This is a genomic window from Spiribacter roseus, from assembly GCF_002813635.1.
In the GTDB taxonomy this organism is placed as follows: domain Bacteria; phylum Pseudomonadota; class Gammaproteobacteria; order Nitrococcales; family Nitrococcaceae; genus Spiribacter; species Spiribacter roseus.
In genome coordinates this window covers 1,409,988-1,519,646 of record NZ_CP016382.1, presented here as the reverse complement: position 1 = coordinate 1,519,646, position 109,659 = coordinate 1,409,988, and the positions used below count along the sequence as shown (strand labels likewise).

The 109,659-nt window shown below is 66.9% G+C and carries 125 protein-coding genes, 2 tRNA genes and 1 other RNA gene (2 of these 128 running past the window's edge); 88 read left to right on the top strand and 40 right to left on the bottom strand.

Going from position 1 to position 109,659, the window contains the following annotated elements:
* From rplB to BBH56_RS07390, 25 genes are all read left to right on the top strand, one after another.
* A protein-coding gene (gene rplB, locus BBH56_RS07510; protein WP_069134043.1) for a 50S ribosomal protein L2 crosses the window boundary here: on the top strand, positions 1-344 show its 3' portion. Its footprint begins 481 nt before the window's first position; 344 of the gene's 825 nt are visible here — the last part of the coding sequence; its start codon lies off the left edge, out of view; the stop codon is at positions 342-344.
* Positions 345-364: 20 nt separating this feature from the next.
* Complete coding sequence (gene rpsS, locus BBH56_RS07505) at positions 365-640, top strand: 30S ribosomal protein S19 (RefSeq protein WP_023367930.1); 276 nt, start codon at positions 365-367, stop codon at positions 638-640.
* 2 nt (positions 641-642) lie between these two features.
* Positions 643-975 (top strand): 50S ribosomal protein L22, encoded by a 333-nt coding sequence (gene rplV / locus BBH56_RS07500; RefSeq protein ID WP_144347962.1) that lies wholly within the window; start codon positions 643-645, stop codon positions 973-975.
* Positions 976-985: 10 nt separating this feature from the next.
* Positions 986-1,648 carry a 30S ribosomal protein S3 gene (gene rpsC / locus BBH56_RS07495; protein ID WP_069134045.1) on the top strand — a complete coding sequence of 221 codons (663 nt, stop codon included), beginning with the start codon at positions 986-988 and terminating at the stop codon, positions 1,646-1,648.
* Between the two features lie 21 nt (positions 1,649-1,669).
* A complete protein-coding gene (gene rplP / locus BBH56_RS07490; protein ID WP_023367924.1) occupies positions 1,670-2,083 on the top strand; it encodes a 50S ribosomal protein L16 in 414 nt (137 codons plus the stop codon).
* On the top strand, positions 2,083-2,286 hold the full coding sequence (gene rpmC / locus BBH56_RS07485; protein ID WP_069134046.1) for a 50S ribosomal protein L29: 204 nt from the start codon (positions 2,083-2,085) through the stop codon (positions 2,284-2,286). The genes rplP and rpmC overlap by 1 nt, the downstream gene beginning before the upstream one ends.
* On the top strand, positions 2,283-2,546 hold the full coding sequence (rpsQ, locus tag BBH56_RS07480) for a 30S ribosomal protein S17 (RefSeq protein WP_069134047.1): 264 nt from the start codon (positions 2,283-2,285) through the stop codon (positions 2,544-2,546). The genes rpmC and rpsQ overlap by 4 nt, the downstream gene beginning before the upstream one ends.
* Before the next feature lie 30 nt (positions 2,547-2,576).
* The gene (gene rplN / locus BBH56_RS07475; protein ID WP_069134048.1) at positions 2,577-2,945 is read left to right on the top strand and encodes a 50S ribosomal protein L14; all 369 of its coding nucleotides are present in this window, start codon (positions 2,577-2,579) and stop codon (positions 2,943-2,945) included.
* A gap of 2 nt (positions 2,946-2,947) precedes the next feature.
* A complete protein-coding gene (rplX, locus tag BBH56_RS07470) occupies positions 2,948-3,265 on the top strand; it encodes a 50S ribosomal protein L24 (protein WP_069134049.1) in 318 nt (105 codons plus the stop codon).
* Between the two features lie 9 nt (positions 3,266-3,274).
* Positions 3,275-3,814, top strand: coding sequence for a 50S ribosomal protein L5 (gene rplE, locus BBH56_RS07465; protein WP_069134050.1), 540 nt, complete (start codon positions 3,275-3,277; stop codon positions 3,812-3,814).
* Between the two features lie 12 nt (positions 3,815-3,826).
* A complete protein-coding gene (gene rpsN, locus BBH56_RS07460) occupies positions 3,827-4,132 on the top strand; it encodes a 30S ribosomal protein S14 (protein WP_069134051.1) in 306 nt (101 codons plus the stop codon).
* A 46-nt stretch (positions 4,133-4,178) separates the two neighbouring features.
* Positions 4,179-4,574 carry a 30S ribosomal protein S8 gene (rpsH, locus tag BBH56_RS07455; protein WP_069134052.1) on the top strand — a complete coding sequence of 132 codons (396 nt, stop codon included), beginning with the start codon at positions 4,179-4,181 and terminating at the stop codon, positions 4,572-4,574.
* A gap of 17 nt (positions 4,575-4,591) precedes the next feature.
* Positions 4,592-5,128: a 50S ribosomal protein L6 gene (rplF, locus tag BBH56_RS07450; RefSeq protein ID WP_069134053.1), complete on the top strand. Its 537-nt coding sequence runs from the start codon at positions 4,592-4,594 to the stop codon at positions 5,126-5,128.
* Between the two features lie 5 nt (positions 5,129-5,133).
* Positions 5,134-5,487, top strand: a complete 354-nt coding sequence (gene rplR, locus BBH56_RS07445) for a 50S ribosomal protein L18 (RefSeq protein WP_069134111.1) — start codon at positions 5,134-5,136, stop codon at positions 5,485-5,487.
* Positions 5,488-5,504: 17 nt separating this feature from the next.
* Positions 5,505-6,005: a 30S ribosomal protein S5 gene (rpsE, locus tag BBH56_RS07440; protein ID WP_069134054.1), complete on the top strand. Its 501-nt coding sequence runs from the start codon at positions 5,505-5,507 to the stop codon at positions 6,003-6,005.
* A gap of 2 nt (positions 6,006-6,007) precedes the next feature.
* Positions 6,008-6,196 carry a 50S ribosomal protein L30 gene (gene rpmD / locus BBH56_RS07435; RefSeq protein ID WP_069134055.1) on the top strand — a complete coding sequence of 63 codons (189 nt, stop codon included), beginning with the start codon at positions 6,008-6,010 and terminating at the stop codon, positions 6,194-6,196.
* 3 nt (positions 6,197-6,199) lie between these two features.
* The gene (gene rplO, locus BBH56_RS07430; protein WP_069134056.1) at positions 6,200-6,634 is read left to right on the top strand and encodes a 50S ribosomal protein L15; all 435 of its coding nucleotides are present in this window, start codon (positions 6,200-6,202) and stop codon (positions 6,632-6,634) included.
* Between the two features lie 39 nt (positions 6,635-6,673).
* Positions 6,674-7,981: a preprotein translocase subunit SecY gene (gene secY, locus BBH56_RS07425; RefSeq protein WP_148122430.1), complete on the top strand. Its 1,308-nt coding sequence runs from the start codon at positions 6,674-6,676 to the stop codon at positions 7,979-7,981.
* A 23-nt stretch (positions 7,982-8,004) separates the two neighbouring features.
* Positions 8,005-8,121, top strand: a complete 117-nt coding sequence (gene rpmJ / locus BBH56_RS07420) for a 50S ribosomal protein L36 (RefSeq protein WP_069134058.1) — start codon at positions 8,005-8,007, stop codon at positions 8,119-8,121.
* An 87-nt stretch (positions 8,122-8,208) separates the two neighbouring features.
* The gene (gene rpsM / locus BBH56_RS07415) at positions 8,209-8,565 is read left to right on the top strand and encodes a 30S ribosomal protein S13 (protein ID WP_069134059.1); all 357 of its coding nucleotides are present in this window, start codon (positions 8,209-8,211) and stop codon (positions 8,563-8,565) included.
* 23 nt (positions 8,566-8,588) lie between these two features.
* Complete coding sequence (gene rpsK / locus BBH56_RS07410; protein WP_069134060.1) at positions 8,589-8,978, top strand: 30S ribosomal protein S11; 390 nt, start codon at positions 8,589-8,591, stop codon at positions 8,976-8,978.
* 16 nt (positions 8,979-8,994) lie between these two features.
* Positions 8,995-9,615, top strand: a complete 621-nt coding sequence (gene rpsD / locus BBH56_RS07405) for a 30S ribosomal protein S4 (protein ID WP_069134061.1) — start codon at positions 8,995-8,997, stop codon at positions 9,613-9,615.
* Between the two features lie 39 nt (positions 9,616-9,654).
* A complete protein-coding gene (locus tag BBH56_RS07400) occupies positions 9,655-10,653 on the top strand; it encodes a DNA-directed RNA polymerase subunit alpha (protein WP_069134062.1) in 999 nt (332 codons plus the stop codon).
* Between the two features lie 12 nt (positions 10,654-10,665).
* Positions 10,666-11,061, top strand: a complete 396-nt coding sequence (rplQ, locus tag BBH56_RS07395) for a 50S ribosomal protein L17 (protein WP_069134063.1) — start codon at positions 10,666-10,668, stop codon at positions 11,059-11,061.
* A gap of 148 nt (positions 11,062-11,209) precedes the next feature.
* Positions 11,210-12,190 carry a malate dehydrogenase gene (locus tag BBH56_RS07390; RefSeq protein ID WP_069134064.1) on the top strand — a complete coding sequence of 327 codons (981 nt, stop codon included), beginning with the start codon at positions 11,210-11,212 and terminating at the stop codon, positions 12,188-12,190.
* On the opposite strand, the gene uvrA is transcribed toward BBH56_RS07390, so the two are convergent.
* Positions 12,171-15,020, bottom strand: a complete 2,850-nt coding sequence (uvrA, locus tag BBH56_RS07385; protein WP_148122429.1) for an excinuclease ABC subunit UvrA — start codon at positions 15,018-15,020, stop codon at positions 12,171-12,173. The two genes, BBH56_RS07390 and uvrA, sit on opposite strands and share 20 nt — an antisense overlap.
* A gap of 67 nt (positions 15,021-15,087) precedes the next feature.
* On the opposite strand from uvrA, the gene BBH56_RS07380 reads away from it, so the two are divergent.
* From BBH56_RS07380 to BBH56_RS07360, 5 genes are all read left to right on the top strand, one after another.
* Positions 15,088-16,326, top strand: coding sequence for an MFS transporter (locus BBH56_RS07380; RefSeq protein WP_318262524.1), 1,239 nt, complete (start codon positions 15,088-15,090; stop codon positions 16,324-16,326).
* Positions 16,323-18,047: a bifunctional sulfate adenylyltransferase/adenylylsulfate kinase gene (locus BBH56_RS07375; RefSeq protein ID WP_148122427.1), complete on the top strand. Its 1,725-nt coding sequence runs from the start codon at positions 16,323-16,325 to the stop codon at positions 18,045-18,047. Before BBH56_RS07380 ends, BBH56_RS07375 begins: the two co-directional genes overlap by 4 nt.
* Before the next feature lie 102 nt (positions 18,048-18,149).
* Positions 18,150-18,608, top strand: a complete 459-nt coding sequence (gene ssb, locus BBH56_RS07370) for a single-stranded DNA-binding protein (protein ID WP_144347969.1) — start codon at positions 18,150-18,152, stop codon at positions 18,606-18,608.
* Positions 18,609-18,760: 152 nt separating this feature from the next.
* The gene (locus BBH56_RS07365) at positions 18,761-19,051 is read left to right on the top strand and encodes a type II toxin-antitoxin system RelE/ParE family toxin (RefSeq protein WP_148122426.1); all 291 of its coding nucleotides are present in this window, start codon (positions 18,761-18,763) and stop codon (positions 19,049-19,051) included.
* Between the two features lie 3 nt (positions 19,052-19,054).
* On the top strand, positions 19,055-19,399 hold the full coding sequence (locus tag BBH56_RS07360; protein WP_148122425.1) for an addiction module antidote protein: 345 nt from the start codon (positions 19,055-19,057) through the stop codon (positions 19,397-19,399).
* 16 nt (positions 19,400-19,415) lie between these two features.
* Here the strand turns inward: BBH56_RS07360 and BBH56_RS07355 are convergent, their stop codons facing one another.
* Positions 19,416-22,049, bottom strand: coding sequence for an AMP-binding protein (locus BBH56_RS07355; RefSeq protein ID WP_148122424.1), 2,634 nt, complete (start codon positions 22,047-22,049; stop codon positions 19,416-19,418).
* 1 nt (position 22,050) lies between these two features.
* The gene (locus tag BBH56_RS07350; RefSeq protein WP_148122423.1) at positions 22,051-22,650 is read right to left on the bottom strand and encodes an HAD family hydrolase; all 600 of its coding nucleotides are present in this window, start codon (positions 22,648-22,650) and stop codon (positions 22,051-22,053) included.
* 146 nt (positions 22,651-22,796) lie between these two features.
* Between BBH56_RS07350 and deoD the strand changes: the two genes are divergently transcribed.
* The 20 genes from deoD to BBH56_RS07250 all read left to right on the top strand — a co-directional run bounded on the left by deoD (position 22,797) and on the right by BBH56_RS07250 (position 45,740).
* Positions 22,797-23,510, top strand: a complete 714-nt coding sequence (gene deoD, locus BBH56_RS07345; protein ID WP_069134072.1) for a purine-nucleoside phosphorylase — start codon at positions 22,797-22,799, stop codon at positions 23,508-23,510.
* 18 nt (positions 23,511-23,528) lie between these two features.
* Positions 23,529-24,884, top strand: a complete 1,356-nt coding sequence (locus tag BBH56_RS07340) for a UDP-glucose dehydrogenase family protein (RefSeq protein WP_148122422.1) — start codon at positions 23,529-23,531, stop codon at positions 24,882-24,884.
* Entirely contained in the window at positions 24,881-26,317 is a 1,437-nt protein-coding gene (locus BBH56_RS07335; protein ID WP_318262522.1) for a mannose-1-phosphate guanylyltransferase/mannose-6-phosphate isomerase, read from the top strand. Before BBH56_RS07340 ends, BBH56_RS07335 begins: the two co-directional genes overlap by 4 nt.
* A 12-nt stretch (positions 26,318-26,329) precedes the next feature.
* Positions 26,330-27,700: a tRNA (N6-isopentenyl adenosine(37)-C2)-methylthiotransferase MiaB gene (gene miaB, locus BBH56_RS07330; RefSeq protein WP_144347973.1), complete on the top strand. Its 1,371-nt coding sequence runs from the start codon at positions 26,330-26,332 to the stop codon at positions 27,698-27,700.
* Complete coding sequence (locus BBH56_RS07325; protein ID WP_235011849.1) at positions 27,697-28,713, top strand: PhoH family protein; 1,017 nt, start codon at positions 27,697-27,699, stop codon at positions 28,711-28,713. The genes miaB and BBH56_RS07325 overlap by 4 nt, the downstream gene beginning before the upstream one ends.
* A gap of 6 nt (positions 28,714-28,719) precedes the next feature.
* A complete protein-coding gene (ybeY, locus tag BBH56_RS07320) occupies positions 28,720-29,181 on the top strand; it encodes an rRNA maturation RNase YbeY (RefSeq protein WP_148122421.1) in 462 nt (153 codons plus the stop codon).
* Positions 29,178-30,035 (top strand): HlyC/CorC family transporter, encoded by an 858-nt coding sequence (locus BBH56_RS07315; protein ID WP_069134076.1) that lies wholly within the window; start codon positions 29,178-29,180, stop codon positions 30,033-30,035. Before ybeY ends, BBH56_RS07315 begins: the two co-directional genes overlap by 4 nt.
* Positions 30,023-31,492, top strand: a complete 1,470-nt coding sequence (gene lnt, locus BBH56_RS07310; protein WP_148122420.1) for an apolipoprotein N-acyltransferase — start codon at positions 30,023-30,025, stop codon at positions 31,490-31,492. Before BBH56_RS07315 ends, lnt begins: the two co-directional genes overlap by 13 nt.
* A 66-nt stretch (positions 31,493-31,558) precedes the next feature.
* The gene (locus BBH56_RS07305; protein ID WP_069134077.1) at positions 31,559-32,086 is read left to right on the top strand and encodes a zinc ribbon-containing protein; all 528 of its coding nucleotides are present in this window, start codon (positions 31,559-31,561) and stop codon (positions 32,084-32,086) included.
* Between the two features lie 44 nt (positions 32,087-32,130).
* Positions 32,131-34,725 (top strand): leucine--tRNA ligase, encoded by a 2,595-nt coding sequence (gene leuS / locus BBH56_RS07300; RefSeq protein WP_148122419.1) that lies wholly within the window; start codon positions 32,131-32,133, stop codon positions 34,723-34,725.
* Positions 34,725-35,225 (top strand): LPS-assembly lipoprotein LptE, encoded by a 501-nt coding sequence (locus BBH56_RS07295; RefSeq protein WP_148122418.1) that lies wholly within the window; start codon positions 34,725-34,727, stop codon positions 35,223-35,225. Before leuS ends, BBH56_RS07295 begins: the two co-directional genes overlap by 1 nt.
* A gap of 11 nt (positions 35,226-35,236) precedes the next feature.
* Positions 35,237-36,277 carry a DNA polymerase III subunit delta gene (holA, locus tag BBH56_RS07290; protein ID WP_069134080.1) on the top strand — a complete coding sequence of 347 codons (1,041 nt, stop codon included), beginning with the start codon at positions 35,237-35,239 and terminating at the stop codon, positions 36,275-36,277.
* Complete coding sequence (locus BBH56_RS07285) at positions 36,274-37,533, top strand: glutamate-5-semialdehyde dehydrogenase (protein ID WP_148122417.1); 1,260 nt, start codon at positions 36,274-36,276, stop codon at positions 37,531-37,533. Before holA ends, BBH56_RS07285 begins: the two co-directional genes overlap by 4 nt.
* Positions 37,530-38,234 carry a nicotinate-nucleotide adenylyltransferase gene (gene nadD / locus BBH56_RS07280; protein ID WP_144347979.1) on the top strand — a complete coding sequence of 235 codons (705 nt, stop codon included), beginning with the start codon at positions 37,530-37,532 and terminating at the stop codon, positions 38,232-38,234. The genes BBH56_RS07285 and nadD overlap by 4 nt, the downstream gene beginning before the upstream one ends.
* Positions 38,227-38,580 carry a ribosome silencing factor gene (gene rsfS / locus BBH56_RS07275; RefSeq protein ID WP_148122416.1) on the top strand — a complete coding sequence of 118 codons (354 nt, stop codon included), beginning with the start codon at positions 38,227-38,229 and terminating at the stop codon, positions 38,578-38,580. The genes nadD and rsfS overlap by 8 nt, the downstream gene beginning before the upstream one ends.
* A 5-nt stretch (positions 38,581-38,585) precedes the next feature.
* Positions 38,586-39,053 carry a 23S rRNA (pseudouridine(1915)-N(3))-methyltransferase RlmH gene (gene rlmH, locus BBH56_RS07270; protein ID WP_148122415.1) on the top strand — a complete coding sequence of 156 codons (468 nt, stop codon included), beginning with the start codon at positions 38,586-38,588 and terminating at the stop codon, positions 39,051-39,053.
* A gap of 25 nt (positions 39,054-39,078) precedes the next feature.
* Positions 39,079-39,705, top strand: coding sequence for a Maf family protein (locus BBH56_RS07265; RefSeq protein WP_148122414.1), 627 nt, complete (start codon positions 39,079-39,081; stop codon positions 39,703-39,705).
* Positions 39,702-41,168, top strand: a complete 1,467-nt coding sequence (gene rng / locus BBH56_RS07260) for a ribonuclease G (protein WP_148122413.1) — start codon at positions 39,702-39,704, stop codon at positions 41,166-41,168. Before BBH56_RS07265 ends, rng begins: the two co-directional genes overlap by 4 nt.
* A gap of 2 nt (positions 41,169-41,170) precedes the next feature.
* Positions 41,171-44,911 carry a YhdP family protein gene (locus tag BBH56_RS07255; protein ID WP_148122412.1) on the top strand — a complete coding sequence of 1,247 codons (3,741 nt, stop codon included), beginning with the start codon at positions 41,171-41,173 and terminating at the stop codon, positions 44,909-44,911.
* Positions 44,904-45,740 (top strand): carbon-nitrogen hydrolase family protein, encoded by an 837-nt coding sequence (locus BBH56_RS07250; protein ID WP_148122411.1) that lies wholly within the window; start codon positions 44,904-44,906, stop codon positions 45,738-45,740. The genes BBH56_RS07255 and BBH56_RS07250 overlap by 8 nt, the downstream gene beginning before the upstream one ends.
* A gap of 19 nt (positions 45,741-45,759) precedes the next feature.
* Here BBH56_RS07250 and BBH56_RS07245 read toward each other — a convergent pair whose 3' ends face one another.
* Genes BBH56_RS07245 through BBH56_RS07225 form a run of 5 tightly spaced genes read right to left on the bottom strand, consistent with a single transcriptional unit; the run spans position 45,760 to position 51,846 of the window.
* Positions 45,760-46,596, bottom strand: coding sequence for a symmetrical bis(5'-nucleosyl)-tetraphosphatase (locus BBH56_RS07245; RefSeq protein ID WP_148122410.1), 837 nt, complete (start codon positions 46,594-46,596; stop codon positions 45,760-45,762).
* 8 nt (positions 46,597-46,604) lie between these two features.
* Positions 46,605-47,402: a 16S rRNA (adenine(1518)-N(6)/adenine(1519)-N(6))-dimethyltransferase RsmA gene (gene rsmA / locus BBH56_RS07240; protein ID WP_148122409.1), complete on the bottom strand. Its 798-nt coding sequence runs from the start codon at positions 47,400-47,402 to the stop codon at positions 46,605-46,607.
* A gap of 3 nt (positions 47,403-47,405) precedes the next feature.
* Entirely contained in the window at positions 47,406-48,323 is a 918-nt protein-coding gene (gene pdxA / locus BBH56_RS07235) for a 4-hydroxythreonine-4-phosphate dehydrogenase PdxA (protein WP_148122408.1), read from the bottom strand.
* Complete coding sequence (locus tag BBH56_RS07230; RefSeq protein WP_148122407.1) at positions 48,323-49,597, bottom strand: peptidylprolyl isomerase; 1,275 nt, start codon at positions 49,595-49,597, stop codon at positions 48,323-48,325. Before BBH56_RS07230 ends, pdxA begins: the two co-directional genes overlap by 1 nt.
* 5 nt (positions 49,598-49,602) lie before the next feature.
* Positions 49,603-51,846: an LPS-assembly protein LptD gene (locus tag BBH56_RS07225; protein WP_148122406.1), complete on the bottom strand. Its 2,244-nt coding sequence runs from the start codon at positions 51,844-51,846 to the stop codon at positions 49,603-49,605.
* Between the two features lie 95 nt (positions 51,847-51,941).
* On the opposite strand from BBH56_RS07225, the gene BBH56_RS07220 reads away from it, so the two are divergent.
* Positions 51,942-52,934: an aminoglycoside phosphotransferase family protein gene (locus BBH56_RS07220; protein ID WP_148122405.1), complete on the top strand. Its 993-nt coding sequence runs from the start codon at positions 51,942-51,944 to the stop codon at positions 52,932-52,934.
* A complete protein-coding gene (gene murU, locus BBH56_RS07215) occupies positions 52,931-53,599 on the top strand; it encodes an N-acetylmuramate alpha-1-phosphate uridylyltransferase MurU (RefSeq protein ID WP_198515203.1) in 669 nt (222 codons plus the stop codon). The genes BBH56_RS07220 and murU overlap by 4 nt, the downstream gene beginning before the upstream one ends.
* Here murU and lipB read toward each other — a convergent pair.
* Genes lipB through BBH56_RS07165 form a run of 10 tightly spaced genes read right to left on the bottom strand, consistent with a single transcriptional unit; the run spans position 53,586 to position 62,760 of the window.
* Positions 53,586-54,203, bottom strand: coding sequence for a lipoyl(octanoyl) transferase LipB (gene lipB / locus BBH56_RS07210; protein WP_148122404.1), 618 nt, complete (start codon positions 54,201-54,203; stop codon positions 53,586-53,588). The two genes, murU and lipB, sit on opposite strands and share 14 nt — an antisense overlap.
* Positions 54,203-54,478 carry a YbeD family protein gene (locus tag BBH56_RS07205; protein ID WP_144347992.1) on the bottom strand — a complete coding sequence of 92 codons (276 nt, stop codon included), beginning with the start codon at positions 54,476-54,478 and terminating at the stop codon, positions 54,203-54,205. Before BBH56_RS07205 ends, lipB begins: the two co-directional genes overlap by 1 nt.
* Positions 54,466-55,611: a D-alanyl-D-alanine carboxypeptidase family protein gene (locus BBH56_RS07200; RefSeq protein ID WP_148122403.1), complete on the bottom strand. Its 1,146-nt coding sequence runs from the start codon at positions 55,609-55,611 to the stop codon at positions 54,466-54,468. The genes BBH56_RS07205 and BBH56_RS07200 overlap by 13 nt, the downstream gene beginning before the upstream one ends.
* A gap of 18 nt (positions 55,612-55,629) precedes the next feature.
* Positions 55,630-56,391: a septal ring lytic transglycosylase RlpA family protein gene (locus BBH56_RS07195; RefSeq protein ID WP_148122402.1), complete on the bottom strand. Its 762-nt coding sequence runs from the start codon at positions 56,389-56,391 to the stop codon at positions 55,630-55,632.
* Positions 56,388-57,383 carry a lytic murein transglycosylase B gene (mltB, locus tag BBH56_RS07190; RefSeq protein ID WP_148122401.1) on the bottom strand — a complete coding sequence of 332 codons (996 nt, stop codon included), beginning with the start codon at positions 57,381-57,383 and terminating at the stop codon, positions 56,388-56,390. The genes BBH56_RS07195 and mltB overlap by 4 nt, the downstream gene beginning before the upstream one ends.
* Positions 57,380-58,516, bottom strand: a complete 1,137-nt coding sequence (rodA, locus tag BBH56_RS07185) for a rod shape-determining protein RodA (RefSeq protein ID WP_186295107.1) — start codon at positions 58,514-58,516, stop codon at positions 57,380-57,382. Before rodA ends, mltB begins: the two co-directional genes overlap by 4 nt.
* Positions 58,491-60,347, bottom strand: coding sequence for a penicillin-binding protein 2 (mrdA, locus tag BBH56_RS07180; RefSeq protein ID WP_148122400.1), 1,857 nt, complete (start codon positions 60,345-60,347; stop codon positions 58,491-58,493). The genes rodA and mrdA overlap by 26 nt, the downstream gene beginning before the upstream one ends.
* A gap of 1 nt (position 60,348) precedes the next feature.
* On the bottom strand, positions 60,349-60,837 hold the full coding sequence (gene mreD / locus BBH56_RS07175) for a rod shape-determining protein MreD (RefSeq protein WP_069134101.1): 489 nt from the start codon (positions 60,835-60,837) through the stop codon (positions 60,349-60,351).
* Complete coding sequence (mreC, locus tag BBH56_RS07170; RefSeq protein ID WP_148122399.1) at positions 60,830-61,663, bottom strand: rod shape-determining protein MreC; 834 nt, start codon at positions 61,661-61,663, stop codon at positions 60,830-60,832. The genes mreD and mreC overlap by 8 nt, the downstream gene beginning before the upstream one ends.
* 53 nt (positions 61,664-61,716) lie before the next feature.
* Positions 61,717-62,760 (bottom strand): rod shape-determining protein, encoded by a 1,044-nt coding sequence (locus BBH56_RS07165; protein ID WP_069134103.1) that lies wholly within the window; start codon positions 62,758-62,760, stop codon positions 61,717-61,719.
* Between the two features lie 117 nt (positions 62,761-62,877).
* Here BBH56_RS07165 and gatC point away from each other — a divergent pair, with 117 nt between their 5' ends.
* The 4 genes from gatC to hslO are packed head-to-tail and all read left to right on the top strand — an operon-like array spanning position 62,878 to position 66,955.
* Positions 62,878-63,165, top strand: a complete 288-nt coding sequence (gene gatC, locus BBH56_RS07160; RefSeq protein WP_069134104.1) for an Asp-tRNA(Asn)/Glu-tRNA(Gln) amidotransferase subunit GatC — start codon at positions 62,878-62,880, stop codon at positions 63,163-63,165.
* 5 nt (positions 63,166-63,170) lie between these two features.
* Positions 63,171-64,628: an Asp-tRNA(Asn)/Glu-tRNA(Gln) amidotransferase subunit GatA gene (gene gatA, locus BBH56_RS07155; protein ID WP_148122398.1), complete on the top strand. Its 1,458-nt coding sequence runs from the start codon at positions 63,171-63,173 to the stop codon at positions 64,626-64,628.
* Positions 64,629-64,633: 5 nt separating this feature from the next.
* The gene (gatB, locus tag BBH56_RS07150; RefSeq protein WP_148122397.1) at positions 64,634-66,067 is read left to right on the top strand and encodes an Asp-tRNA(Asn)/Glu-tRNA(Gln) amidotransferase subunit GatB; all 1,434 of its coding nucleotides are present in this window, start codon (positions 64,634-64,636) and stop codon (positions 66,065-66,067) included.
* Positions 66,068-66,073: 6 nt separating this feature from the next.
* Positions 66,074-66,955, top strand: a complete 882-nt coding sequence (gene hslO / locus BBH56_RS07145; RefSeq protein ID WP_148122396.1) for an Hsp33 family molecular chaperone HslO — start codon at positions 66,074-66,076, stop codon at positions 66,953-66,955.
* Here hslO and BBH56_RS07140 read toward each other — a convergent pair.
* The 3 genes from BBH56_RS07140 to BBH56_RS07130 are packed head-to-tail and all read right to left on the bottom strand — an operon-like array spanning position 66,943 to position 68,808.
* On the bottom strand, positions 66,943-67,701 hold the full coding sequence (locus BBH56_RS07140; RefSeq protein WP_148122772.1) for a HesA/MoeB/ThiF family protein: 759 nt from the start codon (positions 67,699-67,701) through the stop codon (positions 66,943-66,945). The genes hslO and BBH56_RS07140 overlap by 13 nt on opposite strands.
* Complete coding sequence (gene prmC, locus BBH56_RS07135; protein WP_318262521.1) at positions 67,694-68,545, bottom strand: peptide chain release factor N(5)-glutamine methyltransferase; 852 nt, start codon at positions 68,543-68,545, stop codon at positions 67,694-67,696. Before prmC ends, BBH56_RS07140 begins: the two co-directional genes overlap by 8 nt.
* On the bottom strand, positions 68,542-68,808 hold the full coding sequence (locus tag BBH56_RS07130; RefSeq protein WP_186295108.1) for a Trm112 family protein: 267 nt from the start codon (positions 68,806-68,808) through the stop codon (positions 68,542-68,544). The genes prmC and BBH56_RS07130 overlap by 4 nt, the downstream gene beginning before the upstream one ends.
* A gap of 136 nt (positions 68,809-68,944) precedes the next feature.
* Here BBH56_RS07130 and BBH56_RS07125 point away from each other — a divergent pair, with 136 nt between their 5' ends.
* On the top strand, positions 68,945-70,018 hold the full coding sequence (locus BBH56_RS07125) for a 3-deoxy-7-phosphoheptulonate synthase (protein WP_069134108.1): 1,074 nt from the start codon (positions 68,945-68,947) through the stop codon (positions 70,016-70,018).
* A gap of 77 nt (positions 70,019-70,095) precedes the next feature.
* The gene (gene dksA / locus BBH56_RS07120; protein WP_069134121.1) at positions 70,096-70,527 is read left to right on the top strand and encodes an RNA polymerase-binding protein DksA; all 432 of its coding nucleotides are present in this window, start codon (positions 70,096-70,098) and stop codon (positions 70,525-70,527) included.
* 15 nt (positions 70,528-70,542) lie between these two features.
* On the opposite strand, the gene prfA is transcribed toward dksA, so the two are convergent.
* A complete protein-coding gene (gene prfA / locus BBH56_RS07115; RefSeq protein ID WP_148122395.1) occupies positions 70,543-71,631 on the bottom strand; it encodes a peptide chain release factor 1 in 1,089 nt (362 codons plus the stop codon).
* Positions 71,628-72,902, bottom strand: a complete 1,275-nt coding sequence (gene hemA, locus BBH56_RS07110; RefSeq protein ID WP_148122394.1) for a glutamyl-tRNA reductase — start codon at positions 72,900-72,902, stop codon at positions 71,628-71,630. Before hemA ends, prfA begins: the two co-directional genes overlap by 4 nt.
* 72 nt (positions 72,903-72,974) lie before the next feature.
* Here hemA and BBH56_RS07105 point away from each other — a divergent pair, with 72 nt between their 5' ends.
* From BBH56_RS07105 to BBH56_RS07065, 9 genes are all read left to right on the top strand, one after another.
* Positions 72,975-74,483 (top strand): tetratricopeptide repeat protein, encoded by a 1,509-nt coding sequence (locus BBH56_RS07105; RefSeq protein ID WP_148122393.1) that lies wholly within the window; start codon positions 72,975-72,977, stop codon positions 74,481-74,483.
* Positions 74,480-75,094: a lipoprotein insertase outer membrane protein LolB gene (gene lolB / locus BBH56_RS07100; protein WP_148122392.1), complete on the top strand. Its 615-nt coding sequence runs from the start codon at positions 74,480-74,482 to the stop codon at positions 75,092-75,094. The genes BBH56_RS07105 and lolB overlap by 4 nt, the downstream gene beginning before the upstream one ends.
* Positions 75,091-75,960 carry a 4-(cytidine 5'-diphospho)-2-C-methyl-D-erythritol kinase gene (gene ispE, locus BBH56_RS07095; RefSeq protein WP_148122391.1) on the top strand — a complete coding sequence of 290 codons (870 nt, stop codon included), beginning with the start codon at positions 75,091-75,093 and terminating at the stop codon, positions 75,958-75,960. Before lolB ends, ispE begins: the two co-directional genes overlap by 4 nt.
* A tRNA-Gln gene (locus tag BBH56_RS07090) sits at positions 75,951-76,025 on the top strand. Before ispE ends, BBH56_RS07090 begins: the two co-directional genes overlap by 10 nt.
* 26 nt (positions 76,026-76,051) lie before the next feature.
* Complete coding sequence (locus BBH56_RS07085; protein WP_110882909.1) at positions 76,052-77,005, top strand: ribose-phosphate diphosphokinase; 954 nt, start codon at positions 76,052-76,054, stop codon at positions 77,003-77,005.
* A 48-nt stretch (positions 77,006-77,053) separates the two neighbouring features.
* On the top strand, positions 77,054-77,725 hold the full coding sequence (locus BBH56_RS07080) for a 50S ribosomal protein L25/general stress protein Ctc (protein WP_148122390.1): 672 nt from the start codon (positions 77,054-77,056) through the stop codon (positions 77,723-77,725).
* Between the two features lie 3 nt (positions 77,726-77,728).
* On the top strand, positions 77,729-78,304 hold the full coding sequence (gene pth / locus BBH56_RS07075; protein ID WP_148122389.1) for an aminoacyl-tRNA hydrolase: 576 nt from the start codon (positions 77,729-77,731) through the stop codon (positions 78,302-78,304).
* Positions 78,305-78,312: 8 nt separating this feature from the next.
* Positions 78,313-79,404: a redox-regulated ATPase YchF gene (gene ychF / locus BBH56_RS07070; protein WP_148122388.1), complete on the top strand. Its 1,092-nt coding sequence runs from the start codon at positions 78,313-78,315 to the stop codon at positions 79,402-79,404.
* Positions 79,405-79,465: 61 nt separating this feature from the next.
* A tRNA-Met gene (locus BBH56_RS07065) sits at positions 79,466-79,542 on the top strand.
* Between the two features lie 6 nt (positions 79,543-79,548).
* On the opposite strand, the gene mgtE is transcribed toward BBH56_RS07065, so the two are convergent.
* The 13 genes from mgtE to BBH56_RS07000 all read right to left on the bottom strand — a co-directional run bounded on the left by mgtE (position 79,549) and on the right by BBH56_RS07000 (position 89,043).
* Positions 79,549-80,904 (bottom strand): magnesium transporter, encoded by a 1,356-nt coding sequence (gene mgtE, locus BBH56_RS07060; RefSeq protein ID WP_144348010.1) that lies wholly within the window; start codon positions 80,902-80,904, stop codon positions 79,549-79,551.
* Positions 80,905-80,923: 19 nt separating this feature from the next.
* A complete protein-coding gene (locus tag BBH56_RS07055) occupies positions 80,924-81,211 on the bottom strand; it encodes an HPr family phosphocarrier protein (protein WP_148122387.1) in 288 nt (95 codons plus the stop codon).
* Positions 81,198-81,626: a PTS sugar transporter subunit IIA gene (locus tag BBH56_RS07050; protein ID WP_110882915.1), complete on the bottom strand. Its 429-nt coding sequence runs from the start codon at positions 81,624-81,626 to the stop codon at positions 81,198-81,200. The genes BBH56_RS07055 and BBH56_RS07050 overlap by 14 nt, the downstream gene beginning before the upstream one ends.
* Positions 81,623-82,471 carry an RNase adapter RapZ gene (gene rapZ, locus BBH56_RS07045; RefSeq protein ID WP_144348013.1) on the bottom strand — a complete coding sequence of 283 codons (849 nt, stop codon included), beginning with the start codon at positions 82,469-82,471 and terminating at the stop codon, positions 81,623-81,625. The genes BBH56_RS07050 and rapZ overlap by 4 nt, the downstream gene beginning before the upstream one ends.
* The gene (locus BBH56_RS07040) at positions 82,462-82,932 is read right to left on the bottom strand and encodes an HPr kinase/phosphorylase (RefSeq protein ID WP_148122386.1); all 471 of its coding nucleotides are present in this window, start codon (positions 82,930-82,932) and stop codon (positions 82,462-82,464) included. Before BBH56_RS07040 ends, rapZ begins: the two co-directional genes overlap by 10 nt.
* Positions 82,929-83,405 carry a PTS sugar transporter subunit IIA gene (locus BBH56_RS07035; protein ID WP_148122385.1) on the bottom strand — a complete coding sequence of 159 codons (477 nt, stop codon included), beginning with the start codon at positions 83,403-83,405 and terminating at the stop codon, positions 82,929-82,931. Before BBH56_RS07035 ends, BBH56_RS07040 begins: the two co-directional genes overlap by 4 nt.
* Positions 83,406-83,410: 5 nt before the next feature.
* The gene (hpf, locus tag BBH56_RS07030) at positions 83,411-83,737 is read right to left on the bottom strand and encodes a ribosome hibernation-promoting factor, HPF/YfiA family (protein ID WP_148122384.1); all 327 of its coding nucleotides are present in this window, start codon (positions 83,735-83,737) and stop codon (positions 83,411-83,413) included.
* Between the two features lie 23 nt (positions 83,738-83,760).
* The gene (locus BBH56_RS07025) at positions 83,761-85,230 is read right to left on the bottom strand and encodes an RNA polymerase factor sigma-54 (protein WP_110882918.1); all 1,470 of its coding nucleotides are present in this window, start codon (positions 85,228-85,230) and stop codon (positions 83,761-83,763) included.
* Between the two features lie 61 nt (positions 85,231-85,291).
* Complete coding sequence (gene lptB, locus BBH56_RS07020; RefSeq protein ID WP_148122383.1) at positions 85,292-86,023, bottom strand: LPS export ABC transporter ATP-binding protein; 732 nt, start codon at positions 86,021-86,023, stop codon at positions 85,292-85,294.
* Between the two features lie 5 nt (positions 86,024-86,028).
* Entirely contained in the window at positions 86,029-86,547 is a 519-nt protein-coding gene (gene lptA, locus BBH56_RS07015; RefSeq protein ID WP_148122382.1) for a lipopolysaccharide transport periplasmic protein LptA, read from the bottom strand.
* Positions 86,531-87,088, bottom strand: a complete 558-nt coding sequence (lptC, locus tag BBH56_RS07010; protein WP_148122381.1) for an LPS export ABC transporter periplasmic protein LptC — start codon at positions 87,086-87,088, stop codon at positions 86,531-86,533. The genes lptA and lptC overlap by 17 nt, the downstream gene beginning before the upstream one ends.
* Positions 87,089-88,063, bottom strand: a complete 975-nt coding sequence (locus tag BBH56_RS07005; protein ID WP_148122380.1) for a KpsF/GutQ family sugar-phosphate isomerase — start codon at positions 88,061-88,063, stop codon at positions 87,089-87,091.
* A gap of 11 nt (positions 88,064-88,074) precedes the next feature.
* Positions 88,075-89,043, bottom strand: a complete 969-nt coding sequence (locus BBH56_RS07000; RefSeq protein ID WP_370456331.1) for a calcium/sodium antiporter — start codon at positions 89,041-89,043, stop codon at positions 88,075-88,077.
* A gap of 120 nt (positions 89,044-89,163) precedes the next feature.
* Here BBH56_RS07000 and BBH56_RS06995 point away from each other — a divergent pair, with 120 nt between their 5' ends.
* Genes BBH56_RS06995 through hisD form a run of 8 tightly spaced genes read left to right on the top strand, consistent with a single transcriptional unit; the run spans position 89,164 to position 95,022 of the window.
* Positions 89,164-89,979 (top strand): ABC transporter ATP-binding protein, encoded by an 816-nt coding sequence (locus BBH56_RS06995; RefSeq protein WP_148122770.1) that lies wholly within the window; start codon positions 89,164-89,166, stop codon positions 89,977-89,979.
* Positions 89,976-90,752, top strand: coding sequence for a lipid asymmetry maintenance ABC transporter permease subunit MlaE (gene mlaE / locus BBH56_RS06990; protein WP_110882925.1), 777 nt, complete (start codon positions 89,976-89,978; stop codon positions 90,750-90,752). The genes BBH56_RS06995 and mlaE overlap by 4 nt, the downstream gene beginning before the upstream one ends.
* Positions 90,753-90,784: 32 nt before the next feature.
* Positions 90,785-91,237: an outer membrane lipid asymmetry maintenance protein MlaD gene (gene mlaD / locus BBH56_RS06985; RefSeq protein WP_235011841.1), complete on the top strand. Its 453-nt coding sequence runs from the start codon at positions 90,785-90,787 to the stop codon at positions 91,235-91,237.
* Positions 91,234-91,551 carry an STAS domain-containing protein gene (locus BBH56_RS06980; RefSeq protein ID WP_110882927.1) on the top strand — a complete coding sequence of 106 codons (318 nt, stop codon included), beginning with the start codon at positions 91,234-91,236 and terminating at the stop codon, positions 91,549-91,551. The genes mlaD and BBH56_RS06980 overlap by 4 nt, the downstream gene beginning before the upstream one ends.
* Entirely contained in the window at positions 91,548-91,793 is a 246-nt protein-coding gene (locus tag BBH56_RS06975) for a BolA family protein (RefSeq protein ID WP_235011840.1), read from the top strand. The genes BBH56_RS06980 and BBH56_RS06975 overlap by 4 nt, the downstream gene beginning before the upstream one ends.
* Positions 91,794-91,797: 4 nt before the next feature.
* On the top strand, positions 91,798-93,078 hold the full coding sequence (gene murA / locus BBH56_RS06970) for a UDP-N-acetylglucosamine 1-carboxyvinyltransferase (RefSeq protein WP_148122378.1): 1,281 nt from the start codon (positions 91,798-91,800) through the stop codon (positions 93,076-93,078).
* Complete coding sequence (gene hisG, locus BBH56_RS06965) at positions 93,071-93,715, top strand: ATP phosphoribosyltransferase (protein ID WP_110882930.1); 645 nt, start codon at positions 93,071-93,073, stop codon at positions 93,713-93,715. Before murA ends, hisG begins: the two co-directional genes overlap by 8 nt.
* 5 nt (positions 93,716-93,720) lie before the next feature.
* A complete protein-coding gene (hisD, locus tag BBH56_RS06960) occupies positions 93,721-95,022 on the top strand; it encodes a histidinol dehydrogenase (RefSeq protein WP_148122769.1) in 1,302 nt (433 codons plus the stop codon).
* Here hisD and BBH56_RS06955 read toward each other — a convergent pair.
* Entirely contained in the window at positions 95,010-96,194 is a 1,185-nt protein-coding gene (locus tag BBH56_RS06955) for a S1C family serine protease (RefSeq protein ID WP_148122377.1), read from the bottom strand. The two genes, hisD and BBH56_RS06955, sit on opposite strands and share 13 nt — an antisense overlap.
* A 245-nt stretch (positions 96,195-96,439) precedes the next feature.
* Between BBH56_RS06955 and petA the strand changes: the two genes are divergently transcribed.
* From petA to BBH56_RS06930, 5 genes are read left to right on the top strand one after another with little or no spacing between them, the layout of a single operon-like run.
* Positions 96,440-97,030: a ubiquinol-cytochrome c reductase iron-sulfur subunit gene (gene petA, locus BBH56_RS06950; RefSeq protein WP_144348025.1), complete on the top strand. Its 591-nt coding sequence runs from the start codon at positions 96,440-96,442 to the stop codon at positions 97,028-97,030.
* Positions 97,030-98,283 (top strand): cytochrome b, encoded by a 1,254-nt coding sequence (locus BBH56_RS06945; RefSeq protein ID WP_110882934.1) that lies wholly within the window; start codon positions 97,030-97,032, stop codon positions 98,281-98,283. The genes petA and BBH56_RS06945 overlap by 1 nt, the downstream gene beginning before the upstream one ends.
* A complete protein-coding gene (locus BBH56_RS06940) occupies positions 98,283-99,014 on the top strand; it encodes a cytochrome c1 (RefSeq protein WP_110882935.1) in 732 nt (243 codons plus the stop codon). The genes BBH56_RS06945 and BBH56_RS06940 overlap by 1 nt, the downstream gene beginning before the upstream one ends.
* Before the next feature lie 29 nt (positions 99,015-99,043).
* A complete protein-coding gene (locus BBH56_RS06935; protein ID WP_370456332.1) occupies positions 99,044-99,670 on the top strand; it encodes a glutathione S-transferase N-terminal domain-containing protein in 627 nt (208 codons plus the stop codon).
* On the top strand, positions 99,667-100,074 hold the full coding sequence (locus BBH56_RS06930) for a ClpXP protease specificity-enhancing factor (protein WP_144348028.1): 408 nt from the start codon (positions 99,667-99,669) through the stop codon (positions 100,072-100,074). Before BBH56_RS06935 ends, BBH56_RS06930 begins: the two co-directional genes overlap by 4 nt.
* 26 nt (positions 100,075-100,100) lie before the next feature.
* On the opposite strand, the gene BBH56_RS06925 is transcribed toward BBH56_RS06930, so the two are convergent.
* From BBH56_RS06925 to BBH56_RS06915, 3 genes are read right to left on the bottom strand one after another with little or no spacing between them, the layout of a single operon-like run.
* Complete coding sequence (locus BBH56_RS06925) at positions 100,101-100,688, bottom strand: phosphoheptose isomerase (RefSeq protein WP_144348029.1); 588 nt, start codon at positions 100,686-100,688, stop codon at positions 100,101-100,103.
* 27 nt (positions 100,689-100,715) lie between these two features.
* Positions 100,716-101,075, bottom strand: a complete 360-nt coding sequence (locus BBH56_RS06920; protein WP_148122376.1) for a YraN family protein — start codon at positions 101,073-101,075, stop codon at positions 100,716-100,718.
* Positions 101,072-102,961: a penicillin-binding protein activator gene (locus BBH56_RS06915; RefSeq protein WP_157809121.1), complete on the bottom strand. Its 1,890-nt coding sequence runs from the start codon at positions 102,959-102,961 to the stop codon at positions 101,072-101,074. The genes BBH56_RS06920 and BBH56_RS06915 overlap by 4 nt, the downstream gene beginning before the upstream one ends.
* 103 nt (positions 102,962-103,064) lie before the next feature.
* Here BBH56_RS06915 and rsmI point away from each other — a divergent pair, with 103 nt between their 5' ends.
* The 8 genes from rsmI to BBH56_RS06875 all read left to right on the top strand — a co-directional run.
* Positions 103,065-103,904: a 16S rRNA (cytidine(1402)-2'-O)-methyltransferase gene (gene rsmI, locus BBH56_RS06910; RefSeq protein WP_235013317.1), complete on the top strand. Its 840-nt coding sequence runs from the start codon at positions 103,065-103,067 to the stop codon at positions 103,902-103,904.
* A 27-nt stretch (positions 103,905-103,931) separates the two neighbouring features.
* Positions 103,932-104,286: RNase P RNA component class A (gene rnpB / locus BBH56_RS06905), an RNA gene on the top strand.
* A gap of 208 nt (positions 104,287-104,494) precedes the next feature.
* Positions 104,495-104,947, top strand: a complete 453-nt coding sequence (mraZ, locus tag BBH56_RS06900) for a division/cell wall cluster transcriptional repressor MraZ (RefSeq protein ID WP_148122373.1) — start codon at positions 104,495-104,497, stop codon at positions 104,945-104,947.
* A gap of 12 nt (positions 104,948-104,959) precedes the next feature.
* Complete coding sequence (rsmH, locus tag BBH56_RS06895; protein ID WP_318262519.1) at positions 104,960-105,898, top strand: 16S rRNA (cytosine(1402)-N(4))-methyltransferase RsmH; 939 nt, start codon at positions 104,960-104,962, stop codon at positions 105,896-105,898.
* Entirely contained in the window at positions 105,895-106,185 is a 291-nt protein-coding gene (gene ftsL, locus BBH56_RS06890; protein WP_110882942.1) for a cell division protein FtsL, read from the top strand. The genes rsmH and ftsL overlap by 4 nt, the downstream gene beginning before the upstream one ends.
* Positions 106,182-107,906: a peptidoglycan D,D-transpeptidase FtsI family protein gene (locus BBH56_RS06885; protein ID WP_148122372.1), complete on the top strand. Its 1,725-nt coding sequence runs from the start codon at positions 106,182-106,184 to the stop codon at positions 107,904-107,906. Before ftsL ends, BBH56_RS06885 begins: the two co-directional genes overlap by 4 nt.
* Positions 107,903-109,396 carry a UDP-N-acetylmuramoyl-L-alanyl-D-glutamate--2,6-diaminopimelate ligase gene (locus BBH56_RS06880; protein ID WP_148122371.1) on the top strand — a complete coding sequence of 498 codons (1,494 nt, stop codon included), beginning with the start codon at positions 107,903-107,905 and terminating at the stop codon, positions 109,394-109,396. Before BBH56_RS06885 ends, BBH56_RS06880 begins: the two co-directional genes overlap by 4 nt.
* A protein-coding gene (locus tag BBH56_RS06875) for a UDP-N-acetylmuramoyl-tripeptide--D-alanyl-D-alanine ligase (RefSeq protein WP_148122370.1) crosses the window boundary here: on the top strand, positions 109,396-109,659 show its beginning. Its footprint extends 1,098 nt past the window's final position; the window shows 264 of its 1,362 coding nt (coding positions 1-264); it begins with the start codon at positions 109,396-109,398; the stop codon falls past the right edge of the window. The genes BBH56_RS06880 and BBH56_RS06875 overlap by 1 nt, the downstream gene beginning before the upstream one ends.

Genomic DNA, 109,659 nt, shown 5'->3' with positions numbered 1-109,659 from the left:
GTGTCCAGCTGGTAGCCCGTGAGGGCGCGTATGCCACGCTGCGCCTGCGCTCCGGTGAGATGCGCAAGGTGCTCAGCGAGTGCCGGGCGACCATCGGTGAGGTCAGTAACGGCGAACACTCGCTGCGCTCCATGGGCAAGGCCGGGGCGACGCGGATCGCCGGGCGGCGCCCGACAGTGCGCGGCGTGGTGATGAACCCGGTGGACCATCCCCACGGTGGTGGTGAGGGTCGGACGTCGGGTGGGCGCCATCCGGTAACCCCCTGGGGTATTCCGACGAAGGGTCACAAGACCCGCAGCAACAAGCGCACCGATAAGCTTATCGTGCGCCGTCGCAAACGCTAACGGAAAGGGGTGGATCAGAAGTGCCACGCTCGATTCGAAAAGGCCCGTTCATTGATACGCACCTCCTGAAGAAAGTTCAGGTGGCGGCGGAGGCCAACAGTAAGCGTCCGATCAAGACCTGGTCGCGGCGATCGATGGTAGTGCCGGAGATGGTCGGTCTGACCATTGCGGTGCATAACGGCCGTCAGCATGTGCCGGTGCTCGTCAACGAGAACATGGTCGGTCACAAGCTCGGTGAATTCGCGTCCACTCGGACGTTCAAGGGTCACCAGGCCGACAAGAAGGCGAAGAGGTAAGCATGGAAACGGCGGCCAGGCTTCGATACGCGATCATTTCGCCGCAGAAAGTGCGGCTCCTTGCTGACCAGATCCGTGGCCTTCCAGTGTCACGGGCGCTGGAAGTGCTCGAGTTCAGCCCCCGCAAGGCGTCGGGCATTGTGCGAAAGGTCGTTGATTCCGCGATTGCCAACGCGGAGCACAACAGTGGGGCCGACATCGACGAGCTGCGCATCGCGCGCATCCAGGTCGATGAGGGCCCGATGTACAAGCGGATTCAGCCTCGGGCCAAGGGCTCGGCGAATCGTATCCTGAAGCGCACGAGCCACATTACCGTGGCCGTCGCTGAGGACTAGGGGTTTAGGAATGGGACACAAGGTTCATCCAACGGGATTCCGGCTGGGCATTACCGAAGACTGGCGGTCGATGTGGTTCGCCAACAGCAACCGCTACGGTGATCAGCTGTACACGGACTACAAGATCCGTGAGTTCATCCGCGAGCGGCTGTCGCATGCGTCGATCAGCAAGATCCGCATCGAGCGGCCCGCCAAGAACGCATTGATCACGATCCACACGGCGCGGCCCGGCATCGTCATCGGCAAGAAGGGCGAAGACATCGACCGCCTCCGGCGCCAGCTGACGCAGCGCATGGGGATCCCGGTGCATGTGAACATCGAAGAGATCCGCAAGCCGGAGCTCGATGCGCAGCTCGTGGCCGACAATGTCGCCCAGCAGCTGGAGCGGCGCATCATGTTCCGTCGGGCCATGAAGCGCGCCGTCGGCAACGCCATGCGGCTCGGCGCCAAGGGCATCAAGGTCCAGGTCGGCGGCCGGCTGAACGGCTCCGAAATCGCGCGTAGCGAGTACTACCGCGAGGGCAGTGTCCCGCTGCATACGCTCCGGGCGGACATCGACTACGGCTTTGCCGAGGCGAAGACCACCTACGGCGTCATCGGCGTGAAGGTCTGGGTGTTCAAGGGCGAGATCCTTGATACCGACACCGTTCCCAGCCAGCGGGCCGCGGGCTAACGCCGCTACAAGGAGTCAGTCATGCTTCAGCCAAAGCGCACAAAATTCAGGAAACAGCAGAAAGGCCGTAACAACGGTCTGGCAACCCGCGGCGACAAGGTGAACTTCGGCGAATTCGGCCTGAAGTCCACCACGCGCGGGCCGGTGACGGCGCGTCAGATCGAGGCCGGCCGGCGGGCCATCAACCGGCATGTCCGGCGGGGTGGCAAGATCTGGATCCGCATCTTTCCGGATGCGCCGATCACGTCCAAGCCCCTCGAGGTTCGCCAGGGCAAGGGCAAGGGTAATGTCGACCACTGGGCCGCCAAGGTGCAGCCGGGTCGTGTGATTTACGAAATCGAGGGCGTGTCGGAAGAAGTGGCGCGCGAGGCATTCCGCCGCGCGGCGGCCAAGCTGCCCGTGCACACCCGGTTCGTCGAACGGACGGTGATGTGATGAAGGCCAGAGAATTGCGGGACAAGTCCGTCGAGAGCCTTGAGAGCGAGCTTCTCGAGCGGCGCAAGGAGCAGTTCAACCTGCGTATGCAGCAGGCCACGGGCCAGCTGGCGCGGCCCGACCAGATGACGCGGGTCCGGCGTGATATCGCGCGGATCAAGACCGTGCTCAACGAGAAGACCGGGAGTGGTGAGCAGTCATGAGTAACAAGGAAAGCGTCAAGCGCACGGTCAATGGCCGCGTCGTCAGCACGGCGATGGACAAGACCATCACCGTGGTCGTCGAGCGCCTCGTGCCGCATCCGCTCTACGGCAAGTACATCCGTCGCACGACGAAGGTTCACGCGCACGACGAGGACAACGTCTGCCAGAAGGGGGATTGGGTGTCGGTCGTCGAATGCCGTCCGGTTTCCAAGCAAAAGACCTGGCGGCTTGTGGACGTGCTCGAGCGGGCCGTTCAGTAAGCAACGATCAATCATAGAGAGTCAATCGCCATGATTCAGATGCAGACGCTGCTAGGCGCGGCGGACAACAGCGGGGCCCGGGAGGTGCAGTGCGTCAAAGTACTGGGCGGCTCCAAGCGCCGTTACGCCGGCATCGGCGACATCATCAAAGTGAGTGTCAAGGACGCCATCCCGCGGGGCCGGGTCAAGAAGGGCGAGGTGTATAACGCGGTCGTCGTACGGACCAAGCGCGGCGTGCGCCGGCAGGACGGGTCGCTGATCCGCTTCGACGGCAATGCGGCCGTGCTGCTCAACGCCAACCTGCAGCCAGTCGGCACCCGTGTATTCGGTCCGGTGACGCGCGAGCTCCGCAACGAGCGTTTCATGCGCATCATCTCTCTGGCGCCGGAGGTGCTGTAACGATGCAGAAGATTAAAGCCGGTGACGAAGTCATGGTCATTGCGGGCAAGGACAAGGGGCGGCGCGGCCGCGTCATCCGGGTCCTGCCCGAGCGTGACGGCATCGTTGTCGAGAACGCGAACAAGGTGAAAAAGCATAAGCGTGCCAATCCCCAGGCGAATGATTCCGGCGGAATCATCGAGCAGGAAAAGCCGCTGCACCGCTCCAATGTGGCGATCTACAACCCGAACACCGGGCGGCCTGATCGGGTCGGGATCCGCGATGGCGAAGCCGGGCGTCGGGTGCGCTTTTTCAAGTCCGACAACACGCTGATTGATTAGGGTATCGAGATGGCCAGATTGCGTGAGCAATACACAAACGAAATCATCGGCACGCTGTCGCAGCGATTCGAATATGCCAATCCGATGCAGGTCCCGCGGCTCGACAAGATCGCGGTGAACATCGGCGTCGGCGAGGCGATCCGCGACAAGAAGGTCGTGGACAACGCCGCGGGCGATCTGGCGGCCATTACCGGGCAGAAGCCGGTGGTGACCTACACGCGCAAAGCCGTTGCCGGGTTCAAGATCCGCGAGGGCTGGCCCATCGGCGTCAAGGTGACCCTGCGTCGCGAGCGGATGTACGAGTTCCTCGACCGGCTGATCAATATCGCCGGGCCGCGGATCCGCGATTTCCGCGGCTTTTCGCCGCGCTCGTTCGATGGACGGGGCAACTACAATCTGGGAATCGGCGAGCAGCTGGTGTTCCCGGAGCTCGAATTCGACAAGATCGACGCTGTCCGCGGTATGGACATTGCGATCGGCACTACCGCAGTCAAGGACGAGGAAGCCAAGGCCCTTCTGGAGGGCTTTGGATTCCCCTTCCGCAAGTAAAGAGGGCAGGAAATGGCCAAGGTTTCCATGGTCCAGCGTGAGCTCAAGCGCGAGCGGCTTCGCAACAAGCATGCGGCGAAGCGGGCGGAGCTCAAGGAGATTATCCGCAGCCCTGCCTCCTCCGAGGAGGAGCGGGTGGCAGCCCAGGAGCAGCTGCAGAATCTGCCCCGCAATGCCAGCCCGGTGCGGGGCCGCAATCGGTGCAACGTTTCCGGACGGCCGCGCGGCTACTACCGCAAATTCGGCCTGTCCCGGAATATGCTCCGCCAGGCCGCTATGCGCGGTGAGATCCCCGGCCTGAAGCTGTCCAGCTGGTAAGCGGCATGGGCAACAGTAACCAGGCAAGGAACCAGGTGACGCGAACATGAGCATGACCGATCCCATCGCGGATATGCTGACCCGCATTCGTAACGGGCAGACCGCTGAGAAGACGGAGGTCTCGATGCCCTCCTCGAAGTTGAAGCTGGCCATCGTCCGGGTCCTGAAGGACGAGGGCTATGTCCACGACTATCGGGTCGAAGGCACCGAGAAAAAGCCCACGCTGGCGGTGACGCTGAAGTACTACGAGGGCCGGCCGGTCATCGAGGAAATCCAGCGCGTGAGTCGGCCCGGACTGCGGCGCTTTGAAGGCCGGGGAACGCTGCCCCGGGTGCGCGGTGGTCTGGGAACAGCCATCATTTCCACCTCGCAGGGTGTGATGACCGACCGGGCGGCGCGCGACGCCGGCCACGGTGGTGAAGTCCTCTGCGTGGTTTTCTAGAGACGGGATAAACGGTCATGTCGAGAGTAGCGAACAGTCCGGTCGCGATCCCGAGTGGCGTCGAAGTCAACCTTGGCGACGACCGCAAGGTCAGCGTCAAGGGGGCCAAAGGCGAACTCCACCATACGATCCACGAGTGGGTCGATGTCGCGCAGGACGAGCAGGTGCTGACCTTCGTGCCCAACCGCAAACGCCAGGAGGCGGTTGCGCTGGCGGGTACCACGCGGGCACTCATCAACAACATGGTGCGCGGGGTGCACGAGGGGTTCGAGCGGCGTCTCAAGCTGGTGGGCGTCGGATACCGCGCCCAGGCCAAGGGCGACACGGTCAACCTGACCCTCGGTTTCTCGCATCCGGTGGAGCACCCGGTGCCGAAGGGCATCACGGTCGAGACACCCTCCAACACCGAAATCGTGGTCCGCGGTGTGGATAAGCAGCAGGTCGGACAGGTCGCTGCTGATATCCGCGCGTACCGTCCGCCGGAGCCCTACAAGGGCAAGGGCGTTCGCTACGCCGACGAGCGGGTCATCATGAAAGAAGCCAAGAAGAAGTAATGGCGATGCAAAAGAAGGCAGCAAGAGAGCGTCGCGCCCGCAAGGGTCGCGCCAAGATGCGGGAGCTCGGAGCCGCGCGGTTGACGGTGCATCGCACCCCGCGCCACACCTATGCTCAGGTGATCTCCGCCGACGCGTCGCGGACCCTGGCGTCGGCGTCGACGCTCGAGAAAGACATGCGCGGATCGCTCGCCAACGGTGGCAATGTCGCGGCAGCGAAGGCCATCGGTCAGGCAATCGCCGAGCGCGCCACCGCTGCGGGTGTCACCGAGGTGGCGTTCGATCGCTCGGGCTTCAATTATCACGGCCGGGTGCGGGCGATCGCCGATGCGGCCCGTGAAGCCGGACTCAAATTCTGAATAGGGGCACGTAGGCGATGGCGACAAATGATGTCAATGGTGAGGGCCTCCGCGAGAAGCTCATTACCATCAACCGCGTGGCGAAGGTTGTTAAGGGCGGCCGCCAGTTTGGTTTCACCGCACTGACGGTGGTCGGTGACGGCGACGGCTCGGTCGGCTTTGGTTACGGCAAGGCGCGCGAGGTGCCGCTGGCCATCCAGAAGGCGATGGAGCGGGCGCGCTTCAACATGCGCAAGGTCAACCTCAACGGCCCGACGCTGCAGTACTCCATGAACGGCTATCACGGCTCGAGCAAGGTTTACATGCAGCCGGCCTCATCGGGTACCGGGATCATCGCCGGTGGGCCGATGCGAGCGGTCTTTGAGGTCGTGGGCGTCAACGACGTGCTGGCGAAGTCGCTCGGGTCACGGAATCCGATCAACGTCGTGCAGGCCACCATCAACGCCCTGACCGAGTATGACTCGCCGGACTACGTCGCGGCGAAGCGCGGTAAGACGGTAGAAGAGGTGCAGGGCTGATCATGGCAAAGAGTAAGCAGCTTCGTGTCACGGTGGTCCGCAGCTTCGCGAACCGTGTGGCCAGCCATAAGGCATGCATCGCCGGGCTCGGCCTGCGGCGGATGCACCATAGCGTGCTGGTCGCGAATACGCCGGAGAATCGCGGGATGATCAATAAAGTCTCCTACATGCTCTCCGTCGAGGAGGTCTAGACGATGCGATTGAATACACTCCGCCCAGCGCCGGGCTCACGGCCCGACGCCGAGCGCGTTGGCCGGGGCGCAGGCTCCGGCATGGGCAAGACCGCGCGCCGTGGTCATAAAGGCCAGAAGTCCCGCAGTGGCGGCTTCCACAAGGTCGGGTTCGAGGGCGGCCAGATGCCGCTGCAGCGGCGGGTGCCGAAGGTCGGCTTCAACTCGCGGAAGGGGCAGTACGTCGCCGAGGTCCGGCTCCATGAGATCGGCCAGGTCGACGGCGACGAGGTCAGCCTCGACACCCTGCAGGCGGCGGGTGTCGTCCCGCGCAATGCCCGGGCGGCCAAGGTGGTCCTGTCCGGCGAGGTGCATCGGGCGCTGACGCTGCGCGGAGTCCGCGCCACCGCCGGCGCCAGGGCGGCCATCGAGAAAGCCGGCGGCAAGGTCGAGGTATAAGTGGCTGGCCCCTCCGCCAACGCGGGTGCCCTTGGAGGCATGGGCCGTCTGACGGAAGTCCGTCAGCGGCTGACCTTCGTGGTGATCGCCCTGGTGATCTATCGCCTCGGGGCGCACATCACGATACCCGGTATCGATCAGGGCGCACTGGCGGACATGTTCGAGCAGCAGTCGGGGACCATCCTCGACATGTTCAACATGTTCTCCGGCGGCGCGCTGGGACGGCTGTCGATTTTTGCTCTGGGGGTCATGCCCTATATCTCGGCATCGATCATCATGCAGCTGATGTCGGCGGTGGTGCCGTCACTCAAGCAGCTGCGCAGCGAAGGCGAGCAGGGTCGGCGCGTCATCACCAAGTACACGCGCTATGGAACGCTGGGGCTTGCCCTGTTCCAGGGGATCGGCATCACCGTCGCCCTGCAGAACCAGGGCGTGGTGCTCAGCCCGGGGCCGATGTTCGTGTTTGTGGGCACGACGACGCTGGTCACCGGCACGATGTTCCTGATGTGGCTGGGTGAGCAGATCACCGAACGCGGCATCGGCAATGGCATCTCGCTGATCATCTTTGCCGGCATCGTGGCCGGGCTGCCGTCGGCGCTGGGGGGTACGCTGGAGCTGACGCGCACCGGCGAGCTGGGCATACCCACAGTGCTGGTGCTCCTGCTGCTGGCGGTGGCGGTGATCTGGTTCATCGTGTTCATGGAACGCGGCCAGCGGCGGATCACCATCAACTACGCGCGGCGCCAGCAGGGTCGTAAGATGTACGCGGGGCAGACCAGTCATCTGCCGCTCAAGATCAACATGGCGGGTGTGATTCCGGCGATCTTCGCCTCCAGCATCATCCTGTTCCCGGCCACCATCGGTCAGTGGTTCGGGGAGATGGAGGGGCTGTCCTGGATGCAGCGGCTGGGTCAGACACTGAGCCCCGGGCAGCCCCTGTACATCGCCTTCTACGCCGCGGCGATCATCTTTTTCTGCTTTTTCTATACCGCGCTGGTGTTCAACGCCCGGGATACATCCGACAACCTGAAACGCTCCGGCGCTTTCATTCCCGGTGTGCGACCCGGTGAGCAGACTTCGCGGTATATCGACAAGGTGATGACGCGTCTGACATTGGTCGGCGCCGGGTACATTACAGCGGTGTGTCTGCTGCCCGAGTTCCTGATCCTCTACCTCAACGTGCCCTTCTATTTCGGGGGGACTTCGTTGCTGATCATCGTGGTGGTGGTGATGGACTTCATGTCGCAGCTGCAGGCCCATCTGGTATCGCATCAGTACGAACCACTGATGAAAAAAGCTAATCTGCAGGCGCATGGCCGTGGTGGCGGCAGCGGCCTGGCACGCTGAACAGGAAATTTGGAGACGGGACGATGAAAGTACGTGCCTCGGTTAAAAAGATCTGCCGCAACTGCAAGGTCATCAAGCGGGGCGGCACCGTGCGGGTGATCTGCACCTCCGATGCCCGCCACAAGCAGCGTCAGGGCTGATGGCGGCGCATATCTTGAATGCAAATGGGTGATCTGGTTATACTGCCGGGTTTCCGAGTGAAAAGAATAATCCTGGAGTAACGGCTCATGGCCCGTATTGCTGGCGTCAACATTCCCGCCAACAAACACGCAGTAATTGCGCTGACCTCGATCTACGGCATCGGCCGGACGCGGGCAGCGGACATCTGCAAGGCAGCGGATATCGCACCTGACCGCAAGGTTCGGGAGCTCACCGACGATGAGCTCGAGCGCGTGCGCGCTGTCGTCAATGAATATCCTGTCGAGGGCGATCTGCGTCGGCAGGTGGCCATGGACATCAAGCGACTGATGGACATGGGCTGCTACCGCGGCATCCGCCATCGGCGTGGCATGACAGTCCGCGGTCAGAGTACCCAGACGAACGCCCGGACCCGCAAGGGACCGCGTCGCGCCGTCACCCGTTAACGCAATAGCAGGACAGGTTTTAAATGGCCAAGCCAACCACCCGCACCCGTAAGCGCGTCAAGCGCACGGTTGTCGATGGCATCGCGCACGTCAACGCGAGCTTTAATAACACAGTGATCACGATCACCGACCGCCAAGGCAATGCACTGGCCTGGGCGAGCGCCGGCGGCAGTGGTTTCCGCGGGTCCCGCAAGAGCACACCGTTCGCGGCGCAGGTCGCCTCCGAGCGTGCCGGCGAGTCCGCCAAGGACTTCGGGCTCAAGAACCTCGAGGTGCGGGTCAAGGGGCCGGGCCCCGGTCGCGAGTCAGCCGTGCGCGCGCTGAACAACGTCGGCTACCGCATCACCAACATCGAAGACGTGACGCCCATTCCACACAACGGATGCCGTCCGCCCAAGAAGCGCCGCGTCTGACCAGGGGATTCTGAACATGGCACGTTACATTGGACCGACCTGCAAACTCGCCCGCCGCGAGGGGACAGATCTATACCTCAAGAGCGGGGTCCGCCCGCTCGACAGCAAGTGCAAGCTCGACACACCGCCGGGCCAGCACGGCCAGCGTCGCGGACGACTGTCGGACTATGGGCTGCAGCTGCGGGAAAAGCAGAAGGTTCGCCGTATGTATGGCGTGCTCGAAAAGCAGTTCCGCAAGTACTACAAGGAAGCCGACCGGCGTAAGGGCAACACCGGCGAGAATCTGCTGCAGCTGCTCGAGACGCGTCTCGACAACGTGGTCTACCGGCTCGGTTTTGCGGCCACGCGCGCCGAGGCGCGTCAGCTGGTGGCGCACCGGGCGGTTCTCCACAACGGGCGGACCACCAACGTGGCGTCGGCCGAGGTCAAGCCGGGAGACGAGATCGCGATCCGCGATCGGGCGCAGAAGCAGCTGCGTGTCCAGGCGGCCCTCGAGATGGCCCAGCAGAATGGCGTGCCGGAATGGCTCGAGGGCGACGCCAAGAATTTCAAGGGAACGCTGAAGCAGCGGCCGGAGCGTGCCGAGCTCGCCGCCGAGATCAACGAGTCCCTCATCGTCGAGCTTTATTCCAAGTAGTGACGCGGTCAGCGTCACTACCGATCAGGAGTGGTATTCATGCAGGGTCAGTTTAAGGACTTCCTTAAACCCCGGGTGGTTGAGGTGGATGCGGTCAGCGACAAGCGTGCCCGCATCATCCTTGAGCCGCTTGAGCGCGGTTTCGGACACACGCTGGGGAATGCGCTACGCCGGGTTCTTCTTTCTTCCATGCCGGGCTATGCGGTCACCGAGGTCGAGATCGACGGGGTGCTGCACGAGTACATGGCCGTGGATGGAGTGCAGGAAGATGTCGTCGACATCCTGCTCAACCTGAAAGGACTGGCGGTGCGGCTCTCCGGGCGTGAGCAGGCAACGCTTCGGCTCAGCAAGAAGGGGCCTGGGACGGTAACCGCCGCCGACATCGCCGAGGAGTCCAACGTCGAGGTCAAGAATCCCGAGCTGGTGATCTGCAATCTCACCAAGGCCGGTGAGATCAATATGTCGATCACGGTGGCCAGCGGTCGGGGCTACGAGCCCGCCACGGCACGTGATCCCGAGGAAGAGCGCACCATCGGCCGGCTGGCCGTGGACGCGACCTACAGCCCGGTCCGGCGTGTGGCCTACAACGTCGAGAGCGCACGTGTCGAACAGCGGACGGACCTGGATAAACTGGTCATGGACGTCGAGACCAGTGGCGTGATCGAACCCGAGGAAGCAGTGCGCCTCGCGGCGGGCGTCCTGCGCGACCAGATGTCGGTGTTCGTCGACCTCGAGGGCGGCGAAGGCGCGGATCAGCCGCGACGTAAGGAGCCGGAGGTTGATCCGGTCCTGCTGCGGCCGATTGACGATCTCGAGCTGACGGTGCGGTCCGCCAACTGCCTGAAGGCAGAGGACATCCACTACGTCGGTGATCTGGTTCAGCGCACCGAGGTGGAATTGCTCAAGACGCCGAATCTGGGCAAGAAATCACTCAACGAAATCAAGGAAGTCCTTGCACAGAACGGGCTTCAACTCGGTATGCGTCTTGAGGGCTGGCCGCCGGCGAGCCTCGAGAACGGCAACCGGGCCATGGGTTAAGGGGATAGACAGATGCGTCATCGCAAAGCCGGACGAAAACTGAATCGGAACAGTTCCCACCGTCAGGCCATGTTTCGCAACATGTCGGCGTCGCTGTTCGAGCATGAGGCCATCCGCACCACGCTGCCGAAGGCCAAGGAACTGCGTCGCATCGCCGAGCCGCTTATCACGCTGGCGGGCAATGACACCACCGCCAACCGGCGTCTGGCGTTTTCGCGGCTGCGTAACAAGGCCATCGTCAGCAAGCTGTTTGACGAGCTGGGCCCGCGGTATCGTGAGCGCCCCGGGGGTTACCTGCGGATCCTGAAGGCCGGGTACCGGGCCGGTGACAACGCGCCCATGGCATTCGTCGAGCTGGTGGACCGGCCGGTGGTCGAGGCCGAGGAAGAGCGCGAGGACGTCGCCTGACGCGGGCGCCCGCCTGATCGAAGGCCATTGGGCCGTCGTTGCAGAAAAGCCGCCAGCAGGCGGCTTTTTTGTGGGCATCCGTCCTGTGCGTAGGGTGCGCGATGCAGTTCTGCTAGACTGCCGCGTTAAATGCTGATGGAGGAGTCCCATGAAGACACCTGTACGTGTAGCGGTCACCGGCGCCGCCGGCCAGATCGGTTATAGCCTTCTGTTTCGCATCGCCTCGGGCGACATGCTGGGGCCGGATCAGCCGGTGATCCTGCAGCTGCTCGAGGTTCCACCCGCGATGGACGCGGTGCAGGGCGTCATCATGGAACTCGATGACTGCGCATTCCCGCTTGTGGCTGGGCTCCAGGCCAGCGATAAGCCAGAGGAGGCGTTTAAGGACGCCGACTACATCATGCTGGTGGGCGCCAAGCCCCGCGGCCCGGGCATGGAGCGCAAGGACCTGCTCGAGGCCAATGCGGCGATCTTCTCGACCCAGGGCCAGGCAATGAATGCCGTGGCGAGTCGTAACGTCCGTGTTCTGGCGGTGGGCAATCCGGCCAACACCAATGCCCTGATCGCCCGGCATAACGCCCCGGATCTGGATCCGCGCTGCTTCACGGCGATGACCCGGCTGGACCACAACCGCGCCCTGGCGCAGCTCGCCAACCGGACTGGCCGCCATGTCACCGACATTGAACGGCTCACGGTCTGGGGCAATCACTCGGCCACTCAATACCCCGATGTCAGCCATGCGCGGGTGGACGGCAAACCCGCCATGGAGTGGGTGGACCAGGGCTGGCTCGAGGAAAGCTTCATCCCGACCGTGCAGCAGCGCGGCGCCGCCATCATCAAGGCGCGCGGACAGTCGAGTGCGGCCTCGGCGGCCAGCGCCGCCATCGATCACATGCGTGACTGGACGCTGGGCACCTCAGGCGACGACTGGGTGAGCATGGCCATTCCCTCCGACGGCAGCTACGGCATCGCCGAGGGGCTGATCTACTCGTTTCCGGTGCGCTGCGTCGAAGGCCGGTACGAGATCGTCCAGGGTCTGCTGATTGATGAGTTCTCGCAGGCGCGCATGAATGCCACGGAGCAGGAACTGATCGAAGAGCGGGACGCGGTCAAGCACCTGCTTCCGTGATGCCGTTGGCGAGCATCGCCGCCAGGTAGCGGCCGGTATGGGATGCCGGCTCGGCGGCGACCGCCTCCGGCGTCCCGGTCGCGACAATACGACCGCCACCGCTTCCGCCCTCGGGCCCCAGATCCAGCAGCCAGTCGCAGGTCTTGATGACGTCGAGATTGTGCTCGATGACCACCAGGGTGTTGCCCTCGTCGCGCAGCCGATGCAGGACCTCGAGCAACTGCGCGATGTCGTGAAAGTGCAGGCCCGTGGTGGGCTCGTCGAGGATATAGAGCGTCTGCCCGGTGCTCTGCCGGGCAAGTTCACGGGCCAGTTTGATGCGCTGGGCCTCGCCGCCCGATAGCGTGACCGCGTTCTGCCCGAGCTTGACGTAACCCAGCCCAACCTCCTCGAGGGTGCGCAGCTTGCGCGCGAGGGCCGGAATGTTGGCGAACAGTTCCAGCGCCTCACTGACGCTCATTTCCAGCACATCGGCGATGGTATGGCCGCGATAGCGTATCTCCAGGGTCTCGCGGTTATAGCGGGCCCCCCGGCAGGTATCGCAGGGCACATAGACATCCGGCAGGAAGTGCATCGCGACGCGGATCACGCCATCCCCCTGGCAGGCCTCGCAGCGCCCGCCGCGGACATTGAAGCTGAATCGGCCCGGACCGTAGCCGCGGGAGCGGGCCTCGGAAGTGGCGGCGAACAGCTCGCGCATGGGCGTGAAAAGCCCGGTATAGGTGGCGGGATTGGAGCGCGGTGTCCGGCCGATCGGGCTCTGATCGATCTCCACGACCTTGTCGAAATGCTCCAGCCCGTCGATGGCCTCGCAGGGTGCCGGTGTGGCGTCGGCCCGATTGAGTGCGGCGGCCGCGGCCGGGTAGAGGGTGCTGTTGACCAGTGTCGATTTGCCCGAGCCCGAAACGCCGGTGACCCCGACCATCAGCCCCGCGGGGAAATCCGCGTCCACCGCCTGCAGGTTATGGCCGCGGGCGCCGCGGATGCGGATCATGCGTGCTGGGTCGGGCACCGTCCGTTGCGTCGGTACGGCGATGTGCCGGCGCCCGGCCAGATAGTCGCCGGTGAGCGAGCCGTCGGAGGCCATCAGTGCCGTGGCCGTGCCGGCGGCGACGACCGCGCCGCCCTCGTGGCCGGCACCCGGGCCCATATCGATGATGTGGTCCGCGGCACGAATGGCGTCCTCATCGTGCTCGACCACGATCACGGTATTGTCGAGATCACGCAGATGGCGGAGTGTCTCGAGCAGGCGATGGTTGTCGCGCTGGTGCAGCCCGATGGACGGTTCATCGAGCACATACATCACCCCCACCAGGCCGGCGCCGATCTGACTGGCCAGGCGGATCCGCTGGGCTTCACCGCCGGACAGGGTGTCAGCGCTTCGCTCAAGGCTCAGGTAGTCGAGGCCGACGTTGATCAGAAACCGCAGCCGCTGGCCGATCTCGCGCAGAATGCTCTCGGCGATGGTAGCGCGCGCGCCGGTCAGATCCAGGGCCGCCATTGCCTCGGCGGCGCCGGCGATGGACAGGGCATTGATCCCGGCCAGGTCCCGACCGCCCACGGTGACGTGGCGGGCGGCGGCGTTAAGGCGGCTGCCCCCGCAGTCGGGGCAGGTGCGGCGGGTGAGGAACCGGGCCAGTTCATCGCGCACGGCGGTGGATTCGGTTTCGCGATAACGCCGCGCCATGTTGTGAATGATGCCCTCGAAGGGGTGCTCGCTGACCTGAGCGTTGCCGCGCCGTGCGCCGGCATAGTGGAAGCGGATCGGCGTATCGCCACTGCCGTACAGGAGAATGTCGTGGAGGTCGGCGGGCAGGGCCTGCCAGGGCGTGTCGATGTCAAAGCCGTAGTGTGCGGCCAGATCATTGAGGATCTGGGCATAGTAGGCATTACGTCGGTCCCAGCCACGAATGGCCCCGCCGGCCAGCGACAGTTCGGGGTGGGCGACCACCCGGGCCGGATCGATGAACTGCTCCACCCCCAGACCGTCACAGCTCGGGCAGGCCCCCTGGGGGTTGTTGAACGAAAAAAGCCGGGGTTCGAGCTCAGCAATGGCATAACCACACTCGGGACAGGCATAGCGGGCCGAAAACACGATCGACGGCGCCTCGGGATCGTCCATATCGGCGAGTTCGGCCACGTCCTCTCCCAGCGCCAGACAGGTCTCGAGGGAATCCGCCAGTCGCACCGCCAGATCCGGGCGGATCCGGAACCGGTCCACCACCACATCGATGCGATGGGGCGCCTGAGGATCAAGCGCGGGCACCTCATCCAGGTCCACCACCTGACCATCCACCCGGGCGCGCACAAAGCCCTGGTTGCGAAGGTCGGCGAACACCTCGCGATGCTCGCCGCGGCGTCCCCGGATGCGGGGTGCGAGCAGCATATAGCGGCGGTCGTCGGGCTGGGCGAGGATCTGGTCGACCATCTCGCTGACCGTCTGGGCCTGCAGGGCATGCCCATGGGTGGGGCAGTGCGGTGTCCCGGCGCGGGCAAACAGCAGACGCAGGTAGTCGTGGATCTCGGTGGCGGTCCCCACCGTCGAGCGCGGATTATGCGAGGTTGATTTCTGCTCGATGGCGATCGCCGGCGACAGGCCCTCGATGTGATCAACGTCGGGCTTGTCCATCATCGAGAGAAACTGCCGGGCATAGGCCGACAGCGATTCGACATAGCGGCGTTGGCCCTCGGCGTAGAGGGTGTCAAACGCCAGCGATGACTTGCCCGATCCGGACAGACCGGTGATGACGATCAGCTGGCCGCGCGGGAGCTTGAGGTGAAGGTCACGCAGGTTGTGCGTGCGGGCCCCCTCAATGACGATCGAATCCATGGGCTTCCTGTATCAGACAATTTGATAGTATAGCGCGCCAGTACTTACCTGACCGACAGGGGAAAGCGTGCACCGCACAAAGCCATCCAGCGCCGGGGCGATGAACGGCGCGGAACGCCGGGCGACCGCCGGGCTGGCCACCATCTTCGGCCTGCGAATGCTGGGATTGTTCCTGATCCTGCCGGTGTTCGCGCTCTACGGCTCGCAGCTTGACGGCGCGACGCCGGCGTTGATCGGCCTCGCCATTGGTGCCTACGGCCTCACCCAGGCCATCCTCCAGATCCCCTTTGGCATGCTGTCGGACCGGATCGGACGGCGTCCGGTCATCGTGTTCGGGTTGCTGATCTTCGCCGTCGGCAGCGGGGTGGCGGCCGAGGCCGAGACCATTCACGGGGTCATCCTGGGCCGCGCGCTGCAGGGTTGTGGGGCGATTGCCGCGGCGGTGATGGCACTGGCCGCCGATCTGACCCGCGACCGTCAGCGCACCAAGGCCATGGCACTGATCGGTATCAGCGTGGGCGCGGCCTTCATGATTGCCCTGGTGGCGGGACCGGCGATTGCCGGTCAGGCGGGGCTTGGCGGGGTGTTCTGGGCTACCGCCGGGTTTGCGCTGCTGGCAGTGGCGCTGCTCTACGGACTGGTCCCCGCCGGCGGTGAGGCCACGTTCCGGCCCGAGGTCAATGCCCGCGCCGGCGGTCTGCCCGTGGTGTTGCGCAACCCTGACCTGCTGCGGCTCGACCTGGGTGTGCTGGTGCTGCATCTGATTCTTACCGCCAGTTTCGTGGTGCTGCCCGTGGTGCTCGAGTCACGCCTCGGTATCGCCGGTGATGACCACTGGATGGTGTATATCCCGGTGCTGTTGCTCTCGGTGCTGGGCATGGGCGCGATGATCAGTATCGGTGAGCGGCGCCGCATTCTGCATCGGCTGCTGGCGGTGGTCGCCGTGATCGTGATCGTCGCCGACCTGGTGCTGGCCGGTTTCAGTCATTCCCTGCCGGCGTTTCTGCTGGGGTTGTGGCTGTTCTTTGTGGGCTTCAACACCCTCGAGGCCAGCCTGCCCTCGCTGCTGACCCGGTTCGCCCCCGAGGGGCTGCGGGGCACAGCGCTGGGGGTGTACTCCACGGCCCAGTTCATGGGGGCCTTTCTTGGCGGTGTGCTCGGCGGCGCGATCCAGGGCGCCTATGGCACTGCCGCGGTATTCATTTTCTGCGCACTGGCGGCCGGGGTCTGGCTGATGGCCGCCATTGGCCTGAGCGCACCGGCGTCGTATCGCGAGGCCGCAACCACTGAAACGGAGACGACATGACGGACCTGATCCCGCCCTACGGCGGCACACTCAAGGACTTGAGACTGGATGACACCACCGCGCAGGCCCGCCGGGCCGCTGCCGCGGATTATCCCAGCTGGGATCTCACCGATCGCCAGCTGTGTGACCTTGAGCTCCTGGCCAATGGCGGGTTCTCACCGCTTGAGGGCTTCATGGGGCAGGCGGACTATGAGGGCGTGGTCAATGACATGCGCCTGGCCGATGGCACCCTCTGGCCCATGCCAGTCACGCTGGATGTCAGCGAGGCATTCGCCGAAACCCTCGGCGCCGGTGCGCGCGTCGCCCTGCGCGACCCCGAGGGGGTCATTCTGGCGATCCTGACCGTCGACGACATCTGGCGCCCCGATCGCGAGCATGAGGCCGAGCAGGTGTTCGGGAGCCGCGATGCGGCCCACCCGGCCGTGTACTGGCTGCGCGAGCACAGTCACCCGGTGTATGTCGGTGGCCGCGTGGAGGCGCTGGACCTGCCGGGGCACTACGATTTCACGCATCTGCGCCTGACCCCCGCCGAACTGCGCGAGCGCTTCCGGCGCGATGGCTGGCGCCGCGTCGTCGCCTTTCAGACCCGCAACCCGATGCACCGGGCCCATGTCGAACTGACCTTCCTCGCCGCCCGCCAGGCCGAGGCCAATCTGCTGATCCACCCGGTGGTGGGCATGACCAAGCCCGGTGATGTCGATCACTACTCGCGGGTGCGCTGCTATGAGCATGTGCTGCACAAATATCCCGAGCAGACCACCGCGCTGTCGCTGCTGCCGCTCGCGATGCGCATGGGCGGCCCCCGCGAGGCGGTCTGGCACGCGATCATCCGCCGCAACTACGGCTGCACCCACCTGATCGTCGGCCGCGATCATGCCGGCCCCGGCAAGGACAGCAACGGCGAGGAACTCTACGGCCCCTACGACGCCCAGGATATGGTGACCCGCCACGCCGACGAGCTGGGTATCCAGATGGTGCCTTTCCGGATGATGGTCTATGTGCAGGAGCGTGCCGGCTACGCCCCCATCGACGAGGTCGACGAGGCGACGGAAACGGTGATGAACATCTCCGGGACCGAGTTCCGTCGGCGCATGCGCGAGGGCCTGGAGATCCCGGACTGGTTCGGCTATCCCGAGGTGGTCGAGGAGCTGCGCAAGACCTATCCGCCCCGGGCCCGCCAGGGCTTTACGCTGTTCTTCACCGGGTTGTCGGGGTCGGGTAAGTCGACCATCGCCAATGCCGTCATGGTCAAGCTCATGGAGCGTGGGGGACGGCCGGTGACGCTGCTCGACGGCGACCGGGTGCGCAAGCATCTGTCCAGCGAACTGGGGTTCTCGAAGGCGCACCGCGACCTGAACATCCGCCGGATCGGGTTTGTCGCCAGCGAGATCACCCGCAATGGCGGTGCCGCCATCTGCGCCCCCATCGCGCCCTATGCGGCCACCCGCGATGCTGTACGGGAAATGGTGGAGTCGGCCAATGGCGGGTTCCTTGAAATCCACGTCGCCACGCCCCTCGAGGAGTGTGAGCGCCGCGATCGCAAGGGGCTCTATGCCCAGGCCCGGGCAGGCCGGATCACCGGCTTTACCGGCATTGACGATCCCTACGAAGCGCCCGAGACGCCGGAGCTGCGGATCGACACCACCGACTGCAGTGTCGAGGAGGCCGCCCAGCAGGTCCTGCTCAAGATCGAGGCGATGGGTTTCATCGATCTGGAGTGACCGGTTGTCGGTCGCCATTTGGTTGGCCGTCATGAACGGGTAGAGTGGAGACACATGGCGGGCGTCCAACCGGGCCCGCTTCATCAGTCAACGGAGGCAGTCATGGCGCGTGGAGTCAACAAAGTCATTCTCATCGGTAATCTCGGCGCCGATCCCGAGGTCCGCTACTCAGCTGCCGGCAGCGCCATCACCAATGTACGGCTGGCGACCACCGATCAGTGGAAGGATCGCCAGACCGGCGAGCAGCAGGAAAAAACCGAGTGGCATCGCATCGTGTTCTTCGGACGCCTGGCCGAGATCGCGGGTGAGTACCTGAAAAAGGGCTCGAAGATCTTCATCGAGGGCCGCCTGCAGACCCGCAAATGGCAGGGCCAGGACGGTCAGGACAAGTACACGACGGAAATCGTGGCCAACGACATGCAGATGCTCGATGGCGCCGGCGGTGGCGGCATGGGCGGTGGTGCCGGCGGCGGCATGAAGCAGTCCGCGCCCGCAGCAAGCCAGGAGCCGGCCCCACAGACCGCTCCGGTGGATGATTTCGACGACGACATCCCGTTTTGAGTCTTCCGCACGTGGCAGTCGACAACGCGAAACTCGGTTCCCGACTCAATCTGAAACAGACTTCTGATTTGCGCTCAAATTCGCTCGCATGGGTGAAGGATGGGTGTGTCCTATTGCTCGTGTAGCCGTATCCTTTTGGATACTGTCAGTTTATGATCGAGGTGAGGACAACGGAAGTCTTCGCCGACTGGCTCAAGCGCCTTCGAGATCCGCAGGGGAAAGCCGCCGTGTTGCGCCGGGTCGAGCGGATCGGGCAAGGCAATCCGGGTGATACAAAGCCAGTCGGTGGTGGTGTTAGGGAGATGCGGATTCCGACGGGGCCCGGCTATCGAGTCTATTATGTATTGCGCGGTGCAACGGTCTTTGTCTTGCTGTGCGCCGGCGACAAGTCCAGCCAGTCACGCGATATCGAACAAGCGCAGGCACTGGCTAGAGAGGTCTGAGCCATGACCACTACACGGCTGTTCGATCCTGCGGAGTTCCTCGATGACGAGACAGTGATCGCGCATTATCTGTCTCAGACGTTGGCTGAGGGCGACACCGACGAGGTGCTTGAGGCGATCAATCACGTCGCGCGGGCGCGCGGCATGAGCGAGATCGCTGAGCAGAGTGGCCTCGGCCGCGAGAGTCTGTACAAGGCGCTGCGTCCTGGCGCCCAGCCGCGCTTCGACACGATTGCGCGTGTGCTTTGGGCGCTCGGTGTGCGTCTGGAGACGCGGCCCGTGCATGAGCAGCCCTTGGCCCTCGACGAGGCAGAAGCGCCCACTGGTGCGCGTTCCGGAGACGCGTGATCAGTCTCGCGGATCGCTATTGCGATTGCTCACCGAGCGCCGTCAGCGCTTCGCTGACCGACGCGACGATCGCCCGGCTGTCGCTGCCATACTGCTCAGGATGGAGCGGCTCGCCGATCCGGATCCGAATCACCCCGTGACTCGGGATCAGCTGGCCGACGGGTAGCACTGTCTCCGTCCCCTCAATCCACACGGGCACGACGGGGACGGGATGCGCGGCCAAGAGCAGGCCGATGCCCGGCCGCAGGGGCTGCAGGGCTTCGTCCGTCCCGCGTTGCCCTTCCGGGAACCACACCAGGGAGTGACCGCGTTGCAGTGCCGCCGCCGCCAGGGCCAGGCTGCGCTGTGGTGCCGCACCGGGGTCGATCGGCAGAATCCGGGCGACATGGCTAAAAGTGCGGCGCAGGGCCGATGAGAACAGCAGCCCGGTCCACCCCGCCCAGAACAACGGCTCCATCTGCCGGCGGGTCAGGTTCTCGGTGAGGGCGATGGGGTCATAGGCGCTGACATGCCGCGGGGTGATCAGGAATGGGCCGTCCTGCGGCCATTCCCCTTCCACCTCGATCCGGGCGAAGCGTCGATTGAGCTGCCGGCAGGCGCCCAGGGCCAGCCGGGCCGTGGCGTAGCGTAGTGGACCGCGGGGTGTGAGCAGGCGGGTTGATGATTCATCGAGCAGCGCCTCGGGGTCGGCCAGCTGCTTGGTCAGGGTTGCCGGTGCCTGTCCCTCGGCGGCGAGTGCCGCTGGATCGGCGTGGATCACTTCCTGGAGGAGGTCGCGAACGGTTTCCACCCGGCCAATCGCGGCATCATCGAGTTCGATACCGACCTGATCACGCAGCGCCAGTCCCAGGTCCATCCATCCCAGCGAGTCGAGTCCCAGATCCTGATGGAGTCGGCTGTCCGGGGTCAGGCGCCGGTTCGCGAAGCGGCCGGCCAGGTATCGCCAGGTTGCCAGCGCGGCTTCATCGGCGAGCAGCGCCTGGTCTTCGGGTGCCATGGCCTCAGTGTCGATGGGCGTCTGGCGTATCTCTGGCTGATCGCCACCGAGACGCTCGAAAAGGCGCGCCAGGTGGGGACGGCGCAGCTTGCCGAGGCGGGTCCGGGGCAGGGGATCGGCACTCAGGCGGACCTCGCCGATCGCATGATGGGCGGGCAGATCAGTGCGGGCCGCCCGCAGCGCCGCATCGATCCGTGCCTGCCGTGTCTCCTCGCGATCATCCGTGTCGGCGGCAACGATCACCGCGGCGAGCCGGCCGTCGTGTGTCAGCACACCCGCCTCGCGGATGGCTGGTTGTGCGTTCAATACCCGCTCGATGCGCTCGGGGTCGATGTTCTCGCCGCCCGTCAGCACCAGGGTGGACGACAGTCGCCCGCTGAGGTGCAGGTAGCCATCGCTGTCAATCCGGCCGCCATCCCCGGTGCGGAACCAGCCCTCGGCGTCAAAGCTCTCGGCATTGCTCACGGCGCCATGCCAGTAACCGGCGAAGACGTTGGGGCCACGGGCGCGTACCTCGCCGTCGACAATGCGCAGTGACACGCCGGGCAGGGGCCGACCGGCGGTCTCGAGGCGCGCCTCTCCCGGGGCGTTGAGGGTCAGGATCGGCGCTGTTTCGGTCAGCCCATAGCCGCTCGCCAGGGTCCAGCCCAGCCCCTGCAGGCGTCGGGCGATGACCGGATCGAGGGCCGCACCGCCATTCACGGCCAGGCGTAATGCTGGCGCCAGACGCTTCATCACCGGTCGGAACAGCCAGCGCCCCAACGGCCAGCCAAGCCGTGACTGGAGCCGCTCGCTCAACCCGACGGCGGCATGAAAGAGCCGCTGCCGCCAGGGCCGCCGACCGCCGAGGCGTTCCTCGAGTCGACTCCACAGCGCTTCGTAGAGCCGCGGCACACCCAGCAGGATGGTCGCCCGGCCCGCCCGCAGCGCCTCGGCAATACGCGGGCCCACCAGGGATCGTGGCAGGATCAGCGTCGCGCCAACGCCGAGCACCGTCAGCAGCCCCACGCTGAACGGATAGACATGGTGCAGGGGCAGGGGCAGCAGCACCCGATCGGCCGACCCGGCGATACGGGCCTCAAGCAGGGCACGGACATTACTGACCAGGTTGGCGTGGGTGAGCGGCACCCCCTTCGGCGGCCCGGTGGTGCCCGAGGTGTAGAACAGCGTGGCGGTATCCCCGGCGGCGGGCTCGTCCCGCGGCGCCGGCGCCGTCGGGGCATCATCGGGCACCGTCAGGTCCAGCGAATCGAGCTCGATGATGGGCGCGGCGGTGGGGGAATCCGGCAGCGCGGGGCGTAGGGCCCGGGTGATGTAGATCCGCGCGGGATCGGCGTCGGTGATCACATGGGCCAGGTCATCGTGGCTCATCTGGGCATCCACCGGCACCAGTACCGCACCGTGGATCAGCGTGGCGAGGGCGATGACGATCCACTCGATGCTGTTGGGGGCCTGGATCAGAACCCGGTCGCCGCGGCCCAGTCCGGCGTCCCCCAGGCTCCGCGCATGGGCCTCAGCCATGGCCAGAAGGCGATCGTAGTCAACGGATACCGGCCCGGTGGCGGTGTAGGCGATTACCGCGGGCTGTTGTGCCGTCCCCGGTGTCGCCCGGATGAGGGCGGGGATCGTCAGGCCTTCGGCGTTGCCGTCCATCTCAGCGCAGTCCCCGGTAAACGGCATGATCGGCGAGGGCCAGCATCTCGGTGTCGCCATCGGTATCGCCATAGGCATGGATGGGATGGTAATCGGCCGGGTCGAGCAGTGACTGCAGGCGCACGACTTTCTCGGCCCCGCGGCAGTTGGGACCGTCCAGTTCGCCGGTGAGGCGGCCGTTGCGGCGCTCGAGCTCGGTGGCGAGCAGTTCGATGCCCAGCGAATCCGTCCACGGCTGGATCCACTCGCGGACCGACGCCGAGATGACGATGACGCGATGCCCGGCCTGGCGATGCCAGTTCAGCCGCTGCCGGGCCTGGGGCCGGAGCAGGCGGTCCAGATGGTTGAGCGCATAATCCCGGCCCAGCGCCTGGAACGCCTCGTCGGTCATTCCCGCAAAAAAGTGCCGCAGCAGGTCGACCTTGGCCCGGTCGCGATGCACCACGCCCAGCGGCACGCCAAGCAGTGGCGGGGCCAGGCTGATGCCGGCGCGCAGGCAGCGACCCAGGCCGAACTGGTGATAGAGCAGATCACTCAGCGTATCGCGTCGGGTCAGTGTGCCATCCAGGTCGAACAGCGCCAGCGGGCGGGGTTGGGTCATGACGGTTTCCCTGCGAATGGAACGGGCATTCTGCCGGCACTCTGGTGCGAATGTACATTCGCCATGGCCACGGCTGGTCAGCGCGGCGCCGGGTGGGTAAAGTCTGGAGGCTTTCAGATCGACGCCGAGCCAAAGGAGCACATGCCATGGCAACCCCGCACATCAGTGCCGAACCGGGCGACTTTGCCGAAACCGTCCTCATGCCGGGCGACCCCCTGCGGGCAAAAGTGATTGCCGACCATTACCTCGAAGACGTGAAGACGGTGACCGACACCCGCAATATGCTCGGGTTCACCGGCCGCTATGGCGACACGCCGGTGTCGGTCATGGGCTCGGGCATGGGGATCCCCTCGATGTCGATCTACGCCTTCGAGCTCTACACCCAGTACAACGTCGAGAAGATCATCCGTGTGGGGACCTGCGGCGGGATCAGCCCGACGGTCAAGGTGCGCGACATCATCGTGGCGATGGGCGCGTCCACCGACTCGAGCGTCAACCGCACCCGGCTCGCCGGCGACGACTTCGCCGCCATCGCCGATTACGGCCTGCTCGAGGCCACCGTCAACGCGGCCCGCAAGGCGGGCATTGCCCCGCAGGTGGGCAATGTCTTTTCTTCGGAGCTTTTCTACAATCCGCGCGCCAATTTCTTCGACACGCTGAAGGCCCACGGCATTCTGGCCGTGGAGATGGAAGCGGCCGGGCTCTACGGCGTGGCCGCCGAGACCGGCAAACGGGCGGTCAGCGTGCTCACGGTCAGCGATCATGTCGTGAGCGGCACATCGACCAGCGCCGATGAGCGCCAGAACAGTTTTCACGAAATGATGCAGGTGGCGCTGGAAGCCGCCGCCAACGCGCACTGACGCCAGCGGAGGGCAGGGATGCGAGTCAGTATTTTCGGGACCGGCTATGTGGGGCTTGTGACCGGCGCCTGCTTTGCCGAGGTGGGCAATGATGTCATCTGCGTGGACGTCAATGCCGATAAGATCGAGCAGCTCAACCGCGGTGAAATGCCCATCTACGAGCCGGGGCTTGAGTCGATGGTGGCGCGCAACCGCGCCGAGGGACGGCTGCAGTTCACCACCGACGCCCAGGCGGCGGTGCAGCACGGTGAGTTCCAGTTCATTGCGGTGGGGACGCCGCCGGATGAGGATGGCTCGGCCGATCTGCGGCATGTGCTGTCCGTGGCCGACACCATCGCGACGTGGATGGATGACGAGCGGGTGATTGTCGATAAGTCGACGGTCCCGGTGGGCACGGCGGATCGGGTCCGCGAGGCGGTGGACCGTCGCCTGCGCGAGCGCGGCGCCCGGGTGCCGTACGCGGTGGTCTCGAACCCCGAGTTCCTGAAGGAAGGCGCGGCCATCGACGACTTCATGAAGCCCGAGCGGGTCATCGTCGGCTGCGATGATGCGGTGGCGCGGGAGAAGCTGCACAGCCTCTACGCGCCGTTCAACCGCAACCACGACCGCCTGATCAGCATGGATGTGCGCTCCGCCGAGCTGACCAAGTACGCCGCCAACGCGATGCTCGCCACCAAGATCAGCTTCATGAACGAGCTCGCCAACATCGCCGACCGGGTCGGGGCGGATATCGAGCGCGTGCGGATCGGTATCGGCGCCGATCCCCGGATCGGCTATCACTTCATCTACCCCGGCGCCGGATACGGTGGATCGTGCTTTCCCAAGGATGTGCAGGCGCTGGCCCGGACGGCCCATGACGTCGATTATGTCCCGCAGTTGCTGCAGGCGGTGGAAGAGGTCAATGATCGTCAGAAGCACTACCTGTTCAATCGCCTGCGCGAGCATTTCGGTGGCGATCTGGCCGGGCGCCGCTTCGCGCTCTGGGGGCTTGCCTTCAAGCCCAACACCGATGACATGCGCGAGGCCGCCAGCCGTCGCCTGATGGAGTCCTTGTGGGAGGCCGGCGCCGCGGTGCAGGCCTTCGACCCCAAGGCCATGGACGAGGCGCGGCGGCTGTACGGCGACCGCCCGGGTTTCACGCTCTGCGACAGCCCCGAAGCGGTGCTGGAGGGCTGCGACGCATTGGTCATCCTGACCGAGTGGAATCAGTTCCGGAGCCCGGATTTTGATCTCATCCGCGCCCGCCTGAACGAGCCGGTGATCGTCGACGGCCGGAATCTCTACGATCCGGCGGTGCTGGCGGGGCTCGGATTTCATTACTACGCCATCGGGCGTCCGCCGGTGGTCCCCGGAAACGCAGGAGAATTGGCGTGAGTGATCGGACAACCCCACTGCCGGTCCATCCGGTCATCCTGTCGGGCGGCGTCGGTTCGCGGCTCTGGCCGCTGTCGCGCGAGGCCTATCCCAAGCAGTTCCTGGATGTCGCCGCCGGTGGTCGGACACTGGTCCAGCAGACCCTGGAGCGGCTGGTCGATCTGCCGGGGCTGGCCGCGCCCATGGTGGTCTGCAACCAGGCGCATCGCTTTCTCGTGGCCGAGCAGCTGCGTGACAGCCCGCTGGGCACCGCCCGTATCCTGCTCGAGCCGGTGGGCCGCAATACCGCGCCCGCGGTGGCCGTGGCCGCGCTGCAGGCCCTGCAGGCCAGTGACGATGCCATTCTCGCGGTGTTTCCGGCGGACCACCTGGTGGCGCAGCCGGCCCACCTGCGTGAGGCGGTGACCCAGGCCATCGAGGCCGCCCATGCCGGCGGGCTGGTGACCTTTGGCGTGGTCCCCCACCGACCTGAGACGGGCTATGGCTACATCGAGGCCGGCGAGACCGTGGGGGGCGGCCCGGCCCGCGCCGTGCGCCAATTCGTCGAAAAGCCCGATGCCGAGACCGCGCGGGCCTACCTCGACAGCGGACGGTTCTACTGGAACTCGGGCATGTTCGTCATGCGCGCGTCGGCCTATCTGCAGGCCCTCCGGACCCACGCCCCGGCCATTCTCGAGGCCTGCGAGGCGGCGGTGGCCGGGGCCGAGCAGGACATGGATTTTGTCCGCCTGGACGCGGCCGCCTTCGAGCGCTGTCCGGCCGAGTCCATCGACTATGCGGTCATGGAGCCCACTGACGCGGCCGTCACGCTGGCGCTGGATGCCGGCTGGAGTGATCTGGGCTCGTGGGCGACGCTGATGGAGGCCGCCGAGCGGGATGCGGCCGGTAACGCCCTGATGGGGGATGTCCTGGCCCGTGACAGCCACAACAATTACGTGCGGGCCGAAAGCCGGCTGGTCGCCACCGTCGGACTCGAGGACCATGTGGTGGTCGAGACCGCCGACTCAGTGCTGGTGGCGCCGCGCGGCCAGGTGCATGCGGTCAAGGGCATTGTCGAGCAGCTGCGGGCGGATGGTCGGTCCGAGGCGCTCGAACATCGTGAGGTCCACCGTCCCTGGGGCAGCTACGAGGGGTTGGTGCGGGCGGCGCGCTTTCAGGTCAAGCGCATCATCGTCCATCCCGGCTCGCGGCTGTCGCTGCAGATGCATCACCACCGCGCCGAGCACTGGGTGGTCGTTCAGGGCACAGCCCGTGTGACCCGCGGTGATGAGGAGTTCCTGCTGGGCGAGGATCAGTCCACTTACATCCCGCTGGGGACCGTCCACCGGTTGGAGAACCCCGGCATGATCCCGCTCGAGCTGGTGGAAGTGCAGTCCGGCAGCTATCTGGGCGAGGACGACATCGTGCGCATTGAGGATCGGTATGGGCGCTAGTATTCTGCCCCCATGACACAACGAGTATACGTGCGGACTCACGGCTGCCAGATGAACGAGTACGATTCCATCAAGATGGTGGATGTGCTGGCGGCCGAAGGCGATTATGAGCGGGTCAGGACGCCGGAAGAGGCGGATGTGATCCTGCTGAATACCTGTTCGATCCGCGAGAAGGCCCAGGAGAAGGTGTTCTCCGAGCTTGGGCGCTGGCGGGCACTGAAAGACGACCACCCGGATCTGCTGATCGGCGTGGGCGGATGTGTCGCCAGTCAGGAGGGGGCCGCCATCGTCGAGCGTGCGCCCTACGTCGACATGGTGTTCGGTCCGCAGACCCTTCATCGCCTGCCGGACATGGTCACTCGGGCCCGCGAGAGTCGACGGGCGGTGGTGGATGTCAGCTTCCCCGAAATCGAGAAGTTCGACCGGCTGCCCGAGGCCCGGGCGGAGGGTCCCACGGCCTTTGTCTCGATCATGGAGGGCTGCAGCAAGTACTGCAGTTTCTGCGTGGTGCCCTACACCCGCGGCGAGGAGATCAGCCGCCCGTTCGACGACGTGCTCGCGGAATGCGCCGAGCTGGCCGAGCAGGGGGTGCGCGAGGTCACTCTGCTGGGGCAGAACGTCAATGGCTATGCGGCCGAGGGTCCCATGGGCGAGGCCGCGGACCTGGCGCTGCTGATCCATTACATCGCCGCCATCGACGGCATCGATCGCATCCGTTTCACCACCTCGCATCCGCTCGACTTCAACCAGGCGCTGGTGGATGCCTATGCCGAGGTCCCGGAGCTGGTCAATCATCTGCATCTGCCGGTCCAGAGCGGCTCCGATAATGTCCTGGCGCTGATGAAGCGCAATCACGGCCGTGATCACTTCCTCGATCTGGTGACGCGGCTGCGGGCCGCGCGCCCCGACATCACCCTGTCGTCGGATTTCATCATCGGCTTCCCCGGCGAGATGGATCGCGATTTTGAAGACACCATGGATCTGGTCGAGCAGGTCGGGTTCGACCAGTCGTTCAGTTTCATTTTCTCGCGGCGCCCGGGAACACCCGCCGCGCAATTGCCCGATGCCACCCCGCCGGAAGCCAAGAAGGCACGGCTCAAGCGCCTGCAGGCACGCCTTGACGAGAATGCCCGGGCGATCAGCGAAGCCATGGTCGGGCGGGTCGAGTCGGTGCTGGTGGATGGTCTTTCGCGCAAGGATTCCAACGAGATCAAGGGCCGCACGCAGAACAACCGGGTGGTCAACTTCCCGGGCAATCCGCGGCTGATCGGCCGCTTCGTCCAGGTGCGCATCACCGAGGCACTGGCCCATTCGCTGCGCGGCGAGCTGGTGGATATCGACACGCAGCTTGAACCGGATCTGGCCGCGGTGGAGTCAGCTTGATCGGGCGAGGCACGGCCGAGGCAGTGGACTTTACCCTGACACCGGCGGACAACGACCGGTTGGCCAATCTCTGCGGGCAGTTCGATGAAAATCTGCGTCAGCTCGAACGCCGTCTGGGTGTGGAGATCGAGAACCGCGGCCATCGCTTTCGCATCATCGGCGACGAGGCGGCCACTGATGTGGCCCGGGATGTGGTGCGGGCGCTCTATCGTCAGACACCCCGTGAGTCCATTGGCGCCGAGCATGTGCACCTGCAGCTGCGCAGCGCCGAGGCGGAGGCCGAAGACACCCCGCCGGCGGCAGCCGGTGATCAGCCGACCCCTGATGGGCCCGTGGATGACGATGTCTCCATCCCCACCCGCAAGGGGCTGATCCGGGGGCGCGGCCCCAATCAGCGCGGCTATCTGGCCGCCATTCAGCGCTGCGATCTGACCTTTGGGATCGGACCGGCGGGCACCGGCAAGACCTATCTGGCCGTGGCCTGCGCGGTGGAAGCGCTGCAGCAGGACCGGGTCGAGCGGCTGGTGCTGGTCCGCCCGGCGGTCGAGGCGGGCGAGCGACTGGGGTTCCTGCCCGGCGATCTGGCGCAGAAGGTGGATCCCTATCTGCGGCCGCTGTATGACGCGCTGTTCGAAATGCTCGGCTTTGAGCGGGTCAATAAGCTGATCGAGCGCAACGTCATCGAGGTCGCGCCGCTGGCCTATATGCGCGGGCGGACGCTGAACGGCGCGTTCATCATCCTCGACGAGGCGCAGAACACCACGGTCGAGCAGATGAAGATGTTCCTCACGCGCCTCGGCTTTGGCTCCACCGCCGTGGTCACCGGCGATGTCACCCAGATCGACCTGCCCGCCGGCAAGACCTCGGGGCTGCGGGATGCCGTGGACGTGCTCCATGAGGTCGAGGGGGTCAGTTTCACCTTCTTCAACGCCCGCGATGTCGTCCGCCACGATCTGGTGCAGCGCATCGTGCGCGCCTACGATCGCCATACCGACGATTCAAGCAACGACTGACCCGTCATGCGCCATCTTGATCTGCAGTGTGTCACCGACGAATCGGTGCCCGGGACCGGTGACTTCGAGCGTTGGATAGCCGCGGTGCTGGCCGGCCGCCGCGAGGACTGGGAAATGGCGGTCCGGCTGGTGGACGAGCCCGAGAGCCAGGCCCTCAACCGGGATTACCGCGGCCACGACCGGCCCACCAACGTCCTGTCGTTTCCCGCCGACCTGCCCGAGGGCGTCGAGCTACCCCTGCTGGGGGATCTGGTGATCTGCGCGCCGGTCGTCCGGCGCGAGGCCGACGCCCAGGGCAAGACGGCATCGGCACACTGGGCGCATCTCACCGTCCACGGCGTGCTTCACTTGCTAGGCTTCGATCACATGGATAGCGTAGAGGCGGATACCATGGAGGCGGAAGAGCGCGGCATCATGGCGCAGCTGGGTTACGACGACCCCTATCAATCAGAGCTGACCCCGGCATGAGCGACGGATCGTCCGCGCCGGTCGGACAGAAAACCTGGCTCATGCGCATCGGCAGGGCCCTGGGCGGTCAGGACCCCCAGAGCCGCGACGACGTGGTCGAAACGCTCCGCGCCGCCCACCAGCATGGCATCCTCGACGCCGATGCGCTGTCGATGTGCGAAGGCGTGCTGCATGTCGCCGAGCTGCAGGTGCGCGATGTGATGATCCCGCGCTCCAAGGTCTCGTTGCTGCGCCGCTCGGAATCGGTCTGGGACCTGCTGCCGGCGATCATCGAGAGTGGCCACTCGCGCTTTCCGGTCACCGGCGATAACCGCGATGACGTCATCGGCATCCTCATCGCCAAGGATCTGCTGCCCTATCTCGATCCCCAGCATCAGCGCGAGTTCCAGCTCCGCGAACTGCTGCGCCCGGCGCTGTTCGTGCCCGAGAGCAAACGCCTTGACGCCCTGCTCAAGCTCTTTCAGGAAAGCCGCAATCACCTGGCGATCGTGGTCGATGAATACGGCGGTCTGGCCGGGATCGTGACCATCGAGGATGTCATCGAACAGATCGTCGGCGAGATCGATGACGAGCACGACCTGGATGACGACGCCTGGATTCTCAACCGCACCGACGATGGCCAGACCGTGGTCAAGGCGCTGACGCCCATTGAGACCTTCAATGATCATTTCGGCACGGCATTCAGCGATGAGGAGTTCGACACCATTGGTGGGGTCGTGGCCAACGGCTTCGGCCGCGTTCCGCGACGTGGCGAGCACCTGGTCCTCGAAGATCTGCGCTTTGATGTGGTGCGGGCCGACAGTCGTCGACTGCACCTGCTGATGGTGACCCCGCAGCCGGCATGTCGCGACTGATCCGTCTGCCGCTGGCGCTGGCGGCGGGCGGCCTTCTGTCGCTGGGCTTCGCACCGTTCGACTGGATCTGGACCCCGTTCGTCACGCTGGCCGCGATCTTCGCCGCCGTCTCGGTGCTGTCCTCGCTGCGGGCCGTGCTCGCCACCGCCTACGCCTTCGGCCTCGGCTATGCCGGCAGCGGTGTGTACTGGATCTATCACAGCATCGCCGACTACGGGGGTGGGCCGCTGGCGGGCGGCGTGGCCACGGGGGTTCTGGTGGCGCTGTTCGCGCTCATCCCCACGCTGGCGCTGGCCGGCGGCTGGTGGCTGGGCGCGGGCGATCGCCGCCGCACCCGGCTGCTGGCGCTTCCCCTGGTGTGGGTGGCGATCGAGTGGGTGCGCAGTTGGCTGGCCACCGGCGCCACCTGGCTGAGCGTGGGTTACACCCAGATCGACACCCCCCTGGCGGCGCTGGCCCCGGTGGCAGGGGTTTATGGGGTGAGTCTGGCGGTCGTGCTCATCGCCGGCGTGCTGGCTGATGCCATTGTCTCGCCGCGACCTCAGCGGGCCGGTCTGGCCCTGGGGGCGGTCGCGCTGATCGCGGCGGCCGCCTGGGCGCTGGATGATGAGTGGACGCGGCCCGTCGACGCCCCCCTCAGCGTGTCGATCCTGCAGGGCAACATCGATCAGGCCCGTAAATGGGATCCGGATGAGCGCGGGGCGATTCTGCGCGAGTATCTGCAGATGAGCCGCGCCCGGCTGGGTGATGACCTGATCATCTGGCCCGAAACCGCCCTGCCGGTGTTCTATCGTCAGGCACGGCAGTGGCTCGATCCACTGGCCCGGGAGGCGCGGGCGGCCGGCAGCGAGCTGGTTCTGGGCGCACCGGTGGCCCGGGGCGACCGACGTTACAACGCCGTCGTGGTGGCCGGCGAGCCCCCGCGTTACTACTTCAAGCGCCATCTGGTGCCATTCGGTGAATATGTGCCGTTTCGCGATATCGCGGGCGGCATTCTGGATTTTGTCGGCACGCCGCTGGGCGATTTCACTGCCGGGCGCTCGGCGGCGCCGCTGACCGCCGCCGGCCACGAGCTGGGCGTGAGCATCTGCTATGAGGTCACCTTCGGGGCCGAGGTGGCCGCGGCCCTGCCTGCCGCCGATCTGTTGCTCAACGTCAGCAACGATGCCTGGTTCGGCCACTCGAGCGCTCCCTGGCAGCACCTGCAGATGGCGCGGATGCGCGCCCTTGAGACCGGGCGTGAAATGATCCGCGCCACCAACACCGGGGTGTCCGCGATCATCGGTGCGGATGGCGGGCTGCGCCGGATGGGGCCGCTGTTCGAGGCGGCGGTCCTGACGGCCACGGTTCAGCCCTATCAGGGCACCACACCCTATGGGCGCGCCGGCGACTGGCCGCTGGTGGGGCTGGTTCTCGCCGGCATGGGCGGGCTGCTGCTGCGCCGGCGCCGGCGATAGGTGATTCGCCGTTACCCCGGCGAAGCCGTTAGACTGCACGCAGAACGCCACCGAGGAGTGAGGGCAATGACTGACAACGAGCAACCGCGGGATCACGAAGTCCACGGTTATGAGCGCATGCTTGAGCGTGTTCGCGAGCGCCTGGAGAGCACCGGCGACGCCGTGGAAAAAGGCTTTCACGAGGCGCTGGACGCCGCCCGCGAGCGCAGTGTGGCCCTGGGCGAACTGACCCGGGAGGAGGCCGACCGCGTGGCCGAGTGGCTGCAGCGCGACCTTGAGGACGCCGCCGAGTACGTCGGCAGGGCCCGGGGCACCTACGCCGACTGGCTGCATATGGACCTGCAGCTGGTGGAGAACTGGATCTGGGATCGCTTTTCGTCGGTGGCCGATCAGACCCGGCTGCAGTGGCAGGCCCTGAATCGGCAGCTTCAGGCGGCGGCCCGCTATCACACCGGCGAGGTCACCGGTCCGGGCACCCTGGTCTGCCGTGACTGTGGCGAGGTCCTGCACTTCAAGCGCACTGGTCATATCCCGCCGTGTCCCAAGTGCCACGGCAGCCGTTTCGAGCGGGCCGCGCGCCAGACGACGGGCTGACGGCAGGTGCAATCACGCCCGGCGCCGGGGTATCCTCTCGCCCCATGGAAAAGCAATACGACCCCGCCCGTTTAGAGACTGACGCGCAGGCCTACTGGGACGACCAGGGCTGCTTTCGGGTCACCGAAGACCCCGAGCGCGAATCCTTTTATTGCCTGTCGATGCTGCCGTACCCGAGTGGACGGCTGCACATGGGCCATGTCCGCAATTACACCATCGGCGATGTCATCAGTCGCTATCAGCGCATGCAGGGCCGCAATGTCCTGCAGCCGATGGGTTGGGATGCCTTCGGCCTGCCGGCGGAGAACGCCGCCATCAAGCGCGGCGTGCCGCCGGCGGAGTGGACGTATCAGAACATTGACCACATGCGCCGCCAGTTGCAGCGCATGGGCTATGGCTACGACTGGAGCCGCGAGGTCACCACCTGTTCGCCGTCGTATTACCGCTGGGAGCAGCAGATGTTCACCCGTCTGCTCGAGCGGGGCCTGGTGTATCGGGCGAGCGCGGTGGTCAACTGGGATCCGGTGGATCAGACCGTCCTCGCCAACGAGCAGGTGGTCGAGGGACGCGGCTGGCGCTCGGGCGCGAAGGTCGAGCGCCGTGAGATCCCGCAGTGGTTTCTGCGCATCACCGACTATGCCGATGAGTTGCTGGACGGGCTGGATGCCCTGCCGGGCTGGCCGGATGCGGTCAAGACCATGCAGCGCAACTGGATCGGCCGCTCACAGGGCATCGAGCTCGACTTTGCCCTGGCCCGCGGTGGCGAGCCCCTGCGGGTCTATACGACCCGGCCGGACACGCTCTATGCCGCCACCTACATGGCCGTGGCGGCTGACCACCCGCTGGCCGTCGAGGCCGGCCGGCAGGATGCCACGGTGGCGGCATTCCTCGACGAGATCCGTCAGGGCGCGGTCACCGAGGAGGCCATGGAAAAGCTCGAGAAAAAGGGCATGCCCCTGGGTGTCGAGGCGATCAATCCGCTTTCCGGTGAACGCATTCCGGTATGGGTCGCCAATTTTGTGCTCATGGGATACGGCACCGGCGCGATCATGGCGGTGCCGGGGCACGATGCCCGCGACCACGAGTTTGCGACCCGCTTCGGTCTGCCCATCCGTCAGGCGGTGGGCCCGGCGGATGGCACGGCCGTCGATGTCGAGGCTGAGCCGTGGACCGCGAAGGAGCACCTGGTCACGGTCAACGCCGGCCCGTTCACGGGGATGGACTTCGCAACGGCGTTCGATGCGATTGCCCGCCATCTCGAGGCGGAAGGCATCGGCCGGCGCACCACCAATTACCGGCTGCGCGACTGGGGCGTCTCGCGGCAGCGTTACTGGGGCTGCCCGATCCCGGTGATCCATTGCCCGGACTGCGGCGCGGTGCCGGTCCCCGATGAGGATCTGCCGGTGACGCTGCCCGAGAATGTCACCTTCAGCGGCGTGCAGTCACCGCTGCGCACGGACGAGGCCTGGCGCCGGGTGGCCTGCCCGCGCTGTGGCGGCGGGGCTGAGCGCGAGACCGACACCTTCGATACCTTCGTCGAGTCCTCCTGGTATTACGCCCGCTACTGCAGCCCCGACGCCGATGCCATGCTCGACGAGCGCGCCGACCACTGGCTGCCGGTGGATCAGTACATCGGCGGCATCGAGCATGCCGTGATGCATCTGCTGTACTTCCGCTTCTGGCACAAGCTCATGCGCGATCTGGGCTATATCAGCAGCGATGAGCCCGCCACGAACCTGCTCTGTCAGGGCATGGTGCTGGCTGAAGCCTTCTATCACGACAGCGACGCCGGCGGCCGCGAGTGGGTGGCGCCGGCCGATGTCGAGACCGAGCGTGACGGCAAGGGCCGCATCGTGCGTGCCACGCGTCGCAGTGACGGCGCCGAGCTGGTGGCCACGGGCTGGACCACCATGTCCAAGTCAAAGAATAACGGCGAGGACCCGGAAACCCTCGTGACGCGGTTCGGGGCCGATACCCTGCGGCTTTTCACGATGTTTGCCGCGCCGCCGGATCAGGCGCTGGAATGGCAGGACAGCGGGGTCGAGGGGGCATCGCGGTTCCTGCGCCGCCTCTATGGGCTGGTGCATGACCATGTCAGCGCCGGGCCGTGTCCCGCCGACCGGGTGACCGAGGGGCTGGATGACGAGGCCGTGGCATTGCGGCGTAAGCTGCATGAGACCATCGCCAAGGTGGGCGACGACATCGGCCGTCGTTACACCTTCAATACCGCCATCGCGGCGATCATGGAGCTGTGCAATGCCCTGGGTCGCTATGCCGGCACCGGGCCGGTGGCCCGCGGCGTGCGTCAGGAGGCCCTCGAGGCGGTGGTTCTCATGCTCCAGCCCATCACCCCGCACCTCAGCCATGGCCTGTGGACGGCGCTTGGCCGGGCGGGGGCGGCGGTGGATCAGCCCTGGCCCGCCGTCGATGAGGCGGCCCTGCGCCGCGATGAGGTCGAGCTGGTGGTACAGGTCAACGGCAAGCTGCGCAGCCGGATTGCGGTGGCGGCGGACGCGGCCGAGGCGACCATCCGCGAGCAGGCCCTGGCCGACGAGCATGTCCGGCGATTCATCGACGACCGCACCGTGCGCAAGGTGGTTGTCGTGCCCGGTCGTCTGGTCAACGTGGTCGCGCCCTGATGGCGGTCGGACGGCTCGCTCTGGCCGTGGCGCTGGCGCTGGTGGTGGGTGCCTGCGGCTGGCAGCTGCGCGGCGCGGGTGGGGGCGGTTTCGAGGGCGTGCCCGTGGCGATCGGCGGATCCATCGACAATCGCTTCAGCAACCGGCTTGCCGAGCGCCTGCGCGGCCTTGACGCCACGGTGGTGGAGCAGGCCGCCGATGCCCGGGTGGTCATTGAAATCCTCGAGGCCTCGAGCCGGCGACGCACGGTGGCAACCGATGCGGACGGCTTCGCCAGTGAGTACGAGCTGCGCTATCAAATCCGCTTCAGTCTCAGGGCCGGCGGCAGGGCCGGGCCCGATCAGGCAACCTTCTCAAGCCAGACCGTGCGCACCTCGGCCAGTTACCCGGCAGACCCGGGCAATCTGCAGGGGCGCGATGCCGAGGAGGAGGATCTGCGCCGCGACCTGCGCGACGACGCCCTCCAGCTGCTGCTCTCGCGGGTGGGTCGGCGGCTCTAGGCCGGGCGGTCATGCCGGAGATCCGCTTCGACGAGTTGCCCCAGCGCATCGACCGCGGGCTGGCGCCGGTCTATCTGATCGCCGGCGAAGAGCCGCTACTGATCGAAGAGGCCCTGGATCGGCTGCGCCAGCGGGCCCGTGGCGAGGGTTACGACGAGCGCGAGGTTCTGCACGTCGACGCCGGATTTGACTGGAACCGCCTGGCCACCGCCGCCGATAATCTCTCGCTGTTCACCGAACGTCGGCTCATCGAACTGCGACTGCCCGGCGGCAAGCCGGGTCGTGATGGCAGTGCCGTGCTCAAGGCTCGAGCCGCCGCGCCCGACCCCGGGCATATCCTGATCGTGATCGCCGGTCGTCTCGAAACCGCGCAGCGTCAGTCGGCATGGGCCAAGGCCATCGCCAGCGCCGGTGTCATGAGCTACGCCTGGCCGCTGCGCCGCCACGAGCTCACCGGCTGGGCCCGACGCCGGGCGCGCGAGCGGGACCTGGATCTGGATACCGCCACGGCCGGTCTGATTGCCGAGCGCAATGAGGGCAATCTGCTGGCGCTGGCGCAGGAGATCGACAAACTGGCGCTGCTGGCGGACGGGCGTGCAGTGGATGCCGAATGGGCGAGTGAGGCCATCAGTGACAGTGCCCGGTTTGCCGTCTTTGACCTGCCCGAGGCCATGCTGGCCGGCGATCCGGCGCGTACGCTGCGCATCCTCGCACGGCTGCGCGGCGAGGGTGAGGAGCCGGTGCTGGTGCTTTGGGGGGTCGCCCGGGACATCCGTGTGCTCGCCGATCTGCAGGCCTCAATGGCCGCGGGCGAGCGGGCGGCCGCGGTGATGGCCCGCCACCGGGTCTGGAAGAACCGCCAGCCCCGGCTGCAGACCATCGCCCGCGGGACGCCGCGTGGCGTCTGGGAGCGCTTGCTGAGCCGGGCGGCCCGGGTGGATCGTGTCATAAAGGGGGCCGAGTCAGGCCGGCCCTGGGATGAATTACTGGAACTCTCGAGTGTTGTGGCGCGGGGCGTCGCAACCGCCGATCGCAGGGAGAAAAACGGATGAGTGAAATCAACGCCACCATGCGCGGGATCGGGCAGACCGCCCGCGCCGCGAGCCGTCGTCTGGCCGCCAGTGAGGCCGGCGCGCGCAATGCCGCGCTCCGGGCCATCGCCGAGCGGTTGCGGGATGACCGCGCGGCCCTCGAGACCGCCAATGAAAAGGACCTGGCCGCCGGGCGCGGGAACGGCCTGGATGCCGCGCTGCTCGATCGGTTGACACTGACCGACGCCCGCATCGATGCGATGGCCGACGGCCTCGAGCAGATCGCCGCACTGCCGGATCCGGTGGGCGCGGTCAGCCACCTCGATCCCATGCCAAGCGGTATCCGCGTGGGCCGGATGCGCGTGCCGCTGGGTGTGGTCGGCATCATCTACGAGTCGCGGCCCAACGTGACCGCTGACGCCGCGGCGCTCTGCCTCAAGTCGGGCAACGCCTGTGTGCTTCGGGGCGGCTCCGAAGCGCTGCACTCCAACCAGGCCATTGCGGCCTGCATTGCCGCCGGGCTGGCCGATGCGGGGCTGCCCGAGACCGCGGTCCAGGTGGTCCGCACCACTGACCGGGCGGCCGTCGGAGCGATGATCAACCTCGATGAATACATTGACGTGCTGGTGCCCCGCGGCGGCAAGGGGCTGATCGAGCGCATCATGCGCGAGGCGACAGTGCCCATGATCAAGCACCTGGACGGGGTCTGCCACTGCTACGTCGATGCGGAGGCCGATCCGGCCATGGCCGAGCGCGTCGTGGTCAACGCCAAGACCCAGCGCTACGGGACCTGCAACACCCTCGAGACGCTGCTGGTGGATACGTCGGTGGCGGCTTCGCTGCTGCCACGCTTCAAGGCCGCCTTTGATGCCCATGGGGTCGAGCTGCGCGGCTGCGAGCGGAGTCGGGCGCTGGTTGATGGCCTGACCGCCGCCGAGCCGGCCGACTGGGATGCCGAGTATCTGGCGCCGATTCTGGCGGTGGCCGTGGTGGATGGCCTTGATGCGGCCATCGAGCACATCGACCAGCACGGCTCGGGGCATACCGACGCCATCGTCACCCGGGATCATGCCCGCGCCCAGCGCTTTCTCCGCGAAGTGGATTCGAGCTCGGTCATGGTCAACGCCTCGACGCGGTTCGCGGACGGCTTCGAATACGGGCTTGGCGCTGAGATCGGCATCAGCACGGACAAGCTCCACGCCCGGGGGCCGGTCGGCCTGGAGGGCCTGACCACACAGAAGTACATCGTCCTGGGCGAGGGACACGTGCGCGAATGAGTGACCCGCAGGCGGCGCCGGTGGCGGTGCTGGGCGGCACCTTCGATCCGGTCCACTATGGCCATCTGCGTCCGGCCATCGAGCTGCTCGAGGCCCTGGGGCTGTCACAGATCCGGCTGGTGCCCGGTCATGTCCCGCCGCATCGCCCCCAGCCGCGGCTGGGGGCTCAGGCCCGGGCGCGGCTGTTGGAGACCGCCGTCGCCGGTATCCCGGGTCTGGCGGTGGATCGCTGCGAGCTGGATCGCTCAGGCCCGTCCTATACCGTCGACACGCTGGCCGGTCTGCGCCGCCGGCTCGGCGGGCACCGGCCGCTGTGCTTTATCATGGGGCGCGATGCGTTTCGTGGGCTCATGCAATGGCATCAGTGGGAGGCGTTGACCCGCCAGGCCCATCTCGTGGTCATGACCCGCGGCGGCGATGCCGAAGCGCTGCCGCCGGCGCTTGTCGAGTGGATGCGGCCGCGGCGGATGCATGATCCGGCGGCGCTGCGACGCTCGCCGTCCGGCGGCGTGCTGTTTCAGGCGGTATCCCGGCTCGAGATCTCCGCCACCGGCATCCGCCGGTGCCTGGCGCTGGGTCGCTCGGCGCAGGGGCTGATGCCTGATGTCGTCTGGCACGAACTGGCTTCCAGTGGATGCTATGGTTATCCGCAAGTATCAAGGGCGTCGTCGCCCGGGAGGTTGAACCCCCATCATGTCTGAACCCGCTGTCCAGGCCCAGTCGCTGTGTGATCGGGTGGTGACCGCACTCGATGACCTCAAGGCGGTGGATCCGCGTGTCATCGACGTCTGTGGACGCACCCCGATCACCGATTTCATGGCCTTTGCCACCGGCAATTCGCGTCGCCATGTCCGCTCCATCGCCGAGGCGGTGGTCGATGCCGCCCGCGAGCAGGGGCAACGGCCCGCCGGTATTGAAGGCCTCGACGACAGCGAGTGGGTGCTGGTGGATCTCGGTGACGTGGTGGTCCACGTCATGCTTGAGGATGTCCGCGACTTCTATCGCCTCGAGCGCATCTGGACGGTGGGCGACGGGCAGGAGGCCTGAGGGCGATGCGCCTGAACATGGTCGCCGTGGGGCGGCGTCCGCCGGACTGGATCCGCACCGGCGTCGACGAATTCGCGCAGCGCATGCCCCGGCATCTGCCCCTCGCGGTGAAGGCGGTGAACCCGGGTGACGCCCGGCGCAGCGGCGATATCGACCGGGCGCGCGCCCAGGAGGCCGATGCACTGCTGGCCGCCGCCGGGTCAGCACGCCTGATCGCCCTGGATGAGAGGGGGCGGTCATGGCGCACCCCGGATCTGGCCGAGTACCTGGACGCCGCCCTGCATGAGGGGCGCGATCTGGCCTTTGTAATCGGCGGCGCGGACGGGCTTGATAAGCGCTGCCTGAATGCCGCCGAGCGTCGCTGGTCGCTGTCCGCGCTCACCCTGCCGCACATGCTTGTGCGCGTCATCGTCGCCGAGCAGCTCTACCGCGCGTGGACGCTGCTCGCCGGCCATCCCTATCACCGCGCCTGATCGGTGCCCGCCGCTGGAGGTTGAAATGACATCGACACACCCTTCCACCACCGACCCCGACCTGTTCCTGGCCTCGGCCTCGCCGCGGCGGGCCGAGATCCTCGAGCGCATGGGCGTGCGCTTTCAGACGGTTCCGCAGGCCGTGGACGAGCAGGTCCTGCCCGACGAGACCCCCGAAGTGTTCGTGTTTCGACTGGCCCTGGAAAAGGCCCGGGCGGGTTGGGCCGGACTGGGCGGCGATGGGCATGTGCCGGTGCTCGGCGCGGACACGGCGGTCGTGGTCGATGACACCCTCCTGGGTAAACCCGCCGATCGGGACGCCGCCCTGGGCATGCTCGAGCAGCTGTCGGGGCGCACCCACCGGGTGCTGACCGCCATCGCCATGGTGGATGGTCAGCGCGAGCTCACGCGCCTGTCGCTGAGCATGGTCACCCTGCGCCACCTGGGGACGGCCGAGCGTGAGGCCTACTGGCGCAGTGGCGAGCCCATCGACAAGGCCGGCGGCTACGCCATCCAGGGCCGCGGCGGGGTGTTCGTCGAGCAGCTCGAGGGCAGCTACAGCGGCGTCATGGGCCTGCCCATGGTGGAAACCCATGATCTGCTGACCGAGTTTGGCATCGATTATCAGTCCCGCTGGCTGGCGGAGCAGTGAGCCGGGAACTGCTCGTCAACATCACTCCCCAGGAAACCCGCGTGGCGGCCCTGGATAACGGCAGCGTCCAGGAGATCCACATCGAGCGGGCGCGCAGTCGCGGTCTGGTGGGCAATATCTATCTCGGCCAGGTGTCGCGGGTGCTGCCGGGCATGCAGGCGGCTTTTGTCGATGCCGGTCTCCAGCGCACCGCCTTCCTGCACGCCTCGGACATCAATGCCAGCCAGGCGCTGGTGGATCGCCCCAGTCATGAGCCGCGCAGCATTCAGCATCTGCTGCGCGAGCAACAACGCATCCTCGTGCAGGTGCTCAAGGACCCCATTGGCGGCAAGGGGGCGCGGCTGACCACCCAGATCGCGATCCCCTCGCGCTACCTGGTGCTGCTGGTGGATAACCCCGGCGTGGGGGTATCGGCACGTATCGAGTCGGCGTCGGCCCGGGAGCGGCTGCGCGCCATCGGGACCTCGCTGCTGGACGGCGACCCTCACAAGGGCTGTATTTTCCGAACCGCCGCCGAGAACGCCAGCGAACAGGCGCTGGTCCGTGACTGGCAGTATCTGCAGCGACTCTGGGCGTCAATCCACGCGCGCGCCCAGGAAGCGCAGCCGACGACGCTGCTGCACGAGGATCTACCACTGATGATGCGCGTTCTGCGCGATTCGGTGGACGAGGACGTGGAGCGCATTCGCATCGACTCGCGGGAATGGCATGAGCGCATGCTCTCGTTCAGCGAGACCTTTCTGCCCGATGCCCGCTCGCGCCTCGAGCATTATCCCGGCGAGCGTCCGATCTTTGACCTCTACGGGGTCGAGGACGAAATCCAGCGTGCCCTGCAGCGGCGGGTCACCCTCAAGTCCGGGGGGTACCTGATCATCGACCAGACCGAGGCGCTGACCACCATTGACGTCAACACCGGCGGTTACGTGGGGCATCGCACCCTTGAGGAGACCATCTTCAAGACCAACCTCGAGGCGGCCCAGGCCATTGCCCGCCAGCTGCGACTGCGCAACCTCGGCGGCATCATCATCATCGATTTCATCGACATGGAGACCGCTGAACACCGCCGTCAGGTGATGCGAAGCCTTGCCAAGGGGCTCGAGCATGACCAGGCGCGCACCCAGATCAGCGAGGTCTCGTCGCTGGGGCTGGTGGAGATGACCCGCAAACGCATCCGCGAGTCACTGCAGAACCAGCTGTGCGTGTCCTGCCCGACCTGTGGCGGCCGCGGCCACCTGAAAAGCGCCGAGACGGTCATCCACGAGATCACCCGTGAGATCCTGCGTGAGGCCCGCCAGTTCGAGATGACGCGGCTGATGGTGCTCGCAGCTCAGGATGTGGTGGACCGCGCCCTGGAAGAGGAAAGCGACAGCCTGGCCGAGCTTGAGGCATTCATTGGCAAGCCCATCGTGTTTCAGGCCGAACCGCTCTATAACCCGGAGCAGTTCGATGTGGTGCTGATGTAGGCATGGGCATCGCGCAGCAGCTGCACCGCTGGATCCGGCCGCAGCGCCAGGAGCGCCTCAAGGCCGCGCTGCTGATGACGGGGGTCACGCTGGTGGTCTCGGCGGCGGTGCTGCTGACCGGCGTCCGGCTGCTGTTCGCCGCCGCGCCGTCGCTGACCGCGCCGGTGGTGGCGGTGGTTTCCGATCGGCTGGGCGTACCGGTGGAGATCGGCGGGCTGGATGCGAGCCTCAGGCGCCTGCGCCCGGGTCTGGTGCTCGAGGATGTGCGCGTCGGTGGGGCCGACGGCGGTGAGCCCCTGAGCCTGGACAGCCTGACCCTGGCGATTGCGCCCTGGCAGTCCCTGCAGGCGGGGAGCCTGCAGTTTCACGCATTGAGCGCCGAGGGCATGGCGGTCACGCTGCGCCAGCAGGCCTCCGGCGACTGGCGCCTCGCCGGGCTGCTGCCGGGGGCGACGCCGGTGGCCCCGGCTTCGTTTCTGCAGGCGCTGCGCGACCTGCCCGTGGATCGGCTGCTGATCCGCGATTCGCGGTTGGCGCTCGTGGATCAGGACAATGCCGCGCGCCTCGGCTTTGAGTCGGTGGCACTGCGCTGGCGGCGCGACCCCGACGGGCAATGGCGCTTTGCCCTGGACGCCCGCCAGGCCGATGAGCGGGTGCAGGCGCGTATGCAGATCGACGCCGCGACGGCGTCGACGGCCCGGGCAGTGATCGACCTCGAGGGCCTGACCGGCGAGCGGATTGCGCCCTGGCTCCAGCGTTCGTCGCTACAGCCGGATCCCGCCGCCCGGGTGTCCGGGCGGCTCTGGGTCAACCTGGCCGAGACCGGTGCCATCCGGCTGACCGCGGATCTGGAGGCGCAGTCGCTGGGGCTTTTCGATGGCGGTATCGAATCGCTGTCGCTGCTCGCCCGCGCCGACTGGCAGGACGGACACTGGGCGGGGCAGATCCAGCCTCAGGCTCTGGCGCAGGCCGATGGGCCGGGCCCGGTGCCGGGTCCCATCGCCTTTGCCCGCGGGACAGACGGTGGCTGGCGGTTGGCACTCTCGGATACCCCTCTTGAACCCCTGGCGCCCCTGTTGCGTCGCCGGATCAATGCGCCCGTCACCCTCGATGGGCAGGCGCGGCGCGCCACCCTGGTCTGGAGAGATGCGTCGGACTGGCGGCTGACGGCGGATCTGGTGGGCGTCGGCGTATCGGGATGGCCGCCGGGCCTGGCCGGGCGGCAGGCGGATCTGCAGGTCGAGGCCGGCCCACAAGGTGGGCAGGTGGTGGTGGATCAACTCCAGTTGCAGCGCATTGAGCCCGACGGTGAAGCGTTACTGCGGCGCCCGGTCCAGGTGGCGGTGACCGGGGGACGACTGCAGTGGTCGCGGTCGGGGCCGGAGGCCTGGTGGCTGTCCCTGGGCGATGTCCAGGGCCGCTTCGATGGCGCGCCGGTGCGGTTGGAAGGTCGGCTCGAGCAACGCGCCGGGCAGACGCCGCGGGTGGATGTGACCGCCCGTGCCGGGGCGCTCGAGGCCGCGCAGGTGCTTGAGGTGTTACCGGTGGGGATCATGGATGACCGGCTGGTGGCATGGCTCGATCGGGCCATTGCCGGTGGGCGCATGGAAGCCGCCACGCTGCGCTGGTCGGGCCCGGTGGATGGCTTTCCCTATCGTGCCGGAGATGGCGTTTTTGATCTGCGTGCACGGCTGGCGGATGTCGAGTTCCGCTATCAGCAGGACTGGCCGCCGCTGCGCGGACTTGCCGGCGAGCTGCGGTTCCGCAATCAGGGCATGCGGATCAGCGCCGAGCGCGGGCGCATCGGGAGGAACGACCTGCAGCAGGCACAGGCGCGCATTGATGATCTGTTCGACCCGCAGCTGCAGGTCAGCGGGGACTTGCGGGGGCCGCTCTCTGGGATGCTGGCGGTGATGCAGCAGTCACCGGTCCTGCCCGCCTCGGGTCGTCTCGATCAATTGCGCTGGCAGGGCCGCGGAGACCTGTCACTCGATCTGGACTTCCCGTTCCGGGGCCAGCCCATGGCCCTTGAGGGCGCCCTGCGCCTGGACGGTGCCGCGGTATCCGTCCCCGAGCCGGCCATACGCCTTGAGGATATCCGGGGCGAGGTGGCGTTCGACCGGCAGGGCGTTACCGCCACGGGCGTCCGCGCGCGGCTGGCGGGCCGGCCGGTCGTGGCCAGCGCTGCAACCGTTGGCGAGGCCGATCAGGCCCGGATCGAGGTGACCGCGGATACCCGCATGGCAATCGCCGACTGGCCGGGGACATCCGCGCTGGCGGAGCGTACCGAGGGTACCGCGGCATGGCGGATCCGCTGGGAGCGTCCCGGGTTTATGGCCGCCGGGGGCGCGCGGCCGGGCGAGCGGCTGAGCATACGCTCGAGCCTTGAGGGCGTTGCCCTTGATCTGCCGCTGGGTCTGGCCAAGGCGGCTGAGTCCTCCACACCGCTGGCCCTCGAATGGCGGCGGGGCGCCGATGCCGCATGGCGGTTCAGCTACGCCGACCGACTCCGGGCGGTACTAGGCAACGACCGGGCGGCGCTGCATTTTGGTGAGCGCCCGCCGTCACTGCCCTCGACGCCATCGACACAGGTCAGCGGAACCCTGCCGGTGGTGGATCCGGCGCGCCTGGCGGGCACCGGCCAGGGAGCGGCCCCGGCCGGGGGGCTGCCGATGCCCCTGCGCATGGAATTGACCGTGGCGGGATTGGACGTCAGTCGCTGGCGCATCGGTGAGACCGTGCTGACCGGTGAAATGCGTGATGGGCAGGGGACATGGTCAGTGAGCGGTGGGGCTGATGGACGGGTCGAGAAGGCCGGGCCGGCGGCGCCCTGGGTGCTGCGTCTGGAAACGCTGAGCGCGCGCCCCCGGCCGACGGCCACTTCGCAGGATGATGCCGGTGACGGGGCGCCCTCCGAGCTGCCCGGGACCGACATCGATCTGAGCGCCGGGCAACTGCGGGTGGACGGGACGCCGCTGGGGCGACTCCAGCTCAGCCGGTCGCGGGGCGATGCCGGCGGCGAGGCGCGGCTGCAGCTGACCGGCGAGTCGATTGATCTGAAGGCCCGGATCGACCAGGTCGGGGAGGGCGCGCGTCCCAATCAGCTGGATTTTGATCTCTATACCCGCGATGCCGGGCAGGTGCTGGGCGCTCTGGGGCTGGTGGATGCAATGAACCGGGGCGAGGGCAGTGTCAGCGGTGAACTGGCCTGGCAGGGCGGCATGCTGCAACCGGCACTGCCAACGCTGACTGGCGATCTGTCAGTCGATCTGCGCAATGGCAGCCTGCCGGCGGTTGAGCCCGGGGCCGGCCGCGCCCTCGGGCTGTTCAGCCTGTCGGTGCTGCCGCGGCGCCTGGGGCTGGATTTTTCGGATGTGGTCGGCGAGGGGCTCAGCTTTGATCAGTTGCAGGGCACCTGGCAGGTCGAGGCCGGTCGCATGCGCACCGATGATCTTTCCCTGACCGGACCCTCGATGGATCTGTCGCTACGCGGCGAGACGGATCTGGTGCGGCGGCGTTACGATCAACGTGTGACGGTGACGCCGCAGCTGTCCTCGGCGCTGGCGTTCCTCGGTGGGCTCGCCGGTGGGCCGGCTGCCGCAGCCCTGTTGTTCGTGACCCGGGGGATGCTGGAGTCGGGCGTCGAGCGGCTCACGGATTTTACTTATCACATTGGGGGCACCTGGGACGAACCCGAGTTCGATCTCATCGCCCCGGATCTGGAGGATGCCGACGATGACTGAGATACCCATGAGCGGACCGGTCCGTGCGGCGGTGGTGCAGATGGTCTCGGGTATGGAGGTGGCCAGCAACTTGACCGCGGCCGGCGGTCTGATCGGCCAGGCGGTAGGCCACGGCGCCCGCCTGGTGGTGCTGCCCGAGAACTTCGCCTTTCTGGGCCGTCACCAGCGGGACGTTCTGGGTGTGGCGGAGTCGCCCGGTGAGGGGCCGATCCAGAGTTTTCTCGCACAGACCGCCCAGCACCACGGCATCACCCTGGTGGGCGGCAGTGTGCCGCTGCAGGGCGATGAATCCGACCGGGTCCGGGCCGCCTCGCTGGTGTTCGGTCCGGATGGCGATTGCCTGGCCCGCTATGACAAGCGCCACCTGTTTGATGTCTCCCTGCCGGGGGGCGAGGTTTACCGCGAGTCATCCACCCTCGCGCCCGGCGACGCGGTGGTGGTGGCGGAAACGCCTGCGGGAATGCTCGGCCTGTCGATCTGTTATGACCTGCGCTTCCCCGAACACTATCGGGCCCTGGTGGATGGCGGCGCGACGATCCTGCTGGCCCCCTCGGCGTTCACGGCCACCACCGGTGCCGCGCACTGGTCGGTGCTGGTGCGCGCGCGGGCGATAGAGAACGGTTGTTACGTCCTCGCCCCGGATCAGGGTGGGTTGCATGCCAACGAGCGCATGACCCACGGCGAGAGCCTGATCGTCGATCCCTGGGGGGCGTGCCTGGCGAATGCCGGTATCGGCAGTGGCCCCGGTATTGCCGTGGCCGACCTGGATCCGGCTCATCAGCAGGCCATCCGCGAGCGGTTGCCATCGCTTTCCCATCGACGTGGCTGACGGATGCGGTGCGCCGTCGCTAGGCGCTGGCCCCATTGGCCGGGCAGTCCAGCTGGGTGAAGCGGGCCGGTGACCGGTCCAGTTGGACGGCCGTCAGCTGTCCGCCCCACAGGCATCCCGTATCGAGGGTGATGTAGCCCGGACCCTGACGGCAGCCCAGCCGCGACCAGTGCCCGCTCAGGACCGTGGTGGTGGTGCCGTCGATGCGCCGATCCGGCGTGGCATACCAGGGGTACAGGCCTTTCGGGGCGGATTCCGGCGGGCCATTGCAGCTGAAGTCGAGCCGGCCGTCCGCGCGGCAGAAGCGCATTCGGGTAAAGGCATTGATGATGAAGCGCAGGCGGGCCCAGCCGGTGAGCGACTCTGACCAGCGATCGGGCTTGTTGCCATAGAGGTGGTTCATCAGGCCGACGAGGTTGTCGCCCTGCAACGCGGCCTCGGCCTCGGCGGCACAGCGCGCCGCGGTGGCGGAGTCCCACTGCGGGGCGATCCCTGCATGGGTGAGCGTATAACCGGATTCCGGCAGGTCGATGAGCAGCGGCTGATGCCGCAGCCAGTCGATGAGGTCGTCACGGTCGGGGGCGGCGAGCAGTGGCTCCAGCCGGTCACTGGCCCGCTGCCGACCCGCACCCAGCGCGACGGCGATGCAGTGGATGTCGTGATTGCCCAGCACCGTGCGCGCCGCGTCGCCCAGATCACGCACCCGGCGCAGCGTCTCGACGGGCTGCGGGCCACGTCCCACCAGATCGCCCGTCAGCCAGAGCCGGTCGTGCTGCGGGTCGAAATCCAGCGTCTGCAGCAGCGAATCGAGGCTGCCAAGACAGGCGTGAATGTCGCCGATCGCGTAATCCGCCATTCGTGTGCCTATGCCTTTTCGGATGGATGTTGGAGGATCCGCGCGAGACGCCCGTACCCGGCCAGATCAATCCGCTCGGCGCGGGTGCCGGGGTCGATCCCGGCCGCGGCGATTCCGGCATCGTCGATCAGGCCGCGCAGGGCGTTGCGCAGGGTCTTGCGGCGCTGGGCAAACGCCGCGGCCACCACCCGGCTGAGGCATTCCGTATCGGTATCACCCAGTGGTGGCTCGGCATGGGGGGTGAGGCGCACGAAGCGCGAGGTGACCTGCGGAGGGGGAGAGAAGGCCCCCGGAGGGACCTCGAACAGCGGCTCGATCTGGCAGCGCGCCTGGATCATCACCGACAGCCGGCCATAGATGCGTGAACCCGGCCCCGCCGCCATCCGATCGACCACCTCACGCTGCAGCAGCAGGTGCAGATCGTGAATGCCGGTCGCCGGTGCGGTGAGGTGGAACAGCAGCGGCGTCGAGAGATTGTAGGGCAGGTTGCCGACGACCCGCAGCGCCTGCCCCGCCGCCTCGATCAGAGGCGCCACCGGCTGGCTGAGGGCATCGGCCTCGATGACCTGCAGCGCGCCACTCCGGGCGGCGTCCCATTGATCCAGTCGGGCGGCGAGGTCGCGATCCACCTCGATGGCCATGACCTGGGCGCCACGGGCCAGCAGCGGCCGGGTCAGTGCGCCGGAACCGGGGCCGATCTCGAGGAAACGCTCCGCCGCCCGCGGGGCGATGGCGGCGAGCATCCGCTCGATGATCGCGGGATCATGCAGAAAATTCTGGCCGAATCGGCGCCGGGCTCGATGCACTGATCAGCGCCCCGCACGGGCCATGTCGATGGCCTCGCGAATCGCGGCATGCAGACTGCCGGGATCGGCGACGCCCTGTCCGGCCAGATCAAGGGCGGTGCCGTGGTCCACCGAGGTCCGGATGATGGGCAGCCCCAGGGTGATGTTGACGGCATGGCCGAAGCCGACATGCTTGAGCACCGGCAGCCCCTGGTCGTGATACATCGCCAGTACCGCATCGGCGCCCTCGAGGCGCGCGGGTGTGAACAGCGTATCCGCCGGCAGCGGACCGGTGAGATGCAGTCCTGCCGCGCGCAGGGCCTCGAGCACGGGGTTGATGGTGTCGATTTCCTCGCGCCCCATGTGGCCTGATTCACCGGCATGTGGATTCAGTCCGGCGACCAGGATGTGAGGCCGCTCGATGGCATAGAAGCGTCGCAGGTCGTGGTCAAGGATCCGCAGGATTGTCCTGAGCCGCGCGGGCGTGATGGCGTCGGCGACGGCCCGCAGCGGCAGGTGAGTGGTGGCCAGTGCCACCCGCAGCGAGCCGGCGGCCAGCATCATCACCGGCATCGGTGCGTCAGTGAGCTCGGCGAGATACTCGGTGTGACCACTGAACGGATGGCCCGCCTCGTTGATCACCCCTTTGTGCACCGGGCCGGTGACCATGGCCTGGAAGTGCCCCTGCTGACAGCCTTCGACGGCGAGGCGCAGGGTTTCGAGGACATAGCCGGCATTGCGAGGGTCGAGCTGCCCCGGTGTCACCGGCGCAGCGGGGTGCACCGGCAGCACCTCGAGGTGATCACTGGCCTGCAGCTGGTCAGGGTTGCCAATGGCCACCAGTCGGGCGTCGGGGAAGGCGTCGCCCAGGGCGTTGACCAGTTCCGGTCCAATCCCGGCGGGCTCGCCCGGCGTGATCGCGATGCGCGGCCGATCGGCCATCAGCCGCCCCCGAGACGCCTTTCGATGTAGGCCTCGTTGCGCAGCTCGCGCAGCCAGAGCTCGATTTCTTCCTCGCGCTTGCGCTCGCGGATGGCCTGCTCGGCCTCTTCGCGGGCGATCGATTCACTGGCGTCGCGCGTACGGCGCTCGAGCACCTGGGCGATGTGCCAGCCCCCGCGCGTGCGGAATATTTCGCTGGTCTCACCCACATCGAGGCTGTTGATGGCCTCGCCGAATGAATCAGGCAGATTGGCCGGATCCACCCAGCCGATGGCGCCGCCGTTACTGGCCGACCCGGGATCGTCGGAGTTGGCCCGTGCCAGATCGGCAAAGTCACCGCCCGACTCGATCCGTGAGCGCAGCGACGACAGACGCAGACGGGCGTCCTCGTTGCTGACCACCTCGTTGGGCTGGATCAGGATATGCCGGACCCGGCTCTGCTCGACCATGGCCTCACTGCTGCCGCGGGTGTCCTCGAGACGGTAGATCTGAAACCCTGCCGGGGTGCGCAGCGCGGCGGTATGCTCGCCGGGTTGGAGGTCGCGGATCGCGCTGGCGGCGGCCGACGGCAGCTGTGACGCCGGTACCCAGCCGAGGTCGCCGCCCTCGAGGGCATTGCGGGCATCTGAAGCGGCCGTCGCCACCCGGGCGAACGACTCGCCGCTGTCCAGTCGTTCAATCACCGTGTCGGCCTCGCGACGGGCGGTTTCGATGACATCCGCCGAGGCCGCCTCGGGCACGCTGATCAGGATCTGCGACAGCCGGTAATCACGATCCAGGCTGCGATTGCGCTCGATGAACTGCTGGATCTCCTGCTCGGTGACATCCAGACGCTGGTTCATCACCTGCTGGCGCAGACGGTTGATGGTGATATCGCGACGCAGCTGATCACGAAACACCGACATGTTCATGCCCTGCCCCGAGAGCGCGTCGCGCAGTCCCTCAAGGCTCAGGTTATTGCGTTCGGCAACGCGCCGCACGGCGGCATCAAGCGTTGCGGAATCCACCCGGATACCCCGCCGCTCGGCGACATTCATCTGCAGCGTCTGGACGATCAGACGGTCGAGCACCTGCGCCCGCAGCTCGTCGGCAGGCGGCATGCGCACGTCCCGCTGCTCGAGATTCTGCCGGACCGAGGCCAGCTCGCCCTCGAGCTCGGACTGCAGGACCACGTCATCGTTGACCAGAGCGACGATCCGGTCGAGCAGGACCTCTTCGGCCTGGGCGGTCTGCACGATCGCGAACAGCAGGATGGCAAGCAGCGTTCTCATCATTGATCTCAGCGCCTTGGGTTGTAGCCGTCGATTTCGGCATCCAGAAACGACTGGATTCTATCACCGATGCCGCCCAGACCCTTGAGTTCGAGCTCGAGCATGACGGTGCGTTCGAGTCGCGCATCTGCGCGGTCGGGATCCCGCTGCAGCTGCTCCTCGCTGACAAGCCGCCAGGCGTGACAGCAGCCCGATTGCTGGATGCCGATGAAACGCTCGCGGGTATTGTTGGTCTCGAGATCCTCGAGCAGGCCGGCAAAGACACTCACACCGCGGGTGAGGGGCAACGCGAAGGACAGTTCGGCCTGATCCAGCGTGGTCTCACCCTCGTCGCGACGGCGCCGCAGGCCGAGGTTGATCGCCTGGGTATCCCGACCCCGCCAACGCAGCAGGGTACGCAGGTTGTCGGTGCCGGTGCTGTCCGGATCCCAACGGTAGTCCAGATCCGCGCTGAAACCCCGCGGCAGATCGAGGCGCAGCTGACTGACGATTTCCGAGCGGTTGTCCGCCGGATCGCCGTCGGCCGCCACCTCGCGATCTTCGAAGTAGAAGATTTGGCCGATGGACGCGCTCAGGTATTCCTGCCCGCTTGTGGTGTTCACGAAGCGGGTGGTGATGCCCGTGGTCAGGCGTTCGCCGTCCTCGATACGATCGAGACCGGCGAAGGCATTCTCGCGGAACATTGAGCTGAACGTCAGCGTCGAGGCGCTGGTATCAAAGTCGGGCAGGTCGGACTGGTCGCGTGTCGGGGCGCGGCGATAGAAAAGCCGCGGCTCCAGCGTCTGATAGACCCCTGCGAAGAGGGTGCTGGGTCGCTCCAGAAAAACACCGGCGTCAACGCTGTAGATGGGCATGGATCGGCTGGGTGTGGCATCCCGGCCGGGCAGATCGCCGGTCAGGTCGTAATCGGTGTGGCGCCATGTCACCGCCGGTTCGATGAAATAGCCGAGCCTTCGCCAGGGCAATGATACCCGTGGGGCAATATCCACCCGCCGTCCCTGGGTGCGACGCGAGACCGGATGCGTGAACCGTGTCGCCTCGGCGTCGAAGTCGATATCCAGCGGGCCCAGCCCTGTTATCGGGTTGTAGCGGAACTGCAGGCGTGGTTCGCGGGCGTATGGCTGGCTCGTTGCACTGATGCGGGTGTCGATCTGCTGCCAGTACTGCGTATCCACCGACAGGCTCGAATCGCGTCCGGTCCAGGCAAAGCTGGCCTCACTTTCGAGAAACGACGCGGAGCGGACGTCGAGTTCGTTGCTGAAGTCATCGGAGTAGAACGCATCGCTGACGCGGGCCTGCTTGATCCGGCCGCGGATGGATGAACCGATCGCCAGCTGGTGGTCCTGATCGATGGCCCAGCGGTTGTCTCCGAAAACGTCGTCATCCGGTAGGACGCTGACGTTGAATTCGCCGTCGATCCACTCCTCGAGGTAGCGGAACTCGGTATCCATGAGCAGTCCGCGACGGCTATAGAGGGTCGGGCGCAGAGTGGCGTCGTATTGTGGAGCGATATTCCAGTACCAGGGGACTGAGACGGTGGTGCCGTTGTCATCGGACTGGCCGATGGTCGGCGCCAGCAGCCCGGTCAGGCGTTCGCTGCCCACCGGAAACTGCAGGTAGGGGGTATAGAAGACCGGCAGCCGGCCCAGCGACAGCACGGCATGGTGGGCACGCCCCTGGCGGGTGTCGCGATCAATCTCGGCACGCTGGGCCTGCAGGGTCCAGAACTCACGTCCGGGCATGCAGGTGCTCAGCGTCACGCCCTGATAGCGGCTGAGTGTCGGCCCTTCGCGGATGACCCGCTCGGCCTGGCCCTGCATGTGGCCGGCGACGATCCGATAATCACTGACGCCTTCGAATGTCCCGCGCTGAGGGGTAAGCCAGTAGCGGGCGCGCTCGGCGTTGATCAGTACACCTGGCTGGCGCAGGCGCACACCGCTGTCGCCCTCGATCCGGCCGTCGCCACTGTCGTAGCGCAGGCGTTCGCTGCTCAGGCGCTGATCGGCCTGACGCGCCCGGACACTGCCGGTGAACTCGTAGATCGGTGGCTGCCCGCTGGCCTGCGCCCGATCGGCGGTGATGTCGATGCGCTCGCCATCGCCGGCGACCGGTTCGGTGGCAGGGGGCATCGGCTCGAGCAGCGGTGCGCTGCAGAGCGCCCAGCGGCCCTCGCTGGCCCGGGCGTCGAGGGACCCGGCAAGGGCCGTTGCCAGGGCAACTCCAATGAGGGGGATCGGTTGATATCGCGGCACGGAATCGGCTGTCCCTGTCAGTGGTGGAAGCGCTTTTGAAACCGAAGGGTACCCTATACACTCGCGAAGATTCACTCCGGAGGGGCGCAGCAATCGTGGCAACTGACCGGCTCGACGCGCGTGGGCGCCAGATGGTGGCGTGGCTGCGCGATCAGGGCATCGAGCCGGACGCCCTCGAGGCGATGGGGGGTGATGCGAGCCCGCGGCGGTATTTCCGTATCGAAACGGCCGGGGGCGCCCGAGTGGTCATGGACGCTCCGGATCAGTCATCCACCTGCCGCGCCTTCTGCCGGATCCGCTCCCTGATGGCTGCGGCCGGCGTGCATGTCCCGGTCATCCATGCCGCTGCGCCGGCGGCGGGCTTTCTGCTGCTCGAAGACCTGGGCGGCCAGGACTATCTGAGCGCCCTGGATGGTGAATCCGATGAGTGCCTGCTGCGCGCGGCCATCGATGCGCTGGTGCAGCTGCAGGGCGGGGCTGATGGGCGGGACCTGCCCCGTTTTGATGCCGATCGCATCGACGCCGAGCTGGCGCTTTTTCCGGACTGGTATGTGCGCCGGCATCTGGGCGTCGAGCCGGACGCCGCCTGGTGGTCGCGCTGGGCGGCGGGAACCGCGGTCCTGCGCGAGGCCATGCGGGCTCAGCCGACTGTCGTGGTGCATCGTGACTTCATGGTGCGCAACCTGCTGGTGGCGACACCCAATCCCGGTGTAATCGACTTTCAGGATGCGCTGGTGGGCCCGGTGACCTATGACCTGGCGAGTCTGCTACGGGATGCGTTTTTCAGTCTGACGCCTGACGCGGAGCAGGCCCTCGTTGGCTATTATCGGGATCGCGCCGCTGCCGCCGGGATCCGTCTGCCGACGGACCTGTCCCGGGCGCTGGATCGCACCGCCGCGCAGAGGCATCTCAAGGTGCTGGGAATATTCGCGCGCCTCTACCACCGCGATCATAAGCCCGGTTATCTGGCGGATGCGCCGCGCTTTCTCGATTACCTCAGCCGTGAGCTCGGTGATGATCCGGCCGGCCATGACCTGGCCGCGCTGATTGCCGAGCTGCCGCGGCCCGAGCGGGCGGACTCACCATGAATGCAATGATTCTCGCAGCGGGTCGGGGTGAGCGCATGCGACCGCTGACCGACCACTGTCCCAAGCCGTTGCTGAGTGTGGGCGGACGGCCGCTGCTCGACTGGCATCTGGCCCGCCTCGAGGCCGCCGGCTTCGAGCGGGTGGTGATCAACACCGCCTGGCTGGGCGAGGCGATCCGCGCGCATGTGGCCGGGCTGGCGCCGACGCGGCTTGAAGTGCGGATGATCGACGAGGGCGATCAGGCCCTGGAGACCGCCGGTGGCATCGCCAATGCATTGCCGCTGCTGGGCCCGGAGCCGTTCGTGGTGATCAATGGCGATGTCTGGTGCGACCTCGACCTCGCCATGCTGCCGCGAGAGCCCGAGGGGCTGGGGCATCTGGTGCTGGTGGACAATCCGGCGCATCACCCGCAGGGCGACTTCCACTTTGACGGCTATGCCATTCTCCGCGACGGCGATACGCCGCGTTATACCTTTGCCGGGATCGGCTGTTATCGCCCCGAACTGTTCGCCGGTCTGCGGCCGCAGGTGGCGCCGCTGGCGCCGCTGCTGGTGCGCGCCTGCGAGCGGCGTCAGCTCACCGGTCACCATCATCATAGTGAGTGGTGGGATGTGGGGACCCCGGCGCGTCTGCACGCGCTCGATGCCCGCCTTACACCGGACTGAGGCGGGCCACCACCGCGCGGGTCAGCCCCTCGCGGGCCTGTGCCACAGTACAGTCGACGCCCAGCGTGGCCAGGTCGGTGACCGCCATGCCGGCATGGCCGCAGGGGTTGATGCGGTTGAATGGGGCAAGGTCCATGGCAATGTTGACCGCCAGTCCGTGATAGCTGCAGCCGCGGCGGATGCGTAGCCCCAGCGCGGCAATCTTGGCGCCATCGACATAGACCCCGGGGGCATCGGCGCGCGGCGCCGAGTCGATGCCCTGTCGGGCCAGCCAGTCGACCACGCTCTGCTCGAGGCGGGTGACCAGCTCGCGCGCGCCCATGCGCTGACGGCGCAGGTCGATGAGGGGGTAGAGCACGATCTGCCCGGGGCCGTGATAGGTCACCTGACCGCCACGATCGGTCTGCACCAGCGGCGTGTCGCCGCGATCGAGGACATGCTCGGCCCGGCCTGCCTGCCCCAGGGTGAAGACCGCTGGATGCTCCACGCGCCAGAGCTCATCCGCAGTGTCGGCATCGCGCTCGTCGGTGAAGGCCTTCATCGCCGCCCAGACGCGGGCGTAGTCGCACCGGCCCCAGTCACGGATCGCGATCGCGTCGCTCATCAGAGGGTGGCGAGAACGCTCTCGTGCGCCTTCAGGTCGGCGTAAATGGCGTCCAGCTGATCACGGCTGTCGGCGGTAATGGTGGCCGTGACAGAGACATACCGCCCGCCGCTGCTCTCACTGGTGGTGATGCTCTCGGCCGTCAGGGCCGGTGCATGGCGCTGGACGATTTCCACCACGATCCCGGGCAGGGCCGCATCACTGCGCCCCATCGCCTTGATCGGAAACTCGCACGGAAAGGTCAGTCCCGGCGGGGAGTCATTCAATTCAGCCATAGTCGCACCGTATCGATCGTGCGCCCCACGAATCCAGCCTCGGGCACCGTCTCGAGGGCGATGATGTCCCTCTCCCGCACCACCTCGTCATTGCGCGAGACACTGAGGCGGCCGACGCGGTCACCGGCCGCCACCGGCGCCTCGAGTGGCTCGTTCAGACGAATCCGGGCATCCAGCTGATCGTAGGTATCCGCCGGCAGGGTGATGAACACATCCTCGGCGACGCCCACGGGCAGCGTATCGGCCACACCTTTCCACAGCCGGGGCGTCTCGATCGGCTCATCGGCGGCATACAGACGATGGGTCTCAAAAAACCGATAGCCATAGTTGAGCAGGCTCTTCGACTGACTGACCCGCTGCTCTGGCGTCTCGGCCCCCATCACCACTGAGATCAGCCGCATGCCATCGCGCTCGGCGGACGTGGCCAGGCAGTACTGCGCGGCCTCGGTATAGCCGGTCTTGACGCCGTCGACGGATGGATCCTGCCAGAGCATGCGGTTGCGATTGCTCTGGGTGATACCGCCCCAGGTGAACTCGCGCTCGGAGTAGAGGCGGTAGTAATCCGGAAACCGTTCGATCAGCGCCTGCACGAGACGGGCGGTATCCGCGGCGGTGGAGTAATGCTCGTCACCCGGCAGCCCGGTGGCGTTGGTGTAGTGGGTGTTGGTCATCCCCAGCTCGGCGGCGTACTGGTTCATCAGTGCCGCGAAGGTCGACTCGCTGCCGGCGATGTGCTCCGCGAGGGCGATACTGGCGTCGTTGCCCGACTGGATGATCATGCCGCGGATCAGGTCGTTGACCGGGATGTCATTGCCCACCTCGATGAACATGCGCGATCCCGGGGCCCGCCAAGCCTTTTCACTGATCCGCACCGGCTCGTCCATGGTGAGATCGCCCGAGCGCAGTTCGTTGAAAACGACGAATGCCGTCATCACCTTGGTGATGCTGGCCGGGTCGCGGCGGACATCGCTGTTCTGATCCACCAGCACCCGACCACTGTGAAAGTCCATCAGGATGTAGCCATCGGCGCCCAGTTGGGGCGGGTCGGGCACCGGAATGGGTTGGGACTGTGCGGCGGCGTGGCCACCGAGCAGGAGGGCGATGATCAGGATGGCGAGTCTGAGCGGTGTCATGGTCGGTGGTCTCAGTTTTCAGTCGCTGGAGTCAGCGGGAATAATGACATGTCCGGGTGAAAAACGGGCGTTCTCCAGCTCGGCCCGAAGCTGATCGACGCGCGCGGAATCGGGCAGGGGGCCAAGCCGCACTCGATGCAGGCCATCGCCCCCCTCGCGGATCACGGGGGATGCCGACAGCGGGGCCCCCTGCAACTGCCGGGCCAGTTGCCGGGCGTTGCCGGCGTCGCGGAAAGCGGCCATCTGGATCCAGTAATCGCCGCGGGTCGGTTCATCGGGCGTGACCACCCGGATCTCTACCGGTGCCGTGCCGCGCTCGAGCATGCCGAGCTTGGCGGCGGCCGCGTAGGACAGGTCAATGATCCGGTCATCGGCGAACGGTCCGCGGTCGTTGACCTTCACGACAATCGACCGGTCGGTGTCCAGGTGCCGCACCTCGACCCACGTCGGCAGCGGCAGGTGCTTGTGTGCGGCGGTCATGGCATACATGTCGTAGGGTTCGCCGCTTGAAGTCCGCCGGCCCTGGAATTTGCTGCCGTACCACGAGGCGATGCCGCGCTCGCGATGCCCGGCGGCACTGTCCATCACCCGGTAGGTCTGGCCGAACACCTCGTACTGCTCGGGATTGCCATAGCGACTGGCGGGCACCCTCTGGGGCACCGCATCGGGGATGGCCATGGGATCGTCGATGACCCGCCCCGGCCCGTCCTGCGGCTCGGACACGAGGCCGCTGCAACCGGCCATCAGCAGTGCCAACAGGCCGACGGCAAGCCGACTCATCTTCCCCCTCCGCCGATGCGCTCGGCCAGCTGATGAACCGCCATGGCGTAAAGGGCGCTGTGGTTGTAGCGGGTGATGGCGTAGAAGTTGCGCAGGGTGATCCAGTACCTGTCGCCGGCCTCGGCCTGGAGTTGCAGCAGACGCGCGTCAAGGCCGGCGCTGAGCGGGGTGGAAGGGTGAACCCCCGCGGCCGCCAGCGTTGCGACGGTGTCCTGCGGGGCCAGGGATTCGTACAGGTGTGACTGCCAGTCTTCGCCCTCGACCCGTGCCGGAACGGCAATGGGCGCATCCGCCTGCCAGCCATGTCGGGCCAGGTAGTGACCGATGCTGCCGATGGCATCGGCGGGCTCCGAGAAAAGGTCCCGCCGACCGTTTTCGTTGAAGTCGACGGCGTAGGCCCGATAGCTGCTGCTGATGAACTGCGGAATGCCCATGGCGCCGGCGTAAGACCCCAGCGGGTCGGTGGGCGCGAAGCCTTCTTCGCGGGCCAGGACAAGGAATGCCTCGAGCTCGTCGCGAAAGAATTCGGCGCGGGGTGGATAGCCGAAGCCCAGCGTGCGCAGCGCGTCGAGGACACGGTAGTTGCCGGCGTAGCGGCCATAGAAGGTCTCGACGCCAATGATCGCGACCACGATCTCGGCGGGGACGCTGTAGGTGTCCTCGACCGCCGTGAGCCAGCGGCGATGGCGCTGTTGATAGGCACGGCCCGCTTCAATGCGTGCCTCGGTCAGGAAGATCGGCCGATAGCGCGACCAGGGCATTGCTTCGGCGGGTCGGCGGATGGCCTCGATGATATCGGGCTGATGGATGGCCTCATCGTTGATCAGCGCCTCGATACGCCGGGCGTCCCAGTCATGCCGGGCCGCGAGCGCTTCACTGAAGGCACGGATCGCCCCGGGATCGGCCCCCACGTTGCTCGTGCCCAGCGCCAGTGGGACCAGGATCAGCAGCGCAGCCGCCGTTGTGCCGAAAAGGCGATGGAGCGTGTTCAAGATGACCACATCCGCCGGTGGGTATGAATGGACATGAGAATACCGAAGCCGACCAGAAGCGTCACCATGGCCGATCCGCCGTAACTGATCAGGGGCAGGGGCAGGCCCACCACCGGCAGCAGGCCCGAGACCATGCCGATATTGACGAAGCAGTAGACGAAAAAGGTCAGTGACAGGCCGCCGGCCAGAAGACGCGAGAAATTATCCTGCGCCTGGTAGGCGATCCACAGCCCGCGCAGCGTGATCAGCAGATACAGAACCAGCAGGGCGCACACCCCGACAAGGCCGAACTCCTCGGCCATGACGGCGAACACGAAGTCGGTGTGGCGCTCAGGGATGAACTCGAGGTGGGCCTGGGTGCCATTCAGCCAGCCCTTGCCATGGATGCCGCCCGAACCGATGGCGATCTGCGACTGAATGATGTTGTATCCGGCGCCCAGCGGGTCACGGGTCGGGTCCAGAAAGGTCAGCACGCGTTGGCGCTGATAGTCCTGCATGCCGAACTGCCAGAGCAGTGGCACGGCCGCCGCCACCAGCCCGATCAGCGCGGCGATCAAGCGCCAGCCGATGCCGCCCAGAAACAGGACCCCGGCGCCGGCTGCACCAATCAGAACGGCCGTGCCCAGGTCGGGCTGGCTGCCGATCAGCCCCACCGGTAGCGCGATGATCGCCAGTGTGGCGGCGGCGCGCCCGGTTGATACCGGCATGGCGGACCGGGCGATGACCCAGGCGACCATGATCGGCACCGCCAGCTTCATCAATTCGGAGGGCTGGAAACCCGCCACCCCCAGATCCAGCCAGCGCCGCGCGCCGCCGCCCGATTCACCCACGACCAGTACCGCCACCAGCAGCACCACGCCCAGGCCGAACAGCCAGGGGGCGATGCGCCGCAGCTGCCAGGGTGGGATCTGGGCGGCGACGATCATGCCGGCCGCGCCGACTGCCAGGCGCACGAGGTGGTCCTGGACCGCTGCGATGCTGCCGCCAAAGGCGCTGTAGAGGATGACGACGCCGAGTCCGGAGAGCAGCGCCACCAGACCCAGCAGCACCCCGTCCAGGTGCAGGGCCCGCTGCAGCACATCCCCGGTCGCCCGGCGGGCCACGGCGTTAACGCGACTCTCGGCCCAGCTCACTGCCTTGCTCCTCCCGATTCATCCATGCATCGATGACCCGGCGCGCCATGGGCGCTGCCGTCGTGCTGCCACTGCCGCCGTTTTCCACGAGAACGGTCACCACCAGACGCGGTGAGGTGGCCGGTGCAAACGCGGTAAACAGCGCATGATCCCGGTGGCGGGCGTCGATGGCGGCCTCGTCATATTCCTCGCCCTGGGCGATCCCGATGACCTGGGCCGTCCCGGTCTTGCCGGCGATCCGGTAGTCAAGGTCTTCGCCAATGGCGCGGGCGGTGCCGCGCTCGCCGTGGACCACGTCGACCATGGCATCGATGGTCGTCTGCCATAGGGTTTCGTCCTCGAGGCGCACCGGCCCGACGGGGGCTGTGGCGCCGTCGCTGTCCGGGCGTCCCGCCAGCAGATGCGGCACGATGGGCGCGCCGCGGTTGGCGAGCATTGCCGTCGAGGTGGCCATCTGAATGGGGGTCGCCAGGGTGAATCCCTGCCCGATCCCTGTGTTGATGGTCTCGCCGCGGTACCAGGATTCGCCCCTATTGCGCTGTTTCCAGGCGCGTGACGGCATGACCCCCTGACGTTCGCCGGGCAGTGCGAGACCGCTGTCGACACCAAAGCCGAAGCGGGTCATCCAGTCATGCATGCGGTCAATGCCCATGCGGTCTGCAAGCTCGTAATAGTAGACATCGCAGGACTCGGCGATGGCCTCGTTGAGATCGACGTCGCCGTGGCCCTCGCGTTTCCAGTCCCGCCACACCCGCGAGACATTGGGCAGCCGAAAGGTCCCGTCGCAGTGGATCTCCTCATCGGGGGTCATGGCGCCATCGGCCACACCGGCCAGGCCCAGAAAGGGCTTGATCACCGAGCCGGGCGGGTAGCGACCGCTGATGGCCCGGTTGTAGAGCGGCTGATCGGGATCGCGGCTCAGCGTTTCGAATGTCTGGCGGTCCAGCCCGGCGCTGATCGCATTGGGGTCGAAGCCGGGCTGGCTGGCGAGCGCGAGAATGGCTCCATCGCGGGGGTCCATCGCCACGATCGCGCCGCGGTAATCCCCCAGGCTCTGTTCGGCGACGCGCTGCAGGCCGATGTCCAGGGTCAGGGTGAGATCCTCGCCCGGGGTGGGCGGGTCGCGCTCGATCACATCAATCGGCCGGCCCAGTGCATTGGTTTCGATGCGCTCCGAACCCATTTCACCGCGCAGTCGGCGCTCGTAGGCCTTCTCGAGCCCGGTCTTGCCGATGACGCTGCTGCCCCGATACGCCCGGCGGTCACGGCTGCGCAGTTCGGATTCGCTGATGCGACCGACGTAGCCAATGGCATGCGCGCCGATGGGTCCGTAGGGATAGTGGCGGATCAGGTGAGGCTGGACTTCGACGCCGGGAAAGCGATGGCGGTTGGCGGCGATGCGGGCGACGGCGGCTTCGCTGAGCTGACGTTTCAGTGGGATGGCCTGGAATCCGCGGCTGCGCTGCCGCGCGTCACGGAACGCCGCCCGCTCGGCCGCGCTGATATCCACCAGATCATCGAGCTGGTCGAGCAGGCCGCTCAGATCGTCGACGCGCTCAGGGACGATGGTCAGACGGAAGGCGGGCTGATTGTCGGCAAGCACGCGCCCCTCGCGGTCGCGGATGATCCCGCGGGTCGGCGCGACGGACGCGATGCGCACCCGATTATCCTGGGATTGGGCGGCGAAGTGGTCGTAGCGCGCGGTCTGGAGATAGGCGATGCGGCCGGCGAGTAGCAGGCACAGCAGCGCCCCGATGACGCCGGCGATCAGTAACCGGCGGCGAACGACCTGCCGCTCGCGGGGGGTGTCGCGGAACGTGCCGAGATCCATGTCAGTTGACCTGAAAGCGCCGGCGCAGGAAACGCAGCAGCACAAAGACCGGTGGCCAGACCAGGGTGCTGGTCAGCGCCGGCAGCCAGAAGCGCCAGTCGACACCCGCGCTGTCGCTGAGCCCGCGGGTGATGAACAGCAGCGCGCGGGCCAGCAGCACCAGGCCCAGCACCGTCAGGGTCTGTTGCCAGATTGGAACGTTGCGCAGGCGCTGACACAGCTGAATGGTCAGGTAGGCGACCAGGGCGAAGGCGAGTGCATGCGAGCCCAGCGCGGTCGCCTGGATGACGTCCTGCAGCAGGCCGATCAGCCACGCAACTCCCACACCCACCCGAACCGGCAGCGCCAGACTCCAGTAAAGGATGACCAGCATCGCCCATTCCGGGCGATAGGGTTCGAGCCCTGCCGGCAGCGGCAGGATCATGAGGGTCAGCGCGACCACCAACGTGACGGCGATCACCCATCGCGCGTGGGGCTGGGCGCTATTCATCGCCGCTGCCCCGGTCTTCGATCAGCAGTACCTCCTTGACCTGCCCGATCCGTCCCAGCGGCTCGACCTGGATCTCGGAAAACGCCCTGCCGTCGTCGCGTTCAATGCGTCGCACCTCGCCCACCGGGTACCCGGCGGGAAAACGTTCCCCCAGGCCCGAGGTGACCAGCAGATCCCCCTCGCGGATATCGGCATTATTCGGCAGGCTCGAAATGGTGAGGGTATCGGTCCGGCCGGTGCCAAAGGCGACACTGCGCAGTCCATTGCGATTCACCTGAACCGGAATCCCATGGCTGGGATCGCTGATCAGCCGCACCGTGGCGGTGAAGGCGGCGACCGTCTCGACCTGTCCGAGCACGCCCTCAGCGTCGATGACGGGCTGGCCGACCCGGATGCGGTCGCGCAGACCCTTGCTGATCTGGGTGACATGGTTGAACGGGTCGAGATCGACGCCGGTGAGCTCGGCGATGACCACCGGACGCTCGAGCTCGTAGGAGGAGTCCAGCAGGCGGCGCAGCCGGATGTTTTCAACCTCGAGGGCGTCGAGCCGCTGCAGGCGGGCCTCGTAGACCTTCTGTCGATCTTCCAGGCGCTGATTCTCGGCGATCAGTTCGCGGCGGCTCGTCAATGTCTGTTCGGCCCGATCGCCCAGCCGCGCGGGCAGGGCGGCCATCAGGCGCAGGGGCTCGGTGACCACGGACAGTGCGTGGTGGACCGGTTCGAGCAGCCCGATCCGGTGATCGGCGAGCAGCAGGCTGATGGACACGATCGCCGCCAGGACAAACCGGGCGGTGACGGATGGCGTCTGTGAGAAAAGCGGTTTAATGGTCCTGCAGCCTCCGGTGAAACACTGTGCCGGTTACACGGGAGCAGGCACGGTCACTCGCTGGTGAAAAGATCCGCGCCTTTTTCGTCCATGAGCTCGAGTGCCCGCCCGCCGCCGCGCGCCACGGATGTCAGCGGTTCTTCGGCCAGCACCACCGGCAGTCCGGTTTCCTCCATGAGCAGGCGGTCGATGTTGCGTAACAGCGCGCCGCCGCCGGTGATCACGATGCCACGATCGGCGACGTCGGCGCCAAGCTCGGGCGGCGTCTGCTCGAGCGCCGTCTTGACCGCCCCCACGATTCCCGAGAGCGGCTCCTGCAGGGCTTCGAGGATTTCGTTGCTGTTGAGGGTGAAGCTGCGCGGGATGCCCTGGGCGAGGTTGCGCCCCTTGATCTCGAGCTCGCGGACCTCGTTGCCGGGAAAGGCCTGGCCAATCTGCTGCTTGATCTGCTCGGCGGTGGATTCGCCGATGAGGATGCCGTAGTTGCGCCGCACGTAATTGACGATGGCCTCGTCGAAGCGGTCACCGCCGATGCGCACCGATGCCGAGTAGACGATGCCATTGAGTGATACCACCGCGACCTCCGAGGTGCCCCCGCCGATGTCGAGTACCATCGAGCCGCGCGCCTCGCCCACCGGCATATCGGCGCCGATCGCAGCCGCCATGGGCTCTTCGATGAGGAAGACCTCGCGGGCACCGGCCCCGGCGGCCGATTCGCGGATCGCGCGCCGCTCGACCTGGGTGGAGCCGCAGGGCACGCACACCAGCACCCGCGGGCTGGGGCGGAAAAACCGCGCCTCGTGGACCTTCTTGATGAAGTGCTGGAGCATTTTCTCGGTGACGGTGAAGTCGGCGATGACGCCGTCCTTCAATGGCCGGATCGCCTTGATGGTGCCCGGGGTGCGCCCCAGCATCATCTTGGCTTCGCGTCCGACGGCGGCGATGGTCTTGGGGCCCCCATCGCGATCCTGACGAATGGCAACCACCGAGGGCTCATCAAGCAGGATCGACTGGCCGCGGGAATAGATCAGGGTATTCGCCGTACCTAGATCGATTGAAAGGTCGTTGGAGAAAACACCCCGTATGCCCTTGAACATGAAGAATTCCAGACGCGTTGAAAAGACGCAACAATCTACCAACCGGCGGGGGTTTGGGCAAGATACGGCCTATGGTAGTTTTAATCGCTTAACGAACCGACACCCAGGGAATCGACGATGCCCATCGATGCGAATGAAGTCGGCCAGATCGCCCATCTGGCGCGGCTGTCCATCAGTGAACCGGCCAGTCAGGCCTATGCCCGCAACCTCTCCGAGATTCTCGATTTCGTCGAGCAGCTCAGTGCCGTCGACACCGAGGGCGTCGAGCCGCTCGCCCATCCGCTGGAAATGACCCAGCGCCTGCGGCCCGATGAGCCCACCGAGCCGGATGAGCGCGAGCGCTTCCAGGCGATCGCCCCGGCAACCGAGGCCGGTCACTACCTCGTCCCCCGCGTCATCGAGTAAATCCCATGCATGACCAGACCATTGCCGAACTGGCGGCGGCGCTCGAGCGCGGCGAGTGCTCCAGCGTCGAGTTGACCCGCGCCGCGCTCGAGCGCATCGAGCGGGCGGCCGACCTGAACGCCTTCATCACCGTGACGCCTGAATCGGCGCTGGCCGAGGCTGAAGCGGCGGACGCCGCCCGCGCCCGCGGCGAGGCGGGGCCGCTGACCGGTATCCCCATCGCCCACAAGGATATCTTCTGCACCGAGGGCGTCCGCACGAGCTGCGCCAGCCGCATGCTCGAGAACTTCGTGCCGCCCTACGACGCGTTCGTCGTCGAGCGGCTGCGCGCGGCCGGCACGGTCAGTGTGGGCAAGACCAATATGGATGAGTTCGCCATGGGCTCATCCAATGAGACGAGTTATTTCGGCGCGGTGAAAAACCCCTGGGACCGCCAGGCCGTGCCCGGTGGTTCGTCGGGCGGTTCGGCGGCGGCCGTCGCGGCGGGTCTGGTACCGGCGGCCACCGGTACGGACACCGGTGGCTCCATCCGGCAGCCCGCGGCACTCACCGGGATCAGCGGCCTCAAGCCGACCTACGGCCGCGTCTCGCGATATGGCATCGTCGCCTTCGCCTCGAGTCTGGACCAGGCCGGCCCCATGGCCTCGAGTGCCGAGGATCTGGCGATTCTGCTGCAGGGCATGGCCGGCTTCGACCGCCGCGATTCCACCTGCGTCGACCGACCGGTACCGGATTACCGGGCACAGATGGCCGCGACCGATCTGCGCGGCCTGCGGGTGGGGCTGCCCCGTGAGTTCCTCGAAGCGGAGGGCGTCGACGCCGAGGTGTCGGGCGGCATCAGCGCGGCCGCCCAGGCCCTGGGCGATGCCGGCGCCGAGGTCCGGGAGATTTCTTTGCCCAACGCCGGCATGGCGGTGCCGGTGTATTACGTGATCGCACCGGCGGAGGCGTCATCCAACCTGTCGCGATTCGACGGTGTGCGCTACGGCTACCGCTGCGAGGCGCCGGCCGACCTCGAGGATCTCTACAAGCGCAGCCGCGGCGAGGGCTTCGGCGAAGAGGTCAAGCGCCGCATCATGGTGGGCACCTACGCCCTGTCGGCGGGCTACTACGATGCCTACTATCACAAGGCCCAGCAGGTGCGCCGACTGGTGCAGCAGGACTTTGCCCGGGCGTTCGAGTCAGTGGACGTCATCGCCGGGCCCACGGCGCCGTCGACGGCGTTCCCGCTGGGCGCGAAGGCCGACGATCCGGTGCAGATGTACCTGTCCGACATCTTCACCATCGCCGTCAATCTGGCCGGCCTCCCGGCGCTGTCCGTGCCGGCGGGATTCGGCGGCGGCCGGCCCATCGGGCTGCAGCTGATCGGCAGTCACTTCGATGAGGGACGGCTGTTGGGCGCGGCCCATGGCTATCAGCAGATCACCGACTGGCACCGTCAGCGGCCGCCGGTGGAGGAGTAGCGGACATGCAATTCGAAGCAGTGATCGGGCTTGAGCTGCACGCGCAGCTCGCCACCCGGACCAAGATCTTCTCGGGCGCGCCGACCGCCTACGGGGCCGAGGCCAACCGGCAGGCGTCAGCGATCGATCTGGGCATGCCGGGGATGCTGCCGGTGCTCAACGAACGCGCCGTGGACTATGCCATCCGCCTGGGGCTGGCGCTGAATGCCGACGTGGCGGGCCGCTCGGTGTTCGCGCGCAAGAACTACTTCTACCCGGATCTGCCCAAGGGCTACCAGATCTCGCAGTACGAACTGCCGGTGGTGGGCGCCGGCCACCTTGATATCGAATTGGACGACGGCACCCGCAAGCGCATTGGCGTCACCCGCGCGCACCTCGAGGAGGATGCCGGCAAGAGCCTTCACGAGGGGTTCACGCGCATGACCGGTATCGACCTCAACCGGGCGGGCACGCCGCTGCTCGAGATTGTCTCGGAGCCCGAGCTGCGGTCGGCCCGGGAGGCGGTGGCGTACATGAAAAAGATGCACTCGCTGGTGCGCTACCTGCGGATCTGCGACGGCAACATGCAGGAGGGCAGTTTCCGCTGCGATGCCAACGTATCGGTCCGGCCGGTGGGGGAAACCCGTTTCGGCACCCGGGCTGAGCTCAAGAACCTGAACTCATTCCGGTTTGTCGAGCGCGCCATCAACTTCGAGATCGAACGCCAGATCGAGTTGATCGAGGACGGCGGCGAGGTGATCCAGGAGACCCGACTGTTCGACCCCGACCGGGGTGAGACCCGGTCGATGCGGGGTAAGGAGCAGGCCCACGACTATCGATACTTCCCCGACCCCGACCTTCTGCCGCTGGAGATCACTTCCGCGCACATCGACCGGGTGCGCGACGAACTGCCGGAACTGCCCGACGCCAAGTCCGGGCGTTTTCAGCGCGACTATGGCCTGTCCGCCTACGATGCCGGCGTGCTCACCGGCTCGCGCGAGCTGGCCGACTACTTCGAGGCGGTGGCGGCCGCTGCCGGCGATGCCAAGCTGTCGGCCAACTGGGTGATGGGCGAATTGTCCGGAGCGCTCAATAAGGCCGGCCTCGAGATTACCCAGAGCCCGATCGATGCCGCCATGCTGGCGGGGCTGTTGCTGCGGATCCGTGACGAGACCATTTCCGGGAAGATCGCCAAGGAGGTATTCGAAGCCCTCTGGAACGGCGAGGGCGATGCCGACACGGTCATCAACGACCGCGGCCTGCGTCAGGTCACCGACAATGCCGCCATCGAGGCCATGGTCGAGGAAGCGATCGCCGCCAACCCCGGACAGCTCGAGCAGTACCGCGCCGGTAAAACGAAACTGATGGGCTTTTTCGTCGGTCAGGTGATGAAGGCCTCAGGCGGCAAGGCGAATCCGCAGCAGGTCAACGAGATCCTCAAACGCCGGCTGGACGGTTGATGCGCAATGACTGATCGGCTTCATCGATTTCTGTTCGAAAACGCGGACGTGCGTGGCGAAGTCGTGCAGCTCGACGAATCGTTCACCGCCATCACCCGGCGCACCGACCACGAGCCGGCCGTCGATCGGTTGATTGGCGAAGGCCTGGCGGCGGTGGCGCTGCTGGCGGCCACGCTCAAGTCGGCCTGCGATCTGACCCTGCAGCTGCAGGCGGACGGGCCGCTTCGGCTGCTGCTGGTGCAGGCCGGCAGCGATGGATCGCTGCGCGCCATGGCGCGGACCGGCGATCGGGTGCCGGCGGATGTCCCGATCGATGAGCAGGCCGTGCAGGGGACGCTGGCGATCACCATCGACCCCGAGAAGGACGGCGAGCGCTATCAGGGGGTGGTGGATCTGCGCGGCGGCAGTCTGGGCGCCGCGCTGGAGCATTATTTCAGTGAGTCCGAACAGCTCCCCACCCGGGTCTGGCTGTCCGCCCGTGAGGGGCATGCCGCGGGCATGCTGATCCAGCGCCTGCCGGCCAGCGATGCCGCCGATGGCGACGCCGACGCCTGGGCCCGGGCCGATCAGCTGGCGGCCACCATCACCGGGCCGGAACTGCGCGAACAGGCGCCGGGCGAGGTTATCCGGCGCCTGTTCCATGAAGAGGACATCCGGCTGTTCGACCCGATGCCGTTCCGCTTCCGCTGCCGCTGTTCGCGTGAGCGGGTGGCGGCCATGCTGGAAGGCCTTGGCGAGGCGGAGATGCGCGAAACCCTCGAAGCCGAGGGGCGCGTGGAAGTGCACTGCGACTTCTGCAACGAGCCCTATCGGTTTGACGCCGTCGACATCGAGGCGATGTTCACCGACCCTGCCAGTCGCTCACCCGACAGCCGTCAGTCCCACTGACTCGCGGCGCTGCCACACACCGGACAGGCGGGGTCGCGGCGCAGCTCGATGCGCCGCCAGCGCTGATCCATTGCATCCACCATCAACAGACGATGATTGAGCGGCTCCCCGAGCCCGGTCAGTACCTTGATGGCCTCCACGGCCTGCAGGCTGCCGACGACACCGGGTAGCGGCCCGAGCACCCCGGTTTCGCTGCAGCCAAGGGTTTCTTCGCCGGTATCGGCGTACAGGCAGCGGTAGCAGGGGCCCTCCAGATCCGGTCGCAGGACGGCCACCTGTCCGTCCATGCCGATGACAGCGCCGGTGATCAGTGGGCGGCCGGCCCGCACACAGGCCGCGTTGACCGCAAAGCGGGTGGAGAACCGATCGGAGCCGTCGATCACCAGATCCACATCGGCGACCAGTGCGGGCAGATTATCGGCGTCCAGGGCCTGCTCGATGGGCTCGACGGTGACCTCCGGGTTGAGCGCGGCGACATGGTCGCGGGCCGAGTCGGTCTTCAGCCGGCCGATGTCCGCCGTGCCGTGGAGGATCTGGCGCTGCAGGTTGGTGAGCTCGACCCGATCGAAATCCGCCACCCGCAGGTGCCCGACCCCCGCCGCGGCCAGATAGAGTGCCACTGCCGAGCCCAACCCCCCGGCACCCACCAGCAGGATACGGCTGGCCAACAGCCGGGCCTGACCGTCAAGGTCCAGACCCGGCACCATGATCTGCCGGCTGTAGCGGATCAGCTGCTCGTCATTCATGGCGCTGTGCTCCCCGGCGGCCACCGCTGATCCGCTCGTGCCCGGCCAGATCACGCCGGGTCTCGATGGCCTCAAAACCCTGGGCGGCCAGGTATTCCCGCACCGCCGGCCCCTGGGTATGCCCATGTTCGACCCAGAGCCGGCCGGCGTCTTCGAGATGCGCGGCGGCGCCCTCGATGATGATGCGCAGCGCGGCCAGCCCCGATTCGTCCGCACGCAGCGCCGCACGCGGCTCAAAGCGGGCATCGCCCTGATCCGGCTCCGGCTCGGCGGGCCCGATGTAGGGCGGATTGGACACGATCAGGTCGTAGCGTGCGGTGCCGACCGGCTCGTACCAGTCACCCTGGCGCAGGCGCAGATTGCCGACGCCGAGCAGCGCCGCGTTCTGGTTGGCCACAGTCAGCGCCTCGGCAGACTGGTCGGTGGCGTCGATACGGGCGTTGGGCCAGGCACGGCCCAGCGCGACGGCGATGCAACCACTGCCCGTGCCCAGCTCGAGCACCCGGGCGGCCGGGGACTCGAGTGCCGCCTCCACCAGATGTTCGGTTTCGGGGCGCGGGATGAGCACCGCCGGCGTCACCGCCAGTTCAAAGTCCATGAAGCCGCAGCGGCCCAGCAGATAGGCGACGGGCTCGCCGCGATAGCGCCGCTGGAGCAGTCCCTGATAGCGCCGCCAGGCCGGCTCCGCCAGGGGTTGCTCGGGATGGGCCCGGCGCTGCGCGGCGGATTGCCCGGTGGCGGCGCCCAGCAGCCAGTCCGCATCCACGGCGGCACTGACGCTGACCGCGTCGAGCATCCGCTGCCCGCGCTGCCGGGCCTCGGCCAGCGTCACCGCCCCGGTCACTTCAGGTCGGCGGCCCGCAGGTTGATGGCGCGCTCTTCGAGCATCACCGGGATGCCGTCATCCACCCGGTAGATGCGCTCTTCATTGGCGGTGACCAGGCCCTCCTCGAGCGGCGTCTCGACGGGGCTGTCGTCCTGGTAGTGGACGTCGCCCGCGTTGATGCGCTCGTTCAGCGCCTTCAGCTCGCGTCGTCCCAGCACATGCACCGGCTGCTTGGTCACCGGGCAGCAAAGAATGTCGAGTAATTTGCGATCGATAGCCATGACGATTGAACCTGTCGGGATGATGGCCAAGGATAGCAGACTGCCGGCCGGCAGCGCCCCGGGGCGTGGAGAAAATCCGGCCGCCGGGCTACCATGCGGATATCGACGATAACGTTCATAGTGAGATCAACACGCCATGAGTGAGACCCCCATCGACAACCTGAACGTCCTGGCCCAGGATCCGCTGCCCACACCGGCCGAGCTCAAGGCGCGGCAGCCCCTCTCGGCGTCGGGCGAGGAGACCGTCAAGGCCGGCCGCGCTGCGGTGGAGGCGATCCTCGACGGCCGGGACCCGCGCCTGCTGGTGGTGATCGGCCCCTGCTCGATCCACGACCTTGACGCGGCCAAGGACTACGCCCGGCGACTGAAGGCGCTGCATGACGAGCTCAGTGACTCGCTGTTCATCGTCATGCGGGTGTACTTCGAAAAACCGCGCACCACGGTGGGCTGGAAGGGCCTGATCAATGACCCTTACATGGACGACAGTTTCGACATCGAGGAGGGGCTCCGCCGGGCCCGCGATCTTCTGCTGTATCTGGCGGAACTCGGGCTGCCCGCCGGTACCGAGGCGCTCGACCCGATTACACCGCAATACCTGGGTGATCTGATCAGCTGGACCGCGATCGGTGCCCGCACCACCGAGTCGCAGACCCATCGCGAAATGGCCAGTGGCCTGTCAACGGCGGTCGGCTTCAAGAACGGGACCGACGGCAGCCTGGATGTGGCCATCAACGCCATGCGCTCGGCGGCGAGCCCGCACAGTTTTCTGGGGATCACCCAGCACGATGGCCGCTCGGCGATCATCCGCACCGCCGGCAATCGCTATGGACACGTGGTGCTGCGCGGCGGTGATCAGCCCAACTACGATTCGGTGAGCATTGCGCTGTGCGAAAAGGCGCTGGCGGACGAAGGGCTGTCGGCCTGCCTGATGGTGGACTGCAGCCATGCCAATTCGAACAAGGATCCGGGGCTGCAGCCGCTGGTCATGGATAATCTGGTCAATCAGATTGTCGAAGGAAACCGGTCGATCGTCGCAGTGATGATCGAGAGCCAGATCGGCTGGGGCAAGCAGAAGCTCGGCGACGATCCGTCGGCCCTTGAGTATGGCGTGTCGATCACCGATGGCTGCATTGACTGGGCGACCACTGAGCGTGTGCTGCGCGAGGCCGCGGCAAAACTCTCACAACCGCTTCAGGCGCGGATCGCCTGAGGCCGACAAGGAGAGATCGCGCTTGACCGCTCGGCCGGCGCGCAGTTGAATGAGCGGTCGAGCCAATGGAGGTAACCATGACCGATAATGCTTCTCTGCCCGTGCGCGGCATCGAGCCGTACCAGCCCGCCGACGATGAGGCCTACATGAGCGAGGCCCAGCTGGCGCATTTCGAGGCGATCCTCGGCGCGTGGAAACAGCAGCTGCAGGAAGAGGTGGAGCGCACGGTCAGTCATATGCGTGATGACGCCAATCATTACGCCGATCCGGCCGACCGGGCGACCCAGGAAGAGGAATTCGCCCTCGAGCTGCGCACCCGTGATCGCGAGCGCAAGCTGATCCGCAAGATCGACAAGACCCTGGAGCGGATCCGCAAGGACGACTACGGGTACTGCGATGAATGCGGTGTCGAGATCGGCATCCGCCGGCTTGAGGCCCGGCCGACCGCCACGCTGTGCGTCGACTGCAAGACGCTCGAGGAGATCCGCGAGAAACAGCGCGTCGCCTGAGCCGCGACGCCGGGTTTACTGTTCGGCCGACAGCTCGGCGAGCTGGTCGGCCTGGTGCTCGTTGATCAGCGGGTCGATCACTGATTCAAGATGGCCGGCGAGGATCGACTCCAGCTTGTACAGGGTCAGATTGATCCGATGGTCGGTGACCCGGCCCTGCGGGAAGTTGTAGGTACGGATGCGATCGGATCGATCACCGGTGCCCACCAGCTGGCGTCGGGTCTCGGTCCGCTCGGCCACCGCCGCATCCCGCTGCTGGTCCATCAATCTCGCCTGCAGCAGGGACAGGGCCCTGGCCCGGTTTTTGTGCTGAGAGCGTTCCTCCTGGCATTCCACGACCACGCCACTGGGCAGATGCGTCATGCGCACGGCCGAGTCCGTCTTGTTGACGTGCTGCCCTCCGGCGCCGGAGGCCCGGAAGGTGTCCACGCGAAGATCCGCGGGGTTGATCTCGATTTCATCAATTTCCCCGGCTTCGGGCAGGATGGCGACCGTGCAGGCCGAGGTGTGGATGCGGCCCTGGGACTCGGTGGCGGGCACGCGCTGGACCCGGTGAGCGCCGGATTCGAACTTGAGCCTTGAGTAGACCCGATCGCCGGCGATGCGCGCCACCACTTCGCGGTAGCCGCCCTGTTCGCCGGGGCTTTCACTGAGCAGCTCGGTCCGCCAGCCCTGCTGTTCGGCGTAGCGTAGATACATCCGCAGCAGATCGCCGGCGAAAAGCGCGGCCTCGTCCCCGCCGGTTCCGGCACGGATCTCGACGAAGGTGTTGCGGGTGTCGTTGGGATCTTCGGGGATCATCAGCAGCGTCAGATCCCGCTCAAGCGACTCGAGACGGCGACGGGCGGTGGCAATTTCCTCTTCGGCCAGCGCCCGCATCGCCTCGTCGCCGTCCTCGGCCAGCTCCTCGGCGTGGGCCAGATCGGTTTCCGCCGATTCGAACGCCGTCAGCGTGGCCGCCAGCGGTTCGAGTCGCGAGTACTCCTGCGAGAGGCGGGTGAACTCGCGGTTGTCGCCGATCACCTCGGGGTCGGCGAGCAACTGCTCGATCTCTTCATGGCGCTCCAGAAGGCTCTGGAGCTTGCGGCGCAGGTTGTCGTTCATTCGTCGTCGTCCCGGCTTTCGTCGATGCCCAGCATGCGACGACTCTGCCGGATGGTTTCCGGATCGCCACTGCGGGCCGCCTCACGCAGGCCCAGCGTGGGCAGATGCAGGAGTTTGCGGGTCAGTCGGTGCGCCAGTGCCTCCAGCACCTGTTCCGGGGGCTGGCCGGCGCTGATCTCGCGGCGTGCCTGCTCGAGGGCATACTCGCGCTGTCGCTCGCCGTGGCGCCGAAAGCGTCGGATGGCGCTGACCGCATCGAGGGTGCGCACCCAGTCCATGAACCGGTCGGCCTGCTCCTGGACCAGGGCCTCCGCCTCGGTGGCGGCCGCCGCGCGGTTGCGCTGATTGCGGTCGATGACATCGCGCAGGTCATCGACAGTGTACAGGTAGACATCCTCGAGCTGGTCGATGCGGGTCTCGATATCCCGCGGCACTGCCAGATCGACCATGAACACCGGCTCATGGCGGCGCTGGCGCAGGCTTGCGCGGACCTGATCGTAGTGGAGGACCGGCTCGGGGCTGGCCGTGCAGGAGATGATGATGTCGGCACGGGGCAGGAACGCCTCAAGCTCGTCCAGTCCCAGCGCGCTGCCGCCACAGGTGCTTGCCAGTGACTCGGCCCGTTCGCGGCTACGGTTGGCGATGACCAGCTCACCCATGCCCTGCTCGCGGAAGTGCCGGGCGGTGAGTTCGATCATCTCCCCGGCGCCGATCAGCAGCGCGCGCCGGCGATCCAGTCGATCGAAGATCTGACGGGCCAGGGTGACCGCGGCAAACGCCACCGACACCGGATGGGCGCCGATCGCCGTCTCGGTGCGCACGCGCTTCGCCAGCGAAAACGCATGCTGGAAAAGCCGGTCCAGGATCTGGCCCAGGAGTCCGGCGCCGGCGGCCGAGTGATAGGCCAGTTTGGCCTGGCCGAGGATCTGCGGTTCGCCCAGCACCAGCGAGTCCAGGCCCGCGGCCACCCGCAGGAGATGGACAACGGCATCCCGGCCCTCGAGCGTGTACAGATACGGATCGAGCCAGTCCGGGTCCAGATCCTGTTGCTGGGCCAGCCAGCGATGCAGGATGGCCGGAGTGGCCTCAGGCGCCAGGACCGCGTAGATCTCGGTGCGGTTGCAGGTGGACAATACCGCGGCTTCGCGCACGCCGGGGCGCTCGGCGAGCGCGGACAGTGCACTGTCCAGCGTTTCCGCCGACAACACCACCTGCTCGCGGACGGCGAGCGGTGCGGATTCGTGGTTGAGCCCCAGGGTGACGACTGGCATCGGGATCCGGTTGACTGGAATGTGGCAGATTGTAGGGCAGCATTGCCTCAACACAAGTAGGATACGGGGTCGATGAAAAGGTTCGCGACTCGACATTGGCGACAGGCCCGCTGGCGGCGGGGGTTGGGGGGCTTTCTGGCCGTTGCCCTGATGGTGGCCTGTGCGCCGGTGAAGGACGACGGCCGGGCGGCGGTGGATCCCGTTGAAGCCTCGCCCCTGACCGGTGTGATGGCCGCCGAGCTCGCCGCCGCGCGGGGTGATGTGGAGCGCGCCAGCCGGCTCTACGATGCCGTCGGCGGACGCCTTGGCGACGCCGACGCGGTGGAGCGGGGCGCGCGGCTGGCACTGCTTGCCGATGACCTGGCCGCCGCCCGGCGGCTGTCCGCGCGATGGATCGAGCTCGCTCCTGACAGTCGTGACGCCCTGCGCCTGCAGGGGCTTGTGAGGCTGCGCAACGACGATGTCGAGGGGGCCGCGGCCCGGTTGCTTGAAAGCCTCCCGGATGACCCCGGGGAGCGTGATGTGGCCCTTGATGGGCTGGCCCGGCGCCTGTCCGATCGGGCACTGCCAGCGCAGTCCCTGCAGGTCATGGCGGCGATTGCCGACGCCCTGCCGCAATCCCGGGCGGCGCGACTGGCGCTGGCCCGGGTGGCGATCGCTCGTGAGGCGCCGCGGATCGCCCTTGAGGCGGTCGATCAGGCGCTCGATCGGCAACCGGATCTGCGCAGTGCCCGCCTGCTGCGCGCCGATGCCCTGCTGGCACTGGACCGGCCTGACGCGGCATTCGCGATCTTTGCTGAATTGCTGGAGGCGTCGCCGGATAATGCCTCGCTGCGCTTCGAATACGCCCGGGCCCTGCTCGAGCGCGAGCGTGAGGCCGCCGCCCTCGAGGAATTCCGGCAGCTGGTCGAGGCGGGCGCGACACAGCCGCGGATGCTCAATGCCGCCATTGTTCTGGCGTTGCGCAGCGGCGCGGACGAACTGGCGCTGACGGCGCTGCGCCGGCTCAGGGCGGGCGCCGGCTCGGCCACGCGCCGGAGTCTGCTGCTGGAGGGCCGGCTGCTGCGCCGGCTCGGCCGGACCGGTGAGAGCCTCGAGGTCTACAACCGTGCGCTCGAGGGGCGGAGTGCGGATGCCGAACTGCGCTACGCGCGTGCCATGGCGCGGATTGCCACGGATGATCTCGCCGGTGCGGAGACCGATCTGCGCCGCATCATTCGGGACGATCCGGCCCATGCCGAGGCCCTCAATGCCCTCGGCTACACCCTGGTGGATCAGACTCCGCGCATCGACGAGGGCGCCGCCCTGATCGAAGAGGCCTACCGGATCCGCCCCGAATCGGCGGCGATCATCGACAGCATGGGTTGGGCGGAATACCGTCAGGGCCGGCCTGCCGCGGCGCTTGAGTATCTGCGGCGTGCCCACGAAATGACCGATGGCGCCCCGGAGATCGCCGCGCATCTGGGAGAGGTGCTCTGGGTGCTGGGACGGCGCGACGAAGCACGGGCCATCTGGCGGGCGGCCGCGTCCGGTCACAGTGATCACCCGGTGCTGGAGGAGACCATGGAGCGTTTGAATTGAACCGGTGGCGGCGGTTTGCGGGTCTGGCGGCGGCGTTGACGCTGGGCGTGCTGCTGGCCGGCTGCGCGGTTCGGCCGCCAGCCCCCGAGGTGAGCGATGACAGCGTGCGGCTGGCCGACTGGACGCCGCCGGCCGCCCCGGACGCGTGGCAGCTCAACGGCCGCACGTCGCTGCAACTGGGTGAACAGGGGGCGACCGCGGCGCTGACCTGGCGTCAGGATCAAGCGGCATACCGGATAGATCTGCGCGGCGCGCTGGGTGCCGGAAGCCTGCGCATCACTGGCGACGCCGACGGGGTTACGGTGCGTACGGCCGATGGCGGACGCTACCGTGCCGAGAGCCCGCGTGAACTGGTACGGGCGGTCACTGGTTACGATCTGCCGGTGGGTTTTCTGCGCTACTGGGTGACCGGGCAACCGGTGCCATGGCTCGAGGGGCGCGTCACTCTGGATCCCGCGGGGCGCCCGGGCGTGATCCGTCAGGGCGGCTGGCGGGTGAGCTACGAGGCCTTCGAGTCGGTGGGCGGTTTCTCGCTCCCCGGACGCGTGGCCGTGACCCGGGCGGAGACGTCGGTCCGCATGGTGGTCCGCCACTGGTCGCCGGGGGGATGAGCCAGCGATCAACGGGCTGGCCGGCGCCGGCCAAGATCAATCGCTTCCTGCACATCACCGGCCGGCGGCCGGATGGCTATCACGCTCTCCAGACCCTGTTTCAGTTCATCGAACCCTGCGATGGGCTCGACTTTACGCTGACTGACGGCCCGGAGATTACCCGTGACGGCGGCGTTGCCGGGCTGCCGGCGGCGGATGATCTGGTGGTCCGCGCCGCCCGCGCCCTGCAGGCCCGGACCGGTTGCCGGGCCGGCGTGCATATTCATGTCGATAAACGCATCGCCGCCGGCGCTGGCCTGGGAGGGGGGTCCTCGGATGCCGCGACGACCCTCGTCGCCCTCAACGCGCTCTGGGGATGCGGCCTGAGCGGGACGGCCCTGGAGGCCATCGGTCTGGAGCTGGGGGCCGATGTCCCGGTCTTTGTCCGCGGCCGGGCGGCCTGGGCGGAGGGCGTGGGCGAGCGGTTGACGGTGGTGGAGGCCGACCGCCCGTGGCTGGTGGTTGTGGACCCGCGGGTCGAGGTCAGCACGGCGGCGGTGTTCGGTGATCCCAAATTGACACGGCATACTGAGCGTATAACAATACCCGCCTTCAAAACGATGGCCTTGCGCAATGACTGCGAGGCAACCGTCCGGCGGCTTTATCCGCCGGTCGCGAGCGCGATCGACGCGCTCTCGGAGTATGGGCCGTCGCGGCTCACAGGCACGGGGGGGTGTCTTTTTGCCTGTTTTGACGATCGCGACGCCGCCGAGCGGGCGCGCAGGGGCGTCGATGATCGTGGGACGGTCTGGGTGACGCGGGTAGCGAATCACTCGCCACTGCTCGATCGGCTCGCAATGCAGCAGGCATCATCAAATGGGGCGTAGCCAAGCGGTAAGGCACGGGGTTTTGATCCCCGGATGCGCAGGTTCGAATCCTGCCGCCCCAGCCACATATCAGGAGCAGGGTGCACACGCCATGGAAAACGGAAGCATGATGGTGTTCGCGGGGAACGCCAATCCGGATCTCGCCCGAGCCGTGGCCTCGCACCTCAAGACCCGCCTTGGCGATGCCGTGGTCACCAGCTTCAGCGATGGCGAGGTCCAGGTCGAGATCAACGAGCATGTGCGCGGCCATGACGTGTTCATCATCCAGCCGACCTGCGCGCCCACCAACGACAATCTCATGGAGCTGATGGTCATCGCGGATGCCCTGCGGCGATCATCGGCGGCGCGCATCACGGCGGTGGTTCCCTATTACGGCTACGCCCGTCAGGACCGCCGGCAGCGATCGCAGCGCGTGCCGATCACCGCCAAACTCGCCGCCGACATGATCACCACCGCGGGCATCAATCGGGTCATCACCGTTGATCTGCATGCCGACCAGATCCAGGGGTTTTTCAATATCCCCGTCGACAACGTCTATGCCTCGCCGGTCCTGCTGGGGGATATCTGGCGCCAGACCCATGCCGACAAGATCGTGGTATCGCCGGATGTCGGCGGTGTCCTGCGCGCCCGGGCCGTGGCGCGGCGCCTCGACAATGCCGATCTGGCCATCATCGACAAGCGCCGGCCGCGGGCCAATGAACTCGAGGTCATGAACATCATCGGTGATGTCGAGGACAAGACCTGCGTGATTGTCGACGACATCATCGACACCGCCGGGACGCTCTGCCAGGCGGCCGCCGCGCTCAAGGAACGGGGCGCCGGACGCGTGGTGGCGTATATCACCCACCCGGTCCTCTCGGGCCCCGCCATCGAGCGCATCGAAAACAGTCATCTGGACGAGCTGGTGGTCACCGACAGCATTCCGCTGTCCCCCGCCGCCGAGGCCAGTGACCGGATTCGCCAGCTGTCGCTGGCGGAAATGCTCGCCGAGACCATGCGGCGGGTGAACAACGACGAGTCGGTCAGCGAGCTTTTCGTCGACTGATCGTCCCAATCGCCCCTGGTCGCGGGGGCCCTGACGGAGAAAACTGCAATGAGTGTTGAACTGAAACTGGATGCCGCCGTACGCGACGACCAGGGCAAGGGTGCGAGCCGCCGCCTGCGTCGTGCCAAGCGGGTGCCCGGCATCCTCTACGGGGCGGGCAAGAAACCCGTGTCGCTGTCCTTTGACGAGGAACAGGTCCTGCGCCTGATGCGCGAGGAGACGTTCTTCTCCCAGATCCTCGATATCAAGGTCAAGGGCAAGCGGACCGAGAAGGCGATCCTCAAGGATCTGCAGCGTCACCCCTTCAAGCCACTGGTGACCCACATGGATCTGCTGCGGATCAAGGCCGGCGAGAAAATGCGCCAGCAGGTTCCGATCCATCTGCTGCATCAGGACGAGGCCATTGGCGTCAAGCAGGGCAACGGTGTGGTCCACCATGACCTGATCGAAATCGACGTGGAGTGTCTGCCGGACGATCTGCCGACCTCGATCGACGTCGATATCGCCCAGCTGGATGTCGGTGAATCCATCCACCTGTCACAGATCGATGCCCCCGAGGGCGTGGTCTTTCCCGGGCTGGATGTCGAGCACGACCATGATCCGGTGCTGGTCAGCATCCACATGCCGCGCAAGGCCGTCGAGGAAGACGAGGAAGGCGGCGAAGAGGGCGATGACAGCGCCGGAAGCGAGGCCGGTGAGGGCTCGGAGGAGCAGGACTGAGGCCTGTTGGTGCGTCTGATCGTCGGGCTCGGCAACCCCGGGCCCAAGTACGCGGGGACCCGGCATAATGCCGGGTTCTGGTTTGTGGAGCGGGTCGCGGAGCGACTCGGCGTGGATCTGCGCGCCGAGCGCAAATTCCACGGTGCCATCGGCCGTTATCGCGACGCGGGCCTGGATCTGCACCTGCTCTGCCCCGATACCTACATGAATCACAGCGGCCGGGCGGTGGCGGCGCTGGCGCGGTTTCATCGCATCCCCCCGGAAGCCATCCTCGTCGCCCACGATGAGATCGATCTGCCCGCGGGTGTGGTGCGGCTCAAGCGCGGCGGGGGGCATGGCGGCCACAATGGCCTGCGCGACATCATCCCGGCGCTGGGCAGCCGCGACTTCGCCCGACTGCGCATTGGGGTGGGACATCCGGGCAGCAGCGATCAGGTCATCGCTTACGTGCTCCACGCGCCGGGTCGGTCCGAGCGTACGGCCATTGACTCAGCCATTGATGCCGCCGCGGCCCAGTCACCGGCGCTGGCCGCCGGTGACTGGGACCGGGCGCAACAGCAGTTACACACGCGGGAGTAGAGCAATCCATGGGCTTTAAGTGCGGCATCGTGGGTCTGCCGAATGTCGGCAAGTCGACCCTGTTCAACGCCCTGACCAAAAACGGGATCCCGGCGGAGAACTATCCGTTCTGCACCATCGACCCGAACGTCGGCATTGTGCCGGTGCCGGATCCGCGCCTGGATCGGCTGGCTGCGCTGGTGAAGCCGAAAAGCGTCGTCCCCACCACCATGGAGTTCGTCGATATCGCCGGTCTGGTGGCGGGTGCGTCGCGCGGGGAGGGGCTTGGCAATCAGTTCCTCGCCAACATCCGCGAGACGGATGCGATCGCCCATGTGGTGCGCTGTTTTGAAAGCGACGATGTTCATCATGTCGAGGGTCGGGTGGATCCGGTCGCCGATATCGAGACCATCAACACCGAACTGTTGCTCGCGGACATGGAAACCGTGGATAAGGCCATTGACCGCTACGGCCGCCGCGCCAAGTCCAACGACAAGACCGCGATCGCGATGCGTGACGCCCTGCGATCCATGGCGGAAGGCCTTGATGCCGGCGAGCCGATCCGCGCGCAGGCGCTGGATGACAGTGGCCGGGAGGTGCTCGGTGAGCTGCACCTGCTGACCGCCAAGCCGGTGCTCTACGTCGCCAATGTCAATGAAGAGGGTCTGAGCGGCAATGCCGCGCTGGCCCAGCTCGAGCAGCTGGCGGCCCGGGAGAATGCCCGCGTGGTGCCGGTGTGCGCGGCGATCGAGGCCGAGCTCTCGCAGCTTGACGAGGACGAGCGCAACGAGCTGCTGGCCGCCTATGATCTTGATGAGCCGGGCCTCAACCGCGTCATCCGCGCGGGCTACGCGCTGCTGTCGCTACAGACGTTCTTCACCGCTGGCCCCAAGGAAGTGCGGGCCTGGACGGTAACGGAGGGGGCCACTGCCCCCGAGGCCGCCAGTCGCATCCACAGCGACATCCAGCGTGGCTTCATCCGCGCCGAGGTGATCGCCGTCGACGAGTACCTGAGTGCGGGCGGCGAGCAGGCGGCGAAGGAAGCCGGGCGGATGCGTCTCGAGGGCAAGGAGTACATCATGCGGGACGGTGATGTCTGCCACTTCCGCTTCAACGTCTGAGGCATGGCGGGGGTTTGACAGCCACCCCCCGATCACCGGATACTCTGCGGTCTTCCGATCAGGCTACGTAGCTCAGCTGGTTAGAGCACATCACTCATAATGATGGGGTCGGTGGTTCGAATCCACCCGTAGCCACCACTTTCCCTAGAGCAGAAACAGCGTCGCCAGCCCCAGAAAGGCGGTAAAACCGACGATGTCGGTGACAGTGGTCAGAATGACGCCGCCGGCAAGGGCCGGGTCGATGCCAAACCGCTTGAGCACCAGGGGCACCAGCACGCCGGAAGCGGCCGCCGTGCCCAGGTTGATGGTCATGGCCGCGGCGATGATGATGCCGATGGTCGGCCGGCCGAACCACAGCAGCGCAACACCCGCCAGAACCGCCGCCCAGAGCAGGCCGTTGAGCAGCCCGATCCCCAGTTCCTTGAGCAATAGCGCGCGACTGTTACGCGGTGCGATCTGGCCCAGCGCGAGGGCGCGGATGACCAGCGCCAGGGTCTGTGTACCGGCGATGCCACCCATGCTGGCGACCACTGGCATCAGCACGGCCAGCGCCACCACTTCCTGGATGGTGCCCTCGAACAGACCGATCACATAAGCGGCCAGCAGCGCCGTCACCAGGTTCAGTCCCAGCCAACCGGCCCGCCGTCGAGTGCTGGACCAGACCGGTGCAAACAGGTCTTCTTCTTCGCCCAGACCCGCCATGCTCAGGATGGACTGCTCGGCCTCGTCGCGGATCACGTCGACCACGTCGTCGATTGTGATGCGCCCGATGAGACGGCCACGGCCGTCGAGTACCGGCGCCGAGATCAGGTCGCGGTCCTCGAACATGCGTGCCACTTCGCGATCCGACATTTCGGCCGGGATGACGACGGCCTCGGTGTCCAGCAGGTCCTCGACCCGGCCGGCGGGGTCGCGGGTCAGCAGATCGCTGACGCGCAGGATCCCCAGGAAATGGTCATAGCGGCTGACGACGAACAGATGATCGGTCAGCTCGGGCATCTCGCCGCGCATGCGCAGGTAACGGAAAACCACGTCGAGGCTGACGTCCGGGCGCACGGTCACCGTATCGGTGTTCATCAGACCGCCGGCGCTGTCCTCGGGGTAGGCCAGGACGGCCTCGAGGCGCTGACGGTTCTGGTTGTCCATCGAGCGCAGGATCTCGCCGGTGAGCGTTCTCGGCAGGTCCTGCATGAAATCGGCCAGATCGTCCATGTCCATGCCGGAGGTGGCGGCCAGGAGCTCACGATCGTCCATTTCGCGGATCAGCCCGCCGCGCACCTCATCGTTGACCTGAAGCAGCACTTCGCCGCCGATTTCCTCATCCACCAGCTCCCAGAGGACTTTGCGCTGCGCGGTGGGGAAGGATTCCAGGAGATTGGCGATCTCCGAGGGATGAAGCGCGTTGAGCATGCGCTGGGCCTCGGGCACCGTGCCGTCCTGCAGGAGGTCGGTGACCGTCTCGGCGATCCGGCCCTGTTTCTGCTCGCGCTCTTCGACCATGGAATGTTCCTGTCCGGGCTCAGTCGGCCTCGCCGAAGCCGTCGGCGATCAGCGCGGCGATGGCCTCCAGTGCCGCCTGCGCATCGTCGCCACGGGCGCGGAGTTCAATGTCGCTGCCCTGGCCGGCGGCCAGCATCATCAGGCCCATGATGCTCTTGGCGTTGGCGGTGTGGGTCTGGTGGCTGACCTGGATCTCGGCGGCATACCCGCCGGCCAGGGCGGCGAAGCGGGCCGCCGCCCGGGCATGCAGCCCCAGGCGGTTGACGATCTGCACGCGGCGTCGGTGAAGGGCCTCATCCGACGCCATGATTCGCTCCGGGCGGCTCAACGGCCGGCGCCACGGCCTCGAGGATACCATCACGGGCCGCCGCCAACGCCATGCGCGCCAGCGATTCCAGCGATAACTCCGGGTAATTGAGCACACGCAGCAGCATGGGCAGATTGACGCCGGTGATCACCGGATAGCCCCGTCCGCGGGCCACCGCGATGGCGATATTGGCCGGCGTGGCGCCGAACGCATCCGTGAGGATCAGCACCCCGTCACCACTGTCCACGCCCGCCGCAGCCGCCTCGACCCGGCCGAGGGTGGTCTCCGGCGGGTCATGGGGGCCCGGACTGAGCGTGGCGACGGTCAGCGGCAGCCGCGGCAGAATCCCTTCGGCGGTTTCGCGCAGGGCCTTGCCGACCCCCGGATGGGTGACAAGCAGCAGCCCGGCGCTCATGGCAGTTCCCGGTGCCGCACGGTGACGGCGGTGGCGTGCTCGCGCAGGTGGGCACCCAGCGCCTCGACCAGATAGACCGAGCGGTGCTGCCCCCCCGTGCAGCCGATGGCGATGGTCAGATAGCTGCGGTTCTCGGCCTCGAAGACCGGCAGCCAGTCATCCATGAACCCCTGGATCTGCTTGAGATAGCGGGCGACCAGCGGGCTGTCGGCCAGGAAGTCGGCCACGGCCCGGTCGCGCCCGGTCATCGGTCGCAGGGCGGGCTGCCAGTGCGGGTTCGGCAGGCAGCGGCTGTCAAAGACGAAATCGGCGTCGGTGGGGGTGCCGTGCTTGTAGCCGAATGATTCCAGCTGCACCGACAGATGCGTGCGCGATTCGGCCAGTCGGCTGCGAATGATCTGGCGCAGTTCATGCAACGTGGTCTGCGAGGTGTCGACGGTCAGATCGGCACGCTCGTGGAGCGGGACGAGGCGGGCACGTTCCCCCTTGATCGCTTCATTCAGCGGGATATCCGGCCCGCTCAGCGGATGGCGGCGGCGGGTTTCCGAAAAGCGCTTGAGCAGGGTGGCGTCATCCGCATCCAGAAAGACGATTTCGGTGTCCAGGCCGTGGGCGGCGATGGCGTCGAGGATGCCGGGAAAGCGACTCAGCGATGCGGGCTGGTTGCGTGCATCGATGCCCACGGCGTAGTCGGCTTCCTCGCCACTCATTGCAATGTGCTGACCGAATGCATCCAGCAGATCCACCGGCAGGTTGTCGATGCAGTAGAAGCCCGAGTCCTCCAGGGTGGCAAGGGCGACGCTCTTGCCCGATCCGGAGAGGCCGCTGACGATGATCAGTCGCATGCGCTGGCCTCCGGGACCTTCCAGGGCCGCGGTGCGGTCACTGCCAAAAGCTCGATGATCGCCGCGACCGGCCGCTCGGGCGACAGCGCCAGTTGGGCCAGTCCGATGCCGTGGATCGTCAGGGTCTGCCAGTCCGCCGTGGCGCTTGCCGGGCGTCGGGCCCGGGTCAGTTCGATGGCGCAGTCGATGGGTGACCAGTCGGCCACCGCACCGGTGCCGAAGTGATCGCCGACCGCAATGATCCCCGGCCCGCGCAGGCACAGCCGCCCGCGACCGGCGTCCGGTGCCCGGCCGATCAGCCGGTCACCGCGGTGTATGACCATCACGGCGTCATCGGCCACCAGCTGATGACCGGCGCGCAGCAGCATCAGCGCGGTGTCACTCTTGCCCATGCCCGCCTCGCCCCGAATCAGGACGCCCACACCGTTGACCCGCATCAGCGTCCCGGGGATCTGGCTCATGCGTCGGGCGCCCCGTCGTCGCTGCCGGTCATGGTGGCGTAGAGCTCGGCGTCGCTGCGGCACTGGCGCAGCCGCGTGCACAGGTGTTCGTCGCGAAACAGCTCCGCGAGCCGGGCGAGAATGCGCAGATGCTCATCGTTGCTGTGCTCAGGCACGAGGAGGGCGAGCAGCAGATCCACCGGCTGGCTGTCGGCGGCGTCGAAGGCGACGGGTTTATTCAGACGGACCAGGGCGGCACGCGGGGTTTCGATATCGGGACTGCGGGTATGGGGCAGTGCCACCCCGCGCCCCAGTCCGGTGCTGCCCAGACGCTCACGCACGATCAACCCCTCGAAGATGGCGCGCGTGGCGTCGCCGCCCGCCCGGGTATCGGCCATGAGTTGCTCGCTCATGCGCTCCAGGGCGCGTTTCTTGCTGGTGACGTCGACCCCGCACTGCGTGCGCGTCACCGACAGCAGTCGGGTAAGCTCCATGATGCTCAGGGTTCCAGATTATCGCCGACGCGTCCCTGCTCCGGATGATGGTCGCTGCGCTTTTCCTTGTGCTTGACGACTTGGCGGTCCAGCTTGTCGACCAGCAGGTCGATGGCGGCATACATCTCGCTGGCGGTGGACTCGGCGAACAGCCGGGCGCCGCTGACCACCAGGGTGGCCTCCGCCTTACGGGTCTTTTTCTCGACGGTCAGAATCACATGGACGTCGACGACATGATCAAAGTGGCGCTCGAGGCGCTGGAATTTCTCCTCGACGTAGTCACGCAGCGCGTTGGTGACATCGACGTGATGGCCGGTAATGTCGATTTTCATGATTTCCCCTTATGTTTTCTTCTTCAGCGTAGCCGTTTGCGTTGGGTTGACGAGGCGATCCCCATGACTTCCCGGTATTTGGCCACGGTTCGCCGCGCCACGTGAATGCCCTCCCCACGCAGCGTCTCGGTCAGCCGTGAATCGCTGAGTGGCTTGGCCGGATCCTCTGCCGCCACCTGCCGGCGGATGCGCGCGCGAATGGCCGTCGCCGAGCACTCACCGCCGTCGGCCGTCGGGACATGGCTTGAGAAAAAATGCTTGAACTCCAGCGTGCCCTGGGGCGTGAGGATGTATTTCCGCGAGGTGATCCGCGATACGGTCGATTCATGCATGTCGATGGCCTCGGCGACATCGCGCAGCACCAGTGGCTGCATCGACTCTTCACCATACTCCAGAAACGCCTGCTGGCGCTCGACGACGCATTCGGCCACGCGCTGCAGCGTGTCGCGCCGCGACTCCAGGCTTTTGATCAGCCAGCGTGCCTCCTGCAGGTGATCGCGCAGCAGGCTGTTGTCACGGCTGCTGTCGCCCCGCCGGATCAGGCTCGCGTAGTAGTCGTTGATGCGCACCCGGGGCGAAGCCTCGGGGTTGATCTCGACCTGCCAGCGGCCGTTGACCCGCCGCACCCGACAGTCGGGGACGACGTAATCGGTGCGGGTTTCGCCGAATCGCGATCCGGGATGGGGGTCGAGTCGGCGGATCAGCGACAGGGCCACGTCCAGCTGTTCCTGGTCGACCTTCAGGTGCTCGCGCAGCGCGACCTGCCGGCCTGGGCTGAACAGTGACCAGTCGGCTTCAATGGCCTGGCGGGCGGTCTGGCGCCCGGGCGTGTCCGGCGGCATGGCGTCGATCTGGATCTGCAGTGCCTCGCGGGCGTCACGGGCGCCGATGCCGATCGGGTCCATGTGCTGGAGGATCGTGAGGACGGCGTTGATGTCGTCCTCGTCGATGTCGGCGTCGACATCGGCGTCGAGGGCGGACCGCAATTCGCTGACCGGCTCGGCCAGATGCCCGCGCTCGTCCAGGGCATCGATCAGTGCGGCGGCGATCTGACGGTCGGTTGCGCCCAGGCTGGACAGATCGACCTGCCACTGCAGGTGATCGCGCAGCGAATCGGCGGGGGCCGCCTGGCGATCGAGAAAGTCGCTGCCGCCGTCGCCTTCCGCCGTGGCGCCCGCCGGCCCGTTATGACCGGTGTCATCCCAGTGCTCGGAGACCGCCATGCCCTCGCCCAGCTCGGTGGCGTCGGTGGCGTTCGAACCCAGACGCTCTTCCGACGGATCGGGGGTGGCCGGCGTCGTCCCCTCGGGCGCGGCGGCTGCGGCGGCGTGATCGGTGTCGTCTTCGGGCTCGAGCATGACGTTGGACTCGAGCGCTTCGCGGATCTCGAGCGCCAGCTCGGCCGCCGGCAGCTGCAGCAGCCGGATCGCCTGCTGCAGCTGGGGCGTCATGGTGAGCTGTTGACTGGCCCGAAGTTCAAGCGACTGCTTCATTGTTCCCCGCGTGCGAATTGGTCTGGATAGCGTAACGCCGGCTGTCCGGCGCCCGCCAGTCTCACAGGTGGAAGTCCTCGCCCAGGTAGACCGCCCGCACCTCGGCGTTGTCGAGGATCATGCCGGGGGTCCCGTCGGCGATCACCCGGCCGGCGTTGAGGATGCTGGCACGGTCGACCAGGGCCAGCGTCTCGCGGACGTTGTGATCGGTGATCAGTACGCCGATACCGCGCTCCGCCAGGTGTCGGACGATGCCCTTGATGTCGCCCACCGAGATCGGATCAACGCCGGCGAAGGGCTCGTCCAGCAGGATGAAGCGCGGATCGGCGGCCAGCGCCCGGGCAATCTCAACGCGCCGTCGCTCGCCGCCCGACAGGCTGATCCCGGCCTGGTCACGCAGATGCCCGATGCCGAACTCCTCCATCAGTGCCTCCGCCTGCTCAAGCCGAGCCTGGCGCGACAGCCCGTCACGGGTCTCGAGCACGGCGAGCAGGTTGTCGAGCACCGGCAGCCGCCGGAACACCGATGCCTCCTGGGGCAGGTAGCCGATCCCGCGCCGTGCCCGGGCATGCATGGGGAGGCTGCCAATGTCATCGCCATCCAGCCGGATGACCCCGGCGTCCGCCCGGATCAGGCCGACAATGATGTAAAAGCTGGTGGTCTTGCCAGCCCCATTCGGGCCCAGCAGACCGACGATCTCACCACTCTGCAGGCCGATGGAAACCCCATCCACCACTGAGCGTCCGCGATAGGTTTTTGACAGCCCGTGGGCCTCGAGCTGGTTGCGCGCCATGCCGGTCAGTCCGTCGCAGGGTTGACGCTGACATTGACGCGCTCGTCGTCGTCAGCGCCGCTCTCGGCAACGGTGCGGGCGGTTTCGGGGTAATGCGTGACGGTGCGTCCGGTCACTGTGTTGTCGCCCTGCCAGAGGCGTCCGCCCTGTTTGAGGATCAGCCGCTCGGGACCGGCGACGAAGTATTCCATCCGCGGTGCCTCGGCCCGTCGCGGGGCGGCATCCGCCACGGTCTCGCGGTAGGTGGCCGGGGTGCCGTCCACGGTCACCTGCTCGAGCTCGCCCGCGCCATTGCTGAATACCCGCATGACGTCGCCGGTGATGCGCAGGGCGCCGCGCGTCAGCACGACGTCGCCGCGATACACGCTGATGCCCTCGGCCTCGTCAACCTCGGCGCGGTCGGCCACCAGCTCCACCGGTGGCGGGGCGGACGCCCCATCGCCGTCTTGGCCATGCGCGACCGGCACGGCCACCACAAGCGCCAGCAGGGCGCCGATCCAGAGTCGCTCAGGGTGAAGCCGCATCGTACACTCCCTCTACATCGTCCAGCAGTTCAAGGCGCTCCTGCGCAAACCATACCCGTGCGCCGACGGCATCCACCCGCAGCCCGGGGCGGGTCATTGTGACGGGCTGGTCCGTCTCGGCGTAACGCTCGGGGATTCTTGCATCCAGTCGCTGGGTGGTCAGCCGGGTCCGACCCTCGGCGGTCTGGCGCGTCATCACGACATCGCCGCGCAGCCGGGCACGGGTGTCGTCATCACCGATCCAGCCATGGTTCGAGCGGCCCCGCCAGGGCGGGCCCCGATCCGTCTCCACCCGCCAGTCCGGGGAGACGAGGCGCCAGCTGCCGTCCCGCGGGTTGTGGCGCGCGTCGGGTGATCGTACCCGCCAGCTGATTGCGCCGTCCGCATTGGTGGTGGTCAGTGTAACCGTGCGGGCATAAGCATCCAGGCGGGGGTTCGTCACCGTCCTGACCGCATCCGGGTCGCCACCCGCGCCAAACAGCCGCCAGCCGAGCAGGGCAGCCAGGGCCAGCGCCAGCAGCATGACCACTCGGCGGCGCATTCAGACGACGCCGCCACGCAGCAGATCGTGCATGTTCAACGCGCCCGTGAGCCGGCCTTCCGCGTCATTGACCAGCAGGCCGTTGATGCTGTGCCGTTCCATCAGCGCCAGCGCCTCGGCGGCCAGCTGCGCCGCTTCGACGCAGCGCGGGGCCGGCGTCATCACCGTGGCGATCGGGGTGGCATGCACGTCTACCCCCTCATCCAGGGCGCGGCGCAGATCGCCATCAGTGAAGATGCCGGTGACCCGCTGATCGGCATCGACAATCGCGGTCATGCCGAGCCCTTTACGGGTCATTTCGAGCAGCGCGTCCGCCATGGGCGTGTCCGGCCCCACGGCGGGCACCGCCGTGCCCGTGTGCATGAGATCGTCGATGCGCAGCAGCAGCCGCCGGCCGAGCCGGCCGCCGGGGTGCGAGCGGGCAAAGTCTTCGGCGGTGAAGCCGCGCGCGTCGAGCAGTGCGATCGCCAGCGCGTCGCCCATGGCCAGCGCCGCCGTGGTGCTCGCGGTGGGCGCGAGTCCCAGCGGGCAGGCTTCGGCGTCAACGCCGGCATCGAGATGGACGGCCGCGGCCTCGGCCAGGGTCGAGCCGGGCCGCCCGGTGATGGCGATCAGGTCCAGCCCGCGCCGTTTGATGGCGGGGAGCAGGCCGTTGATCTCCTCGGTTTCACCTGAGTTCGACAGGGCGATCACGCAGTCGCCGGTGGCCAGCATGCCCAGGTCGCCGTGTCCGGCCTCGCCCGGATGGACAAAAAACGCCGGCGTGCCAGTGCTTGCCAGGGTTGCCGCCAGCTTGCCAGCGATGTGCCCCGATTTGCCCATGCCCAGCACCACCACCCGGCCGCTGCAGGCCAGAAGGATTCGGCAGGCATGGGCGAAGGTGGCATCGATGCGATCGCGCAGTGCGGCCAGGGCGGCGGTTTCCGTGTCGATGACAGCCTGTCCCAGGCGGCAGAAATCGGTATCGGCGGTCATTGCTCTCGCTCTTAACGGTGACTGAAGAACAGCAGGGCCTGATAGGCAATGTACGCACCCACCAGCAGCCCGCCTTCCCATCGGCCCAGGCGGCCGCGCCTGCCCAGGCCATAGCCCACGACCAGGATGGCCAGCATGAAGCCGGTCATGATCCCGTAATCGCGCGCCAGATCCCCCTGATCAAAGGCGAATGGCGCGATCGCCCCGGCGATGCCCAGAACCGCGAGCAGGTTGAACAGATTGGAGCCGATGATGTTACCCACGGCAAGCTCGCTCTCGCCACGCCGCACGCTGGCGAGGCCTGCCGCGAGCTCGGGCAGGCTGGTGCCGATGGCGACGATGGTCAATCCGATGATCAGGTCGCTGACCCCCAGCTGGCCGGCGAGCAGCACCGAGGCCCAGACCAGCAGGCGCGAGCTGGCGATGAGCAGCACCAGGCCCAGCAGCGTCCAGCGCAGCGCCTGGGCGAGCGGAAGGGGTTCGGGCACTGCCGATTCCAGTTCGCGGGCGATCATGGCATCGCCGCGCTCCGGATGCCGGGCCTGCCAGGCCATCCAGGTCAGCACGGCCAGCATGCCGGCGAGAAGTGCCACCCCATCGAATCGGGACAGCGCCCCATCCGCCAGCAGCGCGCCGGTGGCCACAACCACCAGCATCAGCAGCGGGATCTCGCGCCGGAGGATTCCGGGGCTTATGACCAGTGGGCTGACCAGGGCGGTGGTCCCCAGGATCAGGCCGACATTGGCGATGTTCGATCCCAGCGCATTGCCCAGGGCAATGCCGGGGGTACCGTCGATGGCGGCAATGGCCGAGACGAGCATTTCCGGCAGTGATGTGCCGATGCCGACCACCGTCAGACCGATCAGCAGGCTGGAGACACCCAGCTGGCGGGCCAGTGCCGAGCTGCCGTCGACGAATCGCTCGGCGCTCCAGGCGAGGGCGACGAATCCGGCGGCGATGACGACAAGCAGCGCGGCGATCAGCATGCAGGCCCTTCCATGACAGGTGTAACGGCACAAAGTATCGCATTTGACCGCCTTTATGGCTTGACGGATACTCGCGGCATTCCTCATCGCACCGACATCAGCGAAGCCATCCGCATGCCAGTTACCCAGTCCGAGGCCCTGATCGATCTGAGCGGCGTTGTCTTCAGCCGCGGCAGCAATCGGCTGTTCAACGGCGTCGATCTGCAGGTCAGGCGCGGTGAGGTCGTGGCGATCATGGGGCCCAGTGGGACGGGCAAGACCACGCTGCTGCGTCTGATCGGCGGTCAGCTGCGGGCCTCCGCCGGGCGCGTCGCCGTCGACGGGCAGGCGGTTGATCGGCTCTCGCGGCGTGATCTCTACCGGCTGCGCCGACGCATGGGGGTGCTGTTCCAGAGTGGCGCCCTGTTCACCGACATGACCTGCTTCGAGAACGTGGCATTCCCGTTGCGTGAGCACACCGACCTGCCGGAGACACTGATCCGCACGGTGGTGCTCATGAAGCTTGAGGCCGTCGGCCTGCGCGGGGCCCGCGACCTTTATCCCGGCGAGCTCTCCGGCGGCATGTCGCGACGCGTGTCGCTGGCGCGGGCGCTGGCGCTTGATCCCGAGATCATCCTCTATGACGAGCCCTTCGCGGGTCAGGATCCGATTTCCATGGGCGCGCTGATGCAATTGATCCGGCAGCTCAATGATGCGCTCGGGCTGACCAGCGTGGTGGTCTCGCACGATGTCGACGAGACCCTTCGCATCGCCGACCGGGCCTATGTGATCTCCGGGGGCGAGGTGATCGCGTCGGGGACGCCCGAGGCGCTGCGGCATAGCGAAAGCCGCTGGGTGGATCAGTTTCTCAATGCGCTGCCCGACGGGCCGGTTCCATTTCATTACCCGGCGCCTCCCATCGCCGAGGATCTCCGCGGGGCGGATCGATGATCGGCATGCTCCAGCAGCTGGGGGGCTCAACCCTGGCGACGGCGGCCACACTCGGCCGGGCGGTGCTGTTTCTGCTGCGGGTCCTGCGGGGCTCGGGCGAGCTGGTCCGACGCCCCGGTCTGCTGGTTCGCGAGATGTACTCGGTGGGCGTGCTGACGCTGGTCATCATCATCGTCTCGGGGCTTTTCGTGGGTATGGTGCTGGCCCTGCAGGGCTATTACACCCTGGTGGACTTTGGCGCCGAGCAGTCGCTGGGTGTTCTGGTGGCGCTGTCACTGACCCGCGAGCTGGGCCCGGTGGTCACCGCGCTGCTGTTTGCCGGCCGGGCCGGCTCGGCGCTGACGGCGGAAATCGGGTTGATGAAGGCCACCGAACAGCTCGCCGGCATGGAGATGATGGCGGTGGATCCCGAGCATCGCGTCATCGCGCCGCGACTGGCCGCCGCGATCCTGTCACTGCCGCTGCTGACGCTGATCTTCAATGTCCTCGGCGTGACCGGCGCCTGGCTTGTCAGCGTCAATCTGCTGGGCGTGGATGGTGGGTCGTTCTGGTCGCAGATGCAGTCCCAGGTCAGCTTCTCCGACGATATCCTGAATGGGTTGATCAAGAGCGTGCTGTTCGGCGTGGTGGCCGGCTGGATCGCGGTGTTCAATGGCTACGACTGCCGGCCCACCTCCCATGGTGTGAGCCGAGCCACGACCCGCACGGTGGTGGTGACATCGCTGATCGTGCTGGGACTTGATTTTGTGCTGACGGCACTCATGTTCGACTGACGGAGGTTTGTCCGGTGGATAATTCCCGAACGATGGAAATTGCGGTCGGCGCCTTCGTGGCCGCCGGCCTGGCCGCAGCGTTCGTGCTGGCGATGCAGGTGAGCAACATCACCGCATTCCAGCGCACTGAGGGCTATACGGTGGAGGCTTACTTCCAGAATGTCGGTGGTCTGCGCGAGCGCGCTCCGGTGAGCCTCAGCGGCGTACAGATCGGGCGGGTCAGTGCGATCACCCTCGACCCTGGCCGGTTCGAGGCGCGCGTCGAGCTCACCATCCATTCGGAGTATGACGATCTGCCCAGTGATACGGCAGCGCGGGTGCGCACATCGGGGCTGCTCGGCGAGCAGTACGTCTCGCTGCAGCCCGGCGGCATGCCCGACTCGCTGGGGCCGGGTGACGAGATCACGCTGACGCAGTCGGCGCTGGTCCTTGAAGAGATTGTCGGTCAGTTTCTCTACGAGCAGTCCAGCGGAGACGCCCAGTGACACCGGCGCAGATCACGGGAACCGCGCCCCAGGCGCTGGGCATTGACGGCGACCTGACCGCGCGGACCGTGCCGGACCTGCTGGGGACACTGCCGGTCGCCGCCGGCGTCCACCGGGTCGATCTGACCGGGGTGCGCCAGGTCGACAGTGCCGGGCTGGCGCTGCTGGTGGAGTGGCAGCGGCTTCTCAACGCCGATCAGGGCCAGCTCGAGCTGGTGGGTGTGCCGGAAGGGCTCCTGCGGCTCGCGCGGATCAGTTCGGTTGATACACTGTTGGGCTTTCAGGCGACAGATGCGGGGAATACAGGGCAATGATGGAACCGGAAGCCATTCGGGCGCTTTTGCAGACGGGCCTGAACGAGGCCGATGTCGAAGTCGTGGGCGACGGCCGGCACTTTCAGGCGCGGATCGTGAGCCCGGATTTTGAAGGCATCCCGCTGCTGCGGCGGCATCGCATGGTCTACGACCTGCTCCAGACCCACATCGACAGCGACGTGCTGCATGCCATCTCGATGCGAACACTGACCCCGGCGCAGGCCGCGGCCGAACAGGATTGAGCCGGTGGAACGACTGCTGATCCGCGGGGGGCGGCCCCTCGATGGTGACATCCGCATATCGGGGGCCAAGAACGCCGCGCTGCCCATCATGGCGGCGACCCTGCTGGCGGACGGGCCATCGGTGATCGGCAACATCCCCGATCTGCATGACATCACCACCACCATGGAGCTGCTTGGGCGCATGGGTGTGCGGCTGACGGTTGATGAGCGTATGCGGGTGGAAATCGACCCCAGCTTCATCGAGAACTGCCACGCCCCCTACGAGCTCGTGAAGACCATGCGCGCCTCCATTCTGGTGCTGGGGCCGCTGCTGGCGCGCTATGGCGAAGCCGAGGTCTCGCTCCCCGGCGGCTGCGCCATCGGGACGCGTCCGGTCAATCTGCACGTCCAGGGGCTCGAGGCGATGGGCGCGGAGATTTCGGTGGCGGGCGGCTACATCCGCGCGCGCTGCGAGCGTCTCAAGGGGGCGCGTCTGGTCATGGACCTGGTGACCGTCACCGGGACCGAGAACCTGATGATGGCGGCGACCCTTGCCGAAGGGCGCACCGTGATCGAGAACGCCGCCCGCGAGCCCGAAGTGGTGGATCTGGCGAACTGCCTCAACGCCATGGGCGCGCAGGTGAGCGGCGCCGGCACCGACACCATTGTCATCGACGGCGTCGAGCGGCTGCAGGGCGCTCACTACAACGTGCTGCCCGACCGGATCGAGACCGGAACCTTTCTGGTGGCCGCCGCGATGACGGGGGGGCGGGTCCATCTGCGCAATACCGCGCCGTACCTGCTCGATGCGGTGATCGCCAAGCTGCGTGAGAGTGGCGCGGACATCACTGTCGGCGATGACTGGATCCATCTCGACATGCAGGGTCGCCGGCCCCGCGCGGTCACCGTCCGCACGGCGCCTTACCCCGCCTTCCCCACCGACATGCAGGCCCAGATCTGTGCGCTCAATGCGGTCGCGGAGGGCGTCGGGATGGTGACGGAAACCGTTTTCGAAAACCGCTTCATGCATGTCCAGGAAATCCAGCGCATGGGCGCGGACATCCGCCTTGAGGGCCATACCGCCATCAGTCACGGCATCGAGCGGCTGACCGGCGCACCGGTCATGGCCACCGACCTGCGCGCCTCGGCCAGCCTGGTGCTGGCGGGACTGGTGAGCGCGGGCGATACCCTTGTCGACCGCATCTATCACATCGACCGGGGTTACGAGTGCATCGAAGAAAAGCTGGCGCAGCTGGGCGCCGATATCCGCCGCATGCCGGGAGACAGCGTTCCGAACCATGACTGAACAGCTTACCGTGGCGCTTTCCAAGGGCCGCATCCTTGAACAGACCCTGCCGTTGCTGAGCCCGCTGGGCATCGAGCCACTGGAGGACCCGGAGCGCAGTCGCAACCTGGTGCTGCCCACCAGCCATCCCGGCGTCCGCCTGATCATCGTGCGCGCCACGGACGTGCCGACCTATGTTGCCCATGGCGGGGCGGATCTGGGCGTCGCGGGCAAGGATGTGCTCATGGAGCAGGGCGGCCACGGGCTTTATGAGCCGGTGGATCTGGGGATCGCCCGTTGCCGCCTGATGGTGGCGGGTCATCCCGGCGGGGTGCCGGCCGGGCAGCGCCTGCGTGTGGCCACCAAGTTCGTCAACATGACCCGGCGCCACTTCGCCGAACAGGGCCGTCAGGTGGATCTGATCAAGCTCTATGGATCGATGGAGCTGGCGCCGCTGGTGGGTCTTGCCGACCTGATCGTGGATCTGGTCGACACCGGTAACACCCTGCGGGCCAACGGCCTTGAGCCCCTCGAGACCATCGCGGATATCAGTGCCCGTCTGGTGGTCAATAAGGCGTCGATGAAGCTCAGACATCGCGAACTCAAACCGCTGATCGGCCGGATTGCCGAGACGGCGGCCACACGCGCCGACAGGTGAATCGCATGGTGGAAATACAGCGCCTCAGCACGACACAGCCCGACTTCGAGCAGCAGCTGCGCTCGCTCACCGACTGGGATGACGGCGCCACGCATGGCGTGGAATCAGCGGTGGCGGAGATCCTCGCCGCGGTGCGCGGGCAGGGCGATGCCGCGCTGCGTTACTACAGCGAGCACCTTGACGGGCTGGCGGTGGAATCCGTCAGCGAGCTCGAGGTGGATGCCGCGCAGTGCCAGGCGGCGCTGGAGGGCCTCGAGCGAGCCGATCGCGATGCCCTGGAGACCGCCGCGGCGCGGATCCGCCACTATCATCTGCACCAGCGCCAGGCCGACTGGGAGAAGACCGAAGCGGACGGCAGCCGGCTTGGCCAGCAGGTGCGGCCACTCGAGCGGGTCGGGATCTATGTGCCCGGTGGCAAGGCAGCCTATCCGTCTTCGGTGCTGATGAATGCGATTCCGGCCCACGTCGCTGGCGTCGGGGAGATCATCATGGTGGCCCCGGCACCGGGCGGGCATATCGCACCCATGGTGCTGGCGGCGGCGGCCGTGGCGGGCGTGGACCGGCTGTTTCTGCTGGGTGGCGCCCAGGCCGTCGCGGCGCTCGCCTATGGCACGGAGACGCTACCGGCGGTGGACAAGATCGTCGGCCCGGGCAATGCCTATGTGGCCGAGGCCAAGCGACGGGTATTCGGCCATGTCGGCATCGACATGGTGGCGGGTCCGTCCGAGATCCTCATTGTCTGCGATGGCCAGACCGATCCGGAATGGACGGCCATGGATCTGTTCTCGCAGGCCGAGCATGACGAGGATGCCCGCGCGCTGCTGATCTGCCCCGAGGCGCGCTATCTGGATGACGTCCAGGCCGCCATGGAACGCCTGTTGCCCGATATGGAACGCTCGGAGATCATCCGTGCCTCGCTCGCCCGGCGCGGGGCGATGATCTGCGTGCGCGATCTGGCCGAGGCGGCGGACGTCGCCAACTCGATCGCTCCCGAGCATCTTGAGCTGTCCGTGGTCGAACCTGAACGGCTGGCGGCATCCATCCACCACGCCGGGGCGATCTTTCTGGGCCGGTACACCCCCGAGGCGTTCGGCGATTACTGTGCCGGGCCGAGTCACGTACTGCCCACTTCGCGCACCGCCCGTTTCGCCTCGCCGCTGGGCGTCTATGACTTCTGCAAGACCACCAGCCTGGTGCAGTGCACCGCTGATGGAGCCGCCGTGCTGGGGCCGATTGCCGCCAGGCTCGCACGCTGTGAGGGCCTCACTGCGCACGCGCGGTCAGCGGAGATGCGCTACCGCGACTGACCCTCGGGTTGCGGTGGGCGCTGTGGGGCATCGCCGTTAAGGTCGGTGGGCCGCTCGGCGATCTCCACTTCCCAGCGCCGGGTCTCGCCGTCGCGCCGGCCGTTGAGGATGACTTCACGCCCCGGCGCCTGTTCGGTGATCCAGCTGAGCAGTCCCTGAACCGTGCGCACCGGCTCGCCGTTGGCGGTCTCGATGACATCCCCCGATGCAAGGCCGGCGCGGTCCGCGGGCCCGCCCGGTAGCACAGCGGCAATACGCAACCCGCTGCGCCCCTGATTGGGGAGGATCTGGGCACCGATCCAGCCCCGGATGACGCGGCCGTTCTCGACGATGTCGGTGAGCACCGACTGGGCGAGGTCCGCCGGGATGGCGAAGCCGATGCCGGTCGAGCTGCCGCTGTCACTGAAAATGGCGGTATTGATCCCGATCACCTCGCCCCGCGCGTTGATCAACGCACCGCCGGAGTTACCCGGGTTGATCGCCGCATCGGTCTGGATGAAGTTCTCGAAGGTGGTCAGTCCGACCTCGCTTCGGCCGAGGGCACTGATGATCCCCTGGGTGACGGTCTGCCCGACCCCGAACGGATTGCCGATGGCGAACACGACATCGCCGACGCGGGTCTCGCGCCCGTCCGCCAGCGGGACATGCGGGAGGTTGTCGGCATTGACCTGGAGAACGGCCAGGTCCGACTCCGGATCGGTGCCGATGACCCGCGCCGGGGCGTTTCGGCCGTCGGCCAGCATGACCTGGATGCGGGCGGCGCCGCGGATGACATGGTGGTTGGTGAGCAGTTGTCCGGCTGCATTGACCAGCAGGCCCGATCCCAGCGACGTATCAAGCCGCTCCTGCTCCTGCGCGGTCATGCCGCCAAGCAGCTCATCGAGGGCCGGGGAGTCGAGGAAGACATTGCGCGGATCCGGGTTGCGCGATGCGGTGTAGATGTTGACCACCGAGGGGGCCGCGACCTCGACGGCATCCGCGTAGCTGAAACGCTGGCCATCGGCCGATGACGGGCGCGGATCAGCGCGGGCGGCATCCTCGCCGCTGATGGCCGTGGGACCGGCGGGACGGCCGCCGAGCAGTTCCGGTGCCAGCCAGACCACGGTGATGGCGACGATCACCCCGACGAGGACATAACTGGTGACAAAACGAGTAAAACGTTTGAAGGCCATGCGCGCTATCCGGTCCAGCACTCCATGAATAAACCGCGATGATACACCCAAAGCGCTGTCCGCGGCGCGTTCGGACAGGGCGTTGGGCGCAGTCGTCGGGGCCCGCCGATCTTGACGATGGACGCTCGATGCGGGATTCTACCGCCATTGCGGACAGTGTCCGATTGTGCGCGCTCAGCGGGCCGTCCGGCCCCCGGTGACGATGCTGCTCCCGCCCAGAGACAGGCCTGACCCAGAGGATCCAGATGTCAGAGGACAAAGCAAACAACAGCCGTCGCCGGTTCCTGACCGGTGCGGTCGGTGTCGTCGGTGGTATTGGTGCGGCCTACGTCGCGGTGCCCTTCCTCGCGTACTGGAACCCCAGCGCGCGGACACGGGCCGCGGGGGCGCCGGTGGAAGTCGATGCCTCGACCATGCAGCCCGGGCAGAAGGTCAACGTGACCTGGCGCGGTCAGCCGGTCTGGGTGATCCGCCGCTCCGAGACGGCGATCGACTCGCTGGCCGGTCATGATGACGTGCTGAGCGATCCGGACTCCGCCGTCGCCAGCCAGCAGCCCGCCTACGCGCAGAACATGTATCGCTCGGTGGAGCCGGAATTCTTCGTGGTGGTGCCGATCTGTACCCATCTGGGTTGCATTCCTTCGTTCATGCCCCAGCCGGGATCGCTTGATACCAACTGGCCGGGGGGGTTCTTCTGCCCCTGTCACGGCTCCAAATTTGATAACGCGGGACGGGTCTACGCCGGGGTGCCGGCGCCGACCAATCTTGAAGTCCCCCCCTACCGGATCGCTGACAATGGCGTGATCGTGGTCGGGGAAGACCAGGAGGCGGCCTGATGAGTGACACAACCAAGGTGCAGGGTGGCGTGCTGGGCTGGGTGGACGCCCGTTTCCCGCTCAGCCGCATGTGGAACGAGCATGTCGGCGAGTACTACGCCCCCAAGAATTTCAACATCTGGTACTACTTCGGCGCGCTGTCGCTGTTCGTGCTGGTCAATCAGCTACTGACCGGCATCTGGCTGACGATGAACTACAACCCCTCGGCCGAGGGGGCGTTCTCGTCGGTGGAGTACATCATGCGGGATGTAGAGTGGGGATGGCTCATCCGCTATATGCACTCCACCGGCGCCTCGGCGTTCTTTGTGGTCGTCTACCTGCATATGTTCCGGGCACTGCTCTATGGTTCCTACCAGAAGCCCCGCGAGCTGATCTGGGTGTTCGGCATGATCATCTATGTCGCGCTGATGGCCGAGGCCTTCATGGGCTATCTGCTGCCTTGGGGACAGATGTCGTATTGGGGCGCGCAGGTCATCATCTCTCTGTTCGGTGCCATTCCGGGGGTGGGCGAAGAGCTGGCCCTGTGGATCCGCGGTGACTACAACATCTCCGGCGTTACCCTGAACCGATTCTTCGCCCTGCATGTGGTGGCGCTGCCGCTGGCTTTGGTGGGTCTGGTGGTGTTCCACATCCTCGCCCTCCACGAGGTCGGATCGAATAACCCCGACGGCGTCGACATCAAGAAGAACAAGGGTGCGGACGGCAAGCCGAAAGACGGCATCCCGTTCCATCCCTACTACACGGTCAAGGACACCTTCGGTCTTGGGGTCTTCCTGATCTTCTTCTCGGCGGTGGTTTTCTTCGCCCCGGAAATGGGTGGGCTGTTTCTGGAGCCGCCGAACTTCCAGCCGGCCGACCCCATGCAGACGCCGGCGCACATCGCACCGGTGTGGTATTTCACCGCGTTCTACTCGATCCTGCGGGCGATTCCCGACAAGCTCGGGGGCGTGATCGCGATGGGCTCGGCGATTTTCCTGCTGTTCCTGCTGCCATGGATCGATCGTGGACGGGTACGCTCGGTGCGCTACCGCGGGCTCGGTCACAAGCTTGCGCTGGGCCTGTTTGCAGTGGCTTTCGTCTGCCTCAGCTACCTCGGCCTGCAGGCACCCTCGGACCTGTACTTTGGGCTGACGGTGACAACCTGGGCGCAGATCTGGAGCGCGGTGTACTTCGGCTTTTTCATCTTCCTGTTCGCTTACACGGCGTTCGGGTTTGAGCGTACCAAGCCGGTACCGGATCGGGTGACGGACTGATGAGAAAACTCCTCCTGATTGCCCTGCTCACCTGCCTGTCCGCGCCGGCATGGTCCGCCGGCGGGGGTGGTGACCTGATGGACGCCCGCGTCGATGTATCCGACGAGGCATCGCTACAGCGTGGGGCGAAGCTGTTCGCCAACAACTGCATGGGCTGCCATTCCGCCGAGTATGTCCGCTGGAACGCCCTGCCCGAGGCACTGGGCGTGTCCATGGAAACGGTGGAGTCCAATCTGATCTATGGCGACTACACGCCCGGTGACACCATCAACGCCGCCATGCGCAGCGCCGATGCATCGGACTGGTTCGGCGCAGAGCCGCCGGACCTGTCGCTGACCGCCCGGGCACGTGGAGCCGACTGGGTCTATACCTATCTCAACAGCTTCTACCGGGATCCGGATGCCAGCATTGGCTGGAACAACACCCTGCTTGCCAACTCCTCGATGCCCCATGTCCTCTGGCGGATGCAGGGGGTGCCCGAGGCCCGCTACGAGGAAAGCCACGGCGAGCAGCAGGTGGCTGAGGTGGTCCTGCCAGAGGGGCAGCAGGGCACGCTGAGCGAGTCGGAATACCACCGGGCGACGCGTGACATCACCAATTTCATGGCCTTCATGGCCGAGCCGGTCCGGGCCAAGCGCCAGGAGATCGGTGTCTGGGTGATCGGCTTTCTGGTGATCTTCACCATCCTTGCCTATCTGCTCAAGCGCGAATACTGGAGGGACATCCACTGAGGAGTCAGCGAAGCGCGTCGACGGTCCCGCTGAGTCAGCGGCCGTCCATCGGGCTCTACAGTGACCCGCTCTCGGTGGACAGCCACCGGGTGCGGGTCGTCCTTGCGGAAAAAGGCATCGACGCCGATGTGGTCGAGGTGCTGCCCGACGGGCCGCCCCCCGAGGACCTGCCACAGCTCAACCCCTACGCGGAAACACCGACGCTGGTCGATCGTGATCTGGCGCTCTATGACCCGCGGGTGATCTGCGAGTATCTCGACGAGCGCTTTCCACACCCCCCGCTGATGCCCATCGATCCCGTCTCGCGCGCCAAGTCGAAACTGGTGATTTCGCGCATCGAGCGCGACTGGTACGGTCTCATGCATCAGCTCGAGCGTGCCGACCGGCGCCGGCGGCCGCCGATCCGCCGTCAGCTTGCCGAGAGCCTGCTGGCAGGGGCGGACGTATTTGATACCGGGCGTCAGTACTTCCTCAGCGATGACATCACCATGATGGATTGTGTGCTGGCGCCGGTGCTCTGGCGGCTTGGGCATTATGGTGTGGAACTGCCGGAGGGCGCTTCGGCGGTGGCCGCCTATGCGGATCGGCTGTTCAGCCGCGATGCGTTCGTGGCCAGTCTCACGCACACGGAAAAGGGAATGCGCAAAGCCTCATGACGCCGAGTCGGCCCTACCTGATCCGCGGTCTCTACGAGTGGATCGCGGATAACGATCTGACGCCCCACCTGCTGGTCAACGCCGAAGGCGAAGGCGTGGTGGCTCCACTCGAATTTGCCGACGCCGGTCAGCTGGTGCTCAACGTGGCCCCGGCGGCGGTGCGCGGGCTTGACCTGGGCAATGAACTGATTGCCTTCAGCGCCCGATTTGGCGGCCAGCCACGCCAGGTCAGCGTGCCGGTCGCCGAAGTCATGGCGATCTACGCCCGGGAGAATGGACGTGGAATGCTGTTCACTCCCGAGGATGGTGAGCACGATCCACCGCCGGATGGCAGTGACGGGGACTCGTCCTCCGATTCGTCGCCGGGCGGCAGGGGGCAGCCCGGGCTGCGCGTCATCAAGTAGCGGCCTGTTTTTGCCCGGGCGGGCGGTCAGCCGCCAAACAGCTGGTGGTCAATCAGATCACAGAGACAGTGAATGACCAGCAGATGGACCTCCTGAATGCGGGCGGTCACCTCGGCCGGGACACGGATCTCGATGTCTTCCGGGCCCAGCTTCAGCGCCATGGGTCCGCCATCGCGACCACTCAGGACCACCACTCGGGCACCGCGATCGTGGGCGGCGTCAATCGCGCGGATGATGTTGTCGCTGCCGCCACTGGTGCTGATCGCCAGCACCACATCGCCGGGCAGCGCAAGCGCGCGGATCTGCCGGGCAAAAACCTCGTTGAAATCGTAGTCGTTGGCGATGGACGTCAGCGTCGAGCTGTCAGTGGTCAGGGCAATGGCGGGCAGCCCCGGGCGCTCCATCTCGAAGCGGTTGAGCAGCTCCGAGGAAAAGTGCTGAGCGTCCCCCGCTGAGCCGCCGTTGCCGCAGCTGAGAATGCGCCCTTCGCGCTGCAGGCAGTCGACCATGACGTGACCCGCCTGCTCGATGAACGCGGGCAACTGATCAAGCGCGGTCTGCTTGGTCTGGATGCTGGCGTGAAATTGTTGCGCGATCCGGTCGCTGGCGCTCATGGGTATCCTCTATTCGGTGGTGTTGGGTCATTCATCGGCGTGGAATGCATCCCGGATCCATTCCACGCGGCCGGTGTCAGGCGTTACCGCGATCACGTCAAAGCGCGTCGGTGGCTCACTGCGCTGGCGCTGCAGCCAGGCCTTGGCGGTGGCGATCAGCCGCCGGCGTTTGGCCGCGGTAATGCTGTCGATGCCGTCGCCAAATCCGCTTCGGTGACGGGCGCGTACCTCGACAAAGACGATCTCGCCGTGGTCCTCCATGATGAGATCGATCTCGCCGCGGCGAATCCGAAAATTGCGTGCCCTCAGTTTCAGGCCCTCAGCCTCGAGGTATTCCAGGGCCAGGGCCTCGGCGGCTGCGCCGGTCTGGTGCGCGTGGGTGGTCACGGCACCCGGTCCGTGACGGCCTCGCCGTCGACACGATTCAGTCGTCGGATGCCGGCCTCGGTCATCTGGACGGGCAGCAATGCGCGCTGGATCTGCTGGCGTTCATTGATCGAAAGCCGTCCTGAGGCACCCGGCATGCTCAGTTCCGGGTCCCGAGCCAGTGCCGGGAGGCCGGAGAGCAGGCGATAACTGTCGATGCCCAGTGACTGCAGTCGCAGGCGGGCCGCCGACGGATCGGCGGGGGACAGCTGTTGCTGGAGTGCGTCGGCCGCGGGCACTGGGGCGTCATCCAGCAGCCAGGGCATGCGGGCAAAGAGCAGCCCGTCGAGGTCGCTCCGCGCGCTGCTGTCGGGGTCGCCCGGGACGCTGGTGCCAACCCCGAAGATGGGCAGACCGATGCCGCGGTGGAAGCGCAACTGCGGCAGCACCAGTCGGGCGTCGCGCTCGCGGGCGGCCATGAACAGGCCATCAATGTCCTGGCGGCGGCGCGCCTCGAAGCCAAAGCGCTCGCCGGTGATGGACTCAAGGCGTTCGTGCCGGGTTTCGCTGGCATCGATGCCCAACAGTGCCTTGATCGGAAAGCTCAGGTCCTGCTGGTCGGGAGGGTAGCGCTGCTCGCCGACGATGGCCGCGTCCGCCTCGGTCAGTGCGGTTTTAAAAGCCGTGGCAACCCGGCTTCCCCAGTCGTCGTCGCGGCGGATGACCAGCATTCGCTCCTGACCCATCTGATTGGCCAGCGCGGCGGTGGCCCTGGCGTCGTTCTCGGGCGCCAGCCCGAATTGCTGGAGGCGCGGCCCGCCGCGATCGCTGTCAATGCGGTTGAGGGCCAGGACCGGAACCGACAGATCCGTCGAGGCCACCAGATCGCGCAGCGCGGATTTTCGCAGCGGACCGATCACGCGCCCCGCCCCCTCCGCGCGTGCCTGCTGATAGGCGGCGGTCACGCTCAGGCCGTCGGCGCCAACATCGAAAAATGCCAGTACGGGTTGGTCGCCGCTGTCGGTGTGATAGGCGGCGAGCAGACCGTCGCGAATCCGCCGCCCGGCGCCGGCCCAGTCACCGCTCAGGGGGAGCAGTACCGCGACGCGGCGTGGCGGTGACAGATCGGCGCGCTGCATGGCAAGGATCCGCCGGATCAGGCGCTGGCTGATGCCAGCGTCCACCGCTGAGCGTCGATGATCGGCCAGAAAAGCCCGGGTGGCTTCGGCGTCCAGGGCGCGTTGACGCACGCCGATGGCAAGCTCAAGCCACTGCGTCGTGACCGGCTGACGAGCGGAATCCGCAGCGCGCCGCAGCGCTGCCATCGGCGCCGCCTGCAGCGCCTGCCACAGGCGCGCCTCGCTACGCCCGCGTCGGGCCGGCGACAGGGCCTTTCGATCCAGGGTGCGCCAGTCATTGATGGCCCCGATCCAGTCCCCGCTGGCCGCCTTCGCGTCGATCAGTGCCTGAAGGCGGTACGGCACCATGCGTGCGGAAAGCGGGGCGGGCAGGTTCTCGAGTCGATCGATGATCTGGCGATCACTGAGGGTCTCGTCAAGGCGGGTGCGCAGGACAATGGTGATGGCCTCGTTGTCCGCGCTGGCGATGGCGTCACGCTCGTTCAGCAGTCGCTGGGCGGCGGCCGGGTCGCCCATGGCCAGTGCAACGCGGGCCGCCTCCAGGCGCAGGCCGGTGGCGGTTGGCCCGGAGAAGTCGCTCGCCGCCATGCGCAGCAGCGCGACGGCGCTGGCGGGGTCATTCACGGCGAGGGCCGACTCGGCCGCGTCGATGCGCGGGTGTTCCAGCGATGTCAGCGGGGCCGTAGCCTCGCGGGTGTCGAGGGACGAGCATCCGGCGACCACCAGCGCGGTGAACAGGGCAATGAGCGGCAGTCGCGGGGTGGGCACAGGCAGGCCTCGCGGTGGCATGGGCGGGCGGTTAAACTGTCAAACTGTCCGAAAGTATCGAGTCCGGGGATAAACCGTGTCAAACCGCACCGGGACCCTCCATGTGGTCGCAACACCCATCGGTAATCTGGGCGATATCAGTCCCCGGGCCTGTGAGGTGCTTGGCAGTGCTGATCACATCGCCGCCGAGGACACCCGCCACAGTCGTCAGCTGCTGCAGCGCCTGGGGCTTCAGGGTTCGCTGATCAGTCTTCATGAGCACAATGAAAGCGCCCGGGTGGAGCGGCTGACCAACTGGCTTGCCGATGGCGAGTCGGTCGCGCTGATCAGTGATGCCGGCACCCCGCTGATCAGCGATCCGGGCTATCGGCTGGTGCGGGCCGTCCATCAGGCCGGCTACCCGGTGCTGACCGTGCCCGGGCCGTCCAGCGTGATCGCGGCGCTGTCCATCGCCGGGCTGCCCACGGACCGGTTCAGCTACGAGGGCTTTCTGCCGTCGCGGGCGGGCCCACGCCAGCGTCGGCTGCAGGCCCTTGCGGATACGGCCTGCACGCAGGTGTTTCTAGAAGCCGGGCGGCGTCTGCCCGGCACGCTCGAGGCGATGGAGCATGCCTTCGGCGCCGAGCGCGAGGCAGCGATCTGCCGTGAGCTGACCAAACGCTTCGAAACGACCCGTGTCGACGCGCTGGCCGGTCTGCGCGCATGGGTTGCGGGCGACAGCGATCAGTGTCGGGGCGAGTTCGTGCTGGTGGTCGGGCCGGCGCCAGAGCCGGCCGTCGCCCCCGCGCCGGGTCTGCCCGCGACGGATGAGCTGGTGCGTCTGCTACGCCACGAGGGGCTTGGGGCGAAGTCGACGGCGCGGGTGCTGGCGAGACTGACCGGCGCGTCGGTCAATCAGCTCTACCAGCAGGTGCTCGAGCAGGACTCGAATCCCCGCGGCTGATGCGGCCGGGATGATAGACTACCCACGGAAGTCGGCCGGGCAGTCGCGGCGCCTCAGGGCGTCGAGGAAAGTCCGGGCTCCATAGGGCAGGGTGCCAGGTAACGCCTGGGCGGCGAGAGCCGACGGAAAGTGCCGCAGAGATCAGACCGCCGATGGCCGTGTCCGCACGGCACAGGCAAGGGTGAAAAGGTGCGGTAAGAGCGCACCGCACGCATGGCAACATCGCGTGGCACGGTAAACCCCACCCGGAGCAAGACCGAATAGGGGAGTGCAAGCACGGCCCGTGCGAGCTCCCGGGTAGGTCGCTTGAGGTGCGTGGCGACACGCATCCCAGAGGAATGATTGCCCTCGACAGAACCCGGCTTACAGGCCGGCTTCCACTCTTTTTGATCCCCCGCCCCTGCGCGATTCACCGGTCCGCGAATCGAGAAAACCCCCCACTAATCGGCCTGTTTTCGTAAGTCTCTGTCAGGACGGGGAAAATCCCTTCTGCGTCGGCTTGACGGGGCATGCCCGGCTGTCTACAGTGTGGTCATAAGTGGGAAAAAGTGGTGAAGAATGGCAGCCACGGGTCGATTAAGGGGAATAAATTGTTTCGCGGTGTCACCCAGATCAATCTTGACGCAAAGGGGCGCATAGCCTTTCCCAGCCGCTATCGCGAGCGGCTGTCGAGCCTTTGCGACGGGAACCTGGTGGTCACCGTCGACCGCGACCACTGCCTGTTGATCTACCCCCTGTCGGAGTGGGAGGACATCGAGCAGAAGCTGGTCCGGCTGCCCAGCCTCAACCCCACGGCCCGACGTCTGCAGCGGCTGCTGATCGGTCATGCCACCGAATGTCCGCTGGACGGTAACGGCCGGATACTGCTGCCGGGTCCGTTGCGGAGCTTCGCCGGACTCGACAAGCGCACCGTGCTGATCGGTCAGGGCAACAAGTTCGAGCTCTGGGACGAGGACAGCTGGACGACGCGCCGGGATGAATGGCTGGCGGAAGGAACCGATGCCGAGGAGCTGCCCGATGACCTGCAATCGCTATCGCTCTAAGGGGGGTGAGTGGTGAACTCGCCACGGGAGCATGCGGCCGTCATGCGCGACGAGGCGGTGGCCGCCCTCGCTCCGCGCATCGACGGTGTGTATGTGGACGCCACCTACGGGCGCGGCGGCCATGCCGGGGCGCTTCTCGAGGCGCTGGGCGAAGGGGCCCGTCTGTGGCTGGTGGATCGTGATCCCGAAGCCGTCGCGCAGGCACACGAACGCCACGGTCATGACCCACGCTGCCGGATCCTGCAGGCCAACTTCGCCGAATTGGGCATAGAGCTTCGCGCCGCCGGTCTGGCGGGCCGGGTCTCCGGGATCCTCCTGGATCTGGGCGTGTCCTCTCCCCAGCTTGATCAGCCCCAGCGTGGCTTCAGCTTCATGCGCGAGGGACCGCTCGACATGCGCATGGACAACGGCGGGGGCGAAACGGCAGCCGAGTGGCTCGAGCGGGTCGACGCCGGCACGCTGGTGCGTGTGCTCAGGGAGTACGGCGAAGAGCGCTACGCCCGTCGCATCGCGGCGGCGATTGTGGCGGCGCGGGACGCCGCCGCGCTGCCGCAGACCACCACGGGACTGGCTCGGCTGATCACCGAGGCGGTACCGCGGCCCGAACCGGGTCGCCATCCGGCGACACGCAGCTTTCAGGCGATCCGTATCCACCTCAATGGCGAGCTGGAATCGCTGAGCCGGCTGCTCGATGACATCTGCGAGTTGCTTGAGCCCGGCGGCCGCCTGGTGGTGATCAGTTTTCATTCCCTCGAGGACCGTCGCGTCAAGCGTTTCATGACGCGCAACAGCCAGGTCGGCGATCTGCCGCCCGGGGCCGGTGTCGTGCCCGCGGAAAAGCGCCCGGGGCTGCGCCGCGTCGGGCGCGCCCACCGGCCCGCCGAAGCCGAGGTGCAGCGCAACCCACGCGCACGCAGCGCCACCCTGCGCATCGCGGAGCGGTTGCCATGAAACGCCCGATCCTGACATTGCTGGTACTGGGCGTGCTGGCGGTGGGCTCAGCGGTTGCGGTGGTGGAGGTGCGCCACGAAACCCGCAGTCTTTTCGTCACCCTCGAGTCACTGCGCGACAACCGTGATCAGCTCAACACCGCATGGCGGCAGCTGCAGCTCGAGCAGGGTGCCCTTGCCATGCAGTCCCGGGTCGAGCGCATTGCCCGTGAGTCCATCGGTCTCAAGGCGATCGATCCACAGAACACGACGCTGATCCGGCTGGAATCCGGGGGCGAGCGACAATGAACCGGCGCAAGGCCCGCTCCGTGGCACCGCCGGCGTGGCGTCGTGTGCTGGTGCTGGTCTTGCTGCTGGCGCTGCCGGTGGTGTTGATGGCGCGGGCCGTATCGCTGCAGCTGATCGATGGGCCGTTCCTGCAGGGACAGGGGGAGCAGCGTCATCTGCGGGTGGAATCCCTGCCCGCGCATCGCGGCACGATCCGCGACCGGCAGGGCCAGCCGCTGGCCATCAGCGCACCGGTGGACTCGGTCTGGGCGGATCCGCGCGTGACCACACAAGAGGCTTCGCAGCAGGATCTGGCCGCGCTGGCCCGCCTGCTCGACACCGATCCGGCCAGGCTGCGTTCGGACCTGAACGAGCGCCGCGAACGGGCGTTTTTCTACCTCGAGCGCCATGTCAGCCCGGACCTTGCCGCCCGGGTGAGCGCACTGGATGTCCCCGGCGTCGCCCTGCAGCGTGAATACCGCCGGTTCTATCCCACTGGAGAGGTCAGTGGCCATGTGCTCGGCTTCACCAACATCGATGATCACGGCCAGGAGGGCCTCGAACTCGCCTACGATGATTGGTTGTCCGGCGAGCCGGGCGCCAAGCGTGTTCTGCGCGACCGCCACGGGCGCAATATCGAGGATGTCGAGCGACTGCGCGAGCCTGATCCCGGGCATGATCTGACACTGACCCTCGACAAACGCCTGCAGTACGTCGCCTACCGCGAGCTCAAGGCCGCCGTCGAGCGGCATCAGGCCGCCAGTGGCTCCATCGTGCTGATGGACGCGGACAATGGCGACATCCTGGCGATGGCCAATCAGCCTTCGTTCAATCCCAATCGCCGCTCGGAGATGACCGGTGGGCGTTACCGCAACCGCGCTGTCACCGACACCTACGAACCCGGCTCGGTGGTGAAGCCGTTTACGGTCCTGGCCGCGCTGCGCACGGGTCGCTATACCCCCGAGACCGTCGTCGAGACGGCGCCGGGTGTCATGCGGGTGGGTGGCCATCAGGTGCGTGATGTCCGCAATTTCGGCGAGCTCACGGTCGCCGGCGTGCTGCGCAAGTCGAGCAATGTCGGTGCCGCGCAGATGGCGCTGTCCCTCGAGTCGGGGCAGGTCTGGCAGACACTCAACAGCCTCGGCATTGGCGAGCCCAGTGGCGTGGGGCTGCCTGGCGATAGCGCTGGCAGGCTTTCTTCCATGCCCTCGGAGCGCCCCATCGAGCGGGCGACCCTCGCCTTTGGTTACGGCCTGTCGGTGAGCAATCTGCAGCTGGCAAGGGCCTACTCGGCCATCGCCTCCGGTGGGGAACTGCCCACGCCCGCGCTGATCGCGGACGGGCGCCGGCCGGACCCCGAGCGGGTGATGAGCGCCCGGCGCGCCGCCCAGCTCCGCGAAATGCTGACCGCTGTGACCGAGTCCGGAGGCACGGCGACACAGGCGGCCATTCCCGGCTATCAGGTCGCCGGCAAGACCGGCACCAGCCGCAAGGCCGTGTCCGGCGGTTATGCCGAGGACCGTTACATCTCGACCTTTGCGGGCATGGCACCGGCCAGTGACCCGCGTTTTGTGGCCGTGGTGACGATCGATGAGCCCCGCGGTGATGCCTACTACGCGGGCCCCGTGGCCGGGCCAGTGTTTGCGGCGGTGATGGGTGACGCACTGCGGTTGTATAACGTGATGCCCGATGCAGCCTTCGATCAGCCGGGTCTGACCGTGGCCGGCGGAGAGTCGCCATGAGCCGGGTCTGGTCCGCCGAAGCGCTGCTTGCCCCCTGGCTGGTGGATGCCCGGTTGAAGGGCGTTGGCGTGACCGGTATCGCGCTAGATGCCCGGCAGCTTGCCCCGGGTGGCCTGTTTCTGGCGCTGGCCGGTTACCGGGCCCATGGCCTGGACTATCTCGATCAGGCCCTCGCGGCCGGGGCGGGCGTGGTGCTCTATGAACCCGCGGCCGGGCAGGAACACCCCGCCATCGCCGCGCGCTGCGACGCCGCCGGCGCCGTGGCCATCGCCAGGGCCGGCGTCGGCGCGCTGGCCAGCGCCATCGCCGGTCGATTCTACGATGAGCCATCGCGGGCGATGACGGTGATCGCGGTCACGGGCACCGATGGCAAGACCTCGGTCTCCCACTACATCGCCCAGATGGCCGAAGATCTGCAGGGACCGGCGGCGGTGATGGGGACCGTGGGCTGGGGGCGCCCGGGGCAGCTCCGCGCCTCGACACAGACCACCGCCGATCCGGTCAGTATTCAGGCGCGCCTGGCGGCGCTGCGGGACGACGGCATTTGCTGCGTGGCGATGGAAGTCTCCTCGCATGCCCTGGCGCAACACCGTGTGGACGGCGTGACGTTTGCCACCGCAGTGCTGACCCATGTGGGGCGCGATCATCTTGACTACCACGGCTCGGCGGCGGCCTATGGCGCCGCCAAGCGCCGTCTGTTCGCGTGGCCCGGCCTGCGCCGTCAGGTCCTCAATGGGGAGGATGCCGTGGGCGCGGATCTGGCCGCGCACCCGCTATCGGACGCCACCCCGGTCGTCTACGGCCGGACGGGTGCCGCTGATCTGTGCCTGTCGCGGCTCGAGCGTCGGGCCGAAGGGCTCGAGCTGGGCATCGATCATGCCGGTCGGCAGCATACCGCTCACCTGCCGCTGATCGGCGATTTCAATGCCCTCAACGCCCTCGCGGCGCTGGGCGCATTGATCGAGTCCGGCAATGTGCCGGCGGCGCTGGGCGCGTTGGGCCGGCTGCAACCGGTACCGGGTCGCATGGAGCGATTCACCGTGGAGGGCGGTCCGGTGGTGATTGTCGACTATGCGCATACCGCCGGGGCCCTCGCGGCGGCGCTCGATGCCCTGCGACCCCATGTCCGCGGCCGGCTATGGGTGGTCTTTGGCTGCGGGGGCGATCGTGACACCGGCAAGCGGCCCCTGATGGGAGCGGCTGCCGGCCAGCGCGCCGATGGCATCATTCTGACCAGCGACAACCCCCGTTCCGAGTCGCCGGCGGCGATTCTCGAGGCCGTCCGGGCCGGCTGCGCGGGCCACGGTGACTGCCGGGTCATCGAGGATCGCGCAAGCGCGATCACCGCCGCCATCGAGATGGTCGGTCCCGGCGATGCCGTGCTGATCGCCGGCAAGGGCCACGAGACCGAGCAGCAGATCGGCGCCACGGCCCACGCCTTCAGTGATCGTGACTGTGCGGCCAGCGTGCTGTCGCGGAGGGCGGGCTGATGGAAGCGGTGCGGTTGCTGTCCCTGGTGACTGAGTTCGGCGGCGAATCGCGGGGCGGTGAGGTGACCGTCACAGGGGTCGCCATCGATTCACGCCGCGTCAGCCCCGGGGACCTGTTCATTGCCCTGCGTGGCGAGCGGATCGACGGACACGAATGCATCGATGCCGCGGCCCGGGCCGGTGCCGCGGCCGCGCTGGTCGATCACTACACCGACGCGGCGCTGCCGCAGTGGCGGGTGGACAACCCGCAGCGGGTGCTCATC

Excerpts from the sequence above, each read along its gene's own strand:
- murU (WP_198515203.1), top strand. The coding sequence starts at position 52,931 with ATGAATGCAATGATTCTCGCAGCGGGTCGGGGTGAGCGCATGCGACCG.
- BBH56_RS07265 (WP_148122414.1), top strand. The coding sequence starts at position 39,079 with ATGACATCGACACACCCTTCCACCACCGACCCCGACCTGTTCCTGGCC.
- BBH56_RS07035 (WP_148122385.1), bottom strand. The coding sequence starts at position 83,405 with ATGGAGCTTACCCGACTGCTGTCGGTGACGCGCACGCAGTGCGGGGTC.
- hisD (WP_148122769.1), top strand. The coding sequence starts at position 93,721 with ATGGTGGAAATACAGCGCCTCAGCACGACACAGCCCGACTTCGAGCAG.
- BBH56_RS06885 (WP_148122372.1), top strand. The coding sequence starts at position 106,182 with ATGAACCGGCGCAAGGCCCGCTCCGTGGCACCGCCGGCGTGGCGTCGT.
- BBH56_RS07355 (WP_148122424.1), bottom strand. The coding sequence starts at position 22,049 with ATGGACGGCAACGCCGAAGGCCTGACGATCCCCGCCCTCATCCGGGCG.
- lnt (WP_148122420.1), top strand. The coding sequence starts at position 30,023 with ATGTCGCGACTGATCCGTCTGCCGCTGGCGCTGGCGGCGGGCGGCCTT.
- hisG (WP_110882930.1), top strand. The coding sequence starts at position 93,071 with ATGACTGAACAGCTTACCGTGGCGCTTTCCAAGGGCCGCATCCTTGAA.
- BBH56_RS07390 (WP_069134064.1), top strand. The coding sequence starts at position 11,210 with ATGAAGACACCTGTACGTGTAGCGGTCACCGGCGCCGCCGGCCAGATC.
- gatA (WP_148122398.1), top strand. The coding sequence starts at position 63,171 with ATGCATGACCAGACCATTGCCGAACTGGCGGCGGCGCTCGAGCGCGGC.
- BBH56_RS07125 (WP_069134108.1), top strand. The coding sequence starts at position 68,945 with ATGAGTGAGACCCCCATCGACAACCTGAACGTCCTGGCCCAGGATCCG.
- BBH56_RS07130 (WP_186295108.1), bottom strand. The coding sequence starts at position 68,808 with ATGGCTATCGATCGCAAATTACTCGACATTCTTTGCTGCCCGGTGACC.
- BBH56_RS07200 (WP_148122403.1), bottom strand. The coding sequence starts at position 55,611 with ATGACACCGCTCAGACTCGCCATCCTGATCATCGCCCTCCTGCTCGGT.
- BBH56_RS07285 (WP_148122417.1), top strand. The coding sequence starts at position 36,274 with ATGAGTGAAATCAACGCCACCATGCGCGGGATCGGGCAGACCGCCCGC.
- BBH56_RS07025 (WP_110882918.1), bottom strand. The coding sequence starts at position 85,230 with ATGAAGCAGTCGCTTGAACTTCGGGCCAGTCAACAGCTCACCATGACG.
- mreD (WP_069134101.1), bottom strand. The coding sequence starts at position 60,837 with ATGAATAGCGCCCAGCCCCACGCGCGATGGGTGATCGCCGTCACGTTG.
- hpf (WP_148122384.1), bottom strand. The coding sequence starts at position 83,737 with ATGAAAATCGACATTACCGGCCATCACGTCGATGTCACCAACGCGCTG.
- rplV (WP_144347962.1), top strand. The coding sequence starts at position 643 with ATGGAAACGGCGGCCAGGCTTCGATACGCGATCATTTCGCCGCAGAAA.
- hemA (WP_148122394.1), bottom strand. The coding sequence starts at position 72,902 with ATGCCAGTCGTCACCCTGGGGCTCAACCACGAATCCGCACCGCTCGCC.
- rpsE (WP_069134054.1), top strand. The coding sequence starts at position 5,505 with ATGGCGACAAATGATGTCAATGGTGAGGGCCTCCGCGAGAAGCTCATT.
- BBH56_RS07165 (WP_069134103.1), bottom strand. The coding sequence starts at position 62,760 with ATGTTCAAGGGCATACGGGGTGTTTTCTCCAACGACCTTTCAATCGAT.
- gatB (WP_148122397.1), top strand. The coding sequence starts at position 64,634 with ATGCAATTCGAAGCAGTGATCGGGCTTGAGCTGCACGCGCAGCTCGCC.
- pdxA (WP_148122408.1), bottom strand. The coding sequence starts at position 48,323 with ATGGCCGATCGGCCGCGCATCGCGATCACGCCGGGCGAGCCCGCCGGG.
- rpmJ (WP_069134058.1), top strand. The coding sequence starts at position 8,005 with ATGAAAGTACGTGCCTCGGTTAAAAAGATCTGCCGCAACTGCAAGGTC.
- BBH56_RS06930 (WP_144348028.1), top strand. The coding sequence starts at position 99,667 with ATGACGCCGAGTCGGCCCTACCTGATCCGCGGTCTCTACGAGTGGATC.
- rpsC (WP_069134045.1), top strand. The coding sequence starts at position 986 with ATGGGACACAAGGTTCATCCAACGGGATTCCGGCTGGGCATTACCGAA.
- rpmC (WP_069134046.1), top strand. The coding sequence starts at position 2,083 with ATGAAGGCCAGAGAATTGCGGGACAAGTCCGTCGAGAGCCTTGAGAGC.
- BBH56_RS07315 (WP_069134076.1), top strand. The coding sequence starts at position 29,178 with ATGAGCGACGGATCGTCCGCGCCGGTCGGACAGAAAACCTGGCTCATG.
- lptB (WP_148122383.1), bottom strand. The coding sequence starts at position 86,023 with ATGGCGCGCAACCAGCTCGAGGCCCACGGGCTGTCAAAAACCTATCGC.
- rpsH (WP_069134052.1), top strand. The coding sequence starts at position 4,179 with ATGAGCATGACCGATCCCATCGCGGATATGCTGACCCGCATTCGTAAC.
- BBH56_RS07365 (WP_148122426.1), top strand. The coding sequence starts at position 18,761 with ATGATCGAGGTGAGGACAACGGAAGTCTTCGCCGACTGGCTCAAGCGC.
- mrdA (WP_148122400.1), bottom strand. The coding sequence starts at position 60,347 with ATGGATCTCGGCACGTTCCGCGACACCCCCCGCGAGCGGCAGGTCGTT.
- BBH56_RS07295 (WP_148122418.1), top strand. The coding sequence starts at position 34,725 with ATGGCGGTCGGACGGCTCGCTCTGGCCGTGGCGCTGGCGCTGGTGGTG.
- hslO (WP_148122396.1), top strand. The coding sequence starts at position 66,074 with ATGACTGATCGGCTTCATCGATTTCTGTTCGAAAACGCGGACGTGCGT.
- BBH56_RS07340 (WP_148122422.1), top strand. The coding sequence starts at position 23,529 with ATGCGAGTCAGTATTTTCGGGACCGGCTATGTGGGGCTTGTGACCGGC.
- BBH56_RS07085 (WP_110882909.1), top strand. The coding sequence starts at position 76,052 with ATGGAAAACGGAAGCATGATGGTGTTCGCGGGGAACGCCAATCCGGAT.
- BBH56_RS07055 (WP_148122387.1), bottom strand. The coding sequence starts at position 81,211 with ATGGCGTCGGATGAGGCCCTTCACCGACGCCGCGTGCAGATCGTCAAC.
- rplX (WP_069134049.1), top strand. The coding sequence starts at position 2,948 with ATGCAGAAGATTAAAGCCGGTGACGAAGTCATGGTCATTGCGGGCAAG.
- rapZ (WP_144348013.1), bottom strand. The coding sequence starts at position 82,471 with ATGCGACTGATCATCGTCAGCGGCCTCTCCGGATCGGGCAAGAGCGTC.
- BBH56_RS07040 (WP_148122386.1), bottom strand. The coding sequence starts at position 82,932 with ATGAGCCAGATCCCCGGGACGCTGATGCGGGTCAACGGTGTGGGCGTC.
- rpsD (WP_069134061.1), top strand. The coding sequence starts at position 8,995 with ATGGCACGTTACATTGGACCGACCTGCAAACTCGCCCGCCGCGAGGGG.
- BBH56_RS06975 (WP_235011840.1), top strand. The coding sequence starts at position 91,548 with ATGATGGAACCGGAAGCCATTCGGGCGCTTTTGCAGACGGGCCTGAAC.
- mgtE (WP_144348010.1), bottom strand. The coding sequence starts at position 80,904 with ATGGTCGAAGAGCGCGAGCAGAAACAGGGCCGGATCGCCGAGACGGTC.
- dksA (WP_069134121.1), top strand. The coding sequence starts at position 70,096 with ATGACCGATAATGCTTCTCTGCCCGTGCGCGGCATCGAGCCGTACCAG.
- BBH56_RS07230 (WP_148122407.1), bottom strand. The coding sequence starts at position 49,597 with ATGATGAGAACGCTGCTTGCCATCCTGCTGTTCGCGATCGTGCAGACC.
- BBH56_RS06995 (WP_148122770.1), top strand. The coding sequence starts at position 89,164 with ATGCCAGTTACCCAGTCCGAGGCCCTGATCGATCTGAGCGGCGTTGTC.
- BBH56_RS06925 (WP_144348029.1), bottom strand. The coding sequence starts at position 100,688 with ATGAGCGCCAGCGACCGGATCGCGCAACAATTTCACGCCAGCATCCAG.
- BBH56_RS07105 (WP_148122393.1), top strand. The coding sequence starts at position 72,975 with ATGAAAAGGTTCGCGACTCGACATTGGCGACAGGCCCGCTGGCGGCGG.
- BBH56_RS07255 (WP_148122412.1), top strand. The coding sequence starts at position 41,171 with ATGGGCATCGCGCAGCAGCTGCACCGCTGGATCCGGCCGCAGCGCCAG.
- BBH56_RS07360 (WP_148122425.1), top strand. The coding sequence starts at position 19,055 with ATGACCACTACACGGCTGTTCGATCCTGCGGAGTTCCTCGATGACGAG.
- BBH56_RS07375 (WP_148122427.1), top strand. The coding sequence starts at position 16,323 with ATGACGGACCTGATCCCGCCCTACGGCGGCACACTCAAGGACTTGAGA.
- ssb (WP_144347969.1), top strand. The coding sequence starts at position 18,150 with ATGGCGCGTGGAGTCAACAAAGTCATTCTCATCGGTAATCTCGGCGCC.
- BBH56_RS07205 (WP_144347992.1), bottom strand. The coding sequence starts at position 54,478 with ATGGCTGAATTGAATGACTCCCCGCCGGGACTGACCTTTCCGTGCGAG.
- rlmH (WP_148122415.1), top strand. The coding sequence starts at position 38,586 with ATGCGCCTGAACATGGTCGCCGTGGGGCGGCGTCCGCCGGACTGGATC.
- miaB (WP_144347973.1), top strand. The coding sequence starts at position 26,330 with ATGACACAACGAGTATACGTGCGGACTCACGGCTGCCAGATGAACGAG.
- rplP (WP_023367924.1), top strand. The coding sequence starts at position 1,670 with ATGCTTCAGCCAAAGCGCACAAAATTCAGGAAACAGCAGAAAGGCCGT.
- rplE (WP_069134050.1), top strand. The coding sequence starts at position 3,275 with ATGGCCAGATTGCGTGAGCAATACACAAACGAAATCATCGGCACGCTG.
- BBH56_RS07195 (WP_148122402.1), bottom strand. The coding sequence starts at position 56,391 with ATGAGTCGGCTTGCCGTCGGCCTGTTGGCACTGCTGATGGCCGGTTGC.
- gatC (WP_069134104.1), top strand. The coding sequence starts at position 62,878 with ATGCCCATCGATGCGAATGAAGTCGGCCAGATCGCCCATCTGGCGCGG.
- ybeY (WP_148122421.1), top strand. The coding sequence starts at position 28,720 with ATGCGCCATCTTGATCTGCAGTGTGTCACCGACGAATCGGTGCCCGGG.
- rsfS (WP_148122416.1), top strand. The coding sequence starts at position 38,227 with ATGTCTGAACCCGCTGTCCAGGCCCAGTCGCTGTGTGATCGGGTGGTG.
- rplO (WP_069134056.1), top strand. The coding sequence starts at position 6,200 with ATGCGATTGAATACACTCCGCCCAGCGCCGGGCTCACGGCCCGACGCC.
- lipB (WP_148122404.1), bottom strand. The coding sequence starts at position 54,203 with ATGAGCGACGCGATCGCGATCCGTGACTGGGGCCGGTGCGACTACGCC.
- lptA (WP_148122382.1), bottom strand. The coding sequence starts at position 86,547 with ATGCGGCTTCACCCTGAGCGACTCTGGATCGGCGCCCTGCTGGCGCTT.
- rpsN (WP_069134051.1), top strand. The coding sequence starts at position 3,827 with ATGGCCAAGGTTTCCATGGTCCAGCGTGAGCTCAAGCGCGAGCGGCTT.
- BBH56_RS06940 (WP_110882935.1), top strand. The coding sequence starts at position 98,283 with ATGAGAAAACTCCTCCTGATTGCCCTGCTCACCTGCCTGTCCGCGCCG.
- rpsQ (WP_069134047.1), top strand. The coding sequence starts at position 2,283 with ATGAGTAACAAGGAAAGCGTCAAGCGCACGGTCAATGGCCGCGTCGTC.
- rplQ (WP_069134063.1), top strand. The coding sequence starts at position 10,666 with ATGCGTCATCGCAAAGCCGGACGAAAACTGAATCGGAACAGTTCCCAC.
- mlaD (WP_235011841.1), top strand. The coding sequence starts at position 90,785 with ATGGAAATTGCGGTCGGCGCCTTCGTGGCCGCCGGCCTGGCCGCAGCG.
- BBH56_RS07350 (WP_148122423.1), bottom strand. The coding sequence starts at position 22,650 with ATGACCCAACCCCGCCCGCTGGCGCTGTTCGACCTGGATGGCACACTG.
- BBH56_RS07140 (WP_148122772.1), bottom strand. The coding sequence starts at position 67,701 with ATGAATGACGAGCAGCTGATCCGCTACAGCCGGCAGATCATGGTGCCG.
- mlaE (WP_110882925.1), top strand. The coding sequence starts at position 89,976 with ATGATCGGCATGCTCCAGCAGCTGGGGGGCTCAACCCTGGCGACGGCG.
- rpsK (WP_069134060.1), top strand. The coding sequence starts at position 8,589 with ATGGCCAAGCCAACCACCCGCACCCGTAAGCGCGTCAAGCGCACGGTT.
- BBH56_RS07050 (WP_110882915.1), bottom strand. The coding sequence starts at position 81,626 with ATGAGCGCCGGGCTGCTGCTTGTCACCCATCCGGGGGTCGGCAAGGCC.
- leuS (WP_148122419.1), top strand. The coding sequence starts at position 32,131 with ATGGAAAAGCAATACGACCCCGCCCGTTTAGAGACTGACGCGCAGGCC.
- rpsM (WP_069134059.1), top strand. The coding sequence starts at position 8,209 with ATGGCCCGTATTGCTGGCGTCAACATTCCCGCCAACAAACACGCAGTA.
- BBH56_RS07400 (WP_069134062.1), top strand. The coding sequence starts at position 9,655 with ATGCAGGGTCAGTTTAAGGACTTCCTTAAACCCCGGGTGGTTGAGGTG.
- ftsL (WP_110882942.1), top strand. The coding sequence starts at position 105,895 with ATGAAACGCCCGATCCTGACATTGCTGGTACTGGGCGTGCTGGCGGTG.
- BBH56_RS07305 (WP_069134077.1), top strand. The coding sequence starts at position 31,559 with ATGACTGACAACGAGCAACCGCGGGATCACGAAGTCCACGGTTATGAG.
- rpmD (WP_069134055.1), top strand. The coding sequence starts at position 6,008 with ATGGCAAAGAGTAAGCAGCTTCGTGTCACGGTGGTCCGCAGCTTCGCG.
- uvrA (WP_148122429.1), bottom strand. The coding sequence starts at position 15,020 with ATGGATTCGATCGTCATTGAGGGGGCCCGCACGCACAACCTGCGTGAC.
- nadD (WP_144347979.1), top strand. The coding sequence starts at position 37,530 with ATGAGTGACCCGCAGGCGGCGCCGGTGGCGGTGCTGGGCGGCACCTTC.
- rplF (WP_069134053.1), top strand. The coding sequence starts at position 4,592 with ATGTCGAGAGTAGCGAACAGTCCGGTCGCGATCCCGAGTGGCGTCGAA.
- rplN (WP_069134048.1), top strand. The coding sequence starts at position 2,577 with ATGATTCAGATGCAGACGCTGCTAGGCGCGGCGGACAACAGCGGGGCC.
- prfA (WP_148122395.1), bottom strand. The coding sequence starts at position 71,631 with ATGAACGACAACCTGCGCCGCAAGCTCCAGAGCCTTCTGGAGCGCCAT.
- BBH56_RS06955 (WP_148122377.1), bottom strand. The coding sequence starts at position 96,194 with ATGGCCTTCAAACGTTTTACTCGTTTTGTCACCAGTTATGTCCTCGTC.
- BBH56_RS06945 (WP_110882934.1), top strand. The coding sequence starts at position 97,030 with ATGAGTGACACAACCAAGGTGCAGGGTGGCGTGCTGGGCTGGGTGGAC.
- BBH56_RS07250 (WP_148122411.1), top strand. The coding sequence starts at position 44,904 with ATGACTGAGATACCCATGAGCGGACCGGTCCGTGCGGCGGTGGTGCAG.
- holA (WP_069134080.1), top strand. The coding sequence starts at position 35,237 with ATGCCGGAGATCCGCTTCGACGAGTTGCCCCAGCGCATCGACCGCGGG.
- ispE (WP_148122391.1), top strand. The coding sequence starts at position 75,091 with ATGAGCCAGCGATCAACGGGCTGGCCGGCGCCGGCCAAGATCAATCGC.
- BBH56_RS07005 (WP_148122380.1), bottom strand. The coding sequence starts at position 88,063 with ATGACCGCCGATACCGATTTCTGCCGCCTGGGACAGGCTGTCATCGAC.
- BBH56_RS07080 (WP_148122390.1), top strand. The coding sequence starts at position 77,054 with ATGAGTGTTGAACTGAAACTGGATGCCGCCGTACGCGACGACCAGGGC.
- ychF (WP_148122388.1), top strand. The coding sequence starts at position 78,313 with ATGGGCTTTAAGTGCGGCATCGTGGGTCTGCCGAATGTCGGCAAGTCG.
- rplR (WP_069134111.1), top strand. The coding sequence starts at position 5,134 with ATGCAAAAGAAGGCAGCAAGAGAGCGTCGCGCCCGCAAGGGTCGCGCC.
- secY (WP_148122430.1), top strand. The coding sequence starts at position 6,674 with ATGGGCCGTCTGACGGAAGTCCGTCAGCGGCTGACCTTCGTGGTGATC.
- petA (WP_144348025.1), top strand. The coding sequence starts at position 96,440 with ATGTCAGAGGACAAAGCAAACAACAGCCGTCGCCGGTTCCTGACCGGT.
- BBH56_RS07245 (WP_148122410.1), bottom strand. The coding sequence starts at position 46,596 with ATGGCGGATTACGCGATCGGCGACATTCACGCCTGTCTTGGCAGCCTC.
- deoD (WP_069134072.1), top strand. The coding sequence starts at position 22,797 with ATGGCAACCCCGCACATCAGTGCCGAACCGGGCGACTTTGCCGAAACC.
- lptC (WP_148122381.1), bottom strand. The coding sequence starts at position 87,088 with ATGCGCCGCCGAGTGGTCATGCTGCTGGCGCTGGCCCTGGCTGCCCTG.
- BBH56_RS06880 (WP_148122371.1), top strand. The coding sequence starts at position 107,903 with ATGAGCCGGGTCTGGTCCGCCGAAGCGCTGCTTGCCCCCTGGCTGGTG.